105 protein-coding genes, 1 pseudogene, 1 riboswitch and 1 other annotated feature are annotated in these 109,502 nt (G+C 60.6%); of the genes and pseudogenes, 35 read left to right on the top strand and 71 right to left on the bottom strand.

Annotated features, from left to right (window positions below; all coding sequences use genetic code 11):
• Positions 1–126 precede the first annotated feature (126 nt).
• A protein-coding gene (locus P775_RS12925; RefSeq protein ID WP_099911373.1) for an IS5 family transposase occupies positions 127–913 on the bottom strand; the annotation gives its coding sequence in 2 pieces (ribosomal slippage) (positions 127–571 and positions 570–913; 789 coding nt in all).
• 219 nt (positions 914–1,132) lie between these two features.
• Here P775_RS12925 and P775_RS12930 point away from each other — a divergent pair.
• The gene (locus tag P775_RS12930; protein WP_099911374.1) at positions 1,133–2,386 is read left to right on the top strand and encodes a lytic murein transglycosylase; all 1,254 of its coding nucleotides are present in this window, start codon (positions 1,133–1,135) and stop codon (positions 2,384–2,386) included.
• 139 nt (positions 2,387–2,525) lie between these two features.
• On the opposite strand, the gene P775_RS28065 is transcribed toward P775_RS12930, so the two are convergent.
• From P775_RS28065 to P775_RS29440, 8 genes are all read right to left on the bottom strand, one after another.
• Positions 2,526–2,672: a hypothetical protein gene (locus P775_RS28065; RefSeq protein WP_180287431.1), complete on the bottom strand. Its 147-nt coding sequence runs from the start codon at positions 2,670–2,672 to the stop codon at positions 2,526–2,528.
• A 266-nt stretch (positions 2,673–2,938) separates the two neighbouring features.
• Positions 2,939–3,415, bottom strand: a complete 477-nt coding sequence (locus P775_RS12935) for a beta-keto acid cleavage family enzyme (RefSeq protein WP_245875681.1) — start codon at positions 3,413–3,415, stop codon at positions 2,939–2,941.
• Positions 3,316–4,683 carry an aminotransferase family protein gene (locus tag P775_RS12940; RefSeq protein ID WP_245875687.1) on the bottom strand — a complete coding sequence of 456 codons (1,368 nt, stop codon included), beginning with the start codon at positions 4,681–4,683 and terminating at the stop codon, positions 3,316–3,318. The genes P775_RS12935 and P775_RS12940 overlap by 100 nt, the downstream gene beginning before the upstream one ends.
• 13 nt (positions 4,684–4,696) lie before the next feature.
• Positions 4,697–5,458, bottom strand: coding sequence for an amino acid ABC transporter ATP-binding protein (locus P775_RS12945; protein ID WP_099911375.1), 762 nt, complete (start codon positions 5,456–5,458; stop codon positions 4,697–4,699).
• 15 nt (positions 5,459–5,473) lie between these two features.
• On the bottom strand, positions 5,474–6,130 hold the full coding sequence (locus P775_RS12950; RefSeq protein ID WP_099911376.1) for an amino acid ABC transporter permease: 657 nt from the start codon (positions 6,128–6,130) through the stop codon (positions 5,474–5,476).
• Between the two features lie 30 nt (positions 6,131–6,160).
• On the bottom strand, positions 6,161–6,808 hold the full coding sequence (locus P775_RS12955) for an amino acid ABC transporter permease (protein WP_099911377.1): 648 nt from the start codon (positions 6,806–6,808) through the stop codon (positions 6,161–6,163).
• Positions 6,809–6,936: 128 nt separating this feature from the next.
• Complete coding sequence (locus tag P775_RS12960; protein WP_245875682.1) at positions 6,937–7,557, bottom strand: transporter substrate-binding domain-containing protein; 621 nt, start codon at positions 7,555–7,557, stop codon at positions 6,937–6,939.
• Positions 7,558–7,583: 26 nt separating this feature from the next.
• Complete coding sequence (locus P775_RS29440; RefSeq protein ID WP_281256086.1) at positions 7,584–7,712, bottom strand: hypothetical protein; 129 nt, start codon at positions 7,710–7,712, stop codon at positions 7,584–7,586.
• Positions 7,713–7,875: 163 nt separating this feature from the next.
• Here P775_RS29440 and P775_RS28510 point away from each other — a divergent pair, with 163 nt between their 5' ends.
• The 4 genes from P775_RS28510 (at position 7,876) to P775_RS28070 (ending at position 10,921) form a co-directional block, all read left to right on the top strand.
• On the top strand, positions 7,876–8,325 hold the full coding sequence (locus tag P775_RS28510; RefSeq protein WP_218967685.1) for a LysR family transcriptional regulator: 450 nt from the start codon (positions 7,876–7,878) through the stop codon (positions 8,323–8,325).
• 6 nt (positions 8,326–8,331) lie between these two features.
• Entirely contained in the window at positions 8,332–8,835 is a 504-nt protein-coding gene (locus tag P775_RS28515) for a LysR substrate-binding domain-containing protein (protein ID WP_218967686.1), read from the top strand.
• A 286-nt stretch (positions 8,836–9,121) separates the two neighbouring features.
• Positions 9,122–10,474 carry an oxygen-independent coproporphyrinogen III oxidase gene (gene hemN / locus P775_RS12970; protein ID WP_245875683.1) on the top strand — a complete coding sequence of 451 codons (1,353 nt, stop codon included), beginning with the start codon at positions 9,122–9,124 and terminating at the stop codon, positions 10,472–10,474.
• Between the two features lie 303 nt (positions 10,475–10,777).
• Entirely contained in the window at positions 10,778–10,921 is a 144-nt protein-coding gene (locus P775_RS28070; protein WP_180287430.1) for a hypothetical protein, read from the top strand.
• Between the two features lie 93 nt (positions 10,922–11,014).
• Here P775_RS28070 and P775_RS28075 read toward each other — a convergent pair whose 3' ends face one another.
• Genes P775_RS28075 through P775_RS12990 form a run of 5 tightly spaced genes read right to left on the bottom strand, consistent with a single transcriptional unit; the run spans position 11,015 to position 13,004 of the window.
• Positions 11,015–11,152 (bottom strand): hypothetical protein, encoded by a 138-nt coding sequence (locus P775_RS28075; protein ID WP_180287432.1) that lies wholly within the window; start codon positions 11,150–11,152, stop codon positions 11,015–11,017.
• Positions 11,149–11,550, bottom strand: a complete 402-nt coding sequence (locus P775_RS12975; RefSeq protein ID WP_099911379.1) for an ExbD/TolR family protein — start codon at positions 11,548–11,550, stop codon at positions 11,149–11,151. The genes P775_RS28075 and P775_RS12975 overlap by 4 nt, the downstream gene beginning before the upstream one ends.
• Positions 11,547–11,945, bottom strand: coding sequence for an ExbD/TolR family protein (locus P775_RS12980; protein ID WP_099911380.1), 399 nt, complete (start codon positions 11,943–11,945; stop codon positions 11,547–11,549). Before P775_RS12980 ends, P775_RS12975 begins: the two co-directional genes overlap by 4 nt.
• Positions 11,938–12,573, bottom strand: coding sequence for a MotA/TolQ/ExbB proton channel family protein (locus P775_RS12985; protein WP_099911381.1), 636 nt, complete (start codon positions 12,571–12,573; stop codon positions 11,938–11,940). The genes P775_RS12980 and P775_RS12985 overlap by 8 nt, the downstream gene beginning before the upstream one ends.
• Positions 12,570–13,004 carry a hypothetical protein gene (locus P775_RS12990; protein WP_099911382.1) on the bottom strand — a complete coding sequence of 145 codons (435 nt, stop codon included), beginning with the start codon at positions 13,002–13,004 and terminating at the stop codon, positions 12,570–12,572. The genes P775_RS12985 and P775_RS12990 overlap by 4 nt, the downstream gene beginning before the upstream one ends.
• 461 nt (positions 13,005–13,465) lie before the next feature.
• On the opposite strand from P775_RS12990, the gene pdxR reads away from it, so the two are divergent.
• Entirely contained in the window at positions 13,466–14,965 is a 1,500-nt protein-coding gene (pdxR, locus tag P775_RS12995; RefSeq protein ID WP_099911383.1) for a MocR-like pyridoxine biosynthesis transcription factor PdxR, read from the top strand.
• Here the strand turns inward: pdxR and P775_RS13000 are convergent.
• A complete protein-coding gene (locus tag P775_RS13000; RefSeq protein ID WP_099911459.1) occupies positions 14,962–16,596 on the bottom strand; it encodes a GMC family oxidoreductase in 1,635 nt (544 codons plus the stop codon). The genes pdxR and P775_RS13000 overlap by 4 nt on opposite strands.
• Positions 16,597–16,973: 377 nt before the next feature.
• Here P775_RS13000 and P775_RS13005 point away from each other — a divergent pair, with 377 nt between their 5' ends.
• From P775_RS13005 to P775_RS13020, 4 genes are all read left to right on the top strand, one after another.
• Positions 16,974–18,626, top strand: a complete 1,653-nt coding sequence (locus tag P775_RS13005) for an MFS transporter (RefSeq protein ID WP_218967692.1) — start codon at positions 16,974–16,976, stop codon at positions 18,624–18,626.
• A 130-nt stretch (positions 18,627–18,756) separates the two neighbouring features.
• Positions 18,757–19,641 carry a formyltetrahydrofolate deformylase gene (gene purU / locus P775_RS13010; RefSeq protein WP_099911385.1) on the top strand — a complete coding sequence of 295 codons (885 nt, stop codon included), beginning with the start codon at positions 18,757–18,759 and terminating at the stop codon, positions 19,639–19,641.
• 201 nt (positions 19,642–19,842) lie between these two features.
• Positions 19,843–19,898 (top strand) — a sequence feature (sul1 is cis-regulatory element that is thought to sense ions involved in sulfur or methionine metabolism; They are found in Alphaproteobacteria).
• 73 nt (positions 19,899–19,971) lie between these two features.
• The gene (locus P775_RS13015; protein WP_099911386.1) at positions 19,972–21,468 is read left to right on the top strand and encodes a SulP family inorganic anion transporter; all 1,497 of its coding nucleotides are present in this window, start codon (positions 19,972–19,974) and stop codon (positions 21,466–21,468) included.
• A 9-nt stretch (positions 21,469–21,477) separates the two neighbouring features.
• Positions 21,478–22,332 carry a universal stress protein gene (locus P775_RS13020; RefSeq protein ID WP_218967693.1) on the top strand — a complete coding sequence of 285 codons (855 nt, stop codon included), beginning with the start codon at positions 21,478–21,480 and terminating at the stop codon, positions 22,330–22,332.
• Positions 22,333–22,511: 179 nt separating this feature from the next.
• Here P775_RS13020 and P775_RS29445 read toward each other — a convergent pair whose 3' ends face one another.
• Positions 22,512–22,637 carry a hypothetical protein gene (locus P775_RS29445; protein WP_281256087.1) on the bottom strand — a complete coding sequence of 42 codons (126 nt, stop codon included), beginning with the start codon at positions 22,635–22,637 and terminating at the stop codon, positions 22,512–22,514.
• 266 nt (positions 22,638–22,903) lie between these two features.
• Between P775_RS29445 and P775_RS13025 the strand changes: the two genes are divergently transcribed.
• Positions 22,904–23,473, top strand: a complete 570-nt coding sequence (locus P775_RS13025; protein ID WP_180287433.1) for an IS110 family transposase — start codon at positions 22,904–22,906, stop codon at positions 23,471–23,473.
• 12 nt (positions 23,474–23,485) lie between these two features.
• Here the strand turns inward: P775_RS13025 and P775_RS13030 are convergent, their stop codons facing one another.
• From P775_RS13030 to P775_RS13055, 6 genes and pseudogenes are all read right to left on the bottom strand, one after another.
• Entirely contained in the window at positions 23,486–24,769 is a 1,284-nt protein-coding gene (locus P775_RS13030) for a TRAP transporter large permease (protein WP_099911389.1), read from the bottom strand.
• Positions 24,762–25,277, bottom strand: a complete 516-nt coding sequence (locus tag P775_RS13035; protein WP_099911390.1) for a TRAP transporter small permease — start codon at positions 25,275–25,277, stop codon at positions 24,762–24,764. Before P775_RS13035 ends, P775_RS13030 begins: the two co-directional genes overlap by 8 nt.
• A 52-nt stretch (positions 25,278–25,329) precedes the next feature.
• The gene (locus P775_RS13040; protein ID WP_099911391.1) at positions 25,330–26,310 is read right to left on the bottom strand and encodes a TRAP transporter substrate-binding protein; all 981 of its coding nucleotides are present in this window, start codon (positions 26,308–26,310) and stop codon (positions 25,330–25,332) included.
• Between the two features lie 94 nt (positions 26,311–26,404).
• Positions 26,405–27,337, bottom strand: a complete 933-nt coding sequence (locus P775_RS13045) for an NAD(P)-dependent oxidoreductase (RefSeq protein WP_281256088.1) — start codon at positions 27,335–27,337, stop codon at positions 26,405–26,407.
• Entirely contained in the window at positions 27,334–28,821 is a 1,488-nt protein-coding gene (locus P775_RS13050; RefSeq protein WP_099911393.1) for an aldehyde dehydrogenase family protein, read from the bottom strand. Before P775_RS13050 ends, P775_RS13045 begins: the two co-directional genes overlap by 4 nt.
• 84 nt (positions 28,822–28,905) lie before the next feature.
• Positions 28,906–29,702 (bottom strand): annotated as a pseudogene (locus tag P775_RS13055) (IS5 family transposase).
• Positions 29,703–30,012: 310 nt separating this feature from the next.
• Between P775_RS13055 and P775_RS13060 the strand changes: the two are divergent.
• The gene (locus P775_RS13060) at positions 30,013–30,786 is read left to right on the top strand and encodes an ion transporter (protein ID WP_099911394.1); all 774 of its coding nucleotides are present in this window, start codon (positions 30,013–30,015) and stop codon (positions 30,784–30,786) included.
• 205 nt (positions 30,787–30,991) lie between these two features.
• Here the strand turns inward: P775_RS13060 and P775_RS13065 are convergent, their stop codons facing one another.
• The 16 genes from P775_RS13065 to P775_RS13140 form a co-directional block, all read right to left on the bottom strand.
• Positions 30,992–32,836 (bottom strand): hypothetical protein, encoded by a 1,845-nt coding sequence (locus P775_RS13065; protein WP_099911395.1) that lies wholly within the window; start codon positions 32,834–32,836, stop codon positions 30,992–30,994.
• Positions 32,833–33,975: a protein-glutamate methylesterase/protein-glutamine glutaminase gene (locus P775_RS13070; protein ID WP_099911396.1), complete on the bottom strand. Its 1,143-nt coding sequence runs from the start codon at positions 33,973–33,975 to the stop codon at positions 32,833–32,835. Before P775_RS13070 ends, P775_RS13065 begins: the two co-directional genes overlap by 4 nt.
• 8 nt (positions 33,976–33,983) lie before the next feature.
• Positions 33,984–34,889, bottom strand: a complete 906-nt coding sequence (locus P775_RS13075) for a CheR family methyltransferase (RefSeq protein ID WP_218967688.1) — start codon at positions 34,887–34,889, stop codon at positions 33,984–33,986.
• Positions 34,890–35,402 (bottom strand): chemotaxis protein CheW, encoded by a 513-nt coding sequence (locus tag P775_RS13080; RefSeq protein WP_099911397.1) that lies wholly within the window; start codon positions 35,400–35,402, stop codon positions 34,890–34,892.
• Positions 35,403–35,414: 12 nt separating this feature from the next.
• A complete protein-coding gene (locus P775_RS13085) occupies positions 35,415–37,112 on the bottom strand; it encodes a methyl-accepting chemotaxis protein (protein WP_180287434.1) in 1,698 nt (565 codons plus the stop codon).
• Between the two features lie 155 nt (positions 37,113–37,267).
• Positions 37,268–37,750: a chemotaxis protein CheW gene (locus P775_RS13090; protein ID WP_218967689.1), complete on the bottom strand. Its 483-nt coding sequence runs from the start codon at positions 37,748–37,750 to the stop codon at positions 37,268–37,270.
• Entirely contained in the window at positions 37,747–39,750 is a 2,004-nt protein-coding gene (locus tag P775_RS13095; protein WP_099911399.1) for a chemotaxis protein CheA, read from the bottom strand. The genes P775_RS13090 and P775_RS13095 overlap by 4 nt, the downstream gene beginning before the upstream one ends.
• Positions 39,747–40,115 (bottom strand): response regulator, encoded by a 369-nt coding sequence (locus tag P775_RS13100; protein ID WP_099911400.1) that lies wholly within the window; start codon positions 40,113–40,115, stop codon positions 39,747–39,749. Before P775_RS13100 ends, P775_RS13095 begins: the two co-directional genes overlap by 4 nt.
• Before the next feature lie 14 nt (positions 40,116–40,129).
• Positions 40,130–40,453, bottom strand: coding sequence for an STAS domain-containing protein (locus tag P775_RS13105; protein WP_143520901.1), 324 nt, complete (start codon positions 40,451–40,453; stop codon positions 40,130–40,132).
• 386 nt (positions 40,454–40,839) lie between these two features.
• Positions 40,840–41,979, bottom strand: coding sequence for a M20/M25/M40 family metallo-hydrolase (locus P775_RS13110; protein ID WP_099911402.1), 1,140 nt, complete (start codon positions 41,977–41,979; stop codon positions 40,840–40,842).
• Between the two features lie 78 nt (positions 41,980–42,057).
• Positions 42,058–43,230: a M20 aminoacylase family protein gene (locus tag P775_RS13115; protein ID WP_099911403.1), complete on the bottom strand. Its 1,173-nt coding sequence runs from the start codon at positions 43,228–43,230 to the stop codon at positions 42,058–42,060.
• The gene (locus P775_RS13120; protein WP_099911404.1) at positions 43,227–44,912 is read right to left on the bottom strand and encodes an ABC transporter ATP-binding protein; all 1,686 of its coding nucleotides are present in this window, start codon (positions 44,910–44,912) and stop codon (positions 43,227–43,229) included. The genes P775_RS13115 and P775_RS13120 overlap by 4 nt, the downstream gene beginning before the upstream one ends.
• Before the next feature lie 4 nt (positions 44,913–44,916).
• The gene (locus P775_RS13125; protein ID WP_099911405.1) at positions 44,917–45,804 is read right to left on the bottom strand and encodes an ABC transporter permease; all 888 of its coding nucleotides are present in this window, start codon (positions 45,802–45,804) and stop codon (positions 44,917–44,919) included.
• A 1-nt stretch (position 45,805) separates the two neighbouring features.
• Positions 45,806–46,747 carry an ABC transporter permease gene (locus P775_RS13130; RefSeq protein ID WP_099911406.1) on the bottom strand — a complete coding sequence of 314 codons (942 nt, stop codon included), beginning with the start codon at positions 46,745–46,747 and terminating at the stop codon, positions 45,806–45,808.
• Positions 46,748–46,817: 70 nt separating this feature from the next.
• The gene (locus P775_RS13135; protein WP_099911407.1) at positions 46,818–48,428 is read right to left on the bottom strand and encodes an ABC transporter substrate-binding protein; all 1,611 of its coding nucleotides are present in this window, start codon (positions 48,426–48,428) and stop codon (positions 46,818–46,820) included.
• Complete coding sequence (locus P775_RS13140) at positions 48,422–50,017, bottom strand: M81 family metallopeptidase (RefSeq protein WP_099911408.1); 1,596 nt, start codon at positions 50,015–50,017, stop codon at positions 48,422–48,424. The genes P775_RS13135 and P775_RS13140 overlap by 7 nt, the downstream gene beginning before the upstream one ends.
• A 133-nt stretch (positions 50,018–50,150) precedes the next feature.
• Here P775_RS13140 and P775_RS13145 point away from each other — a divergent pair, with 133 nt between their 5' ends.
• Together P775_RS13145 and P775_RS13150 are read left to right on the top strand one after the other, a co-directional pair.
• Entirely contained in the window at positions 50,151–50,960 is an 810-nt protein-coding gene (locus P775_RS13145) for an IclR family transcriptional regulator (protein ID WP_099911409.1), read from the top strand.
• A gap of 504 nt (positions 50,961–51,464) precedes the next feature.
• Complete coding sequence (locus tag P775_RS13150; protein ID WP_099911410.1) at positions 51,465–53,978, top strand: cation:proton antiporter; 2,514 nt, start codon at positions 51,465–51,467, stop codon at positions 53,976–53,978.
• 18 nt (positions 53,979–53,996) lie between these two features.
• On the opposite strand, the gene P775_RS13155 is transcribed toward P775_RS13150, so the two are convergent.
• From P775_RS13155 to P775_RS13210, 12 genes are all read right to left on the bottom strand, one after another.
• Positions 53,997–55,151 (bottom strand): TerD family protein, encoded by a 1,155-nt coding sequence (locus P775_RS13155; RefSeq protein ID WP_099911411.1) that lies wholly within the window; start codon positions 55,149–55,151, stop codon positions 53,997–53,999.
• 102 nt (positions 55,152–55,253) lie between these two features.
• Positions 55,254–55,832, bottom strand: coding sequence for a TerD family protein (locus P775_RS13160; RefSeq protein ID WP_099911412.1), 579 nt, complete (start codon positions 55,830–55,832; stop codon positions 55,254–55,256).
• A 191-nt stretch (positions 55,833–56,023) separates the two neighbouring features.
• The gene (locus P775_RS13165) at positions 56,024–56,974 is read right to left on the bottom strand and encodes a calcium/sodium antiporter (RefSeq protein WP_099911413.1); all 951 of its coding nucleotides are present in this window, start codon (positions 56,972–56,974) and stop codon (positions 56,024–56,026) included.
• A gap of 71 nt (positions 56,975–57,045) precedes the next feature.
• Positions 57,046–57,495 (bottom strand): tellurite resistance TerB family protein, encoded by a 450-nt coding sequence (locus P775_RS13170; RefSeq protein ID WP_099911414.1) that lies wholly within the window; start codon positions 57,493–57,495, stop codon positions 57,046–57,048.
• A gap of 10 nt (positions 57,496–57,505) precedes the next feature.
• The gene (locus P775_RS13175; protein WP_099911415.1) at positions 57,506–58,096 is read right to left on the bottom strand and encodes a TerD family protein; all 591 of its coding nucleotides are present in this window, start codon (positions 58,094–58,096) and stop codon (positions 57,506–57,508) included.
• Between the two features lie 207 nt (positions 58,097–58,303).
• Complete coding sequence (locus P775_RS13180; RefSeq protein ID WP_099911416.1) at positions 58,304–59,215, bottom strand: HpcH/HpaI aldolase/citrate lyase family protein; 912 nt, start codon at positions 59,213–59,215, stop codon at positions 58,304–58,306.
• On the bottom strand, positions 59,215–60,315 hold the full coding sequence (locus tag P775_RS13185; RefSeq protein WP_099911417.1) for a cysteine protease StiP domain-containing protein: 1,101 nt from the start codon (positions 60,313–60,315) through the stop codon (positions 59,215–59,217). Before P775_RS13185 ends, P775_RS13180 begins: the two co-directional genes overlap by 1 nt.
• The gene (locus P775_RS13190; protein ID WP_099911418.1) at positions 60,315–61,052 is read right to left on the bottom strand and encodes an HAD family hydrolase; all 738 of its coding nucleotides are present in this window, start codon (positions 61,050–61,052) and stop codon (positions 60,315–60,317) included. Before P775_RS13190 ends, P775_RS13185 begins: the two co-directional genes overlap by 1 nt.
• Complete coding sequence (locus tag P775_RS13195) at positions 61,049–62,275, bottom strand: phosphoribosyltransferase domain-containing protein (RefSeq protein ID WP_099911419.1); 1,227 nt, start codon at positions 62,273–62,275, stop codon at positions 61,049–61,051. Before P775_RS13195 ends, P775_RS13190 begins: the two co-directional genes overlap by 4 nt.
• A 6-nt stretch (positions 62,276–62,281) precedes the next feature.
• Positions 62,282–62,929, bottom strand: a complete 648-nt coding sequence (locus P775_RS13200) for a DUF1523 family protein (RefSeq protein ID WP_180287435.1) — start codon at positions 62,927–62,929, stop codon at positions 62,282–62,284.
• Positions 62,930–63,189: 260 nt separating this feature from the next.
• A complete protein-coding gene (locus P775_RS13205; protein ID WP_218967690.1) occupies positions 63,190–64,095 on the bottom strand; it encodes a homocysteine S-methyltransferase family protein in 906 nt (301 codons plus the stop codon).
• A gap of 43 nt (positions 64,096–64,138) precedes the next feature.
• Positions 64,139–65,347 carry a M20 metallopeptidase family protein gene (locus P775_RS13210; RefSeq protein ID WP_099911422.1) on the bottom strand — a complete coding sequence of 403 codons (1,209 nt, stop codon included), beginning with the start codon at positions 65,345–65,347 and terminating at the stop codon, positions 64,139–64,141.
• Positions 65,348–65,453: 106 nt separating this feature from the next.
• Between P775_RS13210 and P775_RS13215 the strand changes: the two genes are divergently transcribed.
• On the top strand, positions 65,454–66,410 hold the full coding sequence (locus P775_RS13215) for an NAD(P)-dependent oxidoreductase (protein WP_099911423.1): 957 nt from the start codon (positions 65,454–65,456) through the stop codon (positions 66,408–66,410).
• Between the two features lie 29 nt (positions 66,411–66,439).
• Positions 66,440–67,201, top strand: coding sequence for a class II aldolase/adducin family protein (locus P775_RS13220; RefSeq protein ID WP_099911424.1), 762 nt, complete (start codon positions 66,440–66,442; stop codon positions 67,199–67,201).
• Between the two features lie 83 nt (positions 67,202–67,284).
• On the opposite strand, the gene P775_RS13225 is transcribed toward P775_RS13220, so the two are convergent.
• The 4 genes from P775_RS13225 to P775_RS13240 form a co-directional block, all read right to left on the bottom strand.
• Positions 67,285–68,115 carry an ABC transporter permease gene (locus P775_RS13225; protein WP_099911425.1) on the bottom strand — a complete coding sequence of 277 codons (831 nt, stop codon included), beginning with the start codon at positions 68,113–68,115 and terminating at the stop codon, positions 67,285–67,287.
• 14 nt (positions 68,116–68,129) lie between these two features.
• Positions 68,130–68,849, bottom strand: coding sequence for an ABC transporter permease (locus P775_RS13230; protein WP_099911426.1), 720 nt, complete (start codon positions 68,847–68,849; stop codon positions 68,130–68,132).
• Between the two features lie 66 nt (positions 68,850–68,915).
• Positions 68,916–69,689: a transporter substrate-binding domain-containing protein gene (locus P775_RS13235; RefSeq protein WP_099911427.1), complete on the bottom strand. Its 774-nt coding sequence runs from the start codon at positions 69,687–69,689 to the stop codon at positions 68,916–68,918.
• 38 nt (positions 69,690–69,727) lie between these two features.
• Positions 69,728–70,495: an ABC transporter ATP-binding protein gene (locus tag P775_RS13240; RefSeq protein WP_099911462.1), complete on the bottom strand. Its 768-nt coding sequence runs from the start codon at positions 70,493–70,495 to the stop codon at positions 69,728–69,730.
• Positions 70,496–70,744: 249 nt separating this feature from the next.
• Between P775_RS13240 and P775_RS13245 the strand changes: the two genes are divergently transcribed.
• The 4 genes from P775_RS13245 to P775_RS13260 all read left to right on the top strand — a co-directional run bounded on the left by P775_RS13245 (position 70,745) and on the right by P775_RS13260 (position 74,760).
• Complete coding sequence (locus tag P775_RS13245) at positions 70,745–71,407, top strand: TetR/AcrR family transcriptional regulator (protein ID WP_099911428.1); 663 nt, start codon at positions 70,745–70,747, stop codon at positions 71,405–71,407.
• A 2-nt stretch (positions 71,408–71,409) separates the two neighbouring features.
• The gene (locus P775_RS13250) at positions 71,410–72,603 is read left to right on the top strand and encodes a pyridoxal phosphate-dependent aminotransferase (RefSeq protein ID WP_099911429.1); all 1,194 of its coding nucleotides are present in this window, start codon (positions 71,410–71,412) and stop codon (positions 72,601–72,603) included.
• 190 nt (positions 72,604–72,793) lie between these two features.
• A complete protein-coding gene (locus P775_RS13255) occupies positions 72,794–73,369 on the top strand; it encodes a TRAP transporter small permease subunit (protein WP_099911430.1) in 576 nt (191 codons plus the stop codon).
• Positions 73,369–74,760, top strand: coding sequence for a TRAP transporter large permease (locus P775_RS13260; protein WP_099911431.1), 1,392 nt, complete (start codon positions 73,369–73,371; stop codon positions 74,758–74,760). The genes P775_RS13255 and P775_RS13260 overlap by 1 nt, the downstream gene beginning before the upstream one ends.
• Positions 74,761–74,830: 70 nt before the next feature.
• On the opposite strand, the gene P775_RS13265 is transcribed toward P775_RS13260, so the two are convergent.
• Entirely contained in the window at positions 74,831–75,931 is a 1,101-nt protein-coding gene (locus P775_RS13265) for a TRAP transporter substrate-binding protein (protein ID WP_099911432.1), read from the bottom strand.
• Between the two features lie 206 nt (positions 75,932–76,137).
• On the opposite strand from P775_RS13265, the gene P775_RS13270 reads away from it, so the two are divergent.
• The 5 genes from P775_RS13270 to tenA all read left to right on the top strand — a co-directional run bounded on the left by P775_RS13270 (position 76,138) and on the right by tenA (position 80,253).
• Complete coding sequence (locus P775_RS13270) at positions 76,138–77,094, top strand: acetamidase/formamidase family protein (protein ID WP_099911433.1); 957 nt, start codon at positions 76,138–76,140, stop codon at positions 77,092–77,094.
• 74 nt (positions 77,095–77,168) lie between these two features.
• Positions 77,169–77,257, top strand: a riboswitch (TPP riboswitch).
• Positions 77,258–77,295: 38 nt separating this feature from the next.
• Positions 77,296–78,072, top strand: coding sequence for a hydroxyethylthiazole kinase (gene thiM / locus P775_RS13275; RefSeq protein ID WP_099911434.1), 777 nt, complete (start codon positions 77,296–77,298; stop codon positions 78,070–78,072).
• A complete protein-coding gene (gene thiE, locus P775_RS13280) occupies positions 78,069–78,710 on the top strand; it encodes a thiamine phosphate synthase (protein WP_099911435.1) in 642 nt (213 codons plus the stop codon). Before thiM ends, thiE begins: the two co-directional genes overlap by 4 nt.
• Positions 78,707–79,510, top strand: a complete 804-nt coding sequence (thiD, locus tag P775_RS13285) for a bifunctional hydroxymethylpyrimidine kinase/phosphomethylpyrimidine kinase (protein ID WP_099911436.1) — start codon at positions 78,707–78,709, stop codon at positions 79,508–79,510. Before thiE ends, thiD begins: the two co-directional genes overlap by 4 nt.
• Before the next feature lie 20 nt (positions 79,511–79,530).
• Entirely contained in the window at positions 79,531–80,253 is a 723-nt protein-coding gene (tenA, locus tag P775_RS13290) for a thiaminase II (RefSeq protein WP_099911437.1), read from the top strand.
• 237 nt (positions 80,254–80,490) lie between these two features.
• Here tenA and P775_RS13295 read toward each other — a convergent pair whose 3' ends face one another.
• The 6 genes from P775_RS13295 to P775_RS13320 all read right to left on the bottom strand — a co-directional run bounded on the left by P775_RS13295 (position 80,491) and on the right by P775_RS13320 (position 87,593).
• A complete protein-coding gene (locus P775_RS13295) occupies positions 80,491–80,811 on the bottom strand; it encodes a DUF6525 family protein (protein WP_099911463.1) in 321 nt (106 codons plus the stop codon).
• Positions 80,812–80,829: 18 nt separating this feature from the next.
• Positions 80,830–82,050, bottom strand: a complete 1,221-nt coding sequence (gene zigA, locus P775_RS13300) for a zinc metallochaperone GTPase ZigA (RefSeq protein WP_099911438.1) — start codon at positions 82,048–82,050, stop codon at positions 80,830–80,832.
• A gap of 247 nt (positions 82,051–82,297) precedes the next feature.
• A complete protein-coding gene (locus P775_RS13305; RefSeq protein WP_099911439.1) occupies positions 82,298–83,344 on the bottom strand; it encodes a tartrate dehydrogenase in 1,047 nt (348 codons plus the stop codon).
• A gap of 31 nt (positions 83,345–83,375) precedes the next feature.
• The gene (locus P775_RS13310; protein WP_099911440.1) at positions 83,376–84,839 is read right to left on the bottom strand and encodes an aldehyde dehydrogenase family protein; all 1,464 of its coding nucleotides are present in this window, start codon (positions 84,837–84,839) and stop codon (positions 83,376–83,378) included.
• Between the two features lie 141 nt (positions 84,840–84,980).
• Positions 84,981–86,483, bottom strand: coding sequence for an amidase (locus tag P775_RS13315; protein WP_099911441.1), 1,503 nt, complete (start codon positions 86,481–86,483; stop codon positions 84,981–84,983).
• 177 nt (positions 86,484–86,660) lie between these two features.
• The gene (locus tag P775_RS13320; RefSeq protein WP_099911442.1) at positions 86,661–87,593 is read right to left on the bottom strand and encodes a 3-hydroxyacyl-CoA dehydrogenase NAD-binding domain-containing protein; all 933 of its coding nucleotides are present in this window, start codon (positions 87,591–87,593) and stop codon (positions 86,661–86,663) included.
• 438 nt (positions 87,594–88,031) lie between these two features.
• Between P775_RS13320 and P775_RS13330 the strand changes: the two genes are divergently transcribed.
• Positions 88,032–89,408, top strand: coding sequence for a glutamine synthetase family protein (locus P775_RS13330; protein WP_099911443.1), 1,377 nt, complete (start codon positions 88,032–88,034; stop codon positions 89,406–89,408).
• A gap of 69 nt (positions 89,409–89,477) precedes the next feature.
• A complete protein-coding gene (locus P775_RS28520; RefSeq protein ID WP_218967691.1) occupies positions 89,478–89,636 on the top strand; it encodes a GntR family transcriptional regulator in 159 nt (52 codons plus the stop codon).
• Positions 89,637–89,830: 194 nt separating this feature from the next.
• Here the strand turns inward: P775_RS28520 and P775_RS13340 are convergent, their stop codons facing one another.
• The 8 genes from P775_RS13340 to gndA form a co-directional block, all read right to left on the bottom strand.
• Positions 89,831–90,433, bottom strand: coding sequence for an exopolysaccharide biosynthesis protein (locus P775_RS13340; protein WP_099911444.1), 603 nt, complete (start codon positions 90,431–90,433; stop codon positions 89,831–89,833).
• Between the two features lie 113 nt (positions 90,434–90,546).
• A complete protein-coding gene (locus tag P775_RS13345) occupies positions 90,547–91,467 on the bottom strand; it encodes a formate/nitrite transporter family protein (RefSeq protein WP_099911445.1) in 921 nt (306 codons plus the stop codon).
• Between the two features lie 207 nt (positions 91,468–91,674).
• Positions 91,675–93,342: an amidohydrolase gene (locus P775_RS13350; protein ID WP_099911446.1), complete on the bottom strand. Its 1,668-nt coding sequence runs from the start codon at positions 93,340–93,342 to the stop codon at positions 91,675–91,677.
• A gap of 62 nt (positions 93,343–93,404) precedes the next feature.
• Positions 93,405–94,430, bottom strand: coding sequence for an ABC transporter substrate-binding protein (locus P775_RS13355; protein WP_099911447.1), 1,026 nt, complete (start codon positions 94,428–94,430; stop codon positions 93,405–93,407).
• A gap of 46 nt (positions 94,431–94,476) precedes the next feature.
• Positions 94,477–95,277: an ABC transporter permease gene (locus tag P775_RS13360; protein ID WP_099911464.1), complete on the bottom strand. Its 801-nt coding sequence runs from the start codon at positions 95,275–95,277 to the stop codon at positions 94,477–94,479.
• Positions 95,270–96,154: an ABC transporter permease gene (locus P775_RS13365; RefSeq protein WP_099911448.1), complete on the bottom strand. Its 885-nt coding sequence runs from the start codon at positions 96,152–96,154 to the stop codon at positions 95,270–95,272. Before P775_RS13365 ends, P775_RS13360 begins: the two co-directional genes overlap by 8 nt.
• Before the next feature lie 4 nt (positions 96,155–96,158).
• Positions 96,159–97,235 carry an ABC transporter ATP-binding protein gene (locus P775_RS13370; RefSeq protein WP_099911449.1) on the bottom strand — a complete coding sequence of 359 codons (1,077 nt, stop codon included), beginning with the start codon at positions 97,233–97,235 and terminating at the stop codon, positions 96,159–96,161.
• Positions 97,236–97,439: 204 nt separating this feature from the next.
• Positions 97,440–98,801, bottom strand: coding sequence for an NADP-dependent phosphogluconate dehydrogenase (gndA, locus tag P775_RS13375; RefSeq protein ID WP_245875689.1), 1,362 nt, complete (start codon positions 98,799–98,801; stop codon positions 97,440–97,442).
• A gap of 254 nt (positions 98,802–99,055) precedes the next feature.
• Here gndA and P775_RS13380 point away from each other — a divergent pair, with 254 nt between their 5' ends.
• On the top strand, positions 99,056–101,413 hold the full coding sequence (locus P775_RS13380; protein WP_099911451.1) for a beta strand repeat-containing protein: 2,358 nt from the start codon (positions 99,056–99,058) through the stop codon (positions 101,411–101,413).
• A gap of 90 nt (positions 101,414–101,503) precedes the next feature.
• Here P775_RS13380 and P775_RS13385 read toward each other — a convergent pair whose 3' ends face one another.
• Positions 101,504–102,400, bottom strand: a complete 897-nt coding sequence (locus tag P775_RS13385; protein ID WP_180287436.1) for a LysR family transcriptional regulator — start codon at positions 102,398–102,400, stop codon at positions 101,504–101,506.
• 88 nt (positions 102,401–102,488) lie between these two features.
• Here P775_RS13385 and P775_RS13390 point away from each other — a divergent pair, with 88 nt between their 5' ends.
• From P775_RS13390 to P775_RS13420, 7 genes are all read left to right on the top strand, one after another.
• On the top strand, positions 102,489–103,634 hold the full coding sequence (locus tag P775_RS13390; protein WP_099911453.1) for an ABC transporter ATP-binding protein: 1,146 nt from the start codon (positions 102,489–102,491) through the stop codon (positions 103,632–103,634).
• Positions 103,627–104,604, top strand: a complete 978-nt coding sequence (locus P775_RS13395) for a carbohydrate ABC transporter permease (protein WP_099911454.1) — start codon at positions 103,627–103,629, stop codon at positions 104,602–104,604. Before P775_RS13390 ends, P775_RS13395 begins: the two co-directional genes overlap by 8 nt.
• Positions 104,601–105,494: a carbohydrate ABC transporter permease gene (locus tag P775_RS13400; protein ID WP_099911455.1), complete on the top strand. Its 894-nt coding sequence runs from the start codon at positions 104,601–104,603 to the stop codon at positions 105,492–105,494. The genes P775_RS13395 and P775_RS13400 overlap by 4 nt, the downstream gene beginning before the upstream one ends.
• A gap of 37 nt (positions 105,495–105,531) precedes the next feature.
• Positions 105,532–106,779, top strand: coding sequence for an ABC transporter substrate-binding protein (locus P775_RS13405; RefSeq protein ID WP_099911456.1), 1,248 nt, complete (start codon positions 105,532–105,534; stop codon positions 106,777–106,779).
• Positions 106,780–106,854: 75 nt separating this feature from the next.
• A complete protein-coding gene (locus P775_RS13410) occupies positions 106,855–107,709 on the top strand; it encodes a phosphodiesterase (RefSeq protein WP_099911457.1) in 855 nt (284 codons plus the stop codon).
• Positions 107,709–108,458 (top strand): HAD-IIA family hydrolase, encoded by a 750-nt coding sequence (locus tag P775_RS13415; RefSeq protein ID WP_099911458.1) that lies wholly within the window; start codon positions 107,709–107,711, stop codon positions 108,456–108,458. Before P775_RS13410 ends, P775_RS13415 begins: the two co-directional genes overlap by 1 nt.
• A 116-nt stretch (positions 108,459–108,574) precedes the next feature.
• Entirely contained in the window at positions 108,575–109,225 is a 651-nt protein-coding gene (locus tag P775_RS13420; RefSeq protein ID WP_425439908.1) for an IS5 family transposase, read from the top strand.
• Between the two features lie 42 nt (positions 109,226–109,267).
• Here P775_RS13420 and P775_RS28525 read toward each other — a convergent pair.
• Positions 109,268–109,502: hypothetical protein (locus P775_RS28525; RefSeq protein WP_218967696.1), on the bottom strand; the 235-nt coding region annotated here is incomplete at its 5' end.

Raw genomic sequence — 109,502 nt, forward strand, 5'->3', positions numbered from 1 at the left:
GGTCCTTTCGGTTGGGCCAGAGTCTATCTCAAACTGGATTAGCTGCAGGGGGCAACGTCACAGAGATTGTAGCGTAAATCCGTCTGGGGAAAGGAGAGCCCCGGACATCAGCCAGCTTGTGCTAGGTCATGTTGACAAAAAACGGACCCAGAGGCGAATGGACGTGATGTCTATGAAGCCCAAGAAGCTCGCGGCGATTTTATCGTAGCGTGTGGCGATGCGGCTAGCATTTTTCAGTTTGTTGAAGCACCGCTCGACCAAGTTGCGCAATGAATACAGCGCATGATCGACACCGACACGCATCTTGCGTGATTTGCGCATAGGAATTTGGGTGAGCACGTCCCTCGCCTCCATCTTTTTACGAATGCTGTCAGCATCGTAGCCTCTGTCTGCCAACAGGACGCTCGGTTCTGGCAGGTTGTCGACCATGACTAGATCGAACCCCAGGTAATCGGATGTCTGGCCTGGCGTGATCTCGGTCCTCATTGGCAGGCCTGCTGCATTGACGCGAAGATGGATCTTGGTCGTGAAGCCACCTCTTGAGCGGCCAAAACCCTGTCGCGGAGTCCCCTTTTGAGCCCGCTGCCTGATGGTGCGCTCGGATCACGGTACTGTCGATCATTTGGAGGGCGTCTGGCACAGCCTTGCTTTCGTTCAATGCGTCCATGATCTGTTCCCACAGTCCTACAAGTGTCCAACGCCGAAACTGCCGGTAGACGCTGCACCATTTTCCAAATTCTTCCGGCAGATCGCGCCAAGGCGCACCGGTCCGTGCGATCCAGAAAATTCCATCAAGAACAATGCGGTGGTTCTTGGGTTTGCGTCCGTTCGGAGCGCGGACGGTCAGGATGAAATGTTCAAAGAAAATCCACTCTTCGTCCGACATGAGGTCTCGTGCCAAGCTGATCTCCATTGCAGATACCAGCTTGAATCATGGTCAGCGAATGGTGTGAATCCCTTTTGTCAACACGACCTAGGTTCGCGCCTCGCCCCGGCTCAAAAGCTTGCGCCGGGGCGCTTCGAAATGCTCTTTTTACAAATACCAGCTCGTGATCTCTCCCCCCTTGCGCGCGTACTGCGAAACGCACACTCTGATCGCAAAACAGGTAGAACCTGGAAAAGGGGCAGTAGTATGCAGATATCTCGACGTTTTATGACATTGGCAGGTGCGGCGGCCTTGCTTTCGGGTTGCGGTTTGAGCGCCGGAACAAGGTTCGGGGCACCCTCCGGGAGCAGCGCTCCGGACCCTGGTTTGCAGCCCCAGCCAAACGCGGCGTATGACGCTTGGGTTGCCGCATTCCGAAGCCGTGCCAGCGCTCAGGGCATATCAAGTCCGATACTTTCCGACGCTTTTCGCAAGGCGGGTTATCTGCCGGGGGTTGTTGAACGCGATCGGAACCAGACCGAATTCTCCCGCTCGTTAGAGGATTACCTTGCCATCGTTGCTTCGCCCGACAAGGTGGCGACGGGCCGTTCTGCCCTGTCTCAACAGAGCGGCGTGCTTGGTGAGATTGAAGCGCGCTACGGCGTGCCTGCCCGCGTTACCGCCTCTGTCTGGGGGATGGAGAGCAATTATGGCACACGTCGCGGCGATATCCCGGTGATCTCCGCAACGTCTACGCTCGCCTATGATGGGCGCCGCGGGGAATTCTTTGAAAAGCAGTTGATCGCCGCGCTTAAAATCCTGCAGAACGGCGATGTGACCTCGTCCGGTCTGGTCGGCAGTTGGGCCGGGGCGATGGGTCACACGCAGTTTATCCCCACCACGTATCAGGCATATGCCGTGGATTTCCGCGGCGACGGACGGCGCGACATCTGGTCGGATGATCCAACCGACGGGCTTGCATCGACCGCAGCCTATCTGTCGGCCTCTGGCTGGCGTCGGGGTGTTCCGTGGGGGCAGGAAGTGCGTCTGCCCGCAGGTTTCGAAGGCTCTCTGGCCGGTCGGGCAAGAAAGCGGTCGGTGGGAGAGTGGACTGCGCTTGGGGTGCGTTCTGTCGCGGGTGGCAGCCTGCCGGATCATGGTCCGGCCGCGTTGCTGCTGCCATCGGGCGTCGTTGGCCCGGCGTTCCTCGTGTATCGCAACTTTGACGTGATCCTTCGGTACAACAACTCCGAGAACTATGGCATCGGTGTCGGCTACCTGTCCGACCGCATCGCTGGCGCCGCGCCCCTTGTGGGTCGGTTTCCGCCGGATCGCTTCGGGTTGACCATGGATGATCGCCAGAGACTGCAGCAGCGCCTGACATCGCGCGGGTTTGACACCGGCGGCTCTGATGGCGTCATCGGGCCAAAGAGTGAAGATGCGATCAGGGCTTATCAGACACGCTTCGGTCTTGCTGTAACCGGCCAGCCCTCGCGCGAACTGCTGATGCAGCTGGGGTGATGTATGAGACGGTGTCGTTGCACATTTGAATGGGACGACACTGTCAACTCTTCGCGGCCAGGGATTAGCTTGTCCCCGGCGATGGCACTATCAGCCAACAACGGGGCCGGGTTTCCACTGGTGACGGACGCAACGGATCTCAGGCTGTTTCAATCAAGAAATCTCGCGGCGTGCCGGTCAGGAACACGGTCGTCTCACCCACCTGCGCGGTTAAATCGAGCCAGGCATAGGCGGCACGTGCGTCCGGAATCTCGTCATAAACGGAAAGTTTCAGAAAACGTCCCATGTTGCGAATCACACCTTCCTGAAGGGTCCGCGCGAGTAACTTGCGGCCCAGCTACTGGCCACGCGCGTCTTGCGCGACCCAGAGCTCACTGACGAACAGGCCCGCGCCGCCGCGCGTAGTGGAAAACACGGGCGCGGCAAGGACGGCACCAACCGGCTGGTCATCACGGGTCGCGATCAACGCAAGACAGGTCGCGCCCGCAGGGCAGTGTCGAGCATGGGAATTTGCGCATTGCGCACCAATGCGATGGTGATCGCCTCCATCGCTCAGATCCCGGTCCGGTCGGCACCTTTTAGGTGCAGCATCTCGCGCGCCTCGTCCGGCGTGGCGATTGTGCGTCCCAGCTCTTCTGCAATGCGGCGGATCTTGGCGACCTGTTCGGCATTGTTGCGGGCCAGAACCCCGCTCGAGATCATCAGGCTGTCTTCCAGCCCGACGCGCACGTGACCGCCCAGAATGGCGGACATTGTGATAAACGGCATCTGATGCCGTCCTGCGGCTAAAACCGAAAAGGCATAGGTGTCGCCGAACAGTTTGTCAGCAATCAGCTTCATATGTGTCAGGTTTTCCGGGTCCGCCCCCATGCCACCCAACACACCAAAGACGAACTGAATGAACAGAGGTCCCTGCACCAGCCCGCGATCTACAAAATGTTTGAGCATGTAAAGGTGGCTGATGTCATAACATTCGAATTCGAAACGGGCGCCACGGCTTTCGCCCAACTCCTGCAGGATATGAGCCATGTCGCGGGGCGTGTTCTTGAACACCAGATCATCGGCGGGCAGACAAGGAAGTGATCGCCCGAAGTGCCCCCGCGCGTGCGGCGGGAATAGATGATCAGGCCGTTGTCATAGGCGATGTCGACCAGCCGGGAATGGGCGTTGAGGGCGGCAGGCAAGGGGGCCTTTGTGTCGCGGTCGGCCATCAGCTCGAACGCCGTCAGCAGGCCCTTGCCGCGCACGTCCCCGATCAGCGGATAACGCTGCATCAGGCCATGCAGACGTTGCGCCAGCACGTCGCCCATGCGGGCGCCGTTGCCGGTCAGGTCGTGCTTTTCGATCTCGTCCAGCACAGCGCAGCCCGCAGCACAGGCAAGCGGATTGCCCGCATAGGTGAAGCTTTGGATGAACCCACCCGCGCTCATCACCGCCTCGACAATATCATCCCGCGCGATCATCGCACCAAGCGGCACGTAGCCGCCGCCAAAGCCTTTTGAGATAGAGACAAGGTCAGGCACCACACCCCAGTGTTCGGCGCCGAAAAAGTGGCCGGTGCGCCCACCGCCGGTCATCACCTCGTCATGGATCAGCAGCACACCGTAGTGCGTGCAGATTTCGCGGATGCGCTGCATGTAGCCCGCAGGCGGCACCAAAGCGCCGGTCGATGCCCCGCCAACAGGTTCGACGATAAAGGCCAGCACGGTGTCGGCGCCTTCTTCCAGTATCTTCGCTTCCAGCATATTGGCATAATGCAGACCGGTTGCCGGATCGTCGGCATCCAGCCCGTCAAGATAGGCGCGGGGTGCCGCCACCTTGGGCATGCGCATCATCATAGGATCAAACGGCGCGGCCATCGGGGCATAGCCGGTGATAGCGAGGGCACCCAAAGTGCAGCCATGATAAGAGGGATAGCGCGAGATCATCTTGAAGCGCTGTGACTGGCCTTGGGTCAGAGCATATCGGCGCGCCATCTTCAGCGTGCTTTCCACCGCCTCGGACCCGCCAGAGACAAAGAAGATCTTGTTCAGCCCTTCGGGGGCCAATGCCGCAGTCTTGGCCGCCAGCAGTTCAGATGCCTCTGTCTGGAAATGCAGTCGATAGCCAAAGGTGGACTTTTTCATCTGGGCGCGCATTGCGTCAAGCACGGCGGGGTTGGAATGACCGATATTGCTGACCATCGCGCCGCTCGACCCGTCGATATAGCGCTTGCCGTCCGTGTCCCACATATAGATGCCCTCGGCACGGTCGAGCATGGGTCGGGGCGATTTCGTCTGATAGAACAGTTTGCTTATTTGGGTCACGCTTTCAGCGACTGAGGTGTTTGCGCAGGAAATTGCGGGTACGTTCTTCTTTTGGGTTCTGGAAAATGACAGCAGGTGGTCCCTCTTCGACCACGACGCCCTGATCCATGAACAGCACACGGTCGCAGACAGAGGCGGCGAAATCCATCTCATGCGTCACGATGATCATGGTCATGTGCTCTTCGGCGAGCTGCTTCATTACGAGGTTCACTTCTTCCACGAGTTCGTGGTCAAGCGCCGATGTCGCCTCGTCAAACAGCATCACCTTGGGCTTCATCGCAAGAGCACGGGCGATGGCGACGCGCTGTTTCTGCCCGCCGGACAGGCGCGAGGGGTGTTCGTCGATTTTCTCGGTCAGGCCGACCTTGGCCAGCTGTTCCTCGGCCAGTTTGTTCGCGTCTGCCTCTGACAGACCTTTCAGCATGCGAGGCGCGAGGGTGATATTGCCGCGCACAGTCAGGTGGGGAAACAGGTTGAAATGCTGAAACACCATGCCGATGTTCTGGCGCACCTGATTGACATGCGCCTCGTGCTGGCGATGCGGCAGCGTCTTGTTGATCTGAACATACTCCAGCCAGACCTCACCCGAGGTCAGCGGATCAAGCTCGTTGATCGCGCGCAGGAGCGTCGATTTGCCGGACCCCGACGGCCCGATGATGGCTACGATCTGGCCGCGCTCTACACTCAGGTTGATGTCCCGCAGGACCTGCAGCTTGCCAAAGCTCTTGGCGGCGTTCTTTATGGTGACAAAGGCCTGATCTGTCATCGCAAAATTCCTTTCTCAGCGCGAAGCGGCGATGCGGCGTTCCAGATGGCGAAGTCCCGCCTCCAGCGCGAGGTTGATGATGTAATAGCAAAAGGCGGCGGCGAGGTAGAATTCGAACGGGCGATAGGTCCGGCTGATGGCCTGCTGGGCCGACAGATTGAGTTCCATAACGCCGATCACAGAGACCAGCGCGGAATCCTTGAGCAGCGCGATCATGTTGTTGCCCATGGGTGGGATCACCGCACGCACCGCCTGCGGGATCACGATCCGGCGCAAGGTCTGTCCACGCGACAGGCCAAGTGTGCGCGCACCCTCGTACTGTCCCTTGTCCACGGCAGGGATTGAGGCCTGTATAAGTTCGGAATTGTAGACGGCAAAGTGCAGCCCCAGCCCGATAACCCCTGCAGCAAATGCCGGCAGGTCGATGCCCACCTCTATAAGCCCGAAATAGATCAAAAACAGCTGAAGCAGCAGTGGTGTGCCCATGAACAGAAAGGCAAATGCACGCACAGGCAGGCGTAGCGCCCAGTGGCCATAAAGCGCGATGACCGCAAAAACGATGCCGCCGAAAAAGCTGAGCAGACCGGCGCAGATCGTGATGGCGACAGTCCAGCCCGCACCCATCAAAAGCGCGCCGAAGTAGTCCGGCACCACTGTAAAATCAAGCCCCATGGGTGCCTCCTGTCATGTGGTGCGCATGGCTCATGTGATCCGTGCCCGACGGTCGAGCAAGCTGATGCCCTGACCGACCACATAGATGATGATCATGTAGAGGATCCCAGAAAGCAGGAACATTTCGAACGGCTTGTAGGTTGAGCCGATAAAGCGCTGCGCCGTATAGGTGAGCTCGACCACCGAGATGGGGGCGATCAGGGCCGTGCCCTTGATCATAGCGCTGATGTTCACGCCAAGGGGGCGGATCATCATGCGCGCAGCCTGCGGCAGAACCACCTTGCGCATGGTTTCCCAGCGGCTCATTCCCAGCGTTCGCGCAGCCTCTGTCTGGCCCTTGTCCACGGACAGGATGGCGCCTCGGATGGTTTCGGTCATGTAGGCGCCGATGTTCACGCCAAGGGCGATGGTCCCGGCGGAAAAACTGTCCAGCTGGATGCCAATCTGCGGGCCGCCAAAGTAAAGGATAAAGATCTGGATCAGCGCAGGCGTGCCGCGAAACACGCTGACATAGATGGCGGCAATCCAGCGCAGCACCGCCAGCCGTGACAGGCGGGCCGCTGCCCCCAGCGCACCGCAGGTCAGACCAAGAATGGCGGTCAGGATCGACAGCTTGATGGTCATCCAGGCAGCCTCGATAAAGAACGGAGAGACCCTCAGGATCAGTTCAGTGTCCAAATCACCCGCCTTTCAGAGATAGTCGTCGCATTGATGTATCGCTCTCAGGCGAAGAGGCGATCGGTCGCTGTAATCGGAAACATCCTTGCAACGGATGCCCGCCAGGAAAACCCAGCAGGCAGGCATGGTTAGCGGATGTCGCCGCCGACCCATTCATTGGCAATCGCAAGGTAGGTGCCGTCGGCCATCATGTCGTCCAGCGCCTTTTGCATGGCAGCAGCAAGATCGGGATTGCCCTCGCGGATCGCGATGCCGGCGCCAATAGGTTCCGCCGTGGGGTCGTTGACGACGGCCAGATCATATTGACCGGCCTTCATCGCAAGCATCACCGGGATCGAGTCATTGACGATCGCTTCCACACGACCATTCTCAAGCTCAAGAAGAAGCTCTGGCAGGCCTTTGTATGTGTTGATGTCATAGCCCTGATCGCGGGCCCATTGTTCATGCGTTTCACCCAAGGTTACGCCGACCTTGCCATCAGCCAGTTGAGCAACCGTGGTGACGTCCGATCCGGCCTTGGTGAAAATCGCTCGCTTGGTGTTGTAATAGGGGCCGACAAAATCAATCACCTCGTCACGCTCTGCCGTGATCGACATGGACCCGACAACGGCGTCATATTTACTGGCAAGCAAGCCACCGGTGATACCATCCCAGGTGGTGATGATGATCTCTGTCTTCAGGCCCATGCGTTTGGCGATCTCGGTACCGATGGCGGGGTCAAAGCCGACAACTTCGTTCTTTTCGTTCACAAAGTTGAACGGAGGTTACTGACCGCTCATGCGATGCGCAGCACGCTGCGTTCCGTGATATCTGCCAATTCATCTGCGCTGGCGGCGAGCGGCGCGAGGGCCAGCCCCGTCAGGGCAATCGAACTAGCCAGAAAGCCGCGACGCACTAGATTCATTTGATTTTTCATTCCTGTTTCCCCGTTGGTGTTTTGGTGACTGGGATGCCGTTTTCCCAGCGACCAGGTGAATCGCCGACAATAGATCTTGTGCGGTGCAAGTTGCATTGCGTTGCAGCATCAGGCGAATAGATATACAAAATTCTTTGGATAGATCTCATCTATGTTAAAGCCTTACGAACAGCGGTTCCCCTGGAATCTGGACTGGAACCTGCTGCGCACCTTCATGGTCGTGGTGGACGAAGGTGGCATTACGCCCGCGGCGCATTTTTTTGGTCTCAAGCAGCCGACGATCAGTGCCGCACTGAAACGGCTAGAGGACATCGCGGGCTGCAAGCTGGTCAACCGCTCGCCAAAGCATTTCAGCGTCACGCCTCTGGGCAAGGTTCTTTATGCCGAGGCAAGCAAAATCTTTGGCAAAGTGTCGCAGTTGCCGGACCTGATGAGCGGGCTCGAGGATCAGGTGACCGGTCAGATCAGCATCGCCATGGCAAGCCATGTGGTCTCGCCACATTTCGACGCGGTTCTGGCGCGTTTCCGCGCGCTTTATCCGCGGGTGAGTTATACGATATCGACCGTCGACAGCAGGGATGTTGTTGCCCACATTCAGTAGAACCGCATGACGTTTGGCGTCTGCCTTTTGCACGAACAGCCGTCAGTGGTGCAGACGAGGGTCCTATATCGCGAGTATTTTGGCCTTTTCTGCGGCCCGCCGCACCGACTGTTCGGCAAAAACGATATAGATGTCTCAGAGCTTCGCAACGAACACTCGGTGTCCTTTGAATCTGATGAATTAAACGGCCCCTTGTCCGGTGTTGCGCATCTGCGCACATGGCTTGGAATGCGGTCGGTTCCACGCGGTCTGTCTTCCAACCTGCCCGAAGTGCGCCGCATGATCGTCACCAACATCGGCATCGGTGCTCTTCCGGTGCATGTTGCGCGTAAAGACGTGCAAGCGGGTCTGTTGTGGCAGGTCCCGCCCTATGACTCACTCCCAGCAGTGGACATTCATATACTGACCAATGCGCGCCGCAGCCTGAACAGCGCGGAAAAACTTCTGCTTGATCTGCTGAACACCGAACTGGATTCTGTCCCGCTGACAGAACGGACCTACAGCGCCTGAGCTGGATGATTTGCATCCGAGACAGCGCACTGACCGCCTTTAATGTCGTTGCCCAAAAGGCTCTTGTCGCGGTTTGATCTGTGTCAATGTTCGTTTGCGCGACTTTGTCCAAAGATACCGGTGATCTGGACTGCGGTGCTCATCTTAAAACCTGAAGATGCATCCGCCCACCTACCCGGAGGGCAAAACAAACTTAGCCCGCTTGCCCAACCGCTTCGCCTTTGGCCGGTGCATGTGTTCGCGCGTCACTGCGTCAGCCTGAATGAACTCTGTCCCGAAAGTGCACATGATGGATTCCGTTTATAACCGCTATGCCAGCCGCGCAACGCCGCGCTACACCAGTTATCCCACAGCGCCGCATTTTCAGAAGGGCTTTGCCGAAACGCGGTATCGTGACTGGCTGTCCGATCTTGATGTGAACGATCCGATCTCTCTTTACCTGCACGTGCCATTCTGCCGCCAGATGTGCTGGTATTGCGGTTGCAACATGAAGCTGGCGTCGCGTTACGGACCCGTCGCAGACTATGCGCAGATGCTGCGCAAAGAGGTGGCGCTGACCGCCGAAGCGCTGCCTGGACGCATGACCATATCACACCTGCATTGGGGCGGCGGGACCCCCACGGCGCTGTCACCCGACGACCTGCAAGGTCTGATGCAGGATGTACGAGCGCGCTGGGTTTTTACCCCGGATGCCGAGATCGCGATCGAAAGTGATCCGCGCACCCTGACTGCGGAAATGGCGGCGCGGATTGGTGAACTTGGGTTCAACCGCGCCAGCTTTGGCGTTCAGGAATTCAACATGCATGTGCAAAAGGCCATCAATCGCGTGCAACCCCCTGACATGGTGCGCAGATCCGTTGAACAACTGCGTGCGGCCGGCGTGTCGGGAATAAACTTTGACCTGATCTATGGCCTGCCCTTTCAGACCGCTGCGAACCTTTTGGAAACCGTGAAGCTCAGTGCGGCCATGCGTCCCGACCGCGTTGCCCTGTTTGGCTATGCTCATGTGCCATGGATGGCCAAGAACCAGCGCATGATCAAAGACGCCTCCTTGCCTGGTGCAGAGGAACGTGCCGCACAAGCCGCAGCGGCGGCAGAAGCCATGGTGGCAGAAGGTTACATCGCGATTGGTCTTGATCACTTTGCACTGCCTGCAGACGCCTTGGCGGTTGCTGCGCACGCAGGCCAGTTGCGGCGTAACTTTCAGGGCTATACGACAGATCAGGCCGAAACTTTGATCGGCATGGGTGCCACGTCAATCGGGCGCACGCCATCCGGCTATGTGCAGAACATCACGGAAATAGGTGCCTGGTCCCGTGCCGTATCCAACGGGCACTTGCCTGTCGCAAAAGGCCTGCCCTTTGTGCAGGATGACCGCTTGCGGGGGGAAGTGATTGAACGCTTGATGTGTGACGGCCACGTCGATGCTGTGGCCGTCGGACAAGAACACAACGCCCCCGAGGGATGGTGGTGTGATGCCTTTCACCGCCTTGAGGAAATGCAAGCCGACGGTCTTTTGACCCTTTGCCAAGGAAAGGTTCAGATGACGTCCCGAGGTCGCCCGCTGGTACGCATCGCAGCTGCGGCCTTTGATGTCTATCTGCAGGACAGTGTAGCACGCCATTCTGTTGCGGTTTGAATGTTGACTCGGAACTTGCTTTGCTATGAGCACTTCGGCGCGAACTTGGCGTAGGTGGTCTTAAGGCCTACGCATTAGAGGTTCGGTTGATGGCTCTAAAACAGCTGCTGCAAGCCGAGCAGTGTAACAACGCCGATTTCGCGGCTGGTTCCCCGCAGCAGAAAACGCGGACTTGAAAGGCTTTCTCGAGAAAAGATTCCGAACGGCGGATGGCGGTATAGCCAACCTGATCCTCTCCGGAGGTATCCTCAGCAACCTGCGCGAACTAGAGCCAGTGTCATTCTGAAGTCAAAGACGGTCGATGTGCGCGGCACACTCACCGGCATTGTTGAAGAAACGCCTGAGTTCAACAACAGGCGCCTGCTTGGCCCCATCGGAAAAATTCCGCAAGCAGAGGCTGAAGAGAACTTCGATGCACAGCGTGACGTCCTCGAAATGCTCGCATGAAATGAACCTAACGGTCTCCGATGAAACCGAAGCGGTTCAGGCCGACATATTCGCAAAGCTCCCAAGCTGGGCTTCTTGTCTGCCTTGATAGCTTTAAATATCCAGAAGTGTTTGCGGAAAGATGCTGTAGGCCAGCGCACCGTACACAGTTCCGGCCACGGCAAGAGCCACAACTTTCGTTGCTTCGGACGTGCCGGTTTCGGACATCTGGCGCTGGCGCGCAATACTCATTTCAGACCCCGCTCCGTTATCACCACCACGCGAGTGGCGCCCGCTGCCCGGAGCTTGGCTGCAAGGGCAACCAGATCATTGGCCGAGAGCTCGCGGTCAGGCACGATCCGCGCGACCGGGCCTGCCTGCTCGGTGAGCGCACCCTTTGACTGCAACTCCATGAAAGCTTCGGGAGAGGCGATGTCCTCTCCCCGATAGCTCAGCCGTCCGTCCGCATGAACAACCAGCGTATCCGGTGGCGCGCGCCCGTCCAGATCTTTGGTCTGAACAAGATTTAGGGCATTGTCGAGCGGCTGTGCAAGCGTTCCGGCCACCATGAAGAAGACCAACATGAGAAAGACTATGTTGATAAGCGCAATGGTGGGTTCGCCCTTGGTTGTGCGCGATATCCGCCTCATGACGACCCTTCCAGAATCACCGGCGCAATTCCCGCAACACCCCGGATCGCAACAAGAAGATCCATCAGCCTTTGCGAAGTGACACCGTCGCGCAGCGCCACCAGAACCGAGCGCGGCGTCGTGATGTCTGCGTCGTCGCCCAGTTGCCCGCGCAATGCCTCTGCAACCATATCCAGAGCAAAAGTCTGACCATTCACGCTCACCTCCTCCCCGGACAGCCGCAGGAAAAGCGGCGGCGCATCGCTTTTCGCGCCAGAGGAATGAGCCGAAGCTGTCAGTTCCACTTCGGAGAATTTTGAAAAGGTGGATGTCAGCATGAAGAACAGCAGCAGCAGGAAAATGACGTCGATCAGCGAGGTCATGGAAAGCTTGCGGCGCGCGCCAGGCTTACGCATGGCATGCCGCCGATTTTGCTGACTCAACAGGCAAACCTTCAACCTGGGCGAGCAGGATCTTCGGAATAGCCCGCAGTGCCAAGACGCGTTCAGCATCCATACGGCCTTCGAACCAGCTGAGGATCAGCGCGGTCGGCATGGCAACGGCAAACCCCACCGCGGTGGTCAGCAGCGCCACGAAGTTTCCACCAGCATGGATAGACGGATCTACCTGCGCTCCAGCGCGATGATGCGCCTGAAATGTAGAAATCATGCCGAAAAGCCCCATAAGCGGTGCAAGCGGCGCCGCTGAATCCAGAAACCGCATCCCCCGTTCGAGCCGGGCGAATCGGCTTTCGGCCTCAACCCTTTGCGCCGCCTCTGCATTAGATTTGAACGCCATGGCAATCACCGGCGGGAGGTAGCTTCTGGAGCGATCCAGCGCCGCGCGTGCAGGGCTGTGCTCGCACGGATCCCATGCCGCGACCGATTCCAGAAGCCCCTTATAGCGTCCGACCCAGACACCCGCGAATTGCCATATCTTGCAAAGTACCACCGTCAGAGTCAGGATCGACACCGCAATCAGCAGCAGGACAACCGGACCACCCAGTGCATAGATCTTTTGGTAGAGTGTGAAGAGTTGGGTCAACCCGTCACCTTGATCGTCGTGCGGCTGTTGAGTTGCAGGCCGCTTTCACAGGCTGTGGCGTCCATATCTTCTGCCTCGCAGGTGTTGACGCCGTTGAAGAGGATCTGACCAAGGTATTCGCAGCGTGTCCCGGACACGACGAACTGACGCACACGTGGTCGCCCGGCAGGAAGCGCGCCAAAATCGAACAGTGTCAATCGATCAACCTGTCCCTGCGCATCGAACAGAACTGTTTCAAAGACCGCTTTCAAGATGTCAGAGCCACGTCCGTTAATAACCAGAAAAGACAATTTGCAACTCTGTTCTTCGGACTGGGCTGCGTTCAGTTCCATCGACAGATGTGCCCCTGCTGGTTCTTGCGCAAATGCGGTGGGGGAGAGGGAGAGAGCTGTAACGCCAACTAACAGGTATCTGAGAATAAGAGTTTTCATGGAATGTGGCTCTTTTTTTCTACTTGGGCGCCGCTGCGCAGTTCAACAGTAAGCAACGGCCCGATGAAGCATTTCGGATCGCTGAGAATGAAGCACGATTCGTGAGAAAGAGCAATTACTGATAAAAAGAGTCAGGATTTACTTGCCTCCGGTTTGAGCGCCCTTGATGTGTGTTTCGCCCTGGACGGGCAGAATGGCCTGAACGGCAGATCGCAAAACGTATGGCTTACTCTGATGGTCGATTGTGCAGTCCGCGCTCCTCAGTGGCCAGAAAGAACTCTTGGCCAACTCTGACATCCGCGTGCTTGTCGGTCACGTGCAAGAGCCCCAAACAGGGAATCTGCAAAGGCCGCTCTTGAATTGGCCTTATAAGGCGGCCCACTATAAAATCTGCCCCATACCAATGACGTAAGAACAGCGTCTGACGGCGGGGCGTCGACGTGACAAAAAGGACAGCAATCGTGGTAAAATATCCCGGCGGTGCGCTTATCCCGTTGCTCCACGTAGATCGGCGGGAACATGGCTCGATCCGTATCCAGCTCGTCTGTGCTCTGCGCAAGATGATCGTCGAAGGCGATCTGGCTGCGGGACAAAGACTGCCGTCCAGCAGGATATTGGCGCGGGATCAGGGCGTTTCGCGCACTACCGCGATCAATGTATACGAACAGCTCACCTCGGAAGGGCTAATATTTTCGCGAGTCGGCGCAGGGGCCTTTGTCAGCGAGGTGCTTGAAAAGGAAAGGCCAAGCATTCCTGCCCTCAATGACCAGGAGGTTGGCGCGATCAAGCCCCGTGTCGCAGAGTTGAGCCAGCACGCCTCCGAGCAGTATTTCCCGCGCCTGTCGCATCCCGAAAACCCACGCGCCTTCATCACCGGCATTGCCGCGTTCGACCAGTTTCCCATGGCGCTCTGGTCAAAACTCAACGCTCAGTTCTGGCGCAAGCCGCGCAATGCGGTTTTGGGCTATCCCGATGCCGCAGGCCTGTCCGAGCTGCGGCGCGCCGTCACGGTCCATTTGCGGGCCAACCGCGGCATTGTCTGCGACGCCGAGCAGGTGTTCATCTTCAATGGCGCGCAAGATGCCTTTAACCGGATCGGAAACATGCTGCTCAACCCGGGGGATCGCGTCTGGTTCGAAAATCCCGGACCGATCGGCGCGCGTAACAGCCTAATCACCAGTGGCGCAGAGCTAGTCCCGGTCCCGATTGACGACGAAGGTCTGGACGTTGCCGAAGGGCTGCGCCTGTCGCCGGAATTCCGACTTGCCTTTGTGACGCCCGCGCATCAGCATCCGCTTGGCGTGACCATGTCCCTGCGTCGCCGTTTCGAGCTGCTGGACGCTGCGAGTCAGAATGGCGCCTGGGTGCTTGAGGATGATTACGTGGGCGAGTTTCGGTATTCCGGCCCGCCGCCGCCCACCCTGAAAAGCGTCGATACAACCGGCCGGGTGATCTATGTCGGCACGTTTTCTAAGTCGATGTTTGCGGCCCTGCGTCTGGGTTATGTGGTCGCCCCGAGCGAGCTTGCACCGGTCTTTCGCCGGATCGCCGAGGCCACGATGCAGGGCGCGCCGACCAGTTTGCAATCGGTCATGGCGCGTTTCATCACAGAGGGCCATTTCACGACCCACATCCGGCGCATGCGTCGGGTTTATGCAGAACGCCAGACAGCCCTGACCGAGGCGGCAGCGCAATATCTGGGCGGCCTGATGACGGTCAACCCGACCGACACCGGGTTTCAGATGATCGGACATCTCGCCCAAGGACTTGATGAGGGGGAGCTTTGCGCGCGGTCGGCAGCACAGAACATCCTGATTTCACCAATCAGCCGATTTGCCATCACACCGGTGAAACAGCGCGGAGTCATCCTTGGTTTCAGTGCGGTATCGCCGCGAAACATCGAGATTGGCGTAAAGGGCCTCGCGGCGATCCTTCGACAAATGCAGGCCGAGCAGGGCTAGCTCAGACCGGTGATGCGCGCCGCGTCTTGCAGGATCATCTGAGCGCCTTTTTCACCCACCATCATTGAAGGGGCGTTGAGGTTGCCTGACGTGATGCGCGGAAAGATCGAGGCATCCACCACGCGCAGCCCGTCAAGCCCATGCACCCTGAGCCGCGCGTCGACAACTGCGCTTTCCTGTGCCGGCCCCATCGAACAGGTGCCGCAGGGGTGAAAGACCGTGCCGGTCCGCGCCCTGATATCGGCAATCATCTCTGCATCCGACGTGATCTGCGGCCCCGGTTTGAGCTCCTGCGCGATGATGTCCTGCATCGGTGCCGTGGCGGCGATCCGGCGCAGCATATTGCCGGCTTCCAGAAGCTCGCTCACATCCTCGTCGCAGCTGAGGTAATTCGGCACGATCTTTGGTGGCGCGGCGGGGTCGGCAGAGCGGATGTCAATAGATCCCCGGCTTTTGGGGTGACAATTTGAAACCCCCATCAGAAAGCCCGAAAAGACATCGGGACTCATCAGCGCCCGCTTGCCGGGTTGCGCGCGGGTGTAACTGACCGGTGAAAAGTACAACTGGATATTGGGACGGCTGTGAGCGGGGTTGGTGCGCACAAATCCACCCCCTTGATTGACACTCAGCGACAGGGGCCCTGTTCGGATCAGCACATATTGCAACCCGACGCGAAGCCGCCCCCACCACGGACGCAGCACATCATTAAGCGTCGGTTTTTTGCTTTTGTAGAGATGATCAAAACCGACATGGTCCTGCAGGTTCTGACCAACCATCGGCGCAGCATGGAGCACATCAATGCCAAGCGGTTTGAGCGTGGCGGGATCTCCGATACCAGAAAGCTGAAGGATCTGCGGTGAGTTTACCGCGCCGGCCGAAAGGATCACCTCTGCACGGGCAGTCACCTGCTTGACCTCAGTGCCCTGAAGATACTCCACGCCAACCGCGCGCTTGCCGCGAAACAGGATGCGGGTGACATGAGCCCGTGTCCTTACGTCGAGGTTGCGGCGCTTGCGGGCCGGCTGCAGATAGGCCGTTGCCGCAGAACACCTGAATCCGCGCCGCGTGGTGATCTGGTAGATGCCGACACCTTCCTGTGTCGCGCCGTTGAAATCGCTGTTGCGCGCGAGGCCCGCCGCTTCGGCCGCCGCAAGGTAATTTGCGCAGAGCGGGTGAACACTGTCTTCGATGTTGGAAACGGTCAGCGGCCCATCGCAACCGCGCCATTCATCCTCGCCTGCCAGATTGTCTTCCATTCGACGGTAAATCGGCAGCAGCTCGTCAAAAGACCAGCCCGGGTTGCCAAGGGCGGCCCAGTCATCGAAATCACCAGCCTGCCCGCGGATATAGACCATGGCGTTGATCGAACTCGATCCGCCCAACACCTTGCCCCGCGGCCAATATGCCGGTTTCCCGGTCGTGCCCGCATCCGGTTCGGTGCTGTATTTCCAGTTTAGCTTTGCGTCGTGAAAGGCCTTCCCGTAGCCGATGGGCATACGCACCCAAAAGTTGAGATCGCTGCCGCCAGCTTCGAGAAGCAAGACACGTGTTCCAGGATTTTCCGAAAGCCTGCTGGCAAGGACGCATCCGGCAGACCCTGCACCGATGATGACATAGTCAAAGCTGTCCATTCTGGTCTCCCGCATCCATTGTTTCATTTCAGCCTCCTTCGTATCAAAGGCTGTCATGCACCTTCAACTAATACGGTTGGACAGATCCAGTCGCGATCCATTCCGATAATGAGCGGATACCAATTCCAAGACGTGATCCGGCACATATCCCCCAGCCATCACCTGCGGAGTGTCGCAAAACAAAGGCCAGAAGACTCTTCTGCGACACCTGGGACGTTACTAAGTCACAATTTCATGCAGCGTCTGGTATGCAATCCATTCGCTTCATTCATGATCACGCCTGGAGTTGCCCCTTTGTTGTGAAACCTTTAGCAAGCAAATGATCGGCTTGGGTCGTCCGCCTTGGCAGGTGGACAGGCTGATATCTGAGGAGAGCGATCCTGCAAGAGTCTACAGTATCCCCGTTTTCGGTTCCGATCTTCCGGGCCATCTGGCTTGCATCGATGTCATCAAACTTTGGCGGGCTGGTGCAGGCGGTCGGGGCGTCATGGCTCATGACTTCGCTGTCAGATTCACCGCAAGAGGTCGCGCTGGTGCAGGCCTCGACCGCACTGCCGATCATGATCTTTTCACTGATGGCGGGGGCGATTGCCGACAATCTCGACCGGCGGCGGGTGATGCTGTTTGCGCAGGTCTACATGGTGATCACCTCCATGCTGCTCGCCTGGTTCGCCTGGAATGACTGGCTGTCGCCTTGGGGCCTGCTGGCCTTTACCTTTGCCATCGGCTGCGGCACCGCGCTGAACAACCCCGCCTGGCAGGCATCGGTCGGCGACATGGTGCCGCGCAACGCCCTGCCCGGGGCGGTCGCGCTCAACTCGATGGGGTTCAACATCGCCCGCTCGGTCGGACCTGCCATCGGCGGCGCGATTGTCGCCGCAGCCGGGGCCGCCGGGGCGTTCCTCACCAATGCGGTAAGCTATGTGGCACTGATCGCGGTCCTGCTGCGCTGGAAGCCAGACACAAAGCCGCGCGCCCTGCCCCGCGAACGGATCGGCACCGCCATGGCCGCCGGGCTGCGCTATGTGGCCATGTCGCCGAACATCCGCATCGTGCTGGTGCGCAGCTGCGTCTTTGGCGCCGCCGCTGCCGCAATTCCCGCGCTGATGCCGGTGGTGGCGCGCGATCTCATCACCGGCGGGCCGCTCACCTATGGCATCCTACTGGGCGCTTTCGGCATCGGCGCGGTCGGCGGCGCACTGACCAGCGGGCGCCTGCGCGCGCGCCTCACCAGCGAAAAGATCGTCCGGCTTGGCAGCCTCGCGCTGGTCATCGGCGGCATCGGCACGGGGCTCAGCCATTCCATGTGGCTCAGCGTGCCCGCGCTGATGGTCGCAGGCTCGGGCTGGGTGCTGGCGCTGTCCACCTTCAACGTCACGGTGCAGCTGTCGACGCCGCGCTGGGTCGTGGGGCGGGCGCTGTCGCTCTACCAGATGGCGACCTTCGGCGGCATGGCGGCGGGGGCATGGGGCTTTGGCTCGATTGCCGAGGCGGACAGCGTCACAACGGCCCTGCTTTGCGCTGCAGCCCTGCAGGCAGTCGGCGGGGTGCTCGGATTTGTCCTGCCGCTGCCGCACAGTGGCGAAGAAGACCTCGAACCGCTGGACAGGCTGGGCGAGCCGGAAACAGAGGTGCCGATCCACGCCCGTTCCGGCCCCATCGTGATCAACATCGAACACCGCATCGCCGAGACGAACATTCCCGCCTTTATGCGCGTGATGAACGAACGGCGCAGGATCTGCCTGCGCGACGGCGCCAAACGCTGGACGCTGCTGCGCGATCTGGCGGAACCGGAACTCTGGATCGAACGCTACCATGTGGCCACCTGGCTCGAATACATCCGCGACCGCGAACGCCGCACCCGCGCCGATCTGGACAATTTCGAACGCATCCGCGCCCTGCATATCGAAAACCACGAAACCCGGATTCACCGCATGATCGAACGCCCCGTCGGCTCGGCCTCGTCCGATCATATCCCCGGCGCACGCGAGGCTGGCGATCCGATGACCGATCCCACCCGCGCAAACTGACAACCGCGCCGCATTTTGTCGTTTCCGGGGGCCTTGTGGACGCTTGCCTTCTACGGGACAAGGCGCGGCGCGCGTAACACTGGCCGCGCGCACCCCTGCATCAACGCCTTTGCCATCATAGAGATATCCCATGTCAAAATACTGCCTCACGGTGACCTGCCCCTCGACCCGTGGGATCGTGGCCACGATTTCCACTTACCTTGCCGCCAATGGCTGCAACATCACCGACAGTTCGCAGTTCGACGATCTGGCCACGGGGCGGTTCTTCATGCGGATGAGCTTTGTTCCCGAAACCGGCGTCACCCTTCAGGAACTGCAGGACGGCATGGCCGAAGCGGCCAGGCCATTCGGCATGACCTACGGGTTCCACGACGAACGCCGCAAGGAAAAGGTCGTCGTGATGGTGTCGCGCTTTGGCCATTGCCTGAACGATCTGCTCTACCGCTCGCGCATCGGCGCGCTGCCGATTGAAATCGTCGCCGTCATCTCGAACCATCTGGACTACCAAAAGGTCGTGGTGAATCAGGATATCCCCTTTTACTGCATCAGGGTCACCAAGGAAAACAAACCTCAGGCCGAGGCGCAGATCCTGTCGGTGGTCGAGGATACCGGCGCCGAGCTGATCGTTCTGGCGCGCTACATGCAGATCCTGTCGGACACGATGTGCCGCAAAATGTCGGGCCGGATCATCAACATCCACCATTCCTTTCTGCCCTCCTTCAAGGGCGCGAACCCCTACAAGCAGGCGCATGAACGCGGCGTCAAACTGATCGGCGCGACCTCGCATTACGTGACCTCGGATCTCGACGAGGGCCCGATCATCGAACAGGACACCGTCCGCGTCACCCATGCCCAAAGCCCCGAAGACTACGTCTCGCTCGGACGCGATGTCGAGGCGCAGGTCCTGTCGCGCGCCGTCCACGCCCATGTGCACAAACGGGTGTTCCTGAACGGTGACAAGACCGTCGTGTTCCCCGCAGCCGCCGGGGCCTTTGCCTCCGAACGTATGGGCTGAGCGGACATTTACGGCGTTTCGGGCTTAACCCGAAACGCTGTCGCGCGAAATCAAGTCGTCCATGCCGGGGATTGAAGGCCGCAAGTCAGCTTGGGACGTCTTTGCAATGCCCATCCGTTTCTCAAAACGCCCAAATCTCCACGGTCAGTCCATTGCCCCTTGAGCTTTGGGAAAAAATCACGTCTATGGGCTGCAATAACGTCAGGACCCGGTGAAAGCCCGGGTGGCTCTTCCGGCCGCTGATCCGCCGGACAACCCCTAAGTTAAGCCCAAACTGCATTGCCGGACCGTCTTTGCAAAGGCCTTCCGACACAGGGTATTGGACTGTTCATGATCTCAATTTCTGAATACCGACAGCAATGGTTCGGTAACGTTCGCGGCGATCTTCTCGCGGGTCTCGTCGTTGCACTGGCGCTGATTCCCGAAGCCATCGCCTTTTCCATCATCGCAGGCGTGGACCCCAAGGTGGGGCTCTATGCCTCTTTCTCGATCGCGGTGCTGATTTCCTTTACCGGCGGTCGGCCGGGCATGATTTCAGCCGCTACAGCCGCCACAGCCGTCCTTATGGTGACGCTGGTCAAGGACTACGGCCTTGAATATCTGCTTGCCGCGACCGTCCTTGCGGGGCTGCTGCAGATCGGTATTGGCTTGCTCAAGCTTGGGCGGTTCATGCGCTATGTGTCGAAATCGGTGATGACCGGTTTTGTGAACGCGCTGGCGATCCTGATTTTCATGGCGCAACTGCCCGAGCTGAACCTTGGCAACCCCGGCGTCACCTGGCTGACCTATGCGCTTGTCGCAGTCGGGCTGGCCATAATCTATCTGTTCCCGCGCATCACCAAGGCCGTGCCGTCGCCGCTGGTCACGATCATCGTGCTGACGCTGATTGTGGTCGCCACGGGCTGGGATGTGCGCACCGTGGGCGATATGGGCGCGCTGCCCGACACCCTGCCGGTGTTCCTGATCCCTCAGATCCCGCTGAACCTTGAAACGCTGATGATCATCTTTCCCTATTCCGCCGCTGTTGCCGTGGTGGGCCTGCTGGAAAGCCTGATGACGCAGAACATCGTCGATGATCTGACCGACACCAAATCCAACCGCAATCAGGAGTGCATCGGTCAGGGCATCGCCAACAGCCTCACGGGCTTTATCGGCGGTATGGCGGGCTGTGCGATGATCGGCCAGTCGATCATCAACGTCAAATCCGGCGGGCGCGGACGCCTGTCGGCCTTTACCGCAGGCACAGTCCTGCTGATCCTCGTGGTTGGTCTGGGTGATCTGGTGGCGCGCATTCCCATGCCCGCGCTGGTTGCCATCATGATCATGGTGTCAATCGGCACCTTCTCCTGGTCTTCGATCAAGGATCTGCGGCTGCATCCGAGATCGTCCTCTGTTGTGATGATCGCAACGGTGGCCACTGTGGTCTATACTCACAACCTGGCCATTGGTGTTCTGGTCGGCGTGCTGCTGTCTGGCATCTTTTTCGCAGCAAAGATCGCCCAGCTGTTCCGCGTCTCGTCAACGCTGTCTGCGGATGGGCGCGAGCGGACCTATGTGATCGAGGGTCAGCTGTTTTACGGCTCGACCGAGGATTTTGCGAATGCCTTTGATTTCAGCGAGGTGCTTGACCGTGTCATAGTCGATGTCAGCCGCGCGCATATCTGGGACATCAGTTCCGTTCAGGCGCTGGATATGGCGATCCTCAAACTGCGCCGTGAAGGCGCCGATGTCGAGGTGGTCGGCATGAACACCGCGTCAGAGACCCTTGTCGACAAGCTTGCCATTCATGATAAGCCCGGCGCGGCGGACAAAATGATGGGCCACTGAGGGAGGAAGATTATGGACAAAATACTCACACTGCTGGACGGTTCGCACTATTCCCAAAGCGTCTGTCACCACACCGCCTGGATTGCGCAGAAGCTGAATGCCGGGGTCGAGGCGCTGCATGTTCTGGGACGGCGCGAAGGCACGGCGTCCAGCGACCTTTCGGGGGCGCTGCACCTTGGTGCCCGCTCTGCCTTGCTGCAAGAGCTTTCCTTGCTGGATGAACAGCGCTCCAGACTGGCCCAGGCCAGGGGTCATGCCATTCTTGAGGATGCGCAGACCATTCTGGCGCAGGACGGTGTTGCGGTCGTGAACCTGCGGATGCGCAAAGGCGACCTTCTGGATGCGGTCCGTGAGGTCGAGAGCGACATACGGGCCATCACCATTGGCAAACGCGGCGAGGGTTCGGAATTCGCCGCCGGTCACCTTGGCTCGAATCTCGAACGGATCGTGCGCGCAACTAAGGTGCCCGTATTTGTGGCCTCGCGAGAGTTTCGGCCGATCTCGCGCGTTCTGGTCGCCTATGATGGCAGCGCCAGTGCCAGGATCGCCATTGAGAGGATGTCGACAAGCCCTGTTTTCAAGGATCTCGACATCTGCGTTGTTTGCATCGGGCAGGACGTGGCCCGCGCGCAGCAAACTGCCCAAGACGCTGTGGCAACGCTTCGGCGTGCGAATATCACGGCCTCGCCCCGCGGCGCGTCTGGCGAGCCAGAGGAGGTTCTGGGCAAGCTGGTTTCTGACGAAGGCTTTGATCTGCTGGTCATGGGCGCCTATGGCCACAGCCGGATCAGGAGCCTGATCATCGGATCAACGACAACGGCGATGATACAGACGGTGAAAGTTCCCGTGCTGCTCTATCGCTGAAAGAGCGATGAAGTATCGCCACATCTGACTGGCATCAAAAATGATCCATCTGAGGGTGCATCAGTCATATCGCTACTTGGGAACATGCGTTTTAACTGTTCCTTGGAGTGATGGTTCCGTCACGGCATGGGAGTCTGCCGGGGGGCGTCGCCAACCTGAGACTGTGTGATCCACCTAGCCTACTCGCCCATAAGCATCGGGGGCAAGGTCACCGCCGACACGCGCTGCCCCTCTCCATTCAGCAGATTGAAGTTCAGCGGCAGGGGCGCTGGTGGGTGGATGGCGCGCACAGTCCAAAGCCGCATCGCGCCGGTTCTGCCCCATTCCTATGAAGGTTGGTGTGACATTAAGTGGGTGTGGGTTGGTTGATTTTGACAGGGGCTGGCCATAGTTGGCAGCAATGCGCTTACCGTTGATAAGCTACAAGATGGGGTGGTTGCCCCCCAGACGGCATCGCAAAGTGCCAAGGTCGTGGTGTTTAGCGCGACAGAAACGGAAAGGCCGGCGAGACGAAGGATACAATGATTGGATTGGACTTGGCAAAGCGCTTTTTCCAGCTCACGGGGCGTCTATGGCGGGACATGTCAAATTCCGCAAAAAACTGACGCGAGAGCAGTTCCGTCGTTTCATGGCGGACCAGTCGGCCTGCGTCGTAGTGTTTGAAGCCTGCGGCAGCGCAAGCTACTGCGCGCGGGAGATTGAGAAGCTTGGCCATGAGGCCAGACTGATCGCGGTACAGTATGGCAAACCGTTTGTTAAAAGGCAGAAAAACGATGCTGCTGATGCTGAGGCAGTTGTCTTTGCGGTGCAGCGCCCCGAGATGCGGTTCGTCTCCCCTAAGAGCGGAGATCTGCAGGCGCGGGCAGTGCTGTTGCGCAGCCGTGAAAGCCTTGTCCACCAGCGCACGGCGTTGGTGAATGCGCTGCGGGCAATTCTATACGAATACGGCCACGTATTTCCACTGAGGATTGTCCAAGTGAAGTGGATCGACGCTTGGATTAAGACCCTGAAGCACGTCAGCATCTTTCCAAATATTGAACTCTGCAAGGTTGGTCGGTTCGACCGTGGACAGCTGAGTGACTCTCACCCCCATGATCTACGTGATCCCAATCTGAGACCATCTTGTTCTATAAATCAATAAATGGCCTTCATTTCAGAATCCACTGGCTTTCGGCAACCAGGTGGACAGGGTCGGGACAAAGGTGATCAGCAGCAGTGCAGCGGCGAGGGCAAGAAAGAAAGGCGGCATCTGTTTGATGATCGCAGATGGCTTCAGTTGTGTTGTCGAGGAGACAACAAAAATGAGGCTTCCGACCGGGGGCGTCGCAAGACCTATCGTCAGGTTCACGATGACCACGATGGCAAAATGATCGGGGTCGATGCCAAGCGCCAGACTGATGGGTGCCAAGATCGGAACTAGGATCATCACACCTGGCAGAGGATCCATGAACAGACCGAAGATCAGCAGCAGCACGTTCACGGCCAGCAGAAAGACGATGGGCGACAGATCCCAGGAAATGATCGCCCCGGCGAGCGATTGTGGGATGCCTTCGATGATCAAAATCCAAGCAAAAGCTCGCGCTGCGCCAAGGATTAGAAGCACCGCACTGGAGGTCAGAGCCGCACGCAGGATGATGTCGGGCAGATCCCGGAACCGCAGCGAACGGTAGATGAACATGCCGACGAACAGCGCATAGAAGACGGCGATGACAGAGGCTTCGGTGGGTGTGAAAATCCCAAAACGAATGCCCCCGACGATCAGAACGATCAGCAAAAGCGCCGGAATGGCATGAAATGCGATGCGGAGGATCTCGACCAAGGGCGGCATGGGTTCGCCGCTCGCATAGCCGCGCTTGCGACTGACCCGCGCATTGGCGAGCAGCACCATCACGGTGATCAACAGGCCGGGCAGAACACCGGCCATGAACAGTGAGCCGACCGAGACTTCCTGATCCTGCATGGCGTAGATGATCATCGTGATCGAGGGCGGGATGATCGGCCCGACAACAGAGCTCGCGATGGTCAGCGCCCCGGCATAGGCACGGTCATAGCCGCCTTTTTCCATCATGCGGATCATCATGGTGCCGGGGCCGGCCGCATCGGCAAGTGCGCTGCCAGAAATCCCGGCGAACATCGCGGAACTGACAACATTGGCGTGGCCAAGGCCGCCTTTCAGGTGTCCCACCAGCGACTGCGCCAGACGCAACATCGCCAGTGTCACGGCGCCGCCCGTCATGATCTCTGCGGCCAGAATGAAAAAGGGCACGGCGAGCAGAGGGAAACTGTCGAGGCCCGAGAACATCTCTTTGACCACAACCAGATTGGGATAGCTCGATCCAAAGCTCAGGGCGGCAAAGACGGATATTGCCATCGCAAAGGCCACGGGGACGCCAAGTGCCAGCAGAACGAACAGCATCGGAAAAAGGATTTCAGCCATTGGCGCCTCCGGGCAGGGCATCCGTCGCATCGGCGCGTTTATAGGTGCCCGCGGTGATGAACGGGTGTGCGATCAGCAGCAGGTGCGCCATCAGAAGGCCAAAGCCGACGGGCATGGCGGCATAGACATAGATAAACGACAGGCGCAGCGCTGGCGTCACCTGAAATTGCATCCGCTGGGCATATTGGATGCCCACATAGACCATGAAGCCAAAAAAGATCAGCAACCCAAGGGTGATGGCCGCACGCAGACACCGTTGGCCGACGTCCGGCAAGGTGTCCTGAAGATTGGTAATGGCCACGTGACCGCCGCTGCGCAGGACAAGTCCCGCACCGCTGAAGGTCATCCAGATCATCAGATAACGCGCGGCTTCATCCGCCCATGGCAGGGAATGAGCGGTCAGGTAGCGCAGCGAGATGTTCGCGCCGACAATGAGCGTCATGGCAGACAGGATCAGAATGATCGCCCAGCTATTCAACGCGACAAAAATGGTTTCAAGCCGTTTCACGGGGTGCCCTGCACAAAAGAGCCGACGCCTGTGAGGCGCCGGCGGTAGGGGTTCACTCGAAATTCACAATCGAGTCGACAAAGTCCTTGCCGTAGGTCGTGTAATACCCCTCATAGGCGGACTTGATCGACGACTGGAATTCGGCCTTTTCTTCGGGGGACAGGGCGTTGACTTCCATCCCGCGCCCCTTGAGCGTTTCGACGCCGGTCTTTTCGACGTCATCGACATAGGCGCGCATCGCGATCACAGCTTCCTTGGCTGCCTTTTCGAAGGCCGCCTTTTGGCTGTCATCCAGACCGTCCCAGAACGGTTTGGACACCAGCAGCATTGCAGGCGAATAAACATGGCCCGACAGGGTCAGATATTTCTGCACCTCGTTGAGCTTGACCGAGACGATCACCGACAGCGGGTTTTCCTGCCCGTCGATCACACCTTGCTGCAACGAGGAAATCACCTCGGGCCAGGCCATCGGGGTCGGAGCCGCGCCCATGGCATTGAAGGCTGCCAGATGCACGGGGTTTTCCATGGTTCGGATCTTCAGCCCCTCAACATCGGCGGGGGTATGGATCGGATTGCGGTTGTTGGTGATGTGACGAAAGCCCTGCTCGCCCCAGGCGAGACCGTGCATTCCGACATCATCGAACTTGGCCAGAATCTCCTGACCGATCGGCCCGTCAAGCACGGCGCGCGCATGCGTGAGATCGCGGAACAGGAAGGGGATGTCAAAGACACCCGTTTCCGGAACGAAATTGGCCAATGTGCCGGACGACACGATGGTCGCCTCGACCGTGCCGATCTGCAGCCCCTCAATGACGTCGCGTTCCCCGCCCAGACCCGAAGACGGGAAATGGACAAAGTTGAACTGGTCACCGGTTTCGGCCTTCACGACCTCTTCGAGTTTGTTGGCTGCCACGCCATAATGGCTGTCTGGCGCAAGCGCGTAGCCGATCTTGACGTCTGTCTGCGCAAAGGCTGGAACGCCAGCCGCAACAAAAGCACCAGCCGCAGCCAGTACGCGAAAATTGATTGTCATGGTATACCTCCCTGTACACGTCAGCACTGCTACAGAAGCTGCATTTCGCTGGCAACCCTGCGTCAAGCAGGATGCAACCGCTCCGGCCTCGGGCTTAGCGGTTTTTTGTCCGGAAAAGTCTGACCAGCTCGGGAACGTAGGCCTGCCCGTGCCCCGCATCGACGGCCCCTGCAATCGCTTTTGAAACGCCATCGGCGATAGTGCTCTGCGCGCCCGCGGCATCGGACATGGTGCGGTAATAGTCGATGTCCTTCTGCGCATTGGCGACAAAGAAAGGCAGTCCCTCACGGTCTTCTTTCAGGATGTAGGGGGCCAGCCTGTCCAGCGCCACGCTGGCGCCACCGCCACCGGCCAGCACGTCCAAAAAGACCTGCGGATCGACACCGGCGTCCGCTGACTGTGCCGCCGCTTCGGCCAGCAAACTCATGAAACCGACAGAGACATAATTGTGCAACAGCTTGAGCCGGTGACCATGACTCAATGGCCCGACATGCGCGACGTCTTCGGTGAAAGAGGCCAGAACCGTACGGACCTTTTCAAGGGTGACCGCCTCGCCCCCCACGAGAAGGTTCAGTTTGCCCTCATGTGCATGTCTGGCCGTGCGCGTCATCGGCGCATCCAGGTAATCGCAACCAATGGCCCTGACACTCTCTCCCATGCGCTGCGTCGACTCGGGCAAGGCGGTCGAGCAATCAACAATCACACTGCCCGGTCTCAGGCCCGAGGTCAGCCCGTTTTCACCGGTGACAATCGCCTCGACCTGAGGCGAGCCGGTGACACAAAGGATCACAACATCCGAGGCAGCCGCGACCTCGGCCGGGGTCGTGCAGGGCCGTGCGCCAAGGCCTGTGATCTCGTCCACCGGCTGATTACCGGGGTGGTCCAGAAAGCTGACTGCAAATCCGCCCCGTATCAGGACGCTGCGGGCGATCCCGTGACCCATAAGGCCAATGCCGATGATTCCGACGTGCATTTCGTTTTCCTCTATTCCCTCTGCCCTCGACCGTTGAACACGGGCCGAGGTCAGTCTGCGTTGATCCAGATCGCCTTGGTGTCCAGATATTCGTCCAGATGCTCCGTCCCACCTTCACGACCATAGCCGGACATCTTGACCCCGCCAAAGGGCACTGCAGGGTCGATAGCGTGGTACATGTTGACCCAGACCGAGCCCGCCCGCAGCCGGTGCGCAAGCTTGTGCGCCGTGCCAAGATGGGTGGAAAACACGCCTGCCGCCAAACCGTAGGGTGTCGCATTCGCGCGTTTCACCACCTCGTCAATCGAGTCAAACGGCAGGGCAGAAATCACCGGGCCAAAGATCTCTTCGCGGGCGATGGTCATCTCGTCACGCACGCCGCCGAACACCGTCGGCTGAATGAAATGGCCGCCTTCCAGTGCTGGCCCCACTGCCCGACTGCCGCCGGTCAGAACCTCGGCGCCTTCGTGCGCCGCGATCTTCAGATAGCTGGCGATCCGCTCTGCCTGACGGGCCGAGATGATTGGACCGATATCCGTATCCGTCTCGATGCCGTGCCCGATCTTGAGGCCCGCCGCATACTCTGCCACCCGCCGCACGAATTCATCGTGGATTTCACGAGCCACGAACAGGCGCGATCCGGCAATACAAATCTGTCCGGAATTGGCAAACACGGCCATGGCCGCGACCGGCACCGCCTTTTCGATATCGGCGTCTTTGCAGACGATGACCGGGGATTTCCCGCCAAGCTCCAGCGAGACCCGCTTGAGATTTCCGGTCGCCGCCCGTGCGATGGCTTGGCCCGTCGCGGTGGACCCGGTGAAAACGATCTTGTCCACCCCTGGATGCGCGGCAAGGGCGGCTCCTGCCTCAGCGCCGAGACCGGTCACGATGTTGAGCACTCCATCAGGCAGCCCTGCCTCCTGCATGATCCGGGCGATCAGCAGAACGGTCAGCAACGCCTCTTCTGAGGGTTTCAGCACCACCGTGCATCCGGTTGCTATCGCCGGTGCTATCTTCCAGATCGACCCCGCGATCGGGGCGTTCCAAGGGATGATGGCCCCGACCACACCCACGGGTTCGCGCACGGTCGATGAGTAAATCTCACCAGGAAAGGAGTTGGGAATGGTCTGGCCGTGGATCGCGACCGCCTGCCCGGCATAGAACCGCAGCATGCCCAAAACCCTGCGGCTGTTGGCCAATGTCCGCTGGATCGGCATGCCCATGTCCAGCGTGTCTGACAGGCAGAGTGTCTCCCATTCGGCCTCGAACCCATCCGCGATCCGCAGCAACAGGGCCTGACGTTCGAACGGCGTGAATTTGGACCAAGGCCCCTCAAAGGCCTTTCGCGCCGCAGCAACCGCCGCGTCGATATCCGCATCAGTGCCCCGCGGGACAGTGGCAAGAAGGCGTCCATCGGCCGGATTGCGCGCCTCGATCACCTGACCAGATATGGCTTCGCACCACGCACCGTCAATGAACATGTGCCGAAATGTGCCGTCATAAAGGCCGCTTGCCAAAGTCTTCCAGTCTTGCATCTTATCTCTTTCGCTACGGGCCTCTGCTCGGGCGCGGTTCGTTCATGCACTCATCGCTGATGCACTGCAAGCTAGGGTCAGGTTTCATAACCAATAGATGACAAGATCTGCAAGGGCGATGGCAGAGAGGAATACCTTGGGACAGCGGTCGTAGCGTGTCGCGAGGCGCCTCCAGTCCTTGAGCCTGCCGAACGTGATCTCGATGCGGTAGCGCCGCTTGTATCGGCGCTTGTCGTATTTCACCGGGGTCTTCCGCTGCTTTCGACCCGGGATGCATGCCTTTATCCCTTTGTCTTTCAACGCTTCTCGGAACCAGTCTGCATCATAGCCGCGATCCCCGAGCAGCCAATCGACCTTGTGCAAGCTACTGAGCAAAGCTCGCGCGCCGATGTGCTCGCTGACCTGCCCGGAGGTGACGAACAGGTCGAGCGGGCGACCCTGACTGTCGCAGATGGCGTACAGTTTGGTGTTCATGCCGGCCATGGTGCGACCGATCAGGCGACCACGCCCCCTTTTTTCACGCCCAGGCTGGACGCCGTGCGATGTGCCTTCAGGTAGGTCGCATCCACTGCCCGGCAGTTGATTGCGCAGCAATCAATGAGAGGGGATCATCACTGTATTCTTCTCGCCGTGCAGGGCGGCCAGGTCCGCCATCATCCGCGCGAAGGTACCTTTCTCGCTCCAACGCTTCCAGCGGCTGTAGAGCGTCTTGTGGGGCCAAAGGCGGAAGGAGCGTCACGCCAGCGCAAGCCATTACGATTAATGAAGGCTATGCCGCTCAGCACACGCTTGTCATCAGCCCGAGGCTTTCGGTGCGACCTCGGAAAGAAGGGTTTCAGACGCGCCATCTGCGCGTCGGTCAGCCAGAAAAGATCGCTCATGTCACCGCTCCGTTTCAAGAGCCGTGAATCACGCAGCGCGAACGAACTCAATGCATCCTGATCCTAAGCCCCTCGCTTGCGTATCACAGATGTAAACACTCCTCTCACCTTTATGGACATGAGGGGCTTTGATCTGAGGGCAACCTTGAGGCACAGCTGAGAATGGGAAGTTTCAGCCACGGCTGAAGGCCCGAAAAACAGACCGGCCCTCCAAGGTGCGATAGCATCTTGATATAGGGTCATATCGCAAATCTTGAATACGGATCCAATGTGCCCACATACAGGTGTCAGCAATCCACTCGGAGCCCGCATGTCTTTCCGCCAGCGCCTTGCGCACCAAATTGACCGTCCCGTGACGCGCAATATCATCATGGCTGTGATCCTTTTTAATGCCGTGATCCTTGGCCTCGAAACCTCCACGGTGGTCATGCAGCAGGCCGGTGGTTTGATCCTTTTGCTTGACGCGATCTGCCTTGCAATCTTTGTCGCCGAATTAGTGGCCAAACTTGTCGCTCTCGGCCCGCGCTTTTTTCGCTCTGGTTGGAACATCTTCGACTTTGTCATCATCGGCGTCTCGCTGGTGCCCGCTGGTCAGGGCTTTGCCGTGCTACGAGCCCTGCGCATCCTGCGCCTGTTGCGGGTGATCTCGGTCGCTCCCACTTTGCGCCGCGTGGTCGAAGGGTTCATCTCTGCCCTTCCCGGCATGGGCTCAGTCTTTTTGCTGATGGGGGTGATCTTCTACATCGCCTCGGTCATGGCGACCAAGCTCTTTAGTCAAAGTTTTCCGGAATGGTTCGGCTCGCTTGGCGGATCGGCTTATTCCCTTTTCCAGATCATGACGCTGGAAAGCTGGTCGATGGGGATTGTGCGCCCCGTGATGGAGATCCACCCAGAGGCCTGGATGTTTTTCGTGCCCTTCATCCTGATCACCACCTTTGCGGTGGTCAACCTTGTGGTCGGCCTGATCGTGAATTCGATGCAGGACGCTCATGCTCAGGAGTCGGTTGCCGCAACCGAGGATTATCGCGATGCCGTGCTGCGCCGCCTTCAAGCGATAGAGACGAAGCTGGACCGCCAAGGCTGATCCGTGCGCGAGGGGTGCGCCGCATTCGAAGTTCAGGAGCTCCGCGCTGCCGCCAATAACGAGAGGACGAACAGACTGCATACCAGCATGAAAAAGGACAACGGCACCGCGGGACACAGCGCCTCACGGTCCATTTAAAACTGCGTGCGGGTCATTGCGTGGGACACCAGAGTCGCAGTTGCATGGGACCGAACACCTATGCCTGTTAAAAGAACACGTCGTCTACGAAGTTGTCTGAATCACCCTCACCTTGGGGGTCGAAAAATTCTAAGGACGCATCTTCTGATTCAGAACTGGGTGTCGGCAGGCCCAGCACTATATCATGGATCTGGCGTTCGCTTTGCATGTTGTAGTGCTGACGCAGACTGGCAAAAGCCGCGTCGCAGACATCGTTCCATCGCGCGTCACTGCAGGCATTATGATAGGGTCCGCCTTGCAAAGAGCACTGATTGTCGAGCGCAGCATTCAGTCTGGCTGCAACGTCTCCGATCGTTTGAGCAAGCTGATACTGAGAAGACAATTCCAGCGCCGCTGCATCAAGAAGCGCTGAAACTTTCGGGCCTTCACTTTTCATCTTGGAAGCCGCGCGGCCAAGGCGGGCGTCCACCGCTTCCAGCAGGCCCACCGCGCTCAACGCATCTTTTCCGAGGTCCCGCATGTAGCCGTGCTCAAAGGCGTCCCCAGAGGCGACCAAACTCTCTGAGCATTGCGCCGCGAGCTGCAGCTTCTCAATCACCGCCTCGGCGACCACCACCACATTTTCGGTCAATTCGCGGACCTGATCCGATATCGCATTCAACGCCTTGCCTCGTGCCCCCATCGAGTTGCTTTTGATCTTGGCATTATGGCTCAGCAACTTCATGCGGACTTCGATATCCTTCACCTGATCAACATAGGCCAAGAGATCGGCAACCGTCTTCTTGATCACGTTTGAAAGCTGCTCGGTACGCGCCTGATCTTTTGCACATTCGTCTAGCAGGGAAGCGGCAGAGCGCATCCGGCTGCTGAGAAAAGCCACCATGGACCCGCCATCCGCAGTACCGCTATACAACTCCTTTGCACGTTCCATCGCCTGTGAAACATCCCGCGCCAAAGTAGCGATCGCTTGGCGCGCGGTGCCTATTTCGATTTCAAGAGAGGCTTGGACATCTCTCAGCTGCTGCTCTTGCATCCGCACGAGTGTTACACTCACAAGTTCGGCCTGCTCGAAGTAAAGTGGGCCAGAAATGTCCATCGCGGCACAGCCTTTGCCTGCGGCTATATCGCTGGCATAGCGCAGGCCTTCTTCGACATGCTCGATGCGTTGACGGATATTGTCGCCGACCTGAAGCGTCAAGACGACCGAAGAGATCCGGGACGCGATATTGCGCGAGCTTTCCATCGTGGCGGAGCTGTTCTGTGCAGCATCCTGCCTCTTTCGGTCAATTTGGCAAAGATAGCTGCCAAGTTCGGTAGACAAATCCGAAAGGCGGGTTTCCTGCAACACGTCGACGCGACGGCGTTCTTCGTAGGCCTGCTCGACACTCGATGCCATGACGCTGAAGAGTTTTGCAAAAGCAGACACAGTCTCGCTGGCTTCTGAAGAGAGCATGGGCATTTCTTCGGAATACAATGCCATCTGCTCGCCAGCGATGCTGGTGGATGCCGCAGTGATCCGCGCATTCAGTGCAACAATCCGGATCGTCATGATCGAGCGCTCAAGCTTAGCGATTGTGCCATGCGTCGCCGTAGTTGCGTCCCGAAGGGCCGACATCAACGGTCGTTCCTGTCTAATTGATGCTGCAATCTGGGCCGATTGCGTGACAAGGGCTTGCAACTGTGCATTTGCCGCATTCATCTCTCGGCTTTCGAAATCCTTCGGCAGTTCTTCGAATGTTGCCGCCAGATCGTTCAGCACTCCGACAGAGTTGGCCAGCTTGTCCCCAATTCGAATAAACGCCGCCTCGATCTGGCCACGTGCTTGTTCCAAAGCTTTCGCCAAATGCAAATGCGCGCCTTCTCCGACCTCCGAAAATTCTAGCTGTGTCGGCTGATGTCCAGTCCGGGTCATGCTGTGGCTGTACCGGCAACAGCTTTGAGGATAGCAGGTCCCATCTTGTCAAGCGGTACTATATAATCCACCCCGCCGGAGGCAATTGCCTCTTTCGGCATGCCAAAGACCACGGAACTTGCTTCATCCTGGGCCAGATTTCTGGCCCCCATTTCATGCATTTCCTTCATGCCTTGTGCGCCGTCATTCCCCATTCCCGTCAGAATGACGCCGATGGCATTCGGACCGGCGGCCTGCGCCGCAGATCGAAACAAAACATCGACAGACGGACGGTGGCGCGACACATGTGGACCATCCATGACTTCGACATAGTAAGATCGGCCGCGACGCCGCAACATCATGTGCTGACCACCAGGTGCCAAGAGTACGTGCCCGCGCGTCAGCACATCTCCATCAACCGCTTCTGATACAGTCAGCCTAGAACAGGCGTTCAATCGCCCCGCAAAGGCATATGTGAATTTCGGCGGCATGTGCTGCACAATGACAATAGGCGGACAGTCAGCGGGCAAGGTGACAAGTAGATCGCGCAAGGCTTCGGTTCCCCCGGTCGAGGCCCCGATGCAAATCACCAGCTCGGTCTTGGGCAGCTTGGCACGAGCGCTTGCCACACGGTGTGCACTCAGGCCAGGAAGAATGACATCTGCCGTTTGCCGAGGCGAGACAGTTGTCAAGGCAGGTGCCGAACGGAGCTTTCTGCCCTGCACAGAGGCATGCGCAGCGGCCTTCAACGCATCGCAGATGATCATCTTGGATTCCATTACTGCATTGGCTGTATCGAGCCGGGGTTTTTCGATAACCTCGACTGCACCGGCCTCAAGCGCGGTCATCATCATAGCTGACCCCTCCTCGGTCAGGCTTGAGCAGATGACAACAGGGATCGGGCGTTGCGCCATGATCTTGCGCAGAAAGGTCAGCCCATCCATCCGTGGCATCTCAATGTCCAAAATCAGGACATCGGGAACATCCTTGCGCAGTTTTTCCGCCGCGATATACGGATCCGCGGCGGTTGCAATCAGTTCCAATTCGGGGTCCTCATGAATAATCTTCGACAAAGCCATTCTGACAGAGGAGGAATCATCAACGACCATGACGCGGATTGGTTTGGATCCATTGGCCCCAGGCGCAGTGTGCAGTCTCATGAATTTCCTCATATCTTCTGGAAAACGGCAGGCGCAATCTGCCGCAAAGCGACAGCCGACCTGATCAGCGATTCAGAATGCCCAATCAGCAAATAACCGCCTTTGCGAAGATGGCCGAAAAGACGTTTGATGATTGCCTCCTGTCGCTCGGCATCAAAGTATATCAGGACATTGCGCAAAAAAATTACGTCCACATCCCGGTCCACAGAATAGGTTTCGTCCGTCAGGTTCATCTGAGAAAAGCGAACCTGCTTGCGGAGCTCTGGTATGATCCGCACTTGAGAGGGTTTCTGACCGGAGCGGGACTGCAGAAGATACCGTTCACGTATGGATTTGGGAATCGTGTTGATCATCTCGGTCGGGTAGATGGCGATTTTCGCCTGATCCAGAACGGTCAGTGAAATATCTGTCCCCAGAATGGAGTAGAGAAAGTCAGATCTGTTGAGAGACATCTCCGACAGAACCATGGCGATAGTATAGGCTTCGGCACCTATGGAACTTGCCGCGCTCCAGATTTTCAGGCGCGGCTTTCCCCTGCCCGAACGTTGTGAAATCAAGGACGGGATAATGATATTCTTCAGACATTCAAAATGATCCGGTTCACGAAAGAAATCTGTCGTATTCGTTGTCATTACGTCGACGAGGTCAGCATGTTCTTCTTTAAGCCCATCTTTATCAAAAATCAGGCTGCAATATTCCGATACTGAGCTGAGCCCCAAGGCGCGGACACGTTTACGCAACCGGCTTTCTGCCATACTGCGTTTTTCAGGAGGCATCCTGATGCCAACGTGCTTCGAAATATACTCGGACAGGCGCTGAAAATTATGGTCGCTCAGCCTGTCTTCTCCAGAAATATGAAGCGACACATTCGGCAGAATTCCAAGAATATTATCTCCCGAAGACAGAGATCCCAATTAAATAATCCCTGCATGTTGGGCGTATTTGACAACGCTATTGGTGACCATGTCCTTATCCGCGACATGCGGATGCATTGCTTCAAACAGGTTTTCCAGATTCAATACAGTCACAAAGGCACCATTTCTGCGCCCTATTCCAGCGATGACGTTTTGCTGCCAATCCTGCGCACCCTCAGGTGCAGGTTCCAATTCCTCAGTGTCAAAAAAAGTTACTTCATAGACGCGATCTGTTTTCAGACCCAATATTCGCTTCTTCTCGCTTCTGCCGACCAACAGCACGATGATCCGTGTACTTTCGTCATCCTCTCCCTTGGGCATGTTAAGTGTCCTGCGCAAATCCAGAACCGGGATGCCCTGACCGCGCACATCGATCATGCCCAACATATTTTCCGGCGAGCGGGGAAGGCGCATGATCGCACGCGCCTCCAGGATTTCCTGAACACTTTCGACCGGGGCTGCGAAAAGTTCCCCTGCCGCTCCGAGTGTCACATATTGAGAACGTTCGCTCATAAGTCGTTCCCCTCAGGCTGCGCCTTTGTAGCGCGTGAATCCCGCATCAAGCTCGTCTTCACCCTGGTCCATTTGCAGATCAAAACCAGAAGAGGTGTGGCGCTCGGGCGATGCCTTGCTCGCCTTGCGGGGTTGGGATCTACTGCCCGTCTCGGCACCTCGCTTTTGCGGTGCAGGCGATTTTCTTGCGGCATGCATCCCGGCTTCTGGCGGCAAGCGGAAATATCCGATCGTTTCACGCAGCTGGTCGGCCTGACCCGCAAGCTCTTCTGCGGTTGCGGACATCTTGTCAGACGCAGCAGTGTTCTCTTGCGTGACCTTGTCGAGATTTCGGATGGCTTCGTTGACCTGAGACGCCCCTGTGGCTTGTTCACGGCTGCCAGAAGAGATTTCTTCCACCAGTTCGGCGGTCTTCTGAATGTCCGGGACCAGCCGCGACAGCATTGCCCCCGCCTCTTGCGCCGCCTTGACAGTATTACCCGAAAGAGTCGAGATTTCTGCGGCAGCAGACTGGCTGCGTTCGGCGAGCTTGCGAACTTCGGAAGCCACTACGGCAAATCCGCGACCATGTTCCCCGGCGCGCGCCGCCTCGACCGCCGCGTTTAGAGCAAGAAGATCGGTCTGACGGGCGATTTCCTGAACAACCATGATCTTTTCGGCAATGGTCTGCATCGCGGTGACGGCTTTGCCCACGGCTTCGCCACTGGATTGCGCATCGGCTGCCGACTGTTTTGCGATCTTTTCGGTCTGGGTCGCATTGTCAGCACTCTGGCCGATGATGGAGGTCATTTCTTCCATCGAGGCTGAGGCCTCTTCGGTGGATGAGGCCTGCTCGCCTGCACCCTGCGATAGCTGCTCTGCGGTGGCCGACATCTGCTCGCTGCCTTCGGCGACATTCTCAGCCGATGCGTTCACTTCGCCGACAACCGCCCGCAGTCGCATGACCATCTGTGCAACACCGGCCAGGACGCTGGTTTCGTCACGATGGGCAAGTTTGACGTCAACGGCAAGGTTTCCAGCGGCGACTTCATTGACGATGTCACGCACATAATCAGGCTCGCCACCGACGTTCTTCAGAATGTCCCGAGTCACCACCCAGCCGACAATGATACCAATAATCGCACTGACACCGATTGCACTGATCACAAGCATCATTGCGCTGCTGTAGGTGGCGTTCGCAGCATCGCTTGCAATTTTTCCGCCGGTAACATTGATCGCTACAATTTTGGCACAAACTTCTGAGAACGCATCAAAGATATCCAGCGCCTCACCGTTATATATGGCGAGCGCCCTGTCATTTTCATTCCTACTCGCGAGTGCGACGGCGGTATCGTGAAGTTTCAGATATTTAGCGAACTCTTCAGAGAATGTGTCAACCAGCGCCTGCTCTTCAGGTGAACTGACCAAAGCCTGATGCTCGGCGCGCGCATCCTGGATCTCGGAAAGAACTGTATCCATTTGCGCTTTCCACTTCGCCATCCCCGCGTCGTCAGTCAGTGTCAAATGCTGAAGTTCCGCGATCCGCAGATCGGATGTGAGAGTGTTGAGCCGATTGACAACATCGACGCTTGGCATCCAGTTGTCAGCAATTTCCGTGGACTTGTCATTGATCATATTCATCTGCCATAGGCTGAAGAAGCCCAGGACAGCGGCAAGCAAGACCATCACGGCGAAGCCTGCGCCCATTTTTGCCTTCATAGTCAGTTTCATGATTTTACCCTTGCGATTGAAGCAACGCATGCCTTCTTTGGCATGGCGTGCTTGCCCTTTAGTTAATTGAAGTCATTCAAGATTCAGGCGAACATAGGAGATTGTCTGGGCCGAAGTTCATTCATCTGGGCGGCAGGGGCTGCTTGTTTCAGACCCTAAATATGAGCCTGTCCGCTGAGGCCGTGCGTCGAAAAAATGCGGCCCATGTCGGGAATGACGATGAATTCGTCGTTGTAATGCCCGATGCCCCTGATCAGTTCTGCGGGCCACCGCATGCCGACCTTGGGTGCTGCCTCGATCGAAGCGGATTCAATGTCGGTGACATCATGCACCTTATCCGCAAGCAGCGCGGCGATCAGTGTGTCGCCGTCAACATCGATTTCAATGACCACCACACGCGTGTCCATGCTCAGATCGCGCCGCTCCATGCCAAAGATGATCCGGAAATCGACCAGTGGCACCACAGAGCCGCGCACGTTGACCAACCCACCTGCAAAGGAAGAGGCATTCGGCACCCGCGTAATAGGCATCAGATCGAGGATTTCGCGCACGCTTTCGGCTTCAATCGCAAATAACTCATCCTCTAATTGAAGCGTAACCGAGCGCATCGCCCCTTCGAATGTTACTTCGGTTTTCATGCGGCTCTCCCGAGTTTTGTATCGCGGGCGTCGATTTTCTGGCCAAAGTCGACCAGATTCATGATGTCGAGAATGAGCGCAATGGTGCCATCCCCCAGAATGGTCGCACCAGAGAAGGTTTTAACTTCTGAATGAAGCTTGGACAGTTGTTTGATCACGGTCTGGGTGTTGCCAAGGATCTGATCGACCACCAGACCGACGCGTATGTCGCCAGACGACACGATGACCACCTTTGGATGCGTGTCCGGCGGACCTTCGACTCCGAACAGATCCCTCAATCGCAGATACGGCACAAGGCTGCCCCGGATATTCAGGAAGGACCGGTTTTTCGACCCGTGCGCCACAGCTGCGGGCAGTTCGACACATTCTTCCACAGCGGCGAGCGGGATCGAATAACGTTCCTTCCCGACGCGGATCAGCATTCCATCGACGATGGCCAAGGTGAGAGGCAGGCGCAGGGTGATGGTGGAACCTTCACCTTTCACGGTTGAGACGTCAATGGCTCCCCGCAGCCCATCAATTGTGCGTTTTACCACATCCATCCCAACACCCCGCCCCGACAGCGAGGTGATCTCTTTTGCGGTGGAGAACCCCGGATGGAAGATCATGCGTAGCAGCGCGTTTTCATCAATGGGGGCGTCAGGGGCCAGCAGGCCCGACTCTTCTGCCTTGGCGCGGATACGGGCCGGGTCCAGACCGGCGCCATCATCGCTGACCGAGATCGCGACCTCTGCCCCGGTATAAAACGCAGAAAGCCGCACAGTGCCGCGGGCAGGCTTGCCCGCCTCACGGCGTGCTTCCGCGCTTTCGAGCCCATGATCAACAGCATTCCGGATCAAATGGACCAAGGGATCGGCCAGTTGTTCGATCATCGTCTTATCGAGCTCAGTGTCTTCCCCTATCGTGACGAAATCGATGTCTTTTCCCAGCTCAGAGGACAGGTCATGCACCAGACGACGGAAGCGCCCGAACAGAGTGCCAATCTGGACCATGCGAATGCCCATCGTCGTGTCCCGAAGACCGGCTGACAGGCGCCCCATTTCTTCTGCAACGGCCTTTAAATTAACGTCATCGCTGGCATGCGCGAGCTGATTTAGCCGTTCTTGAGCGATCACAAGTTCGCCCACCCGGTCCATCAGATCGTCCAGACGCTCGGCCGGCACACGCAGGGAGGAGCCGCCGCCCGCCGCAGTCCTGTTGTCGGATTTTGCGAGCTGTTCGGCGGGTGCAAGGGCCAATGTCTTTTGCGCCGCGGGGTCAACGGCCTCTTCAGCACCTTTCACCTGTTGGTCAAGCGGCGCGAGCTCCAGTTCCATGTCATCGCGAATGAACATGAAGACATCTTCAATGGCTTCGCGCGATGCACACCCGCGCAGGATCACCTCCCAGGCCAGAAAGGATTTTTCCGGATCAAGGGAGCTAAGTGTCGGCACGGCGCCGATGTCCACGGTCACGTCACAGGCGCCCAGATCCTGCAGCTCGCGCAACAACAGCAGAGGATTGGCCCCAAAAACCAAAGCATCCTGCCCAAGCCGGAAATAGATGCGCCAGTCGGTCACGTCGCCGGCGCCGGCGCCGGGTTCAACTGCCTTGTCTATCACAACGGCCACTGTGCCCTGAACCCCGGTTCCAGTCGCGACCAGCACGCTGAGCTCTGTGAGGATTCCATCGCCCGACCTTGGATCCTGATCTTCTTCTTCCAGCAACAGCGCGATGTGATCCTTCGCAGCAAGGGCGATACGGATCAGGTCCGGGCTGACCTCGGCCAGTCCCTTGCGCACCTTGTCAAACGCAGTTTCGAAATCGTGCACAAACTCTGCGATGGCGGTAAAGCCGAACATCGCGCCCGATCCCTTGATCGTGTGCAGCGCACGAAACACTGCGTCGATCACTTCAGAATTCGTCGGATCGGCATCCATGTCCAGAAGACCTTGCTCAAGCGTTTCAAGCAATTCTCGGGCTTCAAGACGGAAGGTATTGACAGGATCTGCCTCGGTCATGCGTTTGCTACCTTCTTGATGACGGCCAGCAATTGTTCTTGTTTGAAGGGTTTGACGATCCAGCCGGTGGCACCGGCGGCGCGGGCCTGCTGTTTCAGGCTTTCATCCGATTCCGTGGTCAGAAAGATGATCGGTACGCCACGGCTGGACGGGTGCTGCCGATACTTCTTGATGAATTCGATTCCATTCATTCGTGGCATGTTGAGATCCGTCACGATCGCGGCGAGGCTCATTGACGTCGCCTTGGCGTAGCCATCGACGCCATCAACAGCCTCGACCACCGAATACCCTGCGCCTGAAAGGGTCATCTTGATCATCTGTCGAATAGAGCCGGAATCGTCGACCGTAAGAATGGTTTTACTCATGCATATCGCTTTCGCTATTCGGAAATTCCGACCCATTTATTCAATTCGACACATGCTTGCCCGGGCCCGGGGGCCAGACAGCCAAGTTCCCCCAAGATCTTCGGCAAAGCCTGAGACTCGCCAAACGCAACGGAGATTTGGGATCCTTTTTCGCGCGCATAAAGATGTGCGGAATACAGAAGCTGGACAGTGATCGCATCGAACTTTTCCACAAGTTCGACGTTGATCGTGATGTCCTGATCCTGCTCCATCAGCAGCATTATTCTTGCGTATGTATCAGCCACTTCCATGACTGTTTGTGGCCCTGTCAGCTCCAGGGCGTTCGTTTCAAACGGCATGTCAGCTCCAAGATTCCAAGCAATGCTGACATATAGGTAGTCGACACGGGTAAATGTAAAATTACTCGAGTATCGGAATAATTTGGAATTTTCTTAAATGGTTTATTTGCGGTTAACGAAACAAATTGATTTTTCCAAAAAAATGGGATTGACGGCAGATCAATACCATCACGCGCGCGCCGTTTACAGCAATAACGGCCTAACGCATCGCCGCTAAAGAGAATTGATCGTGATCGATGCGGATCGATCAGTGTTTGATTTGCCACGCAAGGCAGGCATCCGGTTGCGCTTTCGTCTGGCGGCCTCTGCAGCCTGCACATCACAGAACCCACCGCAGAGGCGGTGGATTCCAAAAATGCACTTTTAGCGCTACCCGAAGCGCAACTTCAGGCTCCGAGGCGACAATACAGGGCTGCGGCAAGCTTGGCGCGTTCGACGAGGCTGTCCACGAAGATATGTTCGTTCAGCGTGTGCAGATCCTTGCCCCGCACCCCGATGGAATCGAGCGTCGGAAGACCCATGAAGCCGGTGAAATTGCCGTCAGACCCGCCGCCTGCCGACGCGCCGGACATCTCGAAGCCGATCTCGGCTGCGATGTCCTGCGCCAGCGACAGCATCGCCATGGTTCCGGGCTGATCTGGTTCCCAGACAGGGCGCGTCACACCGCGACGGACCTCCATCACCACGTCGCCAGTGTCAGAGTTCAGCGCCAGCATCCGGGCGACGCCCTCGTCCAGCAGGTCCTGCGTCTTGGCCATCGACAGCACTTCAGCGTCGCAAACGGACGAGACGCAGTTGACCCAATGACCCCCGTTGAAAACGCCGACTGAAAATGTGCAGTCGTCCGAGGTCATTCCCTCGACCTCGGCCACCTTTTTGGCCATCTCGGCAATGGCCGAACGCCCATCCTTGAGCGCCCAGCCCGCGTGGCTGGGTTTGCCCCGCGTTTGCAGGTTGAAACGCGCAATGGCGTAGCGCCCGATCACTGCGCCGCCGTCGGGGCGGGCGGGTTCGGGGACGAGGATATATTTGTGCCGCTTTGCCTCTGCCTCGATCAGCGCACGCGTGGACGGCGTGCCGATTTCCTCATCCGGGGTGAACAGAACCGTGACCGGCAGAGGCGTCTCAATGCCCGCGGCAAGCAATTTGCGCAGGGCATCAAGGTAGACATAATTACCGCCCTTCATATCCATCAACCCGGGACCGTAGCAGATGTTGCCATCCCGCCGGAACGGCAGTTTGGACAGGGTGCCCATGGGGTGGACCGTGTCGAGATGGCCCAGCAACAGGATGCCGCCCTGCCCCGCCTTTGGATGCGGCATAGTAGCGCGCACACAATCCCCAAGACCCATCCGACCCGGGATACGTTCGACCCGTGCACCGAGGGCAGCAAGATCGTGCTGGACCACATCCATCATGCGGTTGACGGCAGCTGTGTCGAACGTCGGGCTTTCGGTTTCGATCCAGGGCTTGAGTCCGGTCAGCATCTCTTCGGCATCGAACGGCAGGTCAAGCGGATTTGTCATGATGTCGGCTCCTTTCCCCAGCGTGGCGCGAGTCCGGCCGGGGGGATTTGCGTATTTGGAAAGAGAAGAAGCAGCGGATCAGGCATCTGCTCTTGGCAGGCGCGTTTCGACGATGCGCGCATAGATCGAGGCGCCAACCGGAAGGATGGCGTCATCAAGCACAAAACCCGGGTTGTGCAGCGGCACACTGCCCGCATGGCCGACGCGGCAATAGGCGCCGGGGACGATCTTCAACATGTCGGCAAAATCTTCAGAGCCGGTCGCCTGATCGGTGGATTCCGAGGCGAGATCCGTGCCGACGATGTCGGAGGCAGCAGCGATATAGGCAGTTGACAGGTCCGCATCGTTCATCAGCACGTCAAAGACGTTGCGCAGATCGACAGTGATCTCGATGCCATAGGCCTGAGCCATCCCGGCGCACAGTTCGCGGATGCGTTGGTTCGCGATTTCCGACACGTCGTCATGGAAATAGCGGATCGTGCCCGAGATTGTGGCGGTGTCCGGGACCACGTTATAGGCCGAGCCGGAATTGAACTTGGTCACCGACAGGACAACCGGCTTCGTCGGCGGAATGTTGCGGCTGACCACGGTCTGCAACTGCTGGACCAGCGCGGTGCCGATAACGATGGGATCCCTAGACTGGTGGGGCATGGCGGCGTGGCTGCCAGTGCCCTTGACGGTGATGTCAAAGAACGAAGCCCCGGCCATGGCCGGGCCGGGGGTGACGCTGACCACGCCGGGTTCGGAATTGGGGTCGTTGTGCATGCCGTAGATCTCGTCACAGGGGAACTTGTCGAACAGCCCTTCGGCGATCATCCTGCGCGCGCCCCCCAGCCCCTCTTCGGCGGGCTGGAAGATCAGTACGACGGTGCCGTCGAAATCGCGCGTTTCGGCAAGGTAGCGCGCGGCGCCCAGAAGCATGGTGGTGTGACCGTCGTGGCCGCAGGCGTGCATGCGGCCCGGGTTGGTCGAGCTGTAGGTAACGCCAGAAGCCTCTTCGATCGGCAGCGCATCCATGTCGGCGCGCAGCCCGACGCGGCGGTTGCCGCCGCCCTGCCCCTTGATCAGGCCGACGACACCGGTGCCGCCGATACCTTCGACCACTTGATCGACGCCATAGGCCCGCAGTTTCTCGGCGACGATCTTAGAGGTGCGCACCTCTTCGAACCCCAGTTCGGGATGGGCGTGGAAATCCTGACGGATCTCTGTCAGCTCGGCCGCAAAGGCCTCAATCTTGGGGATAACGCTCATGCGGTGGCTCCTTTTAGGGCAGGTACGCGCTCCATCGCGCGGAAATTGGCAAAGTCCCAGTGGCGGCCTGGGGCCGCTTCAATCAGGGTACGGGTGTAGTCGTGGCGCGGGTTTGACAGGACTTCGTCTGCAGGGCCGTGTTCAACCACCAGCCCCTTTTGCATCACCAGCACCTCGTCACAGATCTGCGCCGCAACGCGCAGATCGTGGGTGATGAAGAGCATGGCCACGCCGAATTTGTCCTGAATGTCATCCAGCAAATCCAGAACTTGCGCCTGCACGCTGACGTCGAGCGCCGATACAGCTTCGTCCGCGACCAGCAGGTCGGGCTTCATCGCGACGGCCCGCGCGATGGCAATGCGCTGGCGCTGCCCGCCCGAGAACTGGTGGGGGTAGCGGTCCAGTGCGTCGCGTGGCAGGTCGACCAGCTCCATCAGCTCGGCGGCCTTGTCCATCGCCTCTTCTTTGGACGTACCAAAGTTGATCGGCCCCTCGCAAAGGCTGCGCGCAACGGTCCAGCGCGGGTTCAGCGACCGATAAGGGTCCTGAAACACGATCTGGAGGTGCTTGCGGTAGGGTTGCAGCTGGCGGCGGCTGAGTTGCGCAATCTCTGTCCCAGCGACGCTGACCTTTCCCGCCGTCGGGTCGATCAGCCGCATGATGCAGCGCGCGACCGTGGATTTTCCCGATCCGGATTCCCCCACAATGCCAAGGGTGCGACCCGGCTTGATGGTAAAGTTCACATCGCGCGCGGCTTTCACCCCTTCGGATCTGCGCAGGAAGCCACCGCCGCCGTAGGTCATGTCCAGCCCTTTGACGATGATCACGTCCTTGGCCGTGGCGGGCGCACGCGCGGCACGCGGAGCGAGGTTGGGCACTGCCATCAGCAGCTTTTTGGTGTAATCCTCTTGCGGATTGGTCAGCAGATCGCGGATCGGGGCGCGTTCGACGATGCGACCCTTTTGCATGACGCTGACCGTGTCGGCGATTTCGGCGACGACCCCCATGTCATGGGTGATGAACAGCACGGCGGTGCCGTGGCGTTCCTGCATCTCGGCGATCAGCCTCAGGATCTGCAGTTGCGTGGTGACATCCAGCGCAGTGGTCGGCTCATCCGCGATCAGCAGGTCGGGATCAAGGATCAGCGCCATGGCGATCATGATGCGCTGGCGCTGCCCCCCCGAAAGCTGATGCGGAAAGGCCTGATAGATACGGTCCACATCCGGCAGATGCACCTGCTCCATCATGTCGAGCGTGCGCTTCTTAGCCTCGGCCTGCGACAGATCGGTGTGCATGTTCAGCACTTCTTCGATCTGCTCACCGACCCGCAGGACGGGGTTGAGCGCGGTCATAGGCTCCTGAAAGATCATCGCGATGCGCCGCGCACGCAATGCGCGCATCACGGACGGTTTTGCATAGGTGATCTCGACTCCTTCGAGGTCGATCAGCCCGCCCTGGATCTCAAGAGCATCCTTCGGCAAAAGTCCCATTACAGCTAGAGAGGTCACTGATTTGCCCGAGCCGGATTCGCCCACCAGACAATGGGTTTCGCCTGCGCGGATATCGAGGTCGATCTCGTTCAGAACCGGCGCGGCATTGGGCCGACCGGTCAGGCCTACCTTAAGTTTGCGGATCTTGAGGACACGCCTGGAATCAGTGAAGTCTTTGGATTTGAACTCCATGTCCTTAACCCTCCCGCTTTTTCATGCGTGGATCGAGAAGATCGCGCGCGGTGTCACCCAAAAGGTTGATCGCAAGAATGCACAGCGACAGCATCAGACCCGGCCAGAAGATCAGGCCCGGCTTGATCTGAAAATAGGTCCGCCCCTCGGCCATGATATTGCCCCAAGTAGGGATCTCGGTCGAGACACCGGCGCCAAGAAAACTCAGGATCGCCTCGATCAGGATGGCAGAGGCGCAGATGTAGGTGCCCTGCACGATCAGCGGTGCAAAGGTGTTGGGCATCAGATGCTGGATCAGGATCTTTGGCATCGAAGACCCCAGAGCGATCGCCGCCTCGACATAAGGTTCCTCGCGCGCGGACAGCACGACAGAGCGGACGAGGCGCACGACGCGCGGCACCTCTGGCACGGTGATCGCGATGATGACCGACGACAGGCTTGGCCCGTTCAGCGCCACCAGTGCAATGGCCAGCAGGATCGCGGGGATTGCCATGAGGCTATCCATGATCCGCATGATCACGCCGTCCGCTGCGCGGAAGAAGCCGGCGACAAGGCCGATCATCAGGCCGACGGCGACGCTGACGACCGCTGCGCCGACGCCGATCAGCAGGGACACCCGCCCACCGGTCATGACGCGGCTGAACGTGTCGCGCCCATAGGGGTCGGTGCCCAGCCAATGCGCCTCTGACGGAGGTTTGAGGCGCGAGAGCGCATCCATCGAAAGCGGGTTATAGGGCACGTACAAAGGCGCAAGAACCGAGGCGAGCACGATGATCAGAAGGATCACCGCTGCGATCATCGGGCCTATACCGATACGGGCACCCGCAGGCAGGGAAAACAGGCCGGTCAGCACCTGAAAAGCGCTGTGCCGCGATGTGGGGATCTCTGTCATGTCAGTACCGGATCCTTGGATCGAAGAAGGAATAAGAGATGTCTACCAGCAGGTTGACAAAGACGTAGATGCCCGCCGTCAGCAGGATCATCGCCTGGATCACCGGATAGTCGCGCGCGAGGATGGCATCGACGGTCAGACGCCCGATGCCGGGAATGTTGAACACTGATTCCGTCACCACAACGCCAGAAATCAGCAGCGCAAACCCGGTGCCGATAATTGTGAGGATCGGCACGGCGGCATTGCGCAGGGCATGGCGGAACAGCACGACGTTTTCGCGCACACCCTTGGCGCGGGCGGTGCGGATGTAATCCTCGCCCAGAACCTCAAGCATGGAGGCGCGGGTCATGCGCGCGATCAGCGCAATATAGATGGTGGCGAGCGTCAGCGACGGCAGGATGGCACGGCTGAAAAAGGCGCCAAAGCCGTCGGCGGGGGATTTGTAGCCCTGCACAGGCACCCAGCGCAGATCAATCGCAAAGATCTGGATCAGGATATAGCCGATCACAAAGACCGGCACGGAAAACCCAAGGACAGAAAAGGACATGACCAGAAAATCGACCCAGGTGCGGTGGCGCCAGGCGGCAATCACGCCCATCGGCACCGCCATCACGACAGAAATCACGATGGTCATCAGCGCGATGTTGATCGTCGGCCCGAGCCGGTCTGCCAGCATCCCTGCAACGGAGGTGTTGGACAAAAGCGAGGTGCCCAGATCGCCGCGCAGCAGCTGGCCCATCCAGGTGATGAATTGCGTGAGCAGGGGATCGTTCAGACCCAGCCGCTCTCGGATGCGTTCAAGCTGAGCGGGTGTGGCCGCGTCCCCGGCAAGGATCGCAGCAGGATCGCCGGGCGTGAGGCGCAGAAGCAGGAAGACGAAGATGGCAACGATCACCATCACCGGGATCGTCGCCAGCACGCGCTTCAAGATATAGAGAAACATGCTCCGGGCTCTCCTTTAATTTGTCGGGGAAAGGGGTGGAGGGCACGCAAAGCGCCCCCTCCTGTGCGGATTACTCTGCTTCTTTGGTCATGTTCCAGAACACCGGAACCGGCGAGGGAATCATGTTCTGGATCGTGTTCCGGCGGGCCTGCGGAATGATGTATTCGCCCATCATGATGTAGTTCACGTTATCCATGACATGTTCCTGGATCTTGACCGCAACCTCTTTCTGAGTTGCAGCATCCGGGGCCGCGACGAAATCGGCACGCAGCGCTTCGATTTCTTCATCTGTGGGCCAGCCGAACCAAGCGTCATTGCCACGGCCGTTGACCATCACGTTGATCAGCGGATCAGATACCTCGGGCACCATCCAGTTGGTGAAGAACATGTTCCAGCCGCCTTCGGTGACCGGGCTTTGCTGGGCACGGCGCTGCACGACAGACTGCCAGTCCATGGTCTGCAGATCGACGGTGAAGCCGCCTTCGCGCAGGGCCTGAGCGGCAACGACGGGCTGGTTGATCAGGCTGATCACATCCGTGGGCGCCATCAGGACGATGGGCGTGCCGTCATATCCGGCCTCTTCTAGAAGGGCCTTGGACTTTTCAGGATCAGCGCCGCCGGTCAGCGTTTCAGATCCGGACTCATCACCCAGAGGGGTCGAGCAGCCAAAGATCGCGCCGCAGACGTTATAGTATTCCGGATCGCCCTGCATCGTGGCCAGCATGGATTCCTGATCCAGCGCGGCCATGGCAGCCTGACGGATCAGCTTGTTGTCAAACGGAGGGTGCAGGAAGTTCGGCCGACCAATGGTCACATATCCCAGTTCATCCCGCTTTTCGACGGTGACGTCCGGGTTGCCGGACAGGATCGGCATCAGGTCGATCTGCACCTGTTCCAGATAGTCGATTTCGCCCGCCGACAGCGCGTTCAGCGCGGTCAGTGCGTCCGGCATGGTGGTCCAGACGACCTTGTCCACATTCACGACCTTGCCGCCGGCCATCCAGGAGGCGGGTTCGTCACGCGGCACGTAACCGTCGAACTTGTCATAGGTGACCGACACGCCGGGTTCGTATTCCGCTTCGTTGAACACGAAGGGGCCGGAGCCTACATATTCGGTGATCGTCTCATCCGAAGAGGTCGCGGCGACGCGGGCGGGCATGATGAAGGGCGGCACGGCGGATTGCTTGGAAATCACGTCCAGCAGCGGTGCGAAGGGTTTGGTCAGGGTCCAGACGATGGTCTTGTCATCCGGCGCCTCAAGGCTGGCCGTCACGTCAAAGATCAGCTGACCGCCGGAATCGCGTTTGCCCCAACGGGACAGCGAGGCGACGACATCCGCGCCCGTCACCGGTGCGCCGTCATGGAACAGCAGCCCGTCGCGCAGCGTGAAGGTATAAGTCAGACCGTCTTCGGAGATTTCCCAGCTTGCCATCTGCGGTTGCGGTTTAAAGTCGGCGTCAACGGCGGTCAGAACGTCATAGATCATGTAGCCGTGGTCGCGCGTGATATGCGCGGTGGTTATGACCGGGTCGAGCACGCGCAGCCCCGAATGCATCACGGCGGTGATGGTGGATGTATCCTGTTGCGCGGACAGGGCGCCGGGCATCAGCAGCGCGGTCCCCGTCAGCAGTGCGGCGGCAAGGCCGCGCGTCTCTTTCAGTGCAGATCTCAAAGTCAGCATGTCTGTTTCCCATGTTGGTTGTCGGTTTGATTATGTTGGACCTCGGCAGGGGCTCCGCCGGAGTCAGGGCGCGCCGTATTGGCACGCGGGCCCCCAAAGACGGGGCCGTTGGGGGACAGCCGCAGCCCCGGACGCAGCCGCGTGAACGGCAGATCTGCAGGGTTGAACGGCATCGGTCCGGGCGCCCGCGCGACAAGGATATCGCGCGCGATCGGTGCGAAATCCGCCCGGAAATGGGTCGAGCTTTTGACCACGAGGATTTGCTGATCCTCGGGTATGATCCTGACAAAGCGGAACATTTCGCGGTCGGCCATCTGCGCGATGCGGCTCGTGACCACGACGCGAACACCCCCTACCCGCAGGCAGGCAGAGGGCCCGAGATCGAGCCGTGTTCCGCCGTAATAGGGGCCTGTGGCATGGCATTTGCCATCCGAAAGCGCCTCGACAACGGCCTCAACCTCAACCGGGGGGTCATCTGGCAGGCCGGGATGGCCACCGATGCGGAACCGGGCAGTTGCGCCCTGCCCCGCCTCATGAGCGTGTTGTGCTGCGGATGGATCGACCATCAGCCCGATTGCGGCATTCTGCGCATCTGCATTGATCAGTGCGCGCAGCATTCCGGTGGTGGCGGAAACGCCGCCCGCCCCTGGATTGTCCTGGGTGTCGGCAATGACGACAGGGCCTTTGCCCTGCGCCTGTGCCAGTTGAGCGGCCTGTTCCACCGCCTCGGCGGCGGTATAGGTCAGATGGTCGTCGAACGCGGATTCAGCAGCCTCATAAGCGGCGGCGATGCGGTCTGCGGCACGATCCGCGGCCTCTTGCGTGTCGCCGTAGGCAATAGCGGTCGGTCCGCAGTCGGGAATATCCGCCGCTGGAAACCCCATGAACAGCGAAGCCGTCAGTGCCCCCTCAGCTTCGGCCTTTGTCAGACCGGCATAGAGCCCGTCTGCGGGCGCCATATCGGTGGTCTGAAACGGGATAGGGACAAGGTAGGACATGCGCCGATACGCCTTGGCAGGGCGCATGCCGGTGGTCATCAGCCGGTCCAGAAGCCGCGCCGCCGCCGCGCCGGTCGCCGCCATATCCACATGCGGATAAGTGCGAAAGCCCACCAGCACATCGACAACAGTCACAAAGTTTTCCGAGATATTGCCGTGCAGATCAAGTGCTGCTGCGATCGGCACATCCGGGCCGACGGCGGCGCGCACGCGGCGCGCGATCTCGCCCTCTCCATCGTCCAGATGTTCGGCAACCATGGCGCCGTGCAGGTCCAGAAAGACGCCATCCAGCCGGCCTGCTGCATGCAGGCCGGCGACGATGTCATCGGCGATCTGCTCGAATGCGTCGCGGGTCACATGCGCCGACGGGATTGCCCCGGCCCAGAGCACCGGCAGCATGTCCCAGCCAAGCGTGGCCCCAACCGACAGCGCGCCCGATATGCCCAGATTTACATTGCGCGCGGCCCCGATCAGGTCCGGGCCGTAAGTCATTGGAATATAACCGCCCCCGAACCGGAACGCAGCCATATCCGCCGCCGCCGGTGCGAAGGTGTTGGTTTCGTGCAAAAAGCCCGCCAAGGCGACTTTCATGAAGACCGCTCTGTCATATTTCGATCCCTGTCGCATTCCGGCACGTCGCGCTTGCGTATTGTCAGGCGATACACTTATATCGCTGACAGATCATACGAACCCCTTTTAAGATTAGTCAAGCAAGAGGTTTCCAATGCCAAGCATTCTGCGTGCAGAGTCGCCCATACCGACCAATCTTCAGGCAGAAGACGACCGTTTGTTCGTCCGTTCAGCAGGGCGCACAATGCAGGTACTGAGCGCCTTTCATCAGGCCAGCGGACCGCTGAGCCTTTCGGAAATCGCCACACGGGCCGAAATCGACCGTTCGGCGGCGCAACGTCTTGTTCATACGTTGATGTCGCTTGGCTATGTGCGGCGCAGCGCGGATGACCGCGGCTATCTTCCCGGGATCCGCCTGCTGGATCATACGCTGGATCTGCTGCGCTTGGACCCGGTGATTCAGAAGGCGACGCCGGTTCTGCTGGAGTTGCGCAAGACCCTGCGGGAACGTGTGGATTTCAGCCTGTATGACGAAACCCGTCTGATCTATGCGCTGCGCATGCAAAGCAAGCGCGAAACCTTTTATGCCTCCCTTGTGGGTCACAGTGTTCCGACCTTCTGCACCGCAGGTGGCCGGGCGGTTCTTTCTGCACTGCCCCAGGACGCGGCGCGTGAGATCGTGATGCGCTCGGCACTACACAAATACACTTCTTCGACTGAAACGGATCCGGAGGTGATCCTGTCCGAGATCGCAAAGGCACGCAGGGATGGATACGCTGTGCTGACTGAAGAATTTGTTCAGGGCGAGATCGCCATCGGTGTGGCCGTAACCAGCCGCGCCGGCCACCCGCTGGGCGCGATCCATGTGGCAGGATCGCTGGCCGAATGGACACCAGAGGATTTCGAGCGGAAGGCTGCACCGCTTGCCACCGAGGCAGCTCGTGCCATCAATGGCAGCCTGTGACTGGGTTTTTCTAACAAACTCGTGCGACAAAATTTAAGTTTATAATAATTTATTAACAATAACTTCCTGAACTTTTCTCAGATTTTACATTAACTGCCATCAGGGCCGGTGAGATGCTGGGGCGTTGAGCGCTTTGCAGCCGCGTTCTGCCCAGCCACTGGAGATGATCTGAGACGCGACGGCGACAAGCGCAGGTGGCGGCGGATCGGCAAAGCGAGTCCAGATCGAGGCGTTTCTCCCGCTGAAAGGCGCGATGTGCAGGGCTGTGGGTCAGCGCATTTGTGGTCTGCTTCGGCCCGGTTGCGGAGAAGTCCCGGAGGGCGGATCCGTCAGAATTCAGCGTCGAAACGGGGGCTGGAAGCCGTATGGAAAGCGTATGGTTTGCGTATGGCCCGGGTAAGGCCGCGGCGCGCCTGACTGGCGATAAATCGCCGGTTCAAAGATATCGTTCCAGCGACGCGCTGGCCAGTTCCCCACCCCCGACTTCTCGGGTATTCAGGTGTCATGGATATCATTCTGATCACGACCGTCATCGCCTCGCTTTTCCTTGTCATCGGCATTGCCGAGCCGCTGGCGGCGTGGTTACGCCTGCCTTACAGCGTGATTCTGGCCGTGGTGGGCATGCTCATCGGGGCGGCGGCGATCTTTTTCCTACGCACGGAGTTTACCGATGCGCTGAACCCGGTGGCCGAGGCAATTCTGGGACTGCCGATCCGGTCAAACGTTTTCCTTTACGTGTTCCTGCCGACGCTGCTGTTTCAGGCGACGCTTGGCATGAATTTGCGCCGCATGTTGGACGACTGGGTGCCCATTCTGGTTCTGGCGGTTGTGGCCGTGGTCGTGGCGACGCTCAGTGTCGGGTATGCGTTGTCCTGGTTCAGCACGCTGCCGCTGGCCGCCTGTCTGCTGGTTGGCGCTATCGTGTCCACCACAGATCCGTCGGCGGTTGTGTCCATCTTCCGGTCAATTTCAGCGCCCCGCAGGCTTGCGCGGATCATCGAGGGCGAAAGCTTGCTGAACGATGCCGCCGCGATTGCGCTGTTCGGGCTGTTCATGGGCTTTGTGATGCTGGGGCTGCCTGACCCTACGCTGGGGGATGCGCTGGGGCGCTTTCCGCTGCTGATCGGCGGCGGCGCGGCTGTGGGCTGGATCACGTCACATTTTGCCATCTGGATCATGGCATTCTTCAAGAGCCACGAGCGGGCGCAAATCTCGGTTTCCGTGGCTCTGCCGTATCTGGCTTATATCGGCGCGGAACAGAGCATCGGCGCGTCAGGTGTGATTGCGGTTGTGACGGCGGGCCTGACAATGAACCTGACCGGGCCGGGCCGTCTGCCGCCGCAGGCCTGGGCGCATCTGCGTGAGATCTGGGATCTGCTGGCCCATTGGGCGGGAGCGCTGATCTTTATCCTTGCCGCGCTGTTGATCCCGCGCCTGCTGGAAGAAGTGCGCGCGGCTGATTTTGCACTGGTCGGCGTCGTGATCATTGCCGCCGTCACGGCACGCGCGGTGATCCTGTTCGGGCTGCTGCCGCTGCTGACGCTGTTGCGGGTGTCACCCGCGGTCGAGCGGCCCTATCGCATCGCGATCCTGTGGGGTGGGTTGCGGGGGGCTGTGACACTGGCGCTGGCGCTGGCCGTGACCGAAAGCATCCGTGTGCCGCTGGAGATCAAGCGCGTGGTCGGCATCCTTGCCACCGGGTTCACGCTATTTACGCTGATGGTGCAGGGGACCACGCTGCGCAGCGTGATCAGCTGGCTGGGGCTGGACCGGCTGTCGCCGATTGACGAGGCGCTGTCGCGGCAGGTGGTGGCCGTTGCGCTGCAGACGGTGCGCGAGGATGTGGCGCGGACGACGGAAAACTATGAGCTGAGCCGCGATATCGTGCGATCCGAGGCCAAGACCTTTGGCGAGCGGCTGGACGGCGCGGTCGAAAAGGCCGAGGACAGCGCCGATATTCTGGACCGCGACCGGATCACGCTGGGGCTGATCGCGCTGGCGGGCCATGAACGTGACACGATTCTGGCGCGGGTGCGGGAACGCACGATCTCTGCCCGGATGGCGGAACAGGTGCTGTCGGATGCGGACCGGCTGATCGAAGGGGCGCGGTCGGGCGGGCGCAACGGCTATCAGCGCGCGGCGCGGCTGAGTGTGGCCTATGGGCGCAGCTTTCAGACAGCGGTGGCGCTGCAGCGACGGCTGGGTCTGGCCAAACCGCTGGCACGCCTGACCGCCGACCGGTTCGAGCTTTTGCTGTCGCAGCGGCTGATCCTGCGCGATCTGGGGGCGTTTATCGACGGGCGTATCCGGCGCATTCACGGTCGGCGCGTGGGCGATCTGCTGCACGAGCTTCTGTCGCGCCGGCTTGAAGCGACGGACACCGCGCTGGAGGGGCTGCGCCTGCAATATCCCGGCTATGCCGAAGAGCTGGAGCGCCGCTTTATCCGGCGCACGGCGCTGCGTCTGGAAGAGCGGGAATACAATGCCATGCGCGAAGACGCGCTGATCGGGGCCGAAGTCTATACGGCGCTGATGCAAAACCTTGGCGCGCGGCGTGCGGCAGCCGAAGAGCGCCCGTCGCTGGACATCGCGCTGCAGCGGGCCGAACTGGTCCGGCAGTTCCCGCTGTTCACCGGGTTCGACGATGCCGCGCTCAAGCGGCTGGGGCGGGCGTTGCAGACAGTTTATGTGAATGCAGGCAAGGTCATTGCCCGCAAGGACAGCATTGCCGACAGCGTCTATTTCATCGCATCAGGCGCGGTCGAGCTGGAGAGTGCGGGCCAGACCTGGCGGCTGGGTCGAGGAGAGATGTTCGGCCAGCTGGCGATCCTGACGCAAAAGGCGCGACGGGCCGAGGTGCGCGCGATTGCACCCTCGACCTTGCTGATGCTGGATGAGGCGCGGTTCCGCCGTCTGCTGGAGCGCAGTCCGACGCTGCAGGAGGCCGTGCGCATCAGCGCAGAGCAGCGGGGACTGGATCCGGCGCTGTTCCTGCCAATGGGAACAAAGGACAGCTGAGCGTGGTAGGCGTCGGCGTTACTTTGTGCCGGCGCGCCAGCGCATGCCCCAGCCATAGGCGTTGTCCATCGCCTCGTGCCCTGCGAAAAAGCGCACCTCGCGGTTGACGCGGATCTGGTTGTCCTTGTTTTCCAGCAGGGCGACGGCGCACATGCCGTTGCGGCTGTCGAGGCTTTGTACGTTCATGCGCACCTCGACCTCGGGCTGGCCGGGGACCATCAGGCGGATGACACCATCGGTTTCCTGCCAGTTGGCAACACCTTCGTAGATGAAGGCAAAGATCAGCACGCGGCGGAAGTTCGACCAGGCGTCGCCGTTGATTTCCAGCCATTCGCCGTCGGTTGAGGTGCCGGTGCGGTCATCGGCCAGCAGTTTGGTGAAGGGCAAGGCGTCGAGATCCCCAAAGCTGTTGCCAAGCGCCTGAACGACGCCGAATTCGCCGGTGCGAAATTCAACAAAGGCGCCAAGGTCGAGGTCGATGCCGCGCTTGCCCATGCCGAAGAAGCCGCCAGCGGTCTTTTTCTGGTTCCAGTTGAGATTGACGCGGATGCGGCCAAATTTGCCGTCCTGTTTCTTGAGCGAGATCGTGCTGTCGTTCTTGGTCAGGGAGACCTTTGAGAGATCAATTTTGGGGGATGGAGCTGCCGGTTTCGGCGCGGCGGCGGGCGGGGCTGCGGGTGCGGGTTCTGCGACTTCGACACCGAAATGTTCGGCCAGCGCCTGCAGGCCGCCGTTGAAGCCTTGGCCCACATTGCGGATCTTCCAATGGCCGTTGCGTTTGTAAACCTCGCACAGGATCAGCGCGGATTCCGTGCGGCCCGTGGTGTCGATCTGCATGTCGATCCCGCCGGATATCGCAAGTTTCAGCCCGGCGACCGAACTGAAGGCGCCGCTGTCGAGGGTGGCGTTCACCACGATCTTTTCGACATCGGCCCCGATCTTGCCAAGCGCGAAGGCAAAGCTGTGGGTGTTGCCGCTGACGTTCTGCGACACCGCGCCGCCGCCGATGACGGGCTGGTTGAAAAAGCACATATCGCCGTCCCCGCGCACCTTGCCATCTGCGTAAAGCTGCAGGGCGGTGACATCGATGGCGCCCCCCTGCGGGAGATGCACGTCAAGCGTGAAATCCGGCGATGCAAGCGGGGCGTTTGCGCCCATGGCAAGTGTGGTCATGATCCGTCTCCCGGGGGGGTGGCGCGGGGCCTGCAGAGTGCAGCCCCCGGTCATTGGCACAAGGCGCGCGGAGGGACGTCCCCCGCGCGCGAACTAAAAAGCTCAGCCCAGATTCACGCCATGCGAGGAGGCGAGCGGCCCGAGGCCCCCTTCGAATCCGGCACCGATGGCCTTGAATTTCCACTCTGCGTTGTGGCGGTAGACTTCACCAAAGATCATCGCGGTTTCGACCGAATAATCCTCTGTCAGGTCATAGCGGGCGAGTTCTTTTTCGCCGTCCTGATTGATGACACGCATGAAGGCATTCGCCACCTGACCGAAGTTCTGCTTGCGCGTAGCACCTTCGTGAATGGTCACGGCAAAAACCAGTTTCTTGACCTCTGCGGGCACGGCGCTGAGGTCAACCTTGACCTGTTCGTCATCGCCTTCACCTTCACCGCTGCGGTTGTCGCCGGTGTGTTCGATCGATCCATCCGGGCTTTTGGCGTTGTTGTAGAAGACGAAATGCTTGTCCGTCAGGACCTTGCCATCTTCGCCGCACACAAAGACCGAGGCATCAAGATCGAATTCAGCACCGTCGGTGACACGCGGGTCCCAGCCGAGGCCAATGGTGACCTTGGTCAGGCCGGGGGCCTCTTTGCTGAGGGAGACATTGCCGCCTTTTTGAAGTGAAACAGCCATTTTGATTTCCTTTCATGACACTGTTGGCAGAACCCGGCGCGGCTGCGCCGGTTTCCTTGGTGTGGTTGGTGTGCAGCGATCAGCCGCTGTTCAGCCAGATATGACTGCCCATCGCGGTGCGATCCCCACAGGTGTTGCCGATGACAGCGGCGTCATTCTTTGCCGCATGCCCTTGCTTTGAACCGGCAGTTTCACAACAGGTACTGCGCCCCGGTGAAGACCAGATAGCCCAAGGCCATCAGCGCGCCGGCGACGCGCCCGATCTTGCCTGCAAACAGCAGGAAGACAGCAAAGATGAGCGTCACGACCACGACAATCGGCATGTCGAACTGCGCAAAACGGCTGTCGATGATCAGCGGCTTTGCAATCGCGGAAAAGGCCATGACGGAGAGGATGTTGAAGATGTTCGACCCGACGATGCCGCCGATGATCATGTCGGACTGACCCTTGCGCGCCGCAGCCACACAAGCCGTCAGTTCCGGCAAGGAGGTTCCGAAGGCGATCATCGTCATGCCGATCACGGCCTCAGGCACGCCAAGGGCGACACCACCGGCAACGGCCCCCTGGACGAGGATTTCCGAGCCGACCAGCAGCGTCAGAATGCCCACCATCAGCATGACGCCAGGCATGGAGGCGCCTGACTCGTGCTCTTCTTCCTCGTCCACATCGAGTTTGGAGGCTTTGTACTGGTAGAGCACATAAAGGATGATCGCCGCGACCATGGCAAAGCCACCCCAGCGCGGCACGAGGCCATAAAGGCTGGCCACGACCAGTACGGCCGTGGCGCCGATCATGACGAGGGTGTCCACACGCACCTCTGCGCGGTTGAATACCACAGGCGCGATCATCGCCGAAATGCCGATCACCATCAAGATATTGGCAATGTTCGAGCCGAGGACATTGCCGACAGAGATGCCGGGATAGCCGGAGATGTTGGCATTGACCGATGTGAACAGCTCTGGCGCGGAGGTGCCGAAGGCCACGATGGTCGCTGCGATGAAGAGTTTGGACAGGCCGGACCGTTCGGCAATCACCACGGCATTGTCCACGGTCCAGTCACCGCCTTTTATCAGCAGGTACACCCCAAAGGCGATTGCGCCCATGGCAATGACGGCCAGCTGGTAGGAATCAAGTTCGTGCATCAGTATTTCCCGTCTGGACAAGCGGGCGGGTCCAGAGACCCGCCCAGGCACTCGGCAAGGCTATCGAAAGTCTAGAGGTCAAAATCGGCCGGGTTCAGTCCGAGTTCGCGCGCGATTTCGGATACCATCGCCTTTTCCTGCGCGTCGAAGTCTCCGTCGGCGGCGCCGATGGCACAGACGACCCGCACCAGCAGGCGCGACTGTTCTTCGTTGCCTTTAATCTTGCCGATCACCTTCAGCGCAGAAGCTTTGCCGATGCCGTGATCAAATTCGAAATCGGCAGCAGCCTTCTGGAAGACCTCGATGACCTGACGCATCTCGAAATGCTTCAGCTCGTCCGCGCGTTCGAGAAAGCCCGCCATCTTCTGCTTTTCGGAGGCGTCGATGGTGCCATCAGCCGCAGCGACCAGAGCGCAGCCGTTTACAACCGCTTCCATGAAGGCGCGATTCTTGAATTTCGACGCTTCGGCCGTCAGTCTCGAGCGGGCCTGTTCGGCGTTCTGTTTCAACCAGTTGAGCATAGTGTTCTCCTTAGATTTCTGCCACGGCGGCGCCGACGAGTTCCTCTGCGGTGCGTCCGTTGGTCGGGGTTCCATGCGCTGTCAGCTGCCATCCCGAGGATGTCTTTTCCATCGAGGCCATGACCACACCGGTGTGACGCCCCTTTTCGGTCAGCGTGTAGCGACAGATTTCGGTATTCTTGCTGTCATCGACGAGACGGGCAAAGGCATTGTCGACCTCGTCAAAGGTCTGGCCGCGGAAGCTGTTGACGGTGAAGACGAGGTATTTTGCCCGGGTGTCCAGCGCGGTGAGATCAACCGCGATGGTTTCGTCATCCCCGTCGCCTTCGCCGGTCAGATTGTCGCCGCTGTGCCGGATGGAGCCGTCGTTCGACTTTAGCTGTTTGAACCAGACAAGATCGATTGCCTGCTTGGCATCGTCAAAGACGATGACAGAGGCGTCGAGATCAATGTCCGCCGCCGCGCCGCCGCCCAGAAGGCTGCCGAGAAAACCCTTTTTCTTGGGTTGCGCCGGATCCCAGCCGCAGCCCATGAGGACTTTGGTAAGGCCAGAATTTTTCTCGAGGGATACGGTTTGTCCCTTGGCAAGCGAAATGCTCATTCGTTTCTCCAGATTGCACAGTGTTTACGCTTGTCAGGTATTCAGAAAGCCCGCTGATACAAGGTCAAGGAGGGCGAAAAGCGGGGATTTTGGCCATTTATGGGCTGAAAACCGCGTCTTTTGACGAATATGGCGCCCAAGATGCGCATCACACCGGACATGGGGTTTGCCACGGGCGGCAATCAGGCGCGAGCGTGCGGATGCGGATCACGCGGAGGCTGCATAGGGAACAGTTTCGTGGGCCCCGAAGACGTCACGGCGGGCAAGAATCCGCTGCGCCCAGGCGCGGTGGGTGGAGGGTTCGCACATCACGCCGCCGATCTGGAAGACGGCGCTGGCGTGGTCGTCTAGGATTGCGCGGGCCTGCATAACCTCGGTATCCGAGACCCGGAAGGCTTGCATGATATGGCCGACCTGCGCGGGGTGAATTGCGGTTTTCGACACGAAGCCTGCGGCGACATCCTGTGTCACCTCGCGCTTCAAGGTGTCGATGTCGGTGATGATGTCGAACACCGGCGCGGCGACCGGATAGCCCGCAGAGATCAGCATGGAAGAGGCCATGGAGAGAACCCAGGCCAAAGGACCTTCCCATGCGGTGATGCCGGCCTGTCGGCGCACGGCCATCGCCGCCAAAAGATCGTTGCCGCCCAGACGGATCGCGGCGATGCGGCGCTTGTCGTGTTCGTCCAGCACCTCTTTCAGCGCGGTGATGCGGCCGGGGTCGAAAAACTGCGCGCTTTCGACCGTGGGCATGATGCGCAGATCCGTCGCCTTTGCCAGGTTCATCCAGGCACTGGCGGTTTCGGGCAGGATCTTGGGGGCGACAAAACCTTCGATCTTTTCGATGCCGTCGAATTCGCCAAGCTGCAATCCCATCTCCAGGTTGCGCGGGCGGACGAACACCCGGGTTTTCGCGGTGACGGGGCCATTTTTCAGCAGCGCTTTCAGTGTTGCGATGCCGCGCGCCACGTCATCTTCTGCCAAAGCATCCTCAAGACACAGAACAACCGAGGGTGAGGGAAAATCAACCTCTCCGCGCAGGAGCGCGGGGACACGGTGGTGCGTGATGGGCATGTAGAGCGTGGCGCCCAGACCATATGACGAGAAATCCCACTGCATCAGGCGCGGTTTTCGATCAGGGTGATTGCGCGGTAAGGTCCGGTAAGGTCGGCGTCCACAACCATGTCAACGCCGTCCGTGTTGCAGAGATGGATCAGCGCGCCAAGATCGCCGTCGTCGCGGGAGCGCAGGAAAACCTTATGCGGACGGCGGCGCAGAACAGCGCGCGTCGCTTCGGCAATGCCGGGTTTGATGCGGTTGAGGTTGGTTACGTCATATTCTGCCGCAATGGCATGCACGCAGGCAAGCGCGCGGCGGCGCAGGGCCTGCAGATCCGCGGACGGGGCAGAGGGCATGGGCGCTGTCCTGTGGCGGGCCATTTCGCGGCTGATCTGGTCGACAAAATCAAGCGAGACGTCGATATCCGCCAGATGATCCACCGGAATTGATCCGTGGAAATCGTCGGGGCCGATCACGTCGCGGTTCAGAATAGACCGGCTGATCAGACCCGAGACATTCGCCCCAAGGATCCCCGACGGGATGAGCCAATCGTCATGTGAGCCGGACATCGTGGCAAAACCGCTGGGGTCGGCCAGCACGACAAGTTCAGCGCTGTCGCGTCCGGTGAGCGCCTGCCAGGATGTCTGCAGTTCGCATGCAATGGCGCCCTTGCCCGTCCAGCCATCGACAAAGACGACGCCGCCGACAGGGCGGCGGTCGAGGATGTAGGCGATCGCGTTCCCATCCAGCCCGCGATCACGAATGATCGACACACCGAAATGGCAGCTGTCGATCCCCAGCGCCAAAAGTTCGCGCTGCAACAGGACGCCGTAAGGCACCCCCGCCCGCACCAGCGAACACAAGGTGATCTGCGGCGCAAGCGATCCCGTGGTCACCCGCTGCGCGATGCGCCGGGCAAGGGCAGAGATTTCGCGCGCGATGCGATCCACACCGTTGCGGCGGGCAGTTTCGAATATGCTCAGATAGCGATCATCGGGGCGGCGTTCCTGCGAGATCATCTCGGAATAATGGGCGGCGCCACTTTGAATGCGGTCTTCCTTTGTCGCGATATCGGTGGGCGCCATCTGCACGGGCTTGAGCAGAAAGGTGACATCGCCCGGATGGTAGGATCCGGCGATCATCTGCGGGTTTGAGACCATCAGAGCGCCCCGGATCCCAGGATTTTGCGGTCGATCTGCGAGTGTCTGGGGATGACCAGCATGTCACAGGTCGCCATGAAGGGCAGATCGCTCAGGCTGTCGCCCATGCCGAACACCGGAGTGGCACTGTCGGTCAGGAGCCGTGCGGACAGGTATTGTACCGCGTGCCGTTTGGAGATGCCCACCGGTGTGAAGGACAGGTTGTTGTCGTTGCGGTGCCGCAACAGCCTGTCGCCTGCGATGGCGGCAAGGGGCGTTTCAATTCCATCAAGTTCCTCGGCCACGCCGTTGGATTTGACGCAGAAATAAAACCCGGTGCCGAATTCCTCGACGATCCAGCAGCGGTAACGGTCGGGTGGGGTGCGTGACTGCACATAGCTGAGCAGATCGTTCAGCACCCCGGCTGCGGCCTCTGCCTGTTGCCGGGTCTGGTCCAGCCAGTGACTGTCAGGCGTGCCGTCGGGCAGCAGGATCACGGCGCCGTTCGTGCAGATCTGATGATCGGTGAACGGGACGCGGCAGCGTTCCAGCGCCTCGGTAGAGCGGGCGGTGACGGGGATGAAACGGGTAGAGCCGAGCAGCCAGTCCATCATCGCCGCCTGCGACGGCGACATGTAGGAATGGCTGCCGTTCAGCGCCTCTGAGGCGAGGTGGGCGGGGTCGGGCGCGGTGGTCATCTTGCGCGCGGTCTGAAAGATCGTGTCGTCCAGATCGCTGAAAAAGATCGGGCGGATCATGCCAGTTGCCCTTCTGCGCTGAGAACCGAGACACGCCCCGCACCGTCGATGACATCGACCCGGCCAAGCCAGCTCACAAGCGCGGGCGGCAGACCGTCGGCACTGGTTTCGGTGAAGAACAGGATGCGGTCCCAGTCGGCGGGCACCACGTTATGCATATACATCCAGAACCCCTGTCCATAATGATCCGGGAAGGTCGCCTTGTGACGGATCGTGTCGCCCTGCAGGATCGGCGAGCGGGTTGTGGTGATGAAGCGGGTGTTGATGCCGCGCGCGCTCAGCGCCTCTGCCGCGAGCATCGGCTGCCAGACATGTTCGCCCGCCCCCACAACCAGAACCCTGTCGCCCTGCGCCGGAAGGTGGCAGCCGGCATCTTCAAGATGCGCCAGAATGTCGGCGCCCGACTGGCGCGGATCGGATGCGGCGATGCCGGTGCGCGGCGCGCCAAAACCCTGCGCGGCGTCGGGTTTCCAGCCGGGACAGATGGCGGCGCAGCTGTCGGGAAAACCGCTCGGCACCCAGCCCGATTTCGCCACCCAGTCCCAGGCGCCCTGTTGCAGCGAAACGGCGTGCACCTCTGCCCCGGCAAAGATCCCCTGCACCGCGGCCGTGGCGCGGCCGTCAGACCAGTCGGTCAGCGTCACCAGCACGACGCGCCCGTAGTCCAGCCCCTGCGCGCGCAACCCTGCGGCAAGTTCGGCAAAGGTCTTGCCGGTGGTCGTTTCATCGTCGACCAGCACCAGCGTGGCCGTGGCCCCGTGCTGCAGAACCCCAGCGCGCGGGGTAAGAATGATGTGATCGACGGCGTGGGAATGGCTTTCCTCGATCGTGAACCAGTCGCTGGCCCCCGAAGCAGAAAATCGCGTGGTGGTCAAATACCCCATGTCGCGGTCAGCATGTGACAGCCTGAGGCAGTCGAACACCCCTGCCCCGATCCCCACAGCCGTCTCTGCAAAGCCCATGACAAAGACTGGGCCGGGCAGCAGATGGGCAGAAACGCCCGCCGCCAGCGCGCGCAGGGCGGCGCGGTGGTCAAGCGGGCAGACCGGGATGTGCCTGCCCAGAACGGTCGAGACGAACAAAAACGCGCGTTTGGGGTTGATGCGTTCGGCGATGCGAAAGAGGTCCTGCCCTGCCACTGGCGTTGTGCGCAGGGTCAGCGCGCCCGCTTTGAGAGGATATGTGCGTGTGGTTGCGGGCATCTCTGCGGGCACAGCCTTCATTCAGGATCAGTCCTTCTTGTCGCTGCCGGAGTTCAGGAAATGATCAATGTCGGAGATGTCTTTGCGCTGTGCCTCGCGGGACTGCCTGGCGGCGGCTTCGGCTTCGCGGGCGGCTTTGGCGTCACGCTCTGCGCGTTCTGCGTCGCGCAGCCGACGGGTTTCGCCGCGTGACTGCGTCGCACGGCGCACGCGACGGACCCCGAAAAAGCCCAGTGCCGCAAGACCCAGCAGGACCAGCGTGTTGAACACCGGGATGTGGCGATAGCCCGGTTCCACCGGCCAGGCCTTGAGCGCGTTCGGAAAGGCAGAGAACCAGGTTATCCGCCAGCCGTAATGACGCAACGCAACAAGCTGCTTGTCGGTGGCCAGCGACTGCACCTGCGCCTGCAGATTGGCGGAATCGAACTTGCCATAGAGGTAATTGTCCTCGTTGCGATAGACGCGGGGCTCTCCATCCGGCGTTTCCATCTGAAGCTGATAGACATCGCGCGTGCGCTGTTGCCCGCTTGCGCTGTCGCTGGCATCGACACGTTTGATTTCGACGCCGACCGCCCGCACAACATCAACCTGCGGCAGCGCATAACTGAGCGCGACCAGCAGGATCAGCAGGGGGATCGCGATCAGGATATTGCGGATTGTCAAAAGTGTTTTCATGTCAGGTCCTCCCATGTCTGCCCCGGTGCTTCTTTTTTCGAGGCGTGTCTTGCCGCCCGTCTTTACCCCGTTGCTCACAACAGAGTGCCTGACGCAGGTAATTGGTGTGGTCCGATTGAACAAGAGCAGGCGATGCAAAACCCTAAAATGGGGCCGTTCCTGCCCCAGCTGGTCGTTCTATTTGCAAGCACCTCTGCACCGCCCGTGACCCGCGCCGTTTTGCGCGCGGGCCCCTGTGCGTAAAGGGCGGGGCGCGCCGCCTAGAGCCGTTCTGACAGGTGGTCGTGCAGGGTGCGGATGTGAGGCGAGTCGATGCCGCAGCAGCCGCCGACAAGGCTTGCGCCCGCCGAAATCCATCGGTCCATCCAGAGAGAATAGCCGTTCGGGTCCAGATCGGCGCGCAGGCGTGAGATCACCTCGTTCGCAGCACCGTCGTCGTCCTGGGATTCAAACGCATTGGCATAAACACCTATGGGCAGGACCTGTCCCGCCCCGGCCATGACCTCATGCGCGGTTTCGATCGCCTGCTGCATGACTTCGGGCATGGAGCAGTTGAACAGCACCGCCCCGGCCCCCAGATCAAGCGCCAGTTTCACCGCGTCGCGCACGGTTTCGCGCGAGCGCAAGAGCGGCTCTGGCATGGCGTCGGTTGCCATGTCATCGCGCAGGGTGAACGAGATCCACAGAGGTTTGTCAGAACCGGCAACGGCCTCGGCGGCGGCGCGGGCCTCGGCCAGACTGCTCATGGTTTCGGCGAGCCAAAGATCCACATGCGGCGCCATCCCGGTGACCAGCACCGAGAGGATGTCGCGTGCGGCAACAGGATCGAAGGTTTGCGGCAGGTAAGAGCCACAGGCCGGCGGCAGGGAGCCGGCGACGCGGGCGCTGGTGCCCATGGCCGCCTCTCTGGCCAGACGGCCCGCGCGGGCGGCAAGCTCTGCGCCGCGTTCGGCAAAAACGTCGGCCCCCAGATGGAAGGGCACAACCGCGTAGCTGTTGGCGGTGATGACCTGCGATCCGGCGGCGATAAAGGCCGCATGGGCGGCGCGCACCTTATCGGGTTCGTTCATCAGCGCGAGCGCCGACCATTCCGGCTGCCGCAGGGTGGCGCCGCAGCGTTCGAGTTCGCGGCTCATGCCGCCGTCAAGAAGGGTGATCTTGTCCATCATGGACTCCGTTTTTCGGGTAAGTTTTTCGTGTATGAAGCGGTCAGCCGGCGTCGCGCGCAAGCAGATCGAAGGCCAGCCGGGCCAGCGCCTTGGCGCTGATGCCAATCACGGCCTCATCCGGCTGATAGTCAGAATTGTGCAGCCGGTCGCGCCGGCCGGGCTGGGCCGATCCGATGTGCAGCTGCAGCGCGGGCAGGCGTTCGGAGAAGTAGGAAAAATCCTCGGCCCCGAAATCGCGGCTGATTTCGACGCTGGGCGGCGTGCCGAAATGAGCGGTCATTGAAGCCTCTGCGCGGCTGACCATCGCGTCATCGTTGATCAGCGCCGGGGCGCCGCGGACATACTCCACCTCTGCGGTCAGACCCATGGCGCTGGCCCCATCGGTGCAGATGCGGCGCAGCGTCTCTTCGGCCATGTCGCGCGCGGCGGCAGAGCGGCAGCGCACGGTGCCTGCAAAGCTGCAGGTGTCGGGGATGATGTTCTGGGTGAAGCCGCCGGCGATCTGGCCGATGGTCAGTACAAGCGGATCCGCCGGATCCATGCGGCGCGATACGACGGTCTGAAGCTGGGTGATGACATGCGCCGCCGTCACAATGGGATCTGTCGCTTCGTGCGGTCTGGCCGCGTGGCCCGAGCGTCCCCGGATCGTCACGGCGAATTCGTCGCTGGAGGCGGTGCTGGCGCCACGGTTCAGCCGCAGCTGGCCAAGGGGCAGTTCGGGCTGGTTGTGAAAGGCGACAGCCATGTCGACGCCATCTGCGGCACCGTCCGCGATCATTGCCACAGCACCGCTGTCCTGCGTTTCCTCGGCCGGCTGAAAGACCAGCCGCACGGTGCCGGACAGGTTTGGAGCCAGCTGGGCCAGCGCCCGCGCCGCCCCAAGAAGTGAGGCGCTGTGCAGATCGTGCCCACAGGCGTGCATCTTGCCCGGGATGGTCGAGGCGAAGGGCAGACCGGTCTGTTCCGCAATCGGCAGGGCGTCCATGTCGGCGCGCAGGATCAGGCAGGGGCCGGGCGTGCCGCCACGAATTTCCGCCACAACGCCGGTGCGTCCGACGCCGGTCTGCACGGAAAGACCGAGGCCGCGCAATTCATCGGCGATCAGGGCGGCGGTGCGGTGGGTGTCAAAGCCGGTTTCGGGATGGGCATGAATGTCGCGGCGCAGCGCGATCAGCTGGGATTCGGCAGCGTCAACGATGCGGTCAATCGCAGGGCCGATATCATTGGTATGGGGTGTGGCAAGCGTCATCCGGGCACCTTTCGCGGGCTGTAACTGGCGGGAGTACTGGCATTTATTATACGATTGTGCAACAATTAGAAACGCCCTGAAACCCACCCTGAACGGGAGATGACACATGCCCGAGACATCCGCGATCCTTGGCGTTTACCTGAGCGAGACGATGGATCTGGACGCCGTCTATGGTGCCGCATTGCGCGCGGGGGGCGACGACGTGATCCTGCGCCATCCGTCCGAGATCGAGGACCCCACAGCGGTCCGCTTTGCGATCTGCTGGCTGCCCGGCGCTGAGGCCTTTGCCCCCTACCCCAACCTGGATCTGGCCATGTCGATTGGTGCCGGTGTCGATGCCCTGCTGGCCCATCCCGGTTTGCGCCCGGACGTGGCGATTGCCCGGGTGCGCGATCCGCATCAGGCGGATCTGATGGCAGGATTTGCCGCCCATGAGGTGCTGCATTACGAACGCGGGTTTGGTCAGATGATGGACAACGCGCGGGAACGCCGCTGGCAGCCCCTGCCCATGCGCGCGCCCGAAGCGGCGCGCGTCGCCGTTCTGGGCCATGGCACGATGGGCCGCGCCGTGGTGCAGGCATTGCGCGCGCTTGGCTTTACGTTGCGAGTGGCCTGCCGGTCCCTGCCAGAGGATCCGGTCGACGGCGTAACCTATCTGAGCGGGGTGGGGTCAATCCTGAACGCCGCAAACGGCGTGGATTATCTGATCAATGTGCTTCCCCTGACCGCTGCCACCGAAAATGTGCTGAATGCCGCGCTGTTTGCCCGGATGAGCCCCGGCGCGCGGCTGATCCAGATCGGCCGGGGCGAACATCTGGTCGAAGCGGATCTGACGGCCGCGCTGGACGCGGGCCGTCTGGCCCATGCGACGCTGGATGTGTTCCGCACCGAACCGCTGCCCGTTGGGCATCCGTTCTGGCAGGACAGCCGCCTGCGGATCACCCCGCATATTGCCAGTGATTCCCTGCCTGAAATCGTGGCAGCGCAGGTGATCGAGAGCACCCGCGCGCTGCGTTGCGGCGCGCCGCTTGCCTTTGGCGTTGACCGCGCGCAGGGCTACTGACACCCATACCCGAACCGACAGGAGTTTCCATGACCCAGAGTGCATCCCAGCCCGACATCTCGGCCGCCGAATGGCAGACCCGCGTGGAACTGGCCGCCTGTTACCGGCTGGCCGCGCAATATCGGATGACCGATCTGATCTACACCCACATCACCGCCCGTGTGCCGGATGCGGCGGGGCATTTCCTGATCAACCCCTATGGCTTCCGCTGGGAAGAAATCACCGCCTCTTCGCTGGTCAAGATCGATGTTGAGGGCAAAAAGGTCTGCAACAGCCCGCACGGGGTGAACCCGGCGGGATTCACCATCCATTCGGCGATCCACAGGGCCAGCCACGCGGCGGCCTGGGTCATGCACACCCATTCACGCGCCGGGGTTGCCGTGTCCTGCATGGAAGAGGGGCTGTTGCCGCTGAACCAGATTTCGCTGCAGTTCTATGACCGGGTGTCCTATCACGATTTCGAAGGCATCGCGACCAACCTTGAGGAACGCGAACGCATCGTGGCGAGCCTGGGGGATAACCCCGCGCTGATCCTGCGCAATCACGGGCTGCTGACCACTGGTGGCACGGCTGCGCAGATGTTCAACAACATGTTCTATCTGGAGCGGTCTTGCGAAATTCAGGTGGCGGCGCTGTCCACCGGCCAGCCGCTGCGCAGGGTGCCCGACGCGCTGGCGCGGCATGTGGCGCAGCAATATGCGGGCAGCATGGGCGAAGAGGATGACATGGCGCTGGAATGGGCGGCACATTTGCGCCTGCTGGACAATGTGCATCCCGGCTACAAGGACTGACCCCGAGGGGGGATGCGAGAGGGGGCGGCTTGCAAGAGCCGCCCACTTTGGGTGTTCGCGCGTTCAGATTTCGCCCACGTCCGTCAGTGCCCCGTCGGCACGCGGTTTTCCAGCCAGCGCAGCGCCAGGATCAACACGGCGGAGAGGCAGATATAGACCGCGACCAGAAACAGCAGGGGTTCGTAGGTCAGAAGCGTCGCCTGCCGGACGCGGGTGATCACGGCATATAGGTCGGTCACCGTAATCGTGGCCACCAGCGGTGTTGATTTGAGCTGGAGTATGATCTCACCCGCGAGGGTGGGCAGGGCACGGTGCACGGCGCGGGGGAACCAGACGCGGTGAAAGACCTTGAAGCGCGACATGCCAAAGGCACGGGCGGCCTCCAGCTCTCCGTTTGGCACGCCGGCAAAGGCGCCGCGCATGACCTCGCCCTGATAGGCGGCGAAAGAAACTGTCAGCGCGATCAGCCCGTATGGCCAGGGCTGGCGCAGATAGGGCCAGAGCCAGGTGCCACGGATTTCCGGAAACTGCGCGAAAAGCGAACCGAGGCCGAAGTAGAACAGCCAGAGCTGCAGCAGCAGCGGCGTGCCCCGGATCACCGTGCAGAAGCTGAGCGCCAGCCAGCGCAGCGGTGCGGGTCCGCTGACCTGAGCCAGCGCCAGCGGCAGGGCCAGCAGAAAGCCCATGACCACGCTGCCCACCAGCATGTAGAGCGTCATCAGCAGCCCCTCGCCCAGCTTGGGCAGATAGGCGGGCAGCCAGCTCCAGTTCATCATCAGGACCATGGCAGATAGGCCAGCCAGCGCGATTGCCAGCATCACAATGCGGTGGGGCAGCAACAGCGCCCTGAACATGGCGCTGAAGTCACCCTTGGCGGCGGGTGGCAGCGGGGTGACGGTGTCGAAATCGGGCATCTTGTCCTTTCTGCCTACTGCACGGGGACCATGCCGCGGCGGGCACGTCGTTCGTAAAGCCGCAGGATCACGTTCGACACCAGCGTCAGCGCGAGATAGAGCAGGCCCGCCGCGATGAAGAACAAGAAATAAGACCGGGTGGCGGCAGCGGCCTGACGTGTCACAAGGGTCAGTTCGCTAAAGCCGATGACGGCCAGAAGCGCGGTATCCTTGGTTGCGATCATCCATAGGTTCGCCATGCCGGGCAGCGCGTGCGGGGTCATGGCGGGCAGGGTCACACGGCGCAGAACCTTGCCCGGCGTCATGCCAAAGGCCTGAGCTGCCTCGATCTGGCCGCGGGGCACGGCCTGAATGGCGCCCCGGATCACCTCGGTCGCGTAGCCCCCCTGCACCAGGCCGATCACGAGGATCCCGGCGAGCAGGCCGTCCACGTCAAAGCCGTCATAGCCCATGCCCTGCATCAGCCGGTTCATGAGATCGGTGCCGACGTAGTAAAACAACAGCATCAGCACGAGCTCGGGCACGGCGCGGATCAGCATGGTGTAAACCTCGGCCAGATCACGCGCCACGCGTCCGCCGTAAAGCTTGGCACAGGCGCCGAAGACCCCGATCACGATGCCCAGTGCATATCCGCCCGCCGCGAGTTCCACAGAGCGCAGGAACCCCCGAAGCAGCGCGCCGCCCCAACCGGGAGCGTCAAGCGCCAGCAGGCTGAAATCAATACTTTCGAGCATCAGGAAGGATGTCCCTTGTTGTGTCGGGAAAACGGGCCACCCGACAGGGCGGCCCGCAGCGGTGTGTTATTCGCCGTAAACGTCGAACGAGAAGTAATCTTTGGAGATTTCGGCATAGGTGCCGTCGGCGCGGATTTCGGCGATGGCGGCATTGACCTTTTCCAGCAGCGCGGTGTCGTCCTGCCGCATGCCGACGCCGACACCATAACCCAGAACCTCGGGATCGGCGGGCACGGCGCCTTTGTAATCACAGCAGGCCTGGCCGATGTCGGAATTGATGAAAGGTTCCATGGCAAGGGAATCGCCCACAACCGCATCCAGACGGCCCGCAGCAAGATCCTGCAGCTCTTCATCCAGCGTCTGATAGATGCGGATGTCAGAGGCGGTGGCCGCGTAATGCTTGTTGGCATAGGCCTGCTGCACCGCACCGGATTGTGCGCCGACGATGGCGCCGCTGATCCCTTCGGGGGTGGCGTCGAAATCAGTGCCCTTGGCGATCAGAAGGCCGGTCGGGGTGTCATAATATTTGTCGGAAAAGGCGATCTGTTCGGCGCGCGCCGGGGTGATCGACATAGACCCGATGATCATGTCGATCTTGCCGGTGTTCAGAGCGGGAATGATGCCTTCCCAGGCGAGCGGGGTCACGATGCACTCTGCCTCGATCCGTTCGCAGACGGCCTGCATGAAGTCGATTTCCCAGCCGCTCCAGTTGCCCGAGGCATCGGGGGTGTAGAAGGGCGGATAGGGTTCGGCCGAAATGCCAACCTTGTAGGTATCGGCCAGAGCGGGGGCAGCAAGGCTTGTGGTGGCCAGAAGGCAGATGCTGAGTTTGCGGAGCATGGAGAGTCCTTTTTTGGTTGGGAAATGAGGGGCGCGCGTCAGACGACCGAGCTGATGAATTGTCTGAGATGCGCGGATTGCGGCGCGCCGAAAATCTGTTCGGGGGGTCCCTGTTCCTCGATCAGGCCATCGCGCAGATAGATCACGTGGCTCGCGACATCGCGGGCAAAGGCCATTTCATGGGTGACGAGGATCATGGTGCGCTTTTCCTGCGCAAGATCGCGGATGACGCTGAGCACTTCGCCGACCAGTTCGGGGTCCAGCGCCGAGGTCGGTTCGTCAAAGAGCATCGCCAGCGGATCGACCGCCAGCACCCGGGCAATGGCGCAGCGCTGCTGCTGTCCGCCGGACATGAAAGAGGGATAGACATCTTCCTTTTCCGCGAGGCCGACGCGGGCCAATACCTGCCGGGCGCGGGCAATGGCCTTGTCCCGTGGTACGCCGAGCACCTGAATGGGCACTTCGATCACATTGCCCAGCACGGTGCGGTGCGGCCAAAGATTGAAGTTCTGAAACACCATGCCAAGCTGGGCGCGGATGCGCTGCACCTGTTTGGGATCGATGGGTTCCAGCCCGCCGCCGCGCGCCGGGTGCAGACCGTAAGCTTCGCCCTGAATGGCAATTTCGCCCGAGCTGGGCAATTCAAGCATGTTGATACAGCGCAGCATTGTAGACTTGCCCGACCCGGACCCACCGATCACGGCCACCACATCACCCGGATGGGCGGTGAGCGAGACGCCCTTGAGCACCTCAAGATCACCAAAGCTTTTGTGCAGGTCGCGGATTTCGATCGCAGGTTGATCCATGCTGTCTCCATGATCGTCGCCGGACCTGAAAGCGGAGGTCTTGACCGGCGGCGGGATGTCTTGCAATTTTAACGTTGTTGTACGACTGTAAAACAAATAGATCCGGAGTGTCAAAGGCTGTGGCAGACTGATGACACCCGAACTGGCAGAGGCGGCGAAGATGATGAAAAAACAGGCGACGTCCCCATTTCAGCTTTTGATCTGTTCGACAAGGCAAATCTGTGCGCGCCGACACACTGGAGCGCGTAAATGACCCGCAAGGCGTTTCAGAGGCTTTCCGAAGACACCCGCCGCACCAGTCTGCTGGAGGCAACGCTGGCCTGTGTGGCGGATCTGGGCCTGAATGGTGCCAGCGCGCGCCGGATCGCCGAGCGCGCCGATGTGTCCGCAGGGCTGCTGCGACATTACTTTCCGTCAAAAGATCAGATGATCCGCGATTCCTATGCCTATCTGATCGGTCAGCTGACCGGGGATGCGGCGCGCGCGGCCGATCAGAAGGACGCGACACCCGAGGCGGCGCTGGCGGGTTTCATCACCGGCAACGTGACGCCGCCAAACCTGTCGAGCCTGAAGCTGTCGCTTTGGGCGACCTTCATTGGCCGGGTGCGCGCCGATCCGGCCTTTGCCGACATCCACCGCGACAGCTATCGCGAGTTTCTGGAAATCCTCGAAGGGCTGATCCATCCGGTGCTGCTGGCGCAGGGGCGGCCCACTGATCCCGCGAGCTGCCAGCGGCTGGCCATCGCGGTCAACGGCATCATCGACGGGCTTTGGCTGGAAGGGTCCATCGAACACGGGCTCTACAATCCTAACGGCCTGACAGAGATCGCGCTGAGCGCCTGCGAAGGCATCATTCGGCTGCCCGAAACCACATTGACGCGCCATCTGGCGCCACGCACCAAAAGGACATGACCATGCGCTATGCTGCCATCACCGACCGTCTCTATGACCTTGGCGGAGACAAATGGGCCGTGCACAATGCCGCCCGCGACCGCATTGCCGCAGGCGAAGATATCATCGAGCTGACTATCGGCGAGCCGGACATCACCACCGACCCCGCGCTGGTCGAGACCTGCATCACGTCACTGCGTGCCGGGCGCACCCGCTACTCAAACGGGCGCGGAGAGGCCAATCTGGTCGAGGCGCTGGTGCAGACCTATGCGCCCCGGATGCCGGATATCAGTGCCGAAAACGTCCTGTGCTTTCCGGGCACGCAGACGGCACTGTTCGCCGTGTTTCAGGCGCTGGTCGGTGCGGGCGACGGCGTGTTGATCGGCGATCCCTATTACGCCACCTATCAGGGTGTGGTCGAAGCGCCCGGCGCCCATGTGCAGCCGGTACCGCTGCGTATGGACAAGGGGTTCATCCTGCAGCCCGAGGATGTCGAGGCGGCGATCACCCCGCAAAGCCGCGTGCTGCTGCTGAACACGCCGCACAATCCGACCGGCGCCGTTCTGGACCGGGATACGCTGGAAAAGCTGGGCGAGATCTGCCGGGCCTATGATCTGTGGATCGTCTGCGACGAGGTCTATGAAGAGCTGATCTTTGAAGGCAGCTTTGCCTCACCACTCGAAATCGCATCGCTGCAGGAACGCACTGTCGTGGTGTCGTCGATTTCCAAAAGCCATGCGGCGACGGGGTTCCGCAGCGGCTGGTCCATCGGCCCGGTGGATTTTTCCCGCCGCCTTTTGCCAATCTCCGAAACCATGCTTTTCGGCAACCAGCCTTTCATAGCGGACATGACCGAAGCGGCACTGCTGGGACATTACGATACCGCTGCCCGTCTGCGCGAGGCTTTGGGGCGTCGTGCGCGGCTGGTCCACGAGGCCGTGACAAACATTCCGGCCCTGTCGGCTGCGCTGCCGCAAGGGGGCATGTTCCAGATGATCGACGTGTCTGGCAGCGGGATGGACGGCGAGACCTTTGCCTGGCGGCTGCTGGAGGAACAGGGTGTTGCTGTGATGCCGGGGGTGGCCTTTGGCGACACCGGGGTTGCGCTGATCCGCGTGGCCCTGACGGTGCCGGATGCCGTGCTGAGCGAGGCGGTCCGCCGCATGAGCGCGCTGTGCGAGGCCGAGGCCAAGAGCCTGATCAAACGAACCGCCTGAGCGGCGAGGCCCGGTCGGGGGCGGATCAGGACGCCCCCCGCCCCGCGTCCCGGCCCCTGACGGACGGTCGATGACACGCAAAGGCCGTTGTGAGCGCCGGATTGCGCATCTAAATCTTGACTTCTGCCCGCCGCACTTTGATTGACGTGCCAGACGAAGAATAGAAACCACTCGAAAAGGGGGGGTAAGTTTGCGTTTTATTGCTGGACTCGCCGCTGTGATATGCGCCGTGAACCTTGTCATCGGCAAAACATTTGCCTGGCTGTCGCTGGCCATCGTTGCGGTCTGCTTTACCGTGGTCGTGCAGCGCTATCTGTTCGCGATCAGCCATGTGTGGATGCAGGATCTGTATATCTGGCTGAACGGGGCGATGTTCACTGCCGTTGCGGGCTTTGCCCTGCTGCGCGATGACCATGTGCGCGTGGACATCTTTTACCGCCCGGCAAAGATGCGCACCAAAGCGCTGAGCGACCTTCTTGGCGTGTTCCTTTTCCTGCTGCCGTTCACCTGGGTTGTCTACACCTACTCCATGCCCTTTGTGCAGCGCGCCTGGGGCTATCATGAGGCGTCAGCCAATGTCGGCGGGATGCCGGGTCTTTTCATCCTCAAGACCTTTATCATTGCCTTTGCCGTGATGATCAGCCTGCAGGGTGTCGCAATGGCAATTCGGTCGATTCTGGTGCTGAGCGGCAATGCGGCGCTGGTGCCAAAGTCTATTCAATACGGGCCGGATCGTGGCCCTGACCATCCGCAGGGAGCCGTCTGATGGATCCGGTAACAATTGGCGAAACCCTCGCCGCGCTGATGTTCTTTGGCGTCATCGGCTTTCTGCTGCTGGGCTTTCCGGTCGCCTTCACGCTGGCGGGCGTATCCTTGCTGTTCGGCAGCGTCGGGATGGCCTTTGGGGTGTTTGATCCGTCAAACTTCGGCTCTCTTCCCAGCCGCTACATCGGGTTCATGACCAACGAGGTGCTGGTGGCTGTGCCGCTGTTCATCTTTATGGGGGTCATGCTGGAACGCAGCCAGATCGCGGAGCAGTTGCTGCTGACCATGAGCAAGCTGTTTGGCAACCTGCGCGGCGGGCTTGGCCTGTCGGTGATCCTTGTGGGGGCCATGCTGGCCGCATCAACTGGCGTTGTCGGCGCGACCGTGGTAACGATGGGGCTGATTTCGCTGCCTGCGATGCTGCGCGCCGGATATGATCCCAAGCTTGCCACCGGCGTGATCTGCGCGAGCGGCACACTAGGTCAGATCATCCCGCCGTCCACGGTGCTGATCTTCATGGGGGATATGCTGTCGGGCATCAATTCGCAGGTGCAGATGGCCAAGGGCAACTTTGCGCCGGTGCCGGTGTCCGTGGGCGATCTGTTCGCCGGGGCGCTGCTGCCGGGGATCCTGCTGGTGTCGCTCTATCTGATGTTCGTCATCTTCAAGGCCGTGACCGACCCGGCGTCCTGCCCCGCCACACCCGTGCCGCCGGAAGAAAAGGGCGCTTTGCTGGGCGAGGTGTTCACAGCACTTCTACCGCCGCTTTGCCTGATCCTTGCGGTGCTCGGCTCCATCCTTGGCGGCATTGCCACGCCGACAGAGGCGGCCTCGGTCGGGGCGGTGGGGGCAATGCTGCTGGCAGCGCTGCGCTGGCGGCTGACCTTTTCGATCCTGCGGGAAACGGTGATTGCGACGGCGACGATCACTAGCATGGTCTTTGTCATCCTGCTGGGCGCGTCGGTGTTTTCGATCGTCTTCCGGATGATGGGTGGCGACAATCTGGTGCATGAATTCCTGAGCAATCTGCCGGGTGGCACGCTGGCGGCTGTGGCCGTGGTGATGATCATCATGTTCTTCCTTGGCTTTATCCTCGACACCTTTGAGATCATCTTTATCGTGATCCCGATCACCGCACCGGTTCTGCTGGCGATGGATGTCGATCCGGTCTGGCTGGGCGTGCTGGTGGGGGTGAACCTGCAAACCTCTTTCCTGACGCCGCCCTTCGGTTTCGCGCTGTTCTATCTGCGCGGCGTCGCGCCTGCGGATCTGCCGACCAGTGCCATCTACCGGGGCATTCTGCCGTTTGTCGTGCTGCAGATCGTGGCCATCGCGATCCTGTTCATCTTTCCCGGGATTGTCACTTGGCTGCCCCGCCTGATCGCGGGGTAGAGCGCAAACAAAGCGCATGAAAAAGGCCCGGTGTCTCCACCGGGCCTTTTGTTTTTCAGGATCGGGCAGATCAGTACTTGAGGTACTTTTCGCGCGCGGCAGTATAGGGTGCGTCGATCTGCTCTGTGCGGGTGCGCACGAGATTGAGCGCCTCGATAAAGCTTTCGGTTGTCTTCTTGACCAGCGGGTCATCGCTGTTGCGCAGTTCTTCGATCACTTCGACCGACGCCTTGGCGCCTGCTTCCATGATGTCATCAGGGAACTGGCGCACGATCACGCCGTGATCGTCGACAAGGGTCTTCAGTGCGCGCGGATCGTTGGCGATGAAGTCGGACGAAACCATGTCGTATTCCGCCTGGCTCACGTCACGGATGATCGCCTGCAGATCAGAAGGCAGTTCCTGATATTTCTTCTTGTCCACGACCAGTTCGGTCGCGAGGCCGGATTCTACGAAGGACGGCATGTAGTAGTTCTTGGCCACCTGATAGAAACCCAGCGCGAGGTCATTGTACGGCCCCACAAATTCGGCTGCATCCAGCGTGCCCGACTGCAGCGCCTGAAAAATCTCGCCCGCGGCCATGTTGGTGACCGTGGCGCCCAGTTTTTCCCAGACCCGGCCACCAAGGCCCGGCGTGCGGAAACGGATGCCCTTGAGGTCCTCAAGGCTGGTCAGCTCGTCGCGGAACCAGCCGCCGGCCTGTGTGCCGGTGTTGCCCGACAGAAAGCCCTGAACGCCGAACTGATCATAGATCTCGTCCCAGAGTTCCTGACCGCCCAGAAAGCGGATCCATGCTGTCAGCTCGGGTGTGGTCATACCGTAAGGCACGCCGGTGAAGAACGACAGCGCAGGCGATTTGTTTTGCCAGTAATAGGCGGCGCCATGGCTCATCTCGGCGCTGCCGTCGATGACCGCATCCAGCGCCTGCAGCGGCGGCACGAGTTCGCCGGCCGAATAGACCTGAACGGTCAGACGGCCGCCGGACGCCGCAGTGATCCGGTCCGCCAGACGCTGTGCGCCGACGCCCAGACCGGGGAAATTCTTTGGCCAGGTTGTGACCATGCGCCAGGTGATATTGCCCTGCGCCACTGCCGGAGCCGCAAGCCCCGTGGCCGCAACGCCGGCGCCCGCGCCAAGGACACCTGCCTTGCGAATGAAAGAACGACGATCCATGATGTTTCCTCCCGAAATCGAACAGTCTCTTGCTTGAAAGCGGGTCTGACCACATGACAAAGCCGCCTCGCACAGCAGATAATCCGTGGTTCTGCCAAATGTCCATGCCAAGCACCTGCAATGCCCGCTTTCGGGCTGTAAGATATTGATTGCCCCGGCATCCTGACGCAAGGATGCCGGGTGTTCCCTGACAGAAAGACAGCTCCATGCCTGACCATCAGCTTGCCGCCACGCCTGAAACCGTCCACTGGGGCCGCTTCTGGTCCGACCTGCCGGCTGTGATGACAGTGGCGCCGGGGGACAGGGTGACGATCCAGACCCTGACCGGGCGCGACAATGGGCTGCCACCCGAAGGGTCGGGCATGACCGTCGCGCCCGAGCTGCGCGCGATCCATGCCGCCAATCTGCCCGGACAGGCGCATCTGCTGACCGGGCCGGTGGCGATTGACGGCGCGATGCCCGGCGATGTGCTGAAGATCGACATCGAGCGGATCGAGCTGGGCGCCGACTGGGGCTTCAACTTGGTGCGCCCGGCCGCCGGCACGCTGCCCGGCGAATTTCCGGTCTCTGGCCAGACCCTGACGCATATTCCCATCGACCGCAACGCCCGCACCTGCCGTCTGCCCTGGGGTGCGACCCTGCAGCTGAACCCGTTCTTTGGCGTGATGGGCGTGGCGCCCGCGCCCGAGTGGGGCGAGCTGACCTCGATCCAGCCGCGGATGAATGGCGGCAACATGGATCTGAAACTGCTGACCGCGGGGGCGACGCTCTACCTGCCGGTCCATGCCGAGGGCGCGCTGTTTTCCTGCGGCGACGGCCATGGCTGTCAGGGCGACGGAGAGGTCTGCATCACGGCGCTGGAAACCGCATTGACCGGCACATTTCGGTTTGAGTTGCTGAAGGCCGGGACAACCGCCATCGACATGCCGAGGGCGGAAACGGCGGAGGAGCTTATTTCGATGGGCTTTCACGCCAGCCTGGACACGGCTCTGCAGATCGCGCTGCGCCAGATGATCGCAATGATCTGCGAACGCACCGGGATTACCCCGACAGAGGCTTATCAGTTCTGCTCGCTTGCCGTGGATTTTGCCGTGACCCAGTCGGTCAATCAGGAAAAGGGCGTGCATGGCCGCCTGCGCAAGTCCCTGCTGGCCAAGGGATAAACGCGCGGCTTGGGGGTGAGGCCATCCTAAAAGCCGTCGACGCATTTGACACTGCGCTCTACGAACACTAATCTTTACATCACCAGGGGCGCCGCAAGGCTGAGATGCACCCTTTGAACCTGAACCAGATAATGCTGGCGGAGGGAGGTCGATGACACCACGGATGTGGTGTCGCCTCCTTTTCGTCGAGAAGGAGCGTTTATGACCCCTGCTGAGATGTTGCGCCAGATGCGCGCCGATGCCCCGCTGGTGCAGTGCATCACTAATTATGTGGCGATGAACATCGCAGCCAACGTCGTGCTGGCGGCGGGCGCCTCTCCGGCGATGGTGCATGCGGTCGAGGAAATTCCGGAATTTACCCCCATCGCAGGGGCGCTGACCATCAACATCGGCACAGTGTCTGCGCCATGGCGCGACAGCATGCTGCTGGCGGCAGAGCTGGCGCGGGACAAGACTATCCCTTGGGTGCTGGACCCGGTGGCGCATTTCATTTCTGACTACCGGCGGCAGGTGGCGCAGGATCTGCTGGCACGTCGTCCCACAATCGTGCGCGGCAACGCGTCGGAAATCCTGGCGCTGGCCGGAGAGGCTGGTCTGGGCAAAGGGGCGGACAGCGGCGACAGTGTCGAGGCGGCAGAAGGGGCCGCTCGGATGCTGGCGCAAAGATCGGGCGCGGTGGTTGCGATCACCGGGCCGCTGGATTTTGTCACCGATGGCACGCGCGCAGCGCATCTGAGTGGCGGATCGGCATGGATGCCGAAGGTCACAGCACTGGGCTGTTCGCTGACGGCGCTGATGGGGGCCTATGCCGCCGTGGGGCCGGCGTTCAATGCCACGCTGGCCGCGCTGGCGCATTTCAAAGTGGCCGGAACCCGCGCGGGGGCAGAGGCAACAGGGCCGGGCAGTTTTCAGGTGCATTTTCTTGATGCGCTTGCCGCCACCGGGCCCGAGGATCTGGCAGCGGTCATTCGCACATGACTGCCCTGCGCGACGCCTTGCGCCTGTACCTTGTGACCGATCCCGCGTTGTGCGCGACCTATGGGGTGGTGAACACCGTGCGCGCCGCGGTTGCGGGGGGCGTCACGATGGTGCAGCTGCGCGACAAGACGGCGACGACGGCCGAACGAATCGCCGTCGCACGCGCCTTGAAACAGGCGCTGACCGGCACCGGCGTGCCGCTGGTGGTCAACGATGATCTGGAGGCGGCGCTGGCCGCCGGGGCCGATGGTGTGCATATCGGACAGGGCGACATTTCCCCGTCCGAGGCCCGCGCGCGGCTGGGGTCTGACAGGATCCTTGGGTTGTCCTGCGAAACGGCAGAGGCGGTGCTGGCCGCTGATCCGGGCGTGGTTGACTATCTTGGCCTTGGCCCGGTGTTTGGGACCGCCACCAAGACGGATCACAAGCAGCCCATCGGGTTTGACGGGCTTGCCCGGTTGGTCGCGCTGTCGCCGCGGCCCACCGTCGCCATCGGCGGGCTGAAACAGACGCATGTGGCCGAGGTTCTGGCCAGCGGCGCGGATGGGCTTGCGGTTGTGTCGGCCATCTGTGGCAAGCCCGATCCGCGGGCCAACGCACGCGCCTTTGATTTTTCCGAGGGGAGGACAGCGCGATGATTCCCAATGTCCTGAGCATTGCCGGATCCGACCCGTCGGGTGGCGCGGGCATTCAGGCCGACCTCAAGACCATATCGGCCAATAGCGGGTATGGCATGGCGGCGCTGACCGCGCTCACAGCGCAAAACACCCAAGGTGTCAGCGGCGTGCATCTGGTACCGCCTGAGTTTGTCGCGCAGCAGATCCGCGCGGTGTTTGACGACATCCGCGTCGATGCGGTCAAGATCGGCATGATCGCCAGCGCCGAGATTGCCGGGGCGGTTGGCGAAGTCCTGACCGGGCGTCCCGGCCCGATCATCGTGCTGGACCCGGTAATGATTGCCAAGGGTGGCGCGCCGCTGTTGCAGGACGATGCGATTGCCAGTTTGCGCGACCGGCTGCTGCCGCTTGCAACCCTGCTGACGCCGAACCTGCCAGAGGCGGCGCATCTGCTGGGGGTCGCAACCGCGACCACGCGCGCCGAGATGGCAGATCAGGGTGCGGCGCTTTGCGGTTTGGGGCCGCAGGCGGTTCTGATGAAAGGTGGTCATCTGGCGGGTGCGGACAGCCCGGATTGTCTGGTCACCGCTGCGGGCGCGCAGTGGTTTGAAGGCGCGCGGATCGACACACAAAACACCCATGGCACGGGATGCACGTTGTCCTCGGCTCTGGCGACGCAACTCGCGCGCGGGCTGGCCCTGCCCGAGGCGGTGCAGATCGCCAAGGCCTATGTTGCGGGCGCCATCGCCGGGGCGGGCGCGCTGTCGGTAGGGTCCGGTCACGGGCCAACACATCATTTTGCCGGGATCATCCGCGCATGACACAGGATCAAGGACATCCCATGACCCCCTCCCCCTATGGCCAGAGCTTTGCACTTTGGCGTGACGGATGCCCCAAACCCTGGGCGGATTACACCAGACATGGCTTTGTCGAAGGCCTATCTGACGGGTCCCTGCCCCGCCCGGCCTTTTTGCATTATCTTGTGCAGGACTATGTTTTTCTTGTGCACTTTGCCCGGGCCTGGTCGCTTGGCGTGATCAAGGCCGACACGCTGGACGAGATGAAGATCTGCGCACGCACCGTCGAGACGCTGGTCAATCACGAGATGTCGCTGCATGTGAAAACCTGCGCCGCTGCGGGCCTTTCCGAAGCCACGCTGTTCAGCGCCGCCGAAGAGTTCGAAACGCTGGCCTATACCCGCTATGTCATGGATGCCGGGCTACACGGCGATTATCTGGATCTCATGGCCGCGCTTGCGCCCTGCTGCTTTGGTTATGGCGAGATCGGCACGCGCCTTGTCGCAAGTGCCTTACCGGGCACGCCTTATCAGGACTGGATCGACACCTATGCCGACGGGGATTATCAGGACACGATGCGGGCCGTGGGCCAGATGATCGATGCGGCTGTTGCGCGCCGTCTGGGCCCGGATCCGGCGCAAAGCCCCCGCTGGCCGCGGCTGCAGGACCGTTTCACCACCGCCACACGGCTGGAGGCGGCGTTTTGGGACATGGGGCTGCGGGGCGGGCAAGCAGGCGCAGCACCTGGTCTGCTCGAAACCGTCTGAGGGGGAGCGTCGGCGAGCGCAGGTTTTCATTGACGGACCACTTACCACTCCGAGTATGTTCCACAATCAACGGGATTTCTAGGACGGGCAAGCGTCGGGTTCGGGCGGCTGTTTGGCAGCACACCACCGCGTACACCCTTGGGGAACTGATGTGTTGCGGCCCCGGGGCTAACCTCTGCCTCCGGGCCTTTTTTCCCTGCTGTTCAGGCTATGCCTAGTCCGCGCTGCGGTCACCGGTCAGGGCAGAGCGGCAGGTTCCGGGGCAACCCCCGCCATGGCGGGATGTTCGCGGCCCCAGATCCGCTGACACTCCTGCGACAGCCGGTGCGTTTCTATTTCGCTCAGCCGGTTCCAGGCGCGGCTTCTGTCGCCGTCACAGGCGCGCAGAGTTTTTTGCCAAAGGCGCAGCGCGGATTGCGGCGACCATGGCAGGCAGGCCTGTGCCAGCCATTGCCGCAGCTCTGACGGCAGCTGGTCATAGGCCGCCATCGGAGTGCCGCAGCGCTTGCGCCGTCTCAGTGTACTTCGGCTGTTCGTCGCTTTGGGGCGGCAGTTCATGTGATGCATACCTGACGCTCAGGCCGCCTGAGACGGGCGCCGCCAGACTGGGAAGGGATCCGGCAGACCGGTCCAGAGATGCGGGGCAAAGTTGCTTTCCTCTGCGACCAGCGCATCGTCGAGCGAAGCGATGATTGCAGCGCGATTCATGCCGGATCCGATGAACACCAGTTCCTGGCGGCGATCACCAAAGGGTTCCTGCCAGTGCTGTTTCAGATAATCGAGAGCCTGTGGATGGCCCGGCCAGCGATGTTGCGGCACGGTGGCCCACCACTGACCCATAGGTTTGATGCTGCTGAGCGCACCGGCGAGCGAATATTCGGCAAGCCAGTCCGGTCGGGTCGCAAGCCAGAAATGCCCCTTGGCCCGGATCACCCCCGGCAGTGCGCCGTTGAGCACGTTGTAAATCCGTTGCGGATGGAACGGTCGACGTGCGCGATAGACAAAGGACGACACGCCGTATTCATCGGCTTCGGGGATATGATCGGCGAAACCGTACAATTCCTTGGCCCAAAGCGGATGTTCATGAGCGGTTTCGAAATCGAACAGGCCGGTGTCAAAGATCCGGTCCTGCGGAACATGGCCATAGTCGGCTTCGATGATCTGCGCATCGGGATTGAGCGAGGTGACAATCTTGCGCGCCGCGTCACGCTTTTCAGCCCCGGCATCGCTGACCTTGTTCAGCACGACCACATCGGAAAACTCGATCTGATCGACCAAAAGATCCACCAGCGTGCGATCATCCGCCTGCCCCAGACTTTGGCCCCGGTCGCGCAGGAAATCATGGCTGGAATAGTCGTTAAGCAGATTGACCGTGTCGACGACGGTCACCATCGTGTCCAGCCGGGCTACGTCGGACAGGCTGTTGCCGTCCTCATCACGGAATTCAAAGGTTGCCGCTACCGGAAGCGGTTCGGACACGCCCGTGGATTCAATCAGCAGATAGTCGAAGCGGCCTTCGGCGGCGAGTGTGCGTACCTCTTGCAGCAGGTCGTCGCGCAGGGTGCAGCAGATGCAGCCGTTGGACATCTCGACCAGACGTTCTTCGGTATGGCTCAGGTTGGCACCCCCGTCGCGGACCAGATCGGCGTCTATGTTAACTTCGGACATGTCATTCACGATCACGGCCACACGCCGCCCTGCGCGATTGTTCAGCACATCGTTCAGCAGCGTGGTCTTGCCGGCGCCCAAAAACCCCGACAACACCGTGACGGGCAGGCGCTTGTCTGTGTTTTCCATCATCCACTCCTTCATTTCAAAAACGTTATGTTATATTATAACACCTCTAGATCGAGATTTGGGAAGGCGCAAGCGGGTTTTTGCAAAGACAAGGTGAAACGGACGGCATCAGCGAGGCTGTACCGCAGTTTTGGAAAGGCTGCGCAGATTTCAGGTGTTTTGTCAGGCGCCCCGACTGCCCCGCGTGGAGTCAGAGCCAAGGATCAGAGCGCCTCGGGGTGACCCCGAGGCGCTCTCGCTCATCGTCTCATGCCTCAAGCGCGGCGCAGACGGCTGCGGTGATTTCATCCGTCGTGTTCTGGCCCGGCCGGGTGCCGATGCCCTGCGCGGTTGCCGCCTCAATCGCGGAAAGGACGGCAGCCGCGGCCTCACCCTCCCCCAGATGGTCGAGCATCTGCGCCCCGGACCAGATCGCGGCAATGGGGTTGGCAATGTTCTTTCCCGCGATATCAGGAGCAGAGCCGTGCACCGGTTCGAACATCGACGGGCTGGACCGGTCGGGGCAGATATTGGCCGAGGCAGCAAAGCCGAGACCGCCCTGAATGGCGGCACCCAGATCGGTCAGGATATCGCCGAACAGGTTCGAGGCAACAACCACATCCAGATCCTGCGGTGCCATGACCATCTTGGCCGCCATCGCGTCGATATGCATCTGGCTGACGGTCACATCTGGGTATTCGGCAGAAAGTTCGCGGGTGACATCGTCCCAGAACACCATCGAATATTTCTGCGCATTGGATTTTGTTACGGATGTCAGGTGTTTGCGTCGCGCCCGTGCCTGTTCAAAGCCAAAGCGCAGGATGCGTTCCACGCCGACACGGGTAAAGACCGAGGTTTCAACAGCCACCTCATTGGGCTTGCCCTGATGCACGCGGCCCCCGGCGCCGGAATATTCGCCTTCGGTGTTTTCGCGGATGCACAGGATATCGAATTCCGAGGCTTTCAGCGGTCCCTCGACTCCTGCCAGCAGCCGGTGCGGGCGGATGTTGGCATATTGATCAAACGCCTTGCGGATCGGCAGCAGCAGCCCGTGCAGCGAGACCGAATCCGCCACGGTTTCGGGCCAGCCGACCGCCCCCAGATAGATTGCATCAAAGCCGCGCAACGTCTCTATCCCATCGGCGGGCATCATCGTGCCAGTCCTGAGGTAAAAATCGCAGGACCAGGGAAAGGTTTCGGGGGCGAGCGCAAAGCCAAAGCGCGCAGCAGCGCTGTGCATCACTTTCATTGCTGCGTCGATCACGTCAACGCCGATCCCGTCCCCGGGGATCAGGGCAAGTTTATAGCTGGTCATATTCGTCTCCTTGACGATGCGGCGGCCTGTTTCACAGGTCGATCAGCACCGATTTGCTGCGCCGGTTGGCGTGATAGGCTTCGCGTCCCAGATCATGGCCCAGGCCGCTGGATTTCCAGCCGCTGGTGGGCAGGATGTGATCGCGCGACCGGCCATAGCGGTTGACCCAGACCGCCCCGGCCTCGAGCCTGCGGGTCAGGCGCATGGCGCGGCTCAGATCGCGGGTGAACAGCCCGGCACAGAGGCCATAGGCCGTATCATTGGCCATCACCATCGCCTCGTCTTCGGTGTCGAAGGTCTGGAAGGTGGCGACGGGGCCAAAGATTTCCTGTTGCACGGCGAGGTTGTCAGAAGTCACGCCCGCGATCAGAGTCGGCTGATAAAAGCTGCCTTCATGATCAAAGCGCGCGCCGCCACAGAGCATTTCACCACCCTGCCCGGCTGCAGCCTGAACAATGCTGTGGATCCGCCCCAGCTGGGTTTCCGAAATGATCGGCGAAAACGCCGCGTCGCGCGCAAAAGTATTGGCCGGGCGGTATTTGGCAAACCGCTCGATCAGCCGCGCGGCCAGTTCATCCGCGATCTCGCGCGCGACGATCATGCGTGAGCCCGCGACACAGAACTGTCCGGCATTGGGCATGATGCCCTTTTCCAGACTGGCGGCGGCGACGTCCAGATCGGCATCCGCAAAGACCACCATCGGGCTTTTGCCGCCCAGTTCCAGCGTCATCGGCTTGATCCCGGTGCGGGCAATGTTTTCCATGATCGCGCCACCCGCGCGGGTCGAACCGGTGAAGGACACCTTGTCGATGCCCGGATGTCCGGTGATCGCGGTGCCAGTTGTCGGCCCGTCCCCCAGCACCACATTCACAAGGCCTGCGGGAATGCCCGCACGCACCGACAACTCGGCCATGTAGAGCGTCGAATAGGGTGTCATTTCCGAGGGTTTCAGCACCACGGCATTGCCCGCCGCTAGCGCCGGGCCAAATTTCCAGCCCGCCATCGACATGGGAAAGTTCCAGGGTGTGATCGCACCGATCACACCGTAAGGTTCATCGGCGATATAGGCGAAGTGATTGTCCGAGACGGGCGCCAATGCACCACCTTCCTTGTCCGCGAATTCGGCGAAAAAGCGGATCTGTTCGGCGGTGACCATGACATCGCCTGCCAGCGCCTGAGTATAGGGCCGGGAGGAGCAGATCGCTTCGAGTGCAGCGAAGGTCTCGGCCTCGGCCTCGATCAGATCGGCCCAGGCACACATGGCGCGCAGCCGGTCGCGCGGCGGCAGCCCGCCCCAGTTCGACGTGGCCAGCGCCTTGCGCGCGGTCTGAACCGCGTGATCGACAAGGGCTGCATCAGCGCAGGGAATGGCCCCCAGCACCGCCCCGGTCGAGGGCGAGCGGATGTCGATCGCCGCCGGGCCGGGGATGTATTTGCCCCCGATGAAATGCGCGTTGGGCAGCGTGAGGCCGGCGGGATCAAAGGCAAAGGACATCGGGAACCTCTTGGGACAAGTTTTGTGGACAGGATCGCCCAATTTTCAGGAACACATCTGCCAATTGTCGTGGCAATGCAGCACAATCAACCACAGGATAAGTGCCTGCGGCAGATGATTGGGCGCAAGGGCCGACCGCCCTCAACGCTCCGGGAAGAACCCGGGCGCATCGGACAGAGACGGGGCCGCGCGCAAGGCCGCGATGTCAGGCGCGCGGGGGGCAAGGTCGGACAGCCCGGCAATGACGGACTCAAGCTCGGCCGCAACGGCAAGAACTGCTGCGTCGTCATGGCGGCGCCCGACAATCTGCAGACCAAAGGGCAGACCGTTCTCATCGCGGCCACAGGGAATTGTGATCGCCGGGTGGCCCGCAATCGTCGCCGCATAGGCCAGACCCAGCCAGTGATAGTAGCTTTGTGCTGGCAGACCGTCGATTTCGGTCGGGTACATCTCGTGCCAGTCGCGCGGGGTCACGGTGACCGCAGGGGTGATCAGGATATCGCAGGTGTCAAAGAACGCCTGCCAGCGGCGGTGATATGCGCCCTGCATCGACAGGGCCTGCGCCACGTCCGCCGCGCTGTAGCCGCGCCCCTCTGCCACGTTCGCGGTGACGTTGGAGCCGACAAGATCCGGTGTTTCATCGACAAACCGGGCATGGGTCGACAGGAACATCACCGCCCGCAGTACGGCAAAGATCCGGTCGGCATCGGTGCAATCGGGCGCACCCTCCTCCACCTTGCCCAGAAACGGCGCAAGACTGGCAAGCGCGGCGCGAAAATGGTGCCGCGTCGCGGATTCGACCGGGGCAAAGCCGAAATCCTCGCTCACCCCGATCCGCAGGGCGCCAAGATCGCGGCGCGGCAGGAGGGCAAAATCTGCCGGATCCCAAGCGGTGCGCCCGTCAACCATCGTGGTGAAGGGGTCGCGCCGGTCCGGCTGTGCCATCACCGACAACATCAACCCGCAATCGGCAACGGTGCGCGCCATCGGTCCAGAGGTCGACTGCGGCAGCAGCCCGGTCACCCGCGAGGTTCCCGGCACCACGCCAAAGCTGGGGCGGAATCCCACAACGCCGCAATAGGCCGCAGGCGTGCGCAGGGAGCCGCCAAGGTCAGATCCGGAGGCAAGCGGTGCATAGCCACAGGCCAGCGCCACGGCAGATCCGCCTGAAGAACCGCCACAATTGCGCGTCAGGTCATACGGGTTTGCGGTCGTGCCATAGACCCGGTTGCGGGTATTGGCGCCCGCGCTCCATTCCGGGTTGTTGGTCTTGCCCATCGGCAGCGCCCCGGCCGCGCGCAGGCCAGCGACCAGCGCATCGTCGGAGCTGGGCACATTGTCGCGAAAGATCTCTGATCCGAAGGTGGTGGGCAGGCCCGCCACATCGTTCATGTCCTTGATCGCCACCGGCAGCCCATGCAGCGCACCCAGCGGCGCGCCCGCAGCCTGCCGTGCATCCGCCGCACGCGCACCGTCCAGCAGCCCGTCGAAGTCGCGCGCGATCAGGGCGTTCACCGCATGGTCGACCGCCTTTACCCGCGCGATGCACGCCTTGGCCAGTTCGCCGGCAGACAGCTGGCGGCGCGCCATCAGGCGGCGGGCGTCGATTGCACTCAGGTCGGCGGGATCGGTGGCGATGGGCATGTCAGGTTCCTGTCATTTGTGTTCATGTGCAGCCAGATACGGGCGGCAGGGCCCCGGACGGCATGTGGAGCGCGGCGATCAGTTTGGCGCCAATGTCCGGACTGTCAACGTGGATATGTTCGTTCAGAGCAGGCATCCTAGGCGAGACGTCGTTTTGCCCGGAAAAGATGTCGGATGTCAGACAGGGGGCGCTGTCCTGCGCGCCTGCAGCGCGGCGATCAGGGCCGTGTCGCGGATGCATTCAAGCTCTGAAATGCTGCGGCCATCTGCTTCGCGGCTGACACCTGCAATCAGGTCAGCCTGTACGCCGTCGCTAAGGCTTGGCGTGCCAAGGGTGGCCCAGCGGCGTTCTTGACTGGGGCCGAGATGACCCAGATACCCCGCCATACCGCCTGTCCCGCCACCCAAATGGTAGGCCATATGCGCGCCAAGCACCGACCAGCGCAGTCCCGGACCGTTGACCAGCGCGGCATCAATCGCCTCGACATCCGCGATGCCGTCCTGAACCATGAACACCGCCTCGCGCCAGAGGGCCGAAGCAAGGCGGTTTGCGATATGCCCGGTGGCATCCTTCTTCAGCCGCACCGGCACACGCTCGGCGGCGCGATAGATCGCTTCGGCCCGGGCGATGCGGTCGGGGTCGATGCCAAAAATCTCGACCAGTGGAACCAGATGCGGAGGGTTGAACGGGTGCGCCGTGATCAGGCAGCCCGGATCCCGCAGCGCGGAGCTGAGGTCCGACCAAGTCAGCGCCGAGGTGGAAGAGGCCAGAACCGCCTGCGGCGCCATCAGCGGTTCGACTTCGGCAAAGAGCGCCCGCTTGATCGGAATGCTTTCGGGTGCGTTTTCCTGGATCAGATCGGCGCCAGTGACCGCCTTTGACAGCGTATCGCACAGGGTCAGTGTGCCGCGCGGCCCGGCGTCGGGCGCGAATTCGGCCAGCTGCGCCAGCGGGGCGGCCATGCGGGTCTGCGTTGCGGTCAGAACCTCGGGCACCGGATCCCAGAGGCGCACATCCGCGCCATAATGCTGGAACAGCGCCGCCCAGGCCGCACCGATGAGGCCAGTCCCCAGAATGGCGACCTGTGGTTTCGGAGCAGGTCGGTTCATGACACCTCACAATTTTTGCGATCATAATTGTAGACGAAGATGGTTAGGCATACTGGCCAGATCCAGAGACGAATTTATCAGCGTTTTAAGCAGCATAGTTGAGCGGCTTCAACTTGTTTCATCGCATATTGACTTTTGCGATCGCAAAAAATACGCAGGTTTGGAAGCTGTCTGGATCGGTTGGTGACATGGTGATCGAAAGCCTGGGGCAATCGTAACCGGGGCAACCTCTTGGATCGGCGCGGGCATTGCGGCTGCGCTGGCTGCCCGAGGACACAGGCTGTTTCTGGTCGCACGAAGGCAAAGCGCTGGATGACAGGCTGAATGTCACCAAAACCGTTGCCCGTTTTCTGGCAACGGACATGTCTGACGGTCGGGTTGCGCACCCCAGTCAGAGGTGCCGCCGCAATCGGCGTATTGGCGCGTTAGGAAAAAAGAATGACACCACCTTCTGCCCCCCCGACCCGCGCGTCACTGAGCGAGGCGCAGGCCTTTCTGGCCGCCTACCCTGACGTGCAGGCCATCGACATCGTACTGAGTGATCTGCACGGGGTCGGGCGGGGCAAGATCATCCGCCGACACGAGCTGGAAAGCCTGTTCACCTCGGGGCGCGGCATGCCTGCGTCGCTTTTTGCACAGGACGTGGCGGGCGATGACGTACCGGCGGCAATTGCGCTGATGGGCGATGGCGGCGGCGACAGCCGGTGCTGGCCCGTGCCAAAGACGCTGGGCTATCAGAGTGCGACCGGGCGTGGGGTTGTCTTGCTGCAGATGGAGGCGGCGGATGGCACCCCCTGCCCGCTGGACCCGCGCACCGCCCTGCTGGGCCAGATCGCGCGGGCGCAGTCCACCGGGCTGACGCCGATGGGCGCGCTTGAGCTGGAGTTCTATCTGGTCGACAAGGAGCGCGACGGCGCAGGCTGCCCGCAACCAGCACGCGCGCCGATGACCGGGCGGCGTCTGTCGTCGACCAACTGCATGTCGGTGGACGAGCTGGACGAGATGTCGCCGTTCTTTGATGCGGTTTACAGCGGTGCAGTGGCGCTGGATCTGCCGCTGGAAAGTCTGATTTCGGAATATGCCGCCGGTCAGTTCGAACTGACCCTGCGCTATCGCGCACTGGCGCAGGCCGCAGATGATATCATCCGTGCCAAACGCCTGCTGCGCAGCACCGCCCGGCGGTTCGGGATGGAGGCGTGTTTCATGGCCAAGCCGTTCTCGCAAAGCTCTGGCTCTGGGATGCATCTGCATCTGTCGCTGACCGACGCGGGGGGCGCGAACCTGTTTGGTGATCCGTCCGAGGGCGTGTTGTCACCGCTGATGCTGAGCGCCATCGGCGGTATCCGGCACAGCATGGCCGAGTCGATGCTGGTGCTGGCCCCGGTGCTGAACAGCTGGCGGCGCTTTGCCGGAACGGTGTATTCCCCGGCGGCCAACACCTGGGGGACCGAGGACCGCAATGTCGCACTGCGCATTCCGGCGGGCGGGGCCAGATCGCGCCATTTCGAACATCGCGTGGCGGGGGTCGACGCCAACCCTTATCTGGTTGCCGCGATCACGTTGGGGGCCGCACTGGACGGGATTGATGCTGGGATGGACCCGGGGCCGGAAGGCGCTGGGGGGGCCACCGCTTATCCGGCGATCCCCGCCAGCTGGCGAGATGCGATCACCTTGTTCGAGGGATCTGAGGGTATGAAGGCGCTGCTTGGCGCGCCGCTGCATGAGATGTTCGCCGCCCTGAAGCGCGGAGAGCATGATGCCCTGGCGGTTCAGGTGACGGATCTGGAATGGCTGCTTTATGGCACCACCCTTTGAACGTGACACCTGAGCCCTGCCGCAACGGGGGCTGCCCGTGACCCCTCAGCCCCCATTGGCCTTGAGACAATGGCGACCCAGCCCCTGCACGAGGTGGTTTATGCGCGGCTGCGCCATGCGATTATGTCTGGCCTGATCGCGCCCGGACGCAAGCTGACCTCGCGCAAGCTGGCGCGCGAGCTGGGGACGAGTGACATGCCGGTGCGTTCAGCGCTGCTGCGGCTGTAGGCCTTGCGCGCATTGGATCAACTGGGCAACGGGTCGATGATCTTGCCTGCAATGACCCGGGCGCGATTTTCGGATCTGATGACCACGCGGATGATCTGCGAACCGGCGGCGGCGCGGATGGCCGTTTCGGGCATGGACCGCGCGGGGCTGAGAAATCTGCGGCAGGCTGCAGTGGCGCTGACGGCCGCCGCACGTTACAAAAGCCAGACTATCAACCCGGCTGCCGTTGCCAGAAAGCCAAGCGCGACAGCCGCCAGAAGCCCGTCCAATGTCAGGATCGCCACCGACAGCAGGGTGACGCAGGCTGCAGCGACAGAGGCGGAAAACGGGATCAGTTCGAGAAAGGGCATGATCATGCCGCACAGCATGCAGATCGCCAGCAACACCTTGTCCCCCGGCGGACGCACCAGAACATCCAGCCGCTGATGCGTGTGCCGGTCAAGAAAGGCCGTAATACCACGCACCTTTGCCAGAGCGTCGCGGATACGCGTGCCTTCCAGCCTGCGGCGGGTGACAAAGCCGGGAAGCCACAGACTGCGCCGCCCCAGCAGCGCCTGCGCCGACACCAGCGTGATGATGATCCCGCAAAAGGTCGAAAGCCCCGGAATCCCGCTGAGCGGTGAGGTCGCGACAATGCCCGGAATGAACAGCAGCGCGGTGGTCGAGGCGCGGCCAAGCGCCTGCATCACATCCGCAAAGGTCACTGTATCGCGTTCCTCACCCAGATCCCTGACCGCATCCAGAAGCGCGCTAAGGCTCGGCGCCCTTTGCGAGATAGGCTGGGAGGTTTCTGTCATTCTTGGACTCCTTGACGCGACAGGGGCAGGGCTTGGCGCGACGGCAACGGCACGCGCCCGCAGACAGTCAACGCCTCTGCGGGACGGCTGTTCCGCGCTGCAGACCGCCTCACTTACATCTCTTGACTCACCTGGCCATAGGCGAGCAAGGCGAACAGGCCCGTGCCACCAAGGATGTTGCCAACCAGCGTGGGCAGGATGTGACTGGCAAAGGCCGTTGTGAGGCCCATCTCGCCATGCAGGACGAGGCTGAAAAACTCGTTCGATCCCGCAATCACATGGGTAAATTCGCCCGCAGCGATCAACCAGGTGAACATGACGATCACCAGAAGCTCGGATCCCTTGGAGGAGGGCAGCATCCAGACCAGCGCTGCAATGAAGAAGCCTGCGGGAATGCCGCGCAGCATTGATTCCATCGGTCCGAGTTCAGCAGCCTTGCGCGAAATTTCAAGGATGGCTGTCAGGAATTCCTGCGACAGGATACCACCATGCAACGAGATGGCCGCGGTCAGGAAAGTGCCGCACATGTTCGCGGCAAAGACGATCGCCCAAAGACGCGCCGTCAGATAAAAACACTTGCGGGTCGGATTGGCCAGAACCGGCAGCACCACGGTGATGGTGTTTTCGGTGAACAGCTGCAAACGGCACAGGATCACCAGAACAAAGCCAAAGGTATACCCCAGGCTTTCGAAAAGGCCTAGATAGGGATGGCCCGCCCCCAGACTTGCGCGAATGACGCCCTCGGCAAGGACCGAGGTGGAAATGCCCATGCCCGCCGCAACACCCGACCACCAGAGTGAGGTCTTCGGGCGCTCAAGCTCTTCTTCGCCTTCGCGCAGGACGATGGAATACATAGTCAGGGCGGACAAGCGGCCGTTCTCGGCCACAGCATCCCGTTCTCCGCGTGTCAGGGATTTTTCGGTCTGGGTCGGTGTATTTTCACGCGTTTCGCGTTTCGCAACCCGCTCGCGAGCGTCATCTTCGCGTTTTTCCGACGCGTCGGACCGGGAAGTCTTGGCGGTCTGGTCGTTCATTCCGATGTCCTTTTGCCAATCAAAAGCCGTTCATGTTTCGAGCAGGCCAAAGAGGAATGGACACGCAGACGCCGGATAAAAAGCTTATGCGCGCGCAAAGCCCGGCACCGTTCACTGAACAGTCAATTCCGCACCTGCCGGAAAGTTCCCCGCATCTGCCCTCCGGCGCCGCATTTTTGCAGGTGCGGAGGGGGGAGAACAGAGCACTCAACGCTCGAAGACGACGCGCCCGCCAGAGAGGGTGATGGCCGCGCCGGTGTCTTCAAAGCGGTCCGGGTCCATGCCTTCCAGATCGTCGCGCATCACGACAATATCTGCCATCATACCTGGGGACAGACGGCCCTTGCGCGTTTCGTTGAATTCGACCCAAGCGTTGTCGGTTGTATAGGAAGCCAGCGCATCCATCAGGCTTTGGCGCTGATCAATCCAGGGGGCCGCCAGTTTCAGCGGCGCTGTTGCGGCACGCAGGGTCGACATCACATCGACCTTGATCACCGGCCAATCGGTGGAAAAGATCACACGGTTTCCCGCCTCGCGTAGCGTTTGCCAGGCATAGGCCAGTGGCTTTTGATAATCGTAAAGGTTCGGATCTATCGCCCCGGCCGGATAGATATGCCCGAACGGCGCATGGCCAGGTTGATAGGACGCAACGACCCCGAGTTCGGCAAAGCGCGGCAGATCATCGGCATGCAGCGTTTCGATATGTTCGATGCGGTGGCGCGCATCGTGGCGGCCATTCACATCCCGGGCGGCCTGATAGCCATCCAGCGTGCGACGCACCGCCAAATCGCCAATCGCATGGGTCGCAATCTGGAACCCGCGGCGGTCCGCCTCGATACAGGCAGCGTTGAACGGCTCTGCCTCGAACACCGCGTCACCGCTGTGATCAGAGCCCGGATAGGGACGCAGCATCAGCGCCGTGTGGCTTTCGACCACGCCGTCCATGAACATCTTGACCCGATTGCACCACAGCCGGTCACTGGTCCAGCGGCGGCGCATCTCTTCGGCTTCGACAAACCGATCAAGCGTGTCAACGGATTTGAAATGGAACGGCACTTCGGTGCGGCAGATCAGATCGCCCTCGGCCTCAAGCTCGGCCAGCAGTTCCATCGTGTAGAAATTGCCGTCCATGTTGTGCAGGCCGGTGATGCCGTGGCTGGCGCAATGTTTCAGCCCGCGTCGGATCACGTCGCGGTCGCGGGTCCGTTCGGCAGCAGAGGCTGGCGGCACCGGGTCTTTGCCCGTCACCAGCCCCCCAAGCTCACGCCCGCCATAGGGGGTCATGGCAAGCAGCCGGGCATAGGCGCCCGGTTCGCGCAGCTCGCCCTCGGCCAGACCATCCGCGCCCATGACGATTTCGGATCCGACTTCGGTCATTCCACCTTGCAGCAACCCTGCAAGTTCCAGCGCACGGGTGTTGGCCCAGACCGTGTGATGATCTGATGCGAACATGGCAAAGGGGCGGTCAGGCAGGACGCGGTCCAGATCGTGACGCGTGGTGCGATGGCGCGCACCGAACATGCTGTAATCGCCCTGCACCGCAAAGATCAGCGGCGCATCCGGATCAGCGGCAGAACGTGCGCGGACAGCGGCGGTCACGGAATCAAATCCCTTGAGACCGCCCAGATCAAGGTAGTCAAGTTCAACAGAGCCGCCGAAAAGGTGCACATGGCTGTCGATGAAACCGGGCAGGACGCTGCCGCCCTGCGCATCGATGACGCGTGTGCAGGGGCCGGCCAGATCGCGGATGGTGGCGGTGTCGCTCACCGCGAGGATAAGGCCGTCCCGCACAGCGAGCGCGCTCGCGCGCGGCAGATCGGCGTCAAATGTGATCAGGGAACCGTTTAGGATGACAAGGTCGGGTGCAGCGGACATGGGGGTTCTTTCAGGAACGTCGATGAATTGGGCGGCCCCCGTCGGGCGCCGCCCTGCTTGGCTTATTTGGTCAGTTCGGTCCAGATCTGCGAATAGATCTTCTGCACCTCGGGCGGGCAGCTTTTCGAGATATAGCCCGCACCTTGCAGGTTCTCGGGGATATTGATCTCGGGAGCGCTGGCCATGTCTGCATCCATGAAGGCCTCGGAGCCGGTTATGCCGTTTGCGTAACGGGCAAAGTTCGACAGCATCGCGGCGTTTTCCGGCAGCATGATAAAGTTCAGGAACAGCCGGGCATTTTCGACATTCTGCGCATCTGCAGTGATTGCGGCATTGTCCATCCAGATCGAATAACCGGTCTGCGGATAGCCGAATTTCACATCCTCGTTCTGCAGCCGTGCGCGCATCGACGCGCCGTTCCAGTTGACCGATGCGGCGATGTCCACATTTGCGAGTTTGTCGATGTTGCCATAGGCCATGGACAGCCAGGAGGGCTTGGCTTCGACCAGCTTGTCGCGCACCTTGACCAGCACATCCTTGTCACCGGTGCATTGCTCACCACCCATATAGTGGATGGCGAGGCCCATCACGTCGATCATTTCGGGGATGACGTTGATCTTGCCCTTCAACTCTTCGGGCGGATCGAAGACCAAGGCGGCGGAGTCGATGTCACCGCCGTAGATGCTGGTGTTGACGCTGATGCCAACGGTGCCCCACTGCCACGGAACGGTGTATTCCCGGCCCGGATCGAATTCGACATCCACCCAGCGCGGAGTGACGTTGCTGAAATTTTCCATCTCGTTCGGGTTCGACTTCATCAGCACGCCTTCGGAGATGAAGATCGGCACGTAAGCGCCTGACGGCACCACGATGTCGAACCCGCTGCCCCCGGCCTTGAGCTTGGCCAGTGCCGTGTCGTTGGAATCGTAATCGGTGATGGTCACCGCAATATCAAATTCCTTCTCGAATTTTTCGATCATCTCGGGGCTGGTATAATTGCCCCAGTTGTAGATGTTGAGCTGACCTTCGGCCTGCGCTGTGCCCGCAATAAGGGCGGCGAGGCTGGTCAGAAGGGCCGTGCGTTTCATATAATCTCTCCCCGAGATTGTGCCCCGCGGGGCGGATGATACCGGATCATTTACGCGTCCGGCTGAAAAAGAACATCGCGGTGACCATGAGGATCGAAATGGCCAGAAGCGCGGTAGAAATGGCGTTGATCTCGGGCGTTATATTGCGCCTCAGCTGGCCGAGCATATAGGTGGGCAGCGTGTCCTGTCCTGCAGATTTGACAAATTCGGTGATCACCACATCGTCAAGCGAAATCACGAAGGACAGCATGCCGCCCGCCAGAATCCCCGGCCAGAGCTGCGGCAACGTGATGTAGCGAAACACCTTGACCGGAGTGCCATAAAGATCCGCCCCCGCCTGTTCGAGGCTGAGATTCATCCCCTGCAGACGCGCGCGGATCGGCATATAGGCAAAGGGGATGCAAAACGCCGTATGCGCGATGATCAGATACCACAGACCGGTATAGCCCGTTGCCACCTTGATCATCGCAAAGAAGATCAGCAGCGACACGGCGGTGACGATCTCGGGCACCATCAGCGGCTGGTTTATCATGGCAAAGGCGACAGTCTGACCGCGCCAGGGTTTGACCCGGGTTGTTGCCAGCGCAGCCAGAACCGCGACCGATGTGGCCAGAAACGCGGCAGTGACAGCGATGGTGACGGACAGGATCGTGGCCGACTGGATCTGGTCGTTCTGCCAGGCCGAGGCGTACCAGCGCAGCGACAGCCCTTCCCATTGCGAGATGGATTGACCCGCGTTGAAGGAATAGGCCACGAGCAGAAGGATCGGCAGATAGAGCAGCACGAAACACAGCATCGCAATGGCGGTGAACCCCGGCTGGCGGCGGACGTCAAAGGATTTAGCCATGGGCATTGCCCTCGTTCCCGGCGGCGCGGACGTAGAAGATCAGCGCGATCATGACGATCACCAGCAGTGTCAGCGACAGCGCCGCCCCCAGCGGCCAGTTGCGCAACTGGCCGAACTGCAGCTCGATCAGATTGCCCAGCATCAGCTGCTTGCCGCCGCCCAGCACCCGCGGCGTCACATAGGCGCCGAGGCAGGGCACGAAGACAAGGATGGATCCCGCCACCACACCCGGTTTCACCAGCGGAAAGATCACCCGGCGCAGCACCTGCCAGCGGGTGGCGTAAAGATCATAGCCCGCCTCGACCAGGCTGAAATCCAGCCGTTCCATCGACGCATAGATCGGCAGGATCATCAGGGGCAGATAGACATAGGTCATCCCTACCAGCATGGAAAATTCAGTATAGAGCATCTGGATCGGCTGGGTGACAAGACCCATGGCGATCAGCACGGTGTTTATTGTGCCTTCATTGCGGATCAGCTCCATGATCGCGAAAGTGCGGATCAGAAGGTTGGTCCAGAACGGGATCATGATCAACAGCATCCAGACATCCCGGCTGCCCTTTGGGCGGGTCGCGATGAAGTAGGCTGTGGGAAATCCGATGACCAGCGACAGGACGGATGTCATCAGAGACAGCTTGATCGACCGCCAGAACACGCTCAGATGCGCATCGGCCCAGCTGAGCTGGTCAGTGAAAAAGTCGCGTTCTGCCACGACGCCGAACCATGCATCGGTCGAGAAATCCCAGACCACGCCGCCGTAATCGCCGGGGATCAGAAAGGAATAGACAAGCACAATCACCAGCGGGCCCGCGGCGGCAAAAAACAGGATCACCATCGCGGGGGCAAGCAGGGCAAAGCGGGTGCGGCTGGGGCTCATCACGTCAATCCTTCAGCACTTGGCCTGCAGAGGATGCCAGCGCGATGCCCACCCTTTCCCCCTGCTGCACCGGGCGCATTTCATCCGGGCTGTTCTGACGGCGCAATACAAAGCGCGTGCCGATCCCGTCCAGAGTGATGTGATAATGGGTGTCGGTGCCGAAATAGACTATATCGTCCAGCGTGCCGGTCAACTGCCCGGCGTCCAGCGCGACAAGCCGGGCATGTTCGGGGCGTATGGCAAGGGTGACCGCCCCGCTGGTCTTGTCGACCTGACCTGCGCGGGCCGTCACCTCGGCCCCCTGCCCCAGCCGCAGCTGGGCGCTGTCACCGGTGCGGGCGATCATCTCGGCCGACAGAAAGTTGGTGTCGCCGATGAAATCCGCAACAAAGCGTTCGGACGGCTGATCATAGATCTCGCGCGGGCCGCCGATCTGACGGATGGTGCCGCCGCTCATGACCGCGATGCGGTCCGACATGGTCAGCGCCTCTTCCTGATCGTGGGTCACAAAGACAAAGGTGATGCCGGTTTCCGATTGCAGCCGCTTGAGTTCCAGCTGCATTTCCTTGCGCAGCTTGAAGTCCAGCGCCGACAGCGGCTCGTCCAGCAGCAACACCTTGGGGCGCGGCGCGAGTGCGCGGGCAAGGGCGACACGCTGTTGCTGCCCGCCGGAAATCTGCGACGTCTTGCGATCCGCGAGATTGGTCATGCGCACAAGGGCGAGCATCTCGCTTACCGTTGCGGCAACCTCGGATTTGGGCTTGCCCAGCATGGTCAGACCGAAACCGACATTTTCGGCCACAGTCATGTGCGGAAACAGCGCGTAGGATTGGAACACGGTGTTGACCGGACGGCGATAGGGCGGCTTGTCCGCCAGGTCCTGTCCGTCCAGCAGGATCTTGCCGCTTGTCGGCCCCTCGAACCCGGCGATCAGGCGCAAAAGGGTGGTCTTGCCGCAGCCGGACGGACCGAGCAGGGTGAAAAACTCATTTTCCTTAATCGTAACAGAGACGCGGTCAAGCGCGCGAAAGGCGCTGTCCCCCGCGCCGAAGAGTTTGCTGACGGTGTCGATCTCGATCATGAATGGGTCTTTCTATGATTAATTTGATCAAATCATTTCAGACTACGTCATGGCAAGGAAAGAGTTGCATCTAATTTGTGCCGGGGCACATTGCTGCATAATTTTAGGGCGATGGCCTGGGGCTGCGCTGTGATCCGCAAAACTCTAAGGGGCGCAAACCCGCGGTGTGCGGTGCGTTTCAAGCGCACCGCACACCGCAGAGGATCACCCGGCCCAAGGGCCGTGCTGATCCTTTTGGCCATCGTCGAGCCGCACAAAGCCGTGGCGCCCGAAATAGTCGCGCTGGCCCTGGATCATGTTGGCCGTGCCGCGATGGGTGCGCATCGTGTCCAGATAGGACAGCGCCGAAGACAGGGCGGGAACGGGAGCCCCATGGGACACAGCTGTCGCGATCACCTGGCGCAGCGCAGCCTGGGTGGACTTCAGGTGATCGGCAAAGACCGGTGCTGCCATCAGCGTTTCGACCCCGCTGTCGGACAGGGCCGCAGCCATATCATCGAGCATGTCTGAGCGGATGATGCAGCCCTCACGCCAGACCCGCGCAATGCGCGCGCCGTCCAGAGACCAGCCGAACTGATCGGATGCGGCAGCAATCAGGCGGAACCCCTGATCGTAACACAGGATCTTGCCGCAGATCAGTGCCTGCTCCAGCCCCTCAAGCGGCATCTCGGCGGGCGCGAACCCCTGCGGTGCGGCGCCAAAGATCGCTTCCATACGGCCGCGTTCGTCCTTGCGGGCGGACATGTTGCGCGCGGCCACGGCGGCCTCGATCACCGGGATGGGTGCGCCCAGATGCTGCGCCTCGATCGCCGTCCAGCGGCCCGTGCCCTTTTGCCCGGCTGAATCCAGGATCACGTCCAGGATCGGCCCGTTTGTCGCAGCATCCGTCGTTCCCGCGACAATGCCCGAAATCTCGATCAGGTAGGACCGCAGCGGCCCATCGTTCCATTTGGCAAAGGTATCCGCAATTGCCTGCGCATCCAGGCCCAGCCCGTCACGCATAATGCCATAGGCCTCGGCGATCAGCTGCATGTCAGCATATTCGATGCCGTTGTGCACGGCCTTCACGAAATGGCCTGCCCCCTCTTCGCCCATCCAGTCAGCACAGGGCTCGTCCTTGTGCTTGGCTGAAATGGCGTGCAGCACCGGCTCGACGCGGTTCCACAGCGACTTGGGCCCGCCGCCCATGATCGCGGGGCCGTGGCGCGCGCCCTCTTCGCCACCCGACACGCCGATGCCCAGGAACGGCTGTTTCAAGGTTCGCATCCGCCGGTTGGTGTCGTGAAAATTGGCGTTGCCCGCGTCAATGACCAGATCGTCCGCGTCCAGAAGCGGCTCAAGCAAGGCGATCTGTTCGTCCACAGGCTCACCAGCCAGCACCATCAGAATGATCGTGCGCGGTGTCGCGATGGCCTGAACAAAGTCTTCAAGCGTCTCAGTCGGGGTGAGTCTGGGGGCAAGCTCCCCCACATCCGCCATAAAATCGCGAGTCTTTGACGGGGTGCGGTTGAACACCGCGATATCATGGCCTTTTTCGGCGATGTTGAGCGCGAGAGCCGCGCCCATTGTTCCAAGGCCGATCAGGCCGATTTCTGCGCTCACGGGTGTATACTCCGGTCATATTCAAGTTGTCGGTATATAGAGACTCCCCGCAGGGGATGAAAAGGCTCGGGATCGCAGAGGCCATGTGCAGCGATGGCGGCGCGCCCCGGCCCGCTGTGTCCTTTGGGCCACGTTCAACAGCTGTGACGCAGCTGTCACAATCGCGTTACGCGCGAACGATAGCCCGCGCAGACATTTAATTCGGAGGATATTCAGCCATGGGTTCTGTCAACCGCCGCGCAATTTTGCTTTGCTCTGCCGCGATCTGTGCCGGGCTTTGCGCGCCAACCGGCCGGGCATTTGCAGCCTCGGCCTGTACCCCTGCCGCCCCGTTAGACGGCGCCACCATCACCTGCTCGGGCAGTGGAACGGGGATCAACGACAGCGCTCTGGACTCGGCCTCGATCACCGTGTCTGAGGGCGCCGTGGTGACCGGCAGTGGCGCCCAGGGATTTGAATTCGGCGATGGTGTCAGGCTGGACAACTCCGGATCGGTCACCGGAGACAGCGATCACGGCATTGATGGTGGCGACGATGCACAGGTCACAAACGCGGGCCTCGTCACCAGCCTGACGTCCGGAGATGGCGTTCACCTTGGCGACGCTGCTAAGGTTTCCAATAGCGGCACAGTTACCGCGGCATCGGACGGCATCCAGACCGACAATACTGCGACAATCAACAATTCGGGCAGCATCATCGCCAACGGCGGTGACGCCATAAAAGCGGGCAATGTTGCGGATGTGACCAATTCGGGCGGGCTGACCGCGTCTGATGACGGCATTCAGGTCGATGACGATGGGAAGATCACCAACAGCGGCACCATCGACGCTTTCGACCGCGGCATCGATGCCGGGGATGGTGTCACGGTGATCAATTCTGGCTCCATCACCACGGATGACGGCGACGGGATGAACGTGAATGACAATGCCATCATCACAAATACCGGCACGATCAATTCGAAAAGTGATGCGATCCAGACCGGCGGCAACGGCACCGTCACCAACGACGGCAAGCTGACCGGCGCGAGCGACGGGATCAAGATCGAGGGTACGGGGACCGCCATCAACAACGGAACCATCATTGCCGGGGATGATGGCATCCAGATGGATGGCGCAGGCACGATCACCAACAACGGTACGATCACGGCGGTGGACGAGGCGATCAACGCCAATGTCGACGGCGCCCGGGTGTTTAACAACGGCTCCATCACCTCGGGGGATGACGGGATCAACGTCGCCACCGATGCCTATGTGGTCAACAGAGGTTCGATCACCGTGACCGGTGATCAGGACGGGATCGACATCGACAACGGCACGGTGCTGAACTACGGCACGATCCTGTCAAAGGGCAGCGAAGACGGGATCGATTTCGACATCACCACAGCGGCGTCGACCGTCTATAATTACGGCTCGATCACCGGCGCGCATGCGATTGAAACCGATCCTGCGGATCAGGGCGCGCAAACGGTCTATAACTATGGCACGCTGGTCGGGACTGGCGGCACTGCCGTCAATCTGGGCCAGGGCGATGATCGTCTGGTGCTGGGGCGCGGATCGATCATCGACGGGCTTATCGAGATGGGCACCGGCACGGACAGGGTCGAAGTGCTGGATCAGGCCGCGCGCACGCTGCGGTTCGGATCGGATCCAGAGGTGATACGGACGGCGGGCCCTTCGATCTATGCACAAAGCACCCTGCTGGTGATCGACCCAGCGCCGCTGAGTGCGGGGGATCGCTTGATGCTGGATACCGGCATGACCCTGGGCCATGCGGCCGTGACGCAGGACATGGGACTTGGCGTCTGGATCAACGGGCTGGGCAGCTCCACCAGCACAGAGGGCAGCGACGATGCGGGGTATGATGCGGGCCTTGGCGGTGTCATGGTCGGCTGGAATTCCGGCGGCGATGCACTGCGCTGGGGTTTGTGGCTGTCCTGGTCACGCGACGATGCGGACCTGAATCACGAAGCGGGTGATGTTACCCACAAAGCCACGGTTGCGGGCCTGCGCGCACAATGGCAGGCAAGCCCTGCGATGACTCTTTCCGGTACGGCCTTTGGTGGTATCACCCGGACAGAGCTGGAGTCAGGTGCAAATGCAAGCGGCGACGGCAAGACTGATGGCACGCTCTGGGGGCTGACGGCGCGGGGCAACGCAATGCTGCTACCAATGCAGGCGGCGCGCCCCGGTCTTGATGCCGCGCTTGAGGCAGGTTGGTTGCAGCAGAGCTTTGACAGCTACGACATCTCGGGGCTGACGGGCGCAAACATCGGCACGCGCGATGTTTCGGGCGGGTGGTCCCGGCTGGAGATCGGCCTGCCGATGGAGCTGGGCACAGGGCGTCTGCGGCCCTATGCAGCAATTTCGGCCTCAACGCTTGACGCGGATGCAATCGATTTTTCGGCCCTTGGCAGCGCGACGCGTTTTGATACCACCGATTGGGACGATGTGTCGGCGGCAACCGCTGGCGTGCGCTATGACATGAAGGTGGGGCCGGGACTTTTGCAGGCCGGTGTGGAAGGCGGCAGTGATCTGCTGCGCGTTAACCTAAGCTTCCGCCTGCCGCTGGGCGGCTGAGCCTGAGGGGCGCGCACGAAAAGCCTGCCCGCCCTCAACAACAAAGCCGGACGCGAGCGTTCTGCGCAGCAATACTACGCTGCGCAGAGATCAGAATTTCTGCGCATCAAAGGCAAAGAACACCTCGGGCAAGGTCCCTTCTGTAGAACTCAGGGAAAAGACGTAATCCGCGCGCTCCTTGCGCATTTCCCGACAGGGGATCTGAACAAAGCCGTCTACGCGGCTGGCCCCCTTGCTCCACATGAAGCCAACCCCGAGTTTGTGGACAACGGCGTCAAGGACCCCATCCCGGGTATCGAGCACGATGGAAGCGCGCGGGCTAAGTGCCGCGTGCCGAAACGCCTCATCGACCACACGCTGGGTCGACGATCCCGCTGTGCGAAAAATCAACCGTTCAGAGAGCAGATCAAGGCAGCTGACCTCTTCACGCCCGGCCAGCGGGTGAGTGGGATGAACGATGGCCACCACCGATTGGCTCTGGATCTTGCGACGTTTGAAGCGCGGTGCGTCGGGAACTTCGGGAAGAACAGCAACGTCGACCCGTCCCTCAGTCACCGCCTGAAAGATCTTGCCCCAGCTTCCCATCTCGATCTTGACGTTGACGTTTGGGAAATACTCTTGAAACGCGCCGACCAAGGCCATGCCGGGAAGCGGATTGCCAAGCCCCACGCGCAATTCACCCTGTTCCAGAATGCTATGCTGCGAGAGAATTTTTGCAATGCGCAGCCCGGCATCCTCGATCTCTCTGGAGGTCTTGTAGATGTCCTGACACAGTGCGGTTGGGACCATGTCGTTTGCCACACGTTTGAAAAGACTGGTTTTCAGCGCCCGTTCCAGATCACGCAGCTGCTGGCTTATGGTGGCCTGGGAGACCGCCATGCGCCGCCCGGCCGCAGAAAAGCTGCCCGTTTCCATCACGGCATTGAGCGCGCGCAGACGGGCCAGGGTCAGCGCAGAAAGCGCATCTTTGGGCAACAAGGTCTTCATGCGCCTCTTATAGGAATTTCCTGTAACCGTAACATGACTGTCGCAGAAACTTCCTATGAACCCCTCGAACAGAGCGTGAGGGGCCGTCATGGCGACAATCCAATTTCAAGACATCCGCAAGTCCTTTGGGGACACGGAAGTGCTCAAGGGCGTCGGGCTCAACATCGCGGATGGCGAATTCCTGTCGCTTGTCGGGCCATCGGGATGTGGGAAATCCACGCTGCTGCGCATCCTTGCGGGACTTGAAAGCCAGACAAGCGGATCGGTGCGGATCGGCGGCATTCCGGTGGACGGGCTGCACGCGGCGGACCGCGACCTTGCCATGGTTTTCCAGAGCTACGCGCTTTACCCGCACCTCACCGTCGCCGAAAACATTGCGGTACCATTGACAATGCGGCGCTTGTCGCCGGCGCAGCGGCTGCCGGTGATCGGGCGGGCCTTTCCTGGCAGTGCCGCGATGCGGGCCGAAATTTCCACAATCGTGCGCGACGCGGCCGACATGCTGGATATCGGGCACCTGCTGGAGCGCAAGCCCGGCCAGCTGTCCGGGGGGCAGCGCCAGCGCGTGGCCGTTGGGCGCGCGCTCGTCCGCGACCCTGCCGCCTTTCTGCTGGACGAGCCGCTGTCCAATCTGGATGCCAAGATGCGCGTGCATATGCGCACGGAGATCGCACAGCTGAACCGCAGCCTTGGGGCGACTTTTGTCTACGTTACCCATGATCAGGCCGAAGCAATGACCATGTCAGACCGGATCGCGGTGATGATGGGTGGTGAGCTGTTGCAGGTCGGCACGCCGGACGCTCTCTATGACTTTCCCAATGACATCAGGGTCGCGCAGTTCATCGGCTCGCCGGCGATCAACATCCTGCCGGTGGAAACCGATGCAGGCGGGGCCATCCATCTGTGTGACCGGCGGACCGGCCTGCGCGCCGGCGGTCCGCCGGTCGAACATCTGGGGGTTCGCCCAGAGGCGCTTGCGCCCTGTGACGACGATGAACTCCTGTCAGGCCGGGTGCGACTGATCGAAAATCTCGGCTCTGATCTGTTCGTGCAGCTCGACGTGCCGGGTGTGCCGCTGCCCGTGACCCTGCGCCTGCCGCCGTCCGAGCGGGGCAAGGTCAAGGTCGGGGATCTGATGCATCTGCGTGCCGCCGAAGGGCGTATCTGCGGCTTTGACGTCGCGGGCAAGGCAGCATCGGTCGCTACACTCAAAAGGGTGGCAAGCCATGTGTGATGCCCTGACGCTCTCAAGCGCTGCATCCAAGCCGCAGAAAATTGCCCGCCCGGAACGCAGACAGGCGCGGGCAGGCATGGCGCTGTTTGCCCCCGCGCTGATCCTTCTGGTCGTGATCCTGATTTTTCCGGTGACCGTGGCGGCGCTGCTTTCCTTTACTGATTACACTTTGGGCCGCCCCGGCATCAGCTGGGTCGGTTTGCGCAACTACGTCGATATCTTCAGTGGGTCATCTTATCGCAAGATGATTGTGGCCACGGTGCTTTACGTGCTTATCGTGGTGCCGGTATCGGTCTTTCTGGGGCTGGGCGCGGCGCTGCTGATCCGTTCCCTGAAGGTCGGGCAATCCTTTTACAAGACAGTCTATTTCCTGCCGGTCATGGCCTCGCTTCTGGCGATGGCGATTGTGTGGGAATTTGCGCTGCATCCGACGCTGGGGATCGTCAACCGCACGCTTGCCATGGGCTGTGGCACGCCGGTGGAATGGTGGTCGTGGTTCGCGCATGGCTGCACGGAGGGCTTCCCGCTCTGGCTCGGGGATCGCGATTATGCGCTTTACACGCTCGCCTTTATCGGGATCTGGCAAAGCTTTGGCTTCAACATGGTGCTTTATCTTGCCGGCCTGACCTCTGTGCCAAGCGACCTTTATGGCGCGGCCTCTATGGACGGGGTGAAACGCGGTTGGGAACGGTTCCGCTTGGTGACATGGCCGATGCTTGGCCCCACCACCGTCTTTGTCGTCACGATCACCACAATCCGGTCGTTTCAGGTCTTTGACACGGTCGAGGCCCTGACCCACGGCGGACCGGCAAAATCCACCTACGTGATGATCTACGCGATTTACCAAAAGGGCATCGCCCAGAACCTCGTGGGCCTTGGGGCGGCACTCACCGTGCTGTTTCTGGCACTCGTCATGCTGATCAACGTCGCGCAACGCCGCTTTATCGAACGCAAGGTGCATTACCAATGACCCATCGTTTTTCTGCCCGCCAGACCCTGGCACACCTGCTGCTGATCCTGGGGGCCGTGATCGTGCTGCTGCCGTTTTACGTGATGATCTCGACCTCATTCAAATCTCCGGCTGAGATTGCCACCGGCACAGGTGGTGTGTTCGGATCCCAAGCTTTGTTCACCGATCAAAGCTGCACAAACCTTGGCGGGACCGAGGCAGACTGCCTCGTGCGTCCGGTGATCGACAATTACAGCCAAGCTTTCACCAAGGCGCCGCTCTGGCGCTATCTGCTCAACGGCGTGATAGTCACCGCGTCTATCTTTGCACTGCAGACACTGATCGCGGTCCCAGCAGCCTACGCCTTGGCAAAGCTCAAGTTCTGGGGGCGGGATGCAGCATTAGGCCTTGTACTGTTCTGCCTGCTGATCCCCGTCCATGCCATCGCCCTGCCGATCTACCTCATGCTGGCGAAACTGGGGCTGACCAACAGCTATGCTGCGCTTATCGCGCCATGGGTCGTGTCAGCCTTTGGCATCTTCCTCATGCGCCAGTTCTTCATGACGGTGCCCGACGATCTGATCGACGCTGCGAGTATGGACGGCATGGGCGAATTCGCGATCATCTGGCGTGTGATGCTGCCTACGGCCATTCCGGCGCTGCTGGCCTTTGCGATCTTTTCGGTCGTGGCCCATTGGAACGACTATTTCTGGCCCCGCATCGTCATCACCGGTGATCGCAGCCTGTTCACCCCGCCCTTGGGTTTGCGAGAGTTCAAGGGTGATCTGGGCGGCGATTTTTACGGGCCGATGATGGCCACCGCCACGATAATCGCTGTCCCGCTTGTCGTGGCCTTCCTGCTCGCGCAGCGCCGCTTCATCGACGGCATCACGCTGTCGGGCATGAAATAACCTTTCTTCCTCTCTTCCCCCAAAAGGACTGCTCAACATGAAACACCCTTTCACCCTCTGCGCGATGGTGCTGGCCACTGTCGTCGCCACACAGGCACAGGCGGTCGAGATTCAGGTCGGTTACGCCTATTCCGCAACCTTCGATCCGACATTCGAACGGATGATGCAGGGCTTTTCAAAGGCCCATCCCGATATCCAGGTGACCTTTCGCGCCACCTATGAGAATTACGAGGATGCCACCAACACCGTCCTGCGCGAGGCTGTGGCCAACACGCTGCCCGATGTATCGTTTCAGGCCCTGAACCGACAGGCGCTTCTGGTCGAGCGTGGCATCGCGAAGCCGCTGGATCCCTATATCGCCAGGGAAGCCGATTTCGAAACAGATGGCTATCACAAGGCGATGCTGGATCTTTCGACCTTTGACGGCGCAATTTACGGCCTGCCGTTTTCAGTCTCGACCCCGATCAGTTTCTACAACATGGACATCCTGCGCGCGGCCGGCGTAGAAACCCTGCCCAGCACCTGGGACGAAGTGATCGCCGCCTGCAACAGGATCAAGGTTAACACCGACAAGGAGCCGCTGTACTGGGAATGGAACATCTCGGGCAACTGGCTGCTGCAGGCCGCGATGTGGAGCCAGGGCGTGCCGATGATCAAAGACGGCAAGCTGAACATGGACAATCCCGAGGGCCTGAAGGCGCTTGAGACTGCCAAGGCGATCTTTCAGGATTGCGGCATGAAAAATGTCGTGGGCGGCGATGCCGCCAAATCACTGGCTGCCGGTGATCTGGCCATGTTCTTCAGCTCGACTGCCTATGTCGGCTTTGTTGACCGTTCCAAGATCGGCGATTGGGAATTCGTCACCGCGCCCTATCCGGGGATCAACGGCGCACCGCAGGCGCTTCCCGCAGGGGGCAATTCCTCGATGCTGACGTCAGGCTCCGACGATCCCGAAGTGCTAGAGGCGGCATGGCAGTTCATCAAATTCGCCACCTCTGGTGAAGGGGCCGCTGCTGTGGCGCTGACCACCGGGTATGTGCCGCCGAACAAGGTGGCCAATGCGCTTTTGATGGAGGATTTCTACACCAAGAACGCCAACAAACTGACAGCAGTGAACCAGCTTCCGCTCTTGTCTGAATGGTTCGCCTATCCGGGGGACAATGGCCTTGCCGTGACGCAGGTGATCGAAGACCACCTTGAATCCATCTTTGTGGGTGATGCCCACAACATGGAAGAGCTTCGCGATGATTTGGTAGAAGAGGTAAATGCGCTCTTGCCGCGCTGATTGCGCACCGTCTGATTGATTTGGCGTGGAGATCCACCCTCGCCACGGCTCATACACCCAAAGGATTCATTCCCGATGACTGTTCCCCTCCGCTTCGCCATTCTGAGTGATCTGCATTTTGTCCCCGAAGGAGAGACCATTTATGGATTTGACCCGCGCGCATGCCTGCGCCGTGCTCTCGATTTCCTTTCCACCCTACCGCAGGTCGATTTTCTCGTCATCGCGGGCGATCTGACCGACCGTGCTGAACAGCAGGCTTACGAAAGCCTGCTGCGCGAACTTGCTTGCCTGGACATCCCCGTGATCCTGATGCTCGGCAATCACGACGCCCGCGCGCCGTTTCGCGCGGTGTTCCCGGAGGCACCCTGTGATGCAGACGGGTTTGTGCAGGGGCTGCATGTGTTTGATCAGGCCAGCCTGATCACGTTGGACACGCTGTGCGAAGATGAGCCAGGGCATTTTGGGCGCCTTTGCGCATCGCGCCTGTCCTTTCTTGAAACAGCACTTCGGCAGGCTCCTGCAGACCGCCCCGTTCTGCTGTTCCAGCATCACCCGCCGATGGATCTGTCGATCCCACCGATGGATGCGATCCGGTTGCGCGACGATGCAGGCGAACTTGCCGCTTTTGAACGCGCCGGACGCACGCCGGATTATCTGTTCATGGGGCATGTGCATCGCCCCATCGCCGGGCTGTGGCACGGCATCCCCTTTCACATCCAGCGGGCGCTGATGCATCAGGTTCATCATGAATTCGACCAGCCTGGACGGATCATGGGGAGCGTGGAGGCCCCTGACCTTGCATATGTCAGCGTATCTTCGGGCAATGTTCTGATCCATGATTGCTCGTTCGCCTATGACGGTCCGGTGTTCGATCTGGAATCTCAGGAGGCCGCAGATGTTGTCACCCCACAGGATCTGGAGCGGTTCTGATGCAGCTTGACGCCTATGACGCATTTCTGTGTGATCTTGACGGCTGTCTGATTTCCGGCTCGACCGTTCTGCCCGGGGCGCAGGCCCTGCTTGATTATGCCGGCGAGAGGTTGATCATACTGAGCAACAATTCCACGGATACACCCCACACGCTATCTGCGCGGCTCAAACAGCTTGGCCTTAAGGCCCCGCCACAGCGGATCGTTCTCGCGGGCACCACGGCCCTGGACCATCTGGGCCAGACTGCGGAGCTGCGTATTCGCCTCTATGGCAGTGGCGCCTTGCGCGCCTATGCCAAGGATCTGGGTCTGTTGCTGGACGATGTCACACCGACACATATTCTGCTGACGCGGGACGAAAGTTTTGGGTATGGCGAACTCAGGGAGATAGTGCGTTCTCTGTCGCAGGGCGCCCAGCTTTATGTTGCGAATACCGATGAAAGCCACCCCGGCGCCGATCACGTGCCTGTTCCCGAAACCGGTAGCCTGCTTGCCGCGATCCTGAGCATCCTGCCGGACTTGACCTATACGGTGATCGGCAAACCCGAAGCCGCGCTCTATCACGCCGCCCTTGCTCGTCTGGGGGTGGGGGTGCGTCGTGTTCTGACCATAGGCGACAACCCCAAGACGGATGCCGCTGGCGCCGCCCGGCTGGGTCTGGATTGCGCCCTGATTGGCCCAAATCACGGAGAATGGTCAGACCTCAATCAACTGATGGCGGCGCATGCGGTGATTGGACGTCCCGCATGACATGCCTTTGCAAATGAAAAGACTGCTCAGTGCAACTGGAGCAATTGGGGTCTGTGGACAATCAGGATTCCCATTGGGCCTGATTTCTGATTCAAACTTCCAAAATGGAGGTTTGAATGAACGAGCAGCGGCTTGAGCCGCATCTTCCAGGTAAGGTCAACGATGCCGGAGCCACGGCAAAGAACAATCGCCTGTTTCTGGAAGCGATTTTCTGGCGGGTGCGCACAGGTTCGTCCTGGCGCGACCTGCCGCCTGCCTTTGGTCACTGCAACAACCAGTTCCGCCGGTGGGCAAGGTCCGGAGTATTCAAGAGTCTTTTCAAAGCTATAAGCGGTGATCCCGACCTCGAATACGCCCTCATCCCCTCTCGGCAAATTGCTGCGCAATCGCCTGCCGGGCAATGGAGGGTACCATCGTTCAGGTTCACCAGAAGGCAACCGGCGCAAAGGGGGAAGGCTCAAACTCAAGCCATCGGACGCTCACGCGGCGGGTTGATGACCAAGATCGTGGCGTTAGTGGAGGCGCTCGGCAATCTAGTGCGCTGCCTGCTGCTGCCGAGACAAGCGCATGATATGAAAGGTGTCGCGCAGTTGATCAGGGGCGTTTCTTTTGATGTGCTGCTCGCCCCCTCTCGGGATATTTCCTGCGGAAATACCCTGCCGGGCAATGGACAAGGCGTTCGATGCGGACTGGCTGATGCAAGACCTCAACCACCGCGGTGCAACTGCCGTGATCCCGCCCAAAGCCAACCGCAACATCCAGCGTGATTATGATGTGGAGGTCTACAAATGGCGGCATCTGGTGGAAAACTACGTCGCAAAGATCAAAGAGTTCAGAGGGATAGCAACAAGATCTGACAAAACCGCCACACTACGCGATTCTCGGTCTGAAGCGTTTTCTGATGGTGTATTTTTTACCTGTGATGAGGGGAGTGTCGTTTGTGCGAAGGCGGCGGCGCAGTTCATTGAAACCAGTTCTGAAGGACGACTTTGAACAGTACCCGTGCTTTTTCCGGGCGGGATATTTTGACCCCATGAGCCTGGA

The organism is Puniceibacterium antarcticum, from assembly GCF_002760615.1.
Lineage (GTDB): Bacteria > Pseudomonadota > Alphaproteobacteria > Rhodobacterales > Rhodobacteraceae > Puniceibacterium > Puniceibacterium antarcticum.

Coding starts and splice junctions, on each gene's coding strand:
- P775_RS12930 (WP_099911374.1), top strand. CDS start 1,133: ATGCAGATATCTCGACGTTTTATGACATTGGCAGGTGCGGCGGCCTTG.
- P775_RS28065 (WP_180287431.1), bottom strand. CDS start 2,672: ATGGGACGTTTTCTGAAACTTTCCGTTTATGACGAGATTCCGGACGCA.
- P775_RS12935 (WP_245875681.1), bottom strand. CDS start 3,415: ATGGCTCATATCCTGCAGGAGTTGGGCGAAAGCCGTGGCGCCCGTTTC.
- P775_RS12945 (WP_099911375.1), bottom strand. CDS start 5,458: ATGACAGATCAGGCCTTTGTCACCATAAAGAACGCCGCCAAGAGCTTT.
- P775_RS12950 (WP_099911376.1), bottom strand. CDS start 6,130: ATGGGGCTTGATTTTACAGTGGTGCCGGACTACTTCGGCGCGCTTTTG.
- P775_RS29440 (WP_281256086.1), bottom strand. CDS start 7,712: ATGAATCTAGTGCGTCGCGGCTTTCTGGCTAGTTCGATTGCCCTGACG.
- P775_RS28510 (WP_218967685.1), top strand. CDS start 7,876: ATGTTAAAGCCTTACGAACAGCGGTTCCCCTGGAATCTGGACTGGAAC.
- P775_RS28515 (WP_218967686.1), top strand. CDS start 8,332: ATGACGTTTGGCGTCTGCCTTTTGCACGAACAGCCGTCAGTGGTGCAG.
- hemN (WP_245875683.1), top strand. CDS start 9,122: ATGATGGATTCCGTTTATAACCGCTATGCCAGCCGCGCAACGCCGCGC.
- P775_RS28075 (WP_180287432.1), bottom strand. CDS start 11,152: ATGAGTATTGCGCGCCAGCGCCAGATGTCCGAAACCGGCACGTCCGAA.
- P775_RS12975 (WP_099911379.1), bottom strand. CDS start 11,550: ATGAGGCGGATATCGCGCACAACCAAGGGCGAACCCACCATTGCGCTT.
- P775_RS12980 (WP_099911380.1), bottom strand. CDS start 11,945: ATGCGTAAGCCTGGCGCGCGCCGCAAGCTTTCCATGACCTCGCTGATC.
- P775_RS12990 (WP_099911382.1), bottom strand. CDS start 13,004: ATGAAAACTCTTATTCTCAGATACCTGTTAGTTGGCGTTACAGCTCTC.
- P775_RS13000 (WP_099911459.1), bottom strand. CDS start 16,596: ATGGACAGCTTTGACTATGTCATCATCGGTGCAGGGTCTGCCGGATGC.
- purU (WP_099911385.1), top strand. CDS start 18,757: ATGTCAAAATACTGCCTCACGGTGACCTGCCCCTCGACCCGTGGGATC.
- P775_RS13015 (WP_099911386.1), top strand. CDS start 19,972: ATGATCTCAATTTCTGAATACCGACAGCAATGGTTCGGTAACGTTCGC.
- P775_RS29445 (WP_281256087.1), bottom strand. CDS start 22,637: ATGCGGCTTTGGACTGTGCGCGCCATCCACCCACCAGCGCCCCTGCCG.
- P775_RS13025 (WP_180287433.1), top strand. CDS start 22,904: ATGGCGGGACATGTCAAATTCCGCAAAAAACTGACGCGAGAGCAGTTC.
- P775_RS13030 (WP_099911389.1), bottom strand. CDS start 24,769: ATGGCTGAAATCCTTTTTCCGATGCTGTTCGTTCTGCTGGCACTTGGC.
- P775_RS13040 (WP_099911391.1), bottom strand. CDS start 26,310: ATGACAATCAATTTTCGCGTACTGGCTGCGGCTGGTGCTTTTGTTGCG.
- P775_RS13050 (WP_099911393.1), bottom strand. CDS start 28,821: ATGCAAGACTGGAAGACTTTGGCAAGCGGCCTTTATGACGGCACATTT.
- P775_RS13060 (WP_099911394.1), top strand. CDS start 30,013: ATGTCTTTCCGCCAGCGCCTTGCGCACCAAATTGACCGTCCCGTGACG.
- P775_RS13065 (WP_099911395.1), bottom strand. CDS start 32,836: ATGACCCGGACTGGACATCAGCCGACACAGCTAGAATTTTCGGAGGTC.
- P775_RS13070 (WP_099911396.1), bottom strand. CDS start 33,975: ATGAGACTGCACACTGCGCCTGGGGCCAATGGATCCAAACCAATCCGC.
- P775_RS13080 (WP_099911397.1), bottom strand. CDS start 35,402: ATGAGCGAACGTTCTCAATATGTGACACTCGGAGCGGCAGGGGAACTT.
- P775_RS13085 (WP_180287434.1), bottom strand. CDS start 37,112: ATGAAACTGACTATGAAGGCAAAAATGGGCGCAGGCTTCGCCGTGATG.
- P775_RS13090 (WP_218967689.1), bottom strand. CDS start 37,750: ATGAAAACCGAAGTAACATTCGAAGGGGCGATGCGCTCGGTTACGCTT.
- P775_RS13095 (WP_099911399.1), bottom strand. CDS start 39,750: ATGACCGAGGCAGATCCTGTCAATACCTTCCGTCTTGAAGCCCGAGAA.
- P775_RS13100 (WP_099911400.1), bottom strand. CDS start 40,115: ATGAGTAAAACCATTCTTACGGTCGACGATTCCGGCTCTATTCGACAG.
- P775_RS13105 (WP_143520901.1), bottom strand. CDS start 40,453: ATGCCGTTTGAAACGAACGCCCTGGAGCTGACAGGGCCACAAACAGTC.
- P775_RS13110 (WP_099911402.1), bottom strand. CDS start 41,979: ATGACAAATCCGCTTGACCTGCCGTTCGATGCCGAAGAGATGCTGACC.
- P775_RS13115 (WP_099911403.1), bottom strand. CDS start 43,230: ATGAGCGTTATCCCCAAGATTGAGGCCTTTGCGGCCGAGCTGACAGAG.
- P775_RS13120 (WP_099911404.1), bottom strand. CDS start 44,912: ATGGAGTTCAAATCCAAAGACTTCACTGATTCCAGGCGTGTCCTCAAG.
- P775_RS13125 (WP_099911405.1), bottom strand. CDS start 45,804: ATGACAGAGATCCCCACATCGCGGCACAGCGCTTTTCAGGTGCTGACC.
- P775_RS13130 (WP_099911406.1), bottom strand. CDS start 46,747: ATGTTTCTCTATATCTTGAAGCGCGTGCTGGCGACGATCCCGGTGATG.
- P775_RS13135 (WP_099911407.1), bottom strand. CDS start 48,428: ATGCTGACTTTGAGATCTGCACTGAAAGAGACGCGCGGCCTTGCCGCC.
- P775_RS13140 (WP_099911408.1), bottom strand. CDS start 50,017: ATGAAAGTCGCCTTGGCGGGCTTTTTGCACGAAACCAACACCTTCGCA.
- P775_RS13145 (WP_099911409.1), top strand. CDS start 50,151: ATGCCAAGCATTCTGCGTGCAGAGTCGCCCATACCGACCAATCTTCAG.
- P775_RS13150 (WP_099911410.1), top strand. CDS start 51,465: ATGGATATCATTCTGATCACGACCGTCATCGCCTCGCTTTTCCTTGTC.
- P775_RS13155 (WP_099911411.1), bottom strand. CDS start 55,151: ATGACCACACTTGCCATGGGCGCAAACGCCCCGCTTGCATCGCCGGAT.
- P775_RS13160 (WP_099911412.1), bottom strand. CDS start 55,832: ATGGCTGTTTCACTTCAAAAAGGCGGCAATGTCTCCCTCAGCAAAGAG.
- P775_RS13165 (WP_099911413.1), bottom strand. CDS start 56,974: ATGCACGAACTTGATTCCTACCAGCTGGCCGTCATTGCCATGGGCGCA.
- P775_RS13170 (WP_099911414.1), bottom strand. CDS start 57,495: ATGCTCAACTGGTTGAAACAGAACGCCGAACAGGCCCGCTCGAGACTG.
- P775_RS13175 (WP_099911415.1), bottom strand. CDS start 58,096: ATGAGCATTTCGCTTGCCAAGGGACAAACCGTATCCCTCGAGAAAAAT.
- P775_RS13180 (WP_099911416.1), bottom strand. CDS start 59,215: ATGCAGTGGGATTTCTCGTCATATGGTCTGGGCGCCACGCTCTACATG.
- P775_RS13185 (WP_099911417.1), bottom strand. CDS start 60,315: ATGGTCTCAAACCCGCAGATGATCGCCGGATCCTACCATCCGGGCGAT.
- P775_RS13190 (WP_099911418.1), bottom strand. CDS start 61,052: ATGATCCGCCCGATCTTTTTCAGCGATCTGGACGACACGATCTTTCAG.
- P775_RS13195 (WP_099911419.1), bottom strand. CDS start 62,275: ATGAAGGCTGTGCCCGCAGAGATGCCCGCAACCACACGCACATATCCT.
- P775_RS13200 (WP_180287435.1), bottom strand. CDS start 62,929: ATGAAAACACTTTTGACAATCCGCAATATCCTGATCGCGATCCCCCTG.
- P775_RS13205 (WP_218967690.1), bottom strand. CDS start 64,095: ATGGACAAGATCACCCTTCTTGACGGCGGCATGAGCCGCGAACTCGAA.
- P775_RS13210 (WP_099911422.1), bottom strand. CDS start 65,347: ATGACGCTTGCCACACCCCATACCAATGATATCGGCCCTGCGATTGAC.
- P775_RS13215 (WP_099911423.1), top strand. CDS start 65,454: ATGCCCGAGACATCCGCGATCCTTGGCGTTTACCTGAGCGAGACGATG.
- P775_RS13220 (WP_099911424.1), top strand. CDS start 66,440: ATGACCCAGAGTGCATCCCAGCCCGACATCTCGGCCGCCGAATGGCAG.
- P775_RS13225 (WP_099911425.1), bottom strand. CDS start 68,115: ATGCCCGATTTCGACACCGTCACCCCGCTGCCACCCGCCGCCAAGGGT.
- P775_RS13230 (WP_099911426.1), bottom strand. CDS start 68,849: ATGCTCGAAAGTATTGATTTCAGCCTGCTGGCGCTTGACGCTCCCGGT.
- P775_RS13235 (WP_099911427.1), bottom strand. CDS start 69,689: ATGCTCCGCAAACTCAGCATCTGCCTTCTGGCCACCACAAGCCTTGCT.
- P775_RS13240 (WP_099911462.1), bottom strand. CDS start 70,495: ATGGATCAACCTGCGATCGAAATCCGCGACCTGCACAAAAGCTTTGGT.
- P775_RS13245 (WP_099911428.1), top strand. CDS start 70,745: ATGACCCGCAAGGCGTTTCAGAGGCTTTCCGAAGACACCCGCCGCACC.
- P775_RS13250 (WP_099911429.1), top strand. CDS start 71,410: ATGCGCTATGCTGCCATCACCGACCGTCTCTATGACCTTGGCGGAGAC.
- P775_RS13260 (WP_099911431.1), top strand. CDS start 73,369: ATGGATCCGGTAACAATTGGCGAAACCCTCGCCGCGCTGATGTTCTTT.
- P775_RS13265 (WP_099911432.1), bottom strand. CDS start 75,931: ATGGATCGTCGTTCTTTCATTCGCAAGGCAGGTGTCCTTGGCGCGGGC.
- P775_RS13270 (WP_099911433.1), top strand. CDS start 76,138: ATGCCTGACCATCAGCTTGCCGCCACGCCTGAAACCGTCCACTGGGGC.
- thiM (WP_099911434.1), top strand. CDS start 77,296: ATGACCCCTGCTGAGATGTTGCGCCAGATGCGCGCCGATGCCCCGCTG.
- thiE (WP_099911435.1), top strand. CDS start 78,069: ATGACTGCCCTGCGCGACGCCTTGCGCCTGTACCTTGTGACCGATCCC.
- thiD (WP_099911436.1), top strand. CDS start 78,707: ATGATTCCCAATGTCCTGAGCATTGCCGGATCCGACCCGTCGGGTGGC.
- tenA (WP_099911437.1), top strand. CDS start 79,531: ATGACCCCCTCCCCCTATGGCCAGAGCTTTGCACTTTGGCGTGACGGA.
- P775_RS13295 (WP_099911463.1), bottom strand. CDS start 80,811: ATGAACTGCCGCCCCAAAGCGACGAACAGCCGAAGTACACTGAGACGG.
- zigA (WP_099911438.1), bottom strand. CDS start 82,050: ATGGAAAACACAGACAAGCGCCTGCCCGTCACGGTGTTGTCGGGGTTT.
- P775_RS13305 (WP_099911439.1), bottom strand. CDS start 83,344: ATGACCAGCTATAAACTTGCCCTGATCCCCGGGGACGGGATCGGCGTT.
- P775_RS13310 (WP_099911440.1), bottom strand. CDS start 84,839: ATGTCCTTTGCCTTTGATCCCGCCGGCCTCACGCTGCCCAACGCGCAT.
- P775_RS13315 (WP_099911441.1), bottom strand. CDS start 86,483: ATGCCCATCGCCACCGATCCCGCCGACCTGAGTGCAATCGACGCCCGC.
- P775_RS13320 (WP_099911442.1), bottom strand. CDS start 87,593: ATGAACCGACCTGCTCCGAAACCACAGGTCGCCATTCTGGGGACTGGC.
- P775_RS13330 (WP_099911443.1), top strand. CDS start 88,032: ATGACACCACCTTCTGCCCCCCCGACCCGCGCGTCACTGAGCGAGGCG.
- P775_RS28520 (WP_218967691.1), top strand. CDS start 89,478: ATGGCGACCCAGCCCCTGCACGAGGTGGTTTATGCGCGGCTGCGCCAT.
- P775_RS13340 (WP_099911444.1), bottom strand. CDS start 90,433: ATGACAGAAACCTCCCAGCCTATCTCGCAAAGGGCGCCGAGCCTTAGC.
- P775_RS13345 (WP_099911445.1), bottom strand. CDS start 91,467: ATGAACGACCAGACCGCCAAGACTTCCCGGTCCGACGCGTCGGAAAAA.
- P775_RS13350 (WP_099911446.1), bottom strand. CDS start 93,342: ATGTCCGCTGCACCCGACCTTGTCATCCTAAACGGTTCCCTGATCACA.
- P775_RS13355 (WP_099911447.1), bottom strand. CDS start 94,430: ATGAAACGCACGGCCCTTCTGACCAGCCTCGCCGCCCTTATTGCGGGC.
- P775_RS13360 (WP_099911464.1), bottom strand. CDS start 95,277: ATGGCTAAATCCTTTGACGTCCGCCGCCAGCCGGGGTTCACCGCCATT.
- P775_RS13365 (WP_099911448.1), bottom strand. CDS start 96,154: ATGAGCCCCAGCCGCACCCGCTTTGCCCTGCTTGCCCCCGCGATGGTG.
- P775_RS13370 (WP_099911449.1), bottom strand. CDS start 97,235: ATGATCGAGATCGACACCGTCAGCAAACTCTTCGGCGCGGGGGACAGC.
- gndA (WP_245875689.1), bottom strand. CDS start 98,801: ATGGGCGCGGCTCTCGCGCTCAACATCGCCGAAAAAGGCCATGATATC.
- P775_RS13380 (WP_099911451.1), top strand. CDS start 99,056: ATGGGTTCTGTCAACCGCCGCGCAATTTTGCTTTGCTCTGCCGCGATC.
- P775_RS13385 (WP_180287436.1), bottom strand. CDS start 102,400: ATGAAGACCTTGTTGCCCAAAGATGCGCTTTCTGCGCTGACCCTGGCC.
- P775_RS13390 (WP_099911453.1), top strand. CDS start 102,489: ATGGCGACAATCCAATTTCAAGACATCCGCAAGTCCTTTGGGGACACG.
- P775_RS13395 (WP_099911454.1), top strand. CDS start 103,627: ATGTGTGATGCCCTGACGCTCTCAAGCGCTGCATCCAAGCCGCAGAAA.
- P775_RS13400 (WP_099911455.1), top strand. CDS start 104,601: ATGACCCATCGTTTTTCTGCCCGCCAGACCCTGGCACACCTGCTGCTG.
- P775_RS13405 (WP_099911456.1), top strand. CDS start 105,532: ATGAAACACCCTTTCACCCTCTGCGCGATGGTGCTGGCCACTGTCGTC.
- P775_RS13410 (WP_099911457.1), top strand. CDS start 106,855: ATGACTGTTCCCCTCCGCTTCGCCATTCTGAGTGATCTGCATTTTGTC.
- P775_RS13415 (WP_099911458.1), top strand. CDS start 107,709: ATGCAGCTTGACGCCTATGACGCATTTCTGTGTGATCTTGACGGCTGT.
- P775_RS13420 (WP_425439908.1), top strand. CDS start 108,575: ATGAACGAGCAGCGGCTTGAGCCGCATCTTCCAGGTAAGGTCAACGAT.